The 114849-nt window shown below is 67.7% G+C and carries 107 protein-coding genes and 2 tRNA genes (2 of these 109 cut by a window edge); 53 read left to right on the forward strand and 56 right to left on the reverse strand.

Annotated features, from left to right (window positions below):
* Both ASC55_RS10805 and ASC55_RS10810 read left to right on the forward strand, forming a co-directional pair.
* Positions 1-202, forward strand: partial view of a putative F420-0 ABC transporter permease subunit gene (locus tag ASC55_RS10805; RefSeq protein WP_200935165.1) — the end only. It extends 869 nt beyond the left edge of the window; the window shows 202 of its 1071 coding nt (coding positions 870-1071); its start codon lies beyond the left edge, outside the window; the stop codon is at positions 200-202.
* Positions 199-1008 (forward strand): ABC transporter ATP-binding protein, encoded by an 810-nt coding sequence (locus ASC55_RS10810; protein ID WP_055875248.1) that lies wholly within the window; start codon positions 199-201, stop codon positions 1006-1008. Before ASC55_RS10805 ends, ASC55_RS10810 begins: the two co-directional genes overlap by 4 nt.
* Before the next feature lie 22 nt (positions 1009-1030).
* Here ASC55_RS10810 and ASC55_RS10815 read toward each other — a convergent pair whose 3' ends face one another.
* The 12 genes from ASC55_RS10815 to ASC55_RS10870 form a co-directional block, all read right to left on the reverse strand.
* Positions 1031-1501, reverse strand: coding sequence for a hypothetical protein (locus ASC55_RS10815; protein WP_055875251.1), 471 nt, complete (start codon positions 1499-1501; stop codon positions 1031-1033).
* Positions 1502-1650: 149 nt separating this feature from the next.
* Positions 1651-2754: a 2-phospho-L-lactate transferase gene (cofD, locus tag ASC55_RS10820; protein WP_082524308.1), complete on the reverse strand. Its 1104-nt coding sequence runs from the start codon at positions 2752-2754 to the stop codon at positions 1651-1653.
* Positions 2751-3422 (reverse strand): 2-phospho-L-lactate guanylyltransferase, encoded by a 672-nt coding sequence (gene cofC, locus ASC55_RS10825; RefSeq protein WP_055875254.1) that lies wholly within the window; start codon positions 3420-3422, stop codon positions 2751-2753. Before cofC ends, cofD begins: the two co-directional genes overlap by 4 nt.
* Positions 3423-3432: 10 nt before the next feature.
* On the reverse strand, positions 3433-4467 hold the full coding sequence (gene fgd, locus ASC55_RS10830) for a glucose-6-phosphate dehydrogenase (coenzyme-F420) (RefSeq protein WP_055875256.1): 1035 nt from the start codon (positions 4465-4467) through the stop codon (positions 3433-3435).
* Entirely contained in the window at positions 4464-5279 is an 816-nt protein-coding gene (gene cofE, locus ASC55_RS10835; protein WP_055875259.1) for a coenzyme F420-0:L-glutamate ligase, read from the reverse strand. The genes fgd and cofE overlap by 4 nt, the downstream gene beginning before the upstream one ends.
* Positions 5276-6268 (reverse strand): TIGR03557 family F420-dependent LLM class oxidoreductase, encoded by a 993-nt coding sequence (locus ASC55_RS10840; RefSeq protein WP_055875270.1) that lies wholly within the window; start codon positions 6266-6268, stop codon positions 5276-5278. The genes cofE and ASC55_RS10840 overlap by 4 nt, the downstream gene beginning before the upstream one ends.
* Positions 6269-6381: 113 nt before the next feature.
* Entirely contained in the window at positions 6382-8244 is a 1863-nt protein-coding gene (locus ASC55_RS10845; protein ID WP_055875274.1) for an ABC transporter permease, read from the reverse strand.
* 2 nt (positions 8245-8246) lie between these two features.
* The gene (locus ASC55_RS10850; RefSeq protein WP_055875277.1) at positions 8247-9407 is read right to left on the reverse strand and encodes an ABC transporter substrate-binding protein; all 1161 of its coding nucleotides are present in this window, start codon (positions 9405-9407) and stop codon (positions 8247-8249) included.
* A 75-nt stretch (positions 9408-9482) separates the two neighbouring features.
* Entirely contained in the window at positions 9483-10607 is a 1125-nt protein-coding gene (locus ASC55_RS10855; protein WP_055875280.1) for an ABC transporter ATP-binding protein, read from the reverse strand.
* A 56-nt stretch (positions 10608-10663) separates the two neighbouring features.
* Positions 10664-12154, reverse strand: coding sequence for a DHA2 family efflux MFS transporter permease subunit (locus ASC55_RS10860; RefSeq protein ID WP_055875284.1), 1491 nt, complete (start codon positions 12152-12154; stop codon positions 10664-10666).
* A gap of 97 nt (positions 12155-12251) precedes the next feature.
* Complete coding sequence (locus tag ASC55_RS10865; protein ID WP_055875287.1) at positions 12252-13865, reverse strand: LVIVD repeat-containing protein; 1614 nt, start codon at positions 13863-13865, stop codon at positions 12252-12254.
* A gap of 124 nt (positions 13866-13989) precedes the next feature.
* Entirely contained in the window at positions 13990-14958 is a 969-nt protein-coding gene (locus ASC55_RS10870) for a LysR substrate-binding domain-containing protein (protein WP_055875290.1), read from the reverse strand.
* A gap of 83 nt (positions 14959-15041) precedes the next feature.
* Here ASC55_RS10870 and ASC55_RS10875 point away from each other — a divergent pair, with 83 nt between their 5' ends.
* From ASC55_RS10875 to kynU, 9 genes are read left to right on the forward strand one after another with little or no spacing between them, the layout of a single operon-like run.
* On the forward strand, positions 15042-16550 hold the full coding sequence (locus ASC55_RS10875; protein ID WP_235563220.1) for a 2-hydroxymuconic semialdehyde dehydrogenase: 1509 nt from the start codon (positions 15042-15044) through the stop codon (positions 16548-16550).
* Entirely contained in the window at positions 16547-17371 is an 825-nt protein-coding gene (locus tag ASC55_RS10880) for a 2-keto-4-pentenoate hydratase (protein ID WP_055875292.1), read from the forward strand. The genes ASC55_RS10875 and ASC55_RS10880 overlap by 4 nt, the downstream gene beginning before the upstream one ends.
* On the forward strand, positions 17368-18306 hold the full coding sequence (locus ASC55_RS10885) for an acetaldehyde dehydrogenase (acetylating) (protein WP_055875295.1): 939 nt from the start codon (positions 17368-17370) through the stop codon (positions 18304-18306). Before ASC55_RS10880 ends, ASC55_RS10885 begins: the two co-directional genes overlap by 4 nt.
* The gene (dmpG, locus tag ASC55_RS10890; protein ID WP_055875298.1) at positions 18303-19337 is read left to right on the forward strand and encodes a 4-hydroxy-2-oxovalerate aldolase; all 1035 of its coding nucleotides are present in this window, start codon (positions 18303-18305) and stop codon (positions 19335-19337) included. Before ASC55_RS10885 ends, dmpG begins: the two co-directional genes overlap by 4 nt.
* On the forward strand, positions 19334-20137 hold the full coding sequence (locus ASC55_RS10895; RefSeq protein ID WP_055875301.1) for a 2-keto-4-pentenoate hydratase: 804 nt from the start codon (positions 19334-19336) through the stop codon (positions 20135-20137). Before dmpG ends, ASC55_RS10895 begins: the two co-directional genes overlap by 4 nt.
* Positions 20134-20613, forward strand: a complete 480-nt coding sequence (locus tag ASC55_RS10900; RefSeq protein WP_055875304.1) for a RidA family protein — start codon at positions 20134-20136, stop codon at positions 20611-20613. The genes ASC55_RS10895 and ASC55_RS10900 overlap by 4 nt, the downstream gene beginning before the upstream one ends.
* On the forward strand, positions 20610-21134 hold the full coding sequence (locus ASC55_RS10905) for a 3-hydroxyanthranilate 3,4-dioxygenase (RefSeq protein WP_055875308.1): 525 nt from the start codon (positions 20610-20612) through the stop codon (positions 21132-21134). The genes ASC55_RS10900 and ASC55_RS10905 overlap by 4 nt, the downstream gene beginning before the upstream one ends.
* 6 nt (positions 21135-21140) lie before the next feature.
* Positions 21141-22133, forward strand: coding sequence for an amidohydrolase family protein (locus ASC55_RS10910; protein ID WP_055875311.1), 993 nt, complete (start codon positions 21141-21143; stop codon positions 22131-22133).
* A gap of 29 nt (positions 22134-22162) precedes the next feature.
* Positions 22163-23437, forward strand: a complete 1275-nt coding sequence (gene kynU, locus ASC55_RS10915) for a kynureninase (protein ID WP_055875313.1) — start codon at positions 22163-22165, stop codon at positions 23435-23437.
* A gap of 122 nt (positions 23438-23559) precedes the next feature.
* On the opposite strand, the gene ASC55_RS10920 is transcribed toward kynU, so the two are convergent.
* Positions 23560-24291 carry a GntR family transcriptional regulator gene (locus tag ASC55_RS10920; RefSeq protein ID WP_055875316.1) on the reverse strand — a complete coding sequence of 244 codons (732 nt, stop codon included), beginning with the start codon at positions 24289-24291 and terminating at the stop codon, positions 23560-23562.
* 337 nt (positions 24292-24628) lie between these two features.
* Here ASC55_RS10920 and ASC55_RS10925 point away from each other — a divergent pair, with 337 nt between their 5' ends.
* Positions 24629-28246: an efflux RND transporter permease subunit gene (locus ASC55_RS10925; protein ID WP_055875318.1), complete on the forward strand. Its 3618-nt coding sequence runs from the start codon at positions 24629-24631 to the stop codon at positions 28244-28246.
* A gap of 144 nt (positions 28247-28390) precedes the next feature.
* On the opposite strand, the gene ASC55_RS10930 is transcribed toward ASC55_RS10925, so the two are convergent.
* Complete coding sequence (locus tag ASC55_RS10930) at positions 28391-29131, reverse strand: alpha/beta fold hydrolase (RefSeq protein ID WP_055875321.1); 741 nt, start codon at positions 29129-29131, stop codon at positions 28391-28393.
* Between the two features lie 70 nt (positions 29132-29201).
* On the opposite strand from ASC55_RS10930, the gene ASC55_RS10935 reads away from it, so the two are divergent.
* The gene (locus ASC55_RS10935; RefSeq protein ID WP_055875323.1) at positions 29202-29900 is read left to right on the forward strand and encodes a helix-turn-helix transcriptional regulator; all 699 of its coding nucleotides are present in this window, start codon (positions 29202-29204) and stop codon (positions 29898-29900) included.
* Between the two features lie 72 nt (positions 29901-29972).
* On the opposite strand, the gene rplI is transcribed toward ASC55_RS10935, so the two are convergent.
* Genes rplI through rpsF form a run of 4 tightly spaced genes read right to left on the reverse strand, consistent with a single transcriptional unit; the run spans position 29973 to position 31637 of the window.
* The gene (gene rplI / locus ASC55_RS10940; RefSeq protein WP_017829849.1) at positions 29973-30425 is read right to left on the reverse strand and encodes a 50S ribosomal protein L9; all 453 of its coding nucleotides are present in this window, start codon (positions 30423-30425) and stop codon (positions 29973-29975) included.
* A gap of 11 nt (positions 30426-30436) precedes the next feature.
* Positions 30437-30691, reverse strand: a complete 255-nt coding sequence (gene rpsR / locus ASC55_RS10945) for a 30S ribosomal protein S18 (RefSeq protein WP_017829850.1) — start codon at positions 30689-30691, stop codon at positions 30437-30439.
* Positions 30692-30747: 56 nt separating this feature from the next.
* Complete coding sequence (locus ASC55_RS10950) at positions 30748-31263, reverse strand: single-stranded DNA-binding protein (protein WP_021201451.1); 516 nt, start codon at positions 31261-31263, stop codon at positions 30748-30750.
* Positions 31264-31268: 5 nt separating this feature from the next.
* Positions 31269-31637 (reverse strand): 30S ribosomal protein S6, encoded by a 369-nt coding sequence (rpsF, locus tag ASC55_RS10955; RefSeq protein ID WP_017829852.1) that lies wholly within the window; start codon positions 31635-31637, stop codon positions 31269-31271.
* Between the two features lie 238 nt (positions 31638-31875).
* Here rpsF and ASC55_RS10960 point away from each other — a divergent pair, with 238 nt between their 5' ends.
* Together ASC55_RS10960 and ASC55_RS10965 are read left to right on the forward strand one after the other, a co-directional pair.
* The gene (locus ASC55_RS10960) at positions 31876-33429 is read left to right on the forward strand and encodes a cryptochrome/photolyase family protein (RefSeq protein WP_055875326.1); all 1554 of its coding nucleotides are present in this window, start codon (positions 31876-31878) and stop codon (positions 33427-33429) included.
* Positions 33422-34675 (forward strand): NAD(P)/FAD-dependent oxidoreductase, encoded by a 1254-nt coding sequence (locus ASC55_RS10965; RefSeq protein ID WP_055875331.1) that lies wholly within the window; start codon positions 33422-33424, stop codon positions 34673-34675. The genes ASC55_RS10960 and ASC55_RS10965 overlap by 8 nt, the downstream gene beginning before the upstream one ends.
* Positions 34676-34781: 106 nt before the next feature.
* Here the strand turns inward: ASC55_RS10965 and ASC55_RS10970 are convergent, their stop codons facing one another.
* From ASC55_RS10970 to ASC55_RS10990, 5 genes are read right to left on the reverse strand one after another with little or no spacing between them, the layout of a single operon-like run.
* Complete coding sequence (locus tag ASC55_RS10970; protein ID WP_055875334.1) at positions 34782-35621, reverse strand: ABC transporter ATP-binding protein; 840 nt, start codon at positions 35619-35621, stop codon at positions 34782-34784.
* Positions 35614-36447, reverse strand: a complete 834-nt coding sequence (locus tag ASC55_RS10975) for an ABC transporter ATP-binding protein (protein WP_055875337.1) — start codon at positions 36445-36447, stop codon at positions 35614-35616. Before ASC55_RS10975 ends, ASC55_RS10970 begins: the two co-directional genes overlap by 8 nt.
* Entirely contained in the window at positions 36444-37352 is a 909-nt protein-coding gene (locus tag ASC55_RS10980; protein ID WP_055875340.1) for an ABC transporter permease, read from the reverse strand. The genes ASC55_RS10975 and ASC55_RS10980 overlap by 4 nt, the downstream gene beginning before the upstream one ends.
* Positions 37349-38410, reverse strand: coding sequence for an ABC transporter permease (locus ASC55_RS10985; RefSeq protein ID WP_055871404.1), 1062 nt, complete (start codon positions 38408-38410; stop codon positions 37349-37351). The genes ASC55_RS10980 and ASC55_RS10985 overlap by 4 nt, the downstream gene beginning before the upstream one ends.
* Before the next feature lie 11 nt (positions 38411-38421).
* On the reverse strand, positions 38422-40005 hold the full coding sequence (locus ASC55_RS10990) for an ABC transporter substrate-binding protein (protein WP_055875343.1): 1584 nt from the start codon (positions 40003-40005) through the stop codon (positions 38422-38424).
* Positions 40006-40209: 204 nt separating this feature from the next.
* On the opposite strand from ASC55_RS10990, the gene ASC55_RS10995 reads away from it, so the two are divergent.
* Positions 40210-40746 (forward strand): Lrp/AsnC family transcriptional regulator, encoded by a 537-nt coding sequence (locus ASC55_RS10995; RefSeq protein WP_055875346.1) that lies wholly within the window; start codon positions 40210-40212, stop codon positions 40744-40746.
* Between the two features lie 10 nt (positions 40747-40756).
* Here the strand turns inward: ASC55_RS10995 and ASC55_RS11000 are convergent, their stop codons facing one another.
* The 4 genes from ASC55_RS11000 to ASC55_RS11015 form a co-directional block, all read right to left on the reverse strand.
* Complete coding sequence (locus tag ASC55_RS11000; protein ID WP_229778785.1) at positions 40757-41113, reverse strand: hypothetical protein; 357 nt, start codon at positions 41111-41113, stop codon at positions 40757-40759.
* Between the two features lie 23 nt (positions 41114-41136).
* Positions 41137-41727, reverse strand: a complete 591-nt coding sequence (locus tag ASC55_RS11005) for a GNAT family N-acetyltransferase (RefSeq protein WP_055875349.1) — start codon at positions 41725-41727, stop codon at positions 41137-41139.
* Positions 41724-42737, reverse strand: a complete 1014-nt coding sequence (locus tag ASC55_RS11010; protein WP_055875352.1) for a hypothetical protein — start codon at positions 42735-42737, stop codon at positions 41724-41726. The genes ASC55_RS11005 and ASC55_RS11010 overlap by 4 nt, the downstream gene beginning before the upstream one ends.
* 82 nt (positions 42738-42819) lie before the next feature.
* A complete protein-coding gene (locus tag ASC55_RS11015) occupies positions 42820-43491 on the reverse strand; it encodes a Pr6Pr family membrane protein (protein WP_055875354.1) in 672 nt (223 codons plus the stop codon).
* Positions 43492-43571: 80 nt separating this feature from the next.
* On the opposite strand from ASC55_RS11015, the gene ASC55_RS11020 reads away from it, so the two are divergent.
* Both ASC55_RS11020 and ASC55_RS11025 read left to right on the forward strand, forming a co-directional pair.
* Complete coding sequence (locus tag ASC55_RS11020) at positions 43572-44540, forward strand: hypothetical protein (protein WP_055875357.1); 969 nt, start codon at positions 43572-43574, stop codon at positions 44538-44540.
* Positions 44537-45637 carry a hypothetical protein gene (locus tag ASC55_RS11025; RefSeq protein WP_055875360.1) on the forward strand — a complete coding sequence of 367 codons (1101 nt, stop codon included), beginning with the start codon at positions 44537-44539 and terminating at the stop codon, positions 45635-45637. The genes ASC55_RS11020 and ASC55_RS11025 overlap by 4 nt, the downstream gene beginning before the upstream one ends.
* A gap of 244 nt (positions 45638-45881) precedes the next feature.
* Here the strand turns inward: ASC55_RS11025 and ASC55_RS11030 are convergent, their stop codons facing one another.
* Positions 45882-46628: a 3-hydroxybutyrate dehydrogenase gene (locus tag ASC55_RS11030; protein ID WP_055876128.1), complete on the reverse strand. Its 747-nt coding sequence runs from the start codon at positions 46626-46628 to the stop codon at positions 45882-45884.
* A gap of 19 nt (positions 46629-46647) precedes the next feature.
* Entirely contained in the window at positions 46648-48009 is a 1362-nt protein-coding gene (locus ASC55_RS11035) for an MFS transporter (RefSeq protein ID WP_055875363.1), read from the reverse strand.
* Positions 48010-48115: 106 nt separating this feature from the next.
* Between ASC55_RS11035 and ASC55_RS11040 the strand changes: the two genes are divergently transcribed.
* Positions 48116-49027 carry a LysR family transcriptional regulator gene (locus tag ASC55_RS11040; protein WP_055875365.1) on the forward strand — a complete coding sequence of 304 codons (912 nt, stop codon included), beginning with the start codon at positions 48116-48118 and terminating at the stop codon, positions 49025-49027.
* A 39-nt stretch (positions 49028-49066) separates the two neighbouring features.
* Here ASC55_RS11040 and ASC55_RS11045 read toward each other — a convergent pair whose 3' ends face one another.
* Positions 49067-49570, reverse strand: coding sequence for a GNAT family N-acetyltransferase (locus tag ASC55_RS11045; protein ID WP_055875368.1), 504 nt, complete (start codon positions 49568-49570; stop codon positions 49067-49069).
* The gene (locus tag ASC55_RS11050) at positions 49563-49847 is read right to left on the reverse strand and encodes a type II toxin-antitoxin system TacA family antitoxin (RefSeq protein WP_017829871.1); all 285 of its coding nucleotides are present in this window, start codon (positions 49845-49847) and stop codon (positions 49563-49565) included. The genes ASC55_RS11045 and ASC55_RS11050 overlap by 8 nt, the downstream gene beginning before the upstream one ends.
* 119 nt (positions 49848-49966) lie before the next feature.
* Here ASC55_RS11050 and ASC55_RS11055 point away from each other — a divergent pair, with 119 nt between their 5' ends.
* From ASC55_RS11055 to ASC55_RS11080, 6 genes are read left to right on the forward strand one after another with little or no spacing between them, the layout of a single operon-like run.
* Positions 49967-50662: a DUF1684 domain-containing protein gene (locus tag ASC55_RS11055; RefSeq protein WP_055875371.1), complete on the forward strand. Its 696-nt coding sequence runs from the start codon at positions 49967-49969 to the stop codon at positions 50660-50662.
* Between the two features lie 28 nt (positions 50663-50690).
* On the forward strand, positions 50691-52187 hold the full coding sequence (locus ASC55_RS11060; RefSeq protein ID WP_055875374.1) for an ABC transporter substrate-binding protein: 1497 nt from the start codon (positions 50691-50693) through the stop codon (positions 52185-52187).
* A 52-nt stretch (positions 52188-52239) separates the two neighbouring features.
* Entirely contained in the window at positions 52240-53202 is a 963-nt protein-coding gene (locus tag ASC55_RS11065; RefSeq protein ID WP_017829876.1) for an ABC transporter permease, read from the forward strand.
* A complete protein-coding gene (locus ASC55_RS11070; protein ID WP_055875377.1) occupies positions 53199-54059 on the forward strand; it encodes an ABC transporter permease in 861 nt (286 codons plus the stop codon). The genes ASC55_RS11065 and ASC55_RS11070 overlap by 4 nt, the downstream gene beginning before the upstream one ends.
* A complete protein-coding gene (locus ASC55_RS11075) occupies positions 54056-54853 on the forward strand; it encodes an ABC transporter ATP-binding protein (protein ID WP_055875380.1) in 798 nt (265 codons plus the stop codon). Before ASC55_RS11070 ends, ASC55_RS11075 begins: the two co-directional genes overlap by 4 nt.
* The gene (locus ASC55_RS11080; RefSeq protein WP_055875383.1) at positions 54850-55605 is read left to right on the forward strand and encodes an ABC transporter ATP-binding protein; all 756 of its coding nucleotides are present in this window, start codon (positions 54850-54852) and stop codon (positions 55603-55605) included. The genes ASC55_RS11075 and ASC55_RS11080 overlap by 4 nt, the downstream gene beginning before the upstream one ends.
* Positions 55606-55617: 12 nt before the next feature.
* On the opposite strand, the gene ASC55_RS11085 is transcribed toward ASC55_RS11080, so the two are convergent.
* The 4 genes from ASC55_RS11085 to ASC55_RS11100 all read right to left on the reverse strand — a co-directional run bounded on the left by ASC55_RS11085 (position 55618) and on the right by ASC55_RS11100 (position 59718).
* Positions 55618-56019 (reverse strand): DUF779 domain-containing protein, encoded by a 402-nt coding sequence (locus tag ASC55_RS11085; RefSeq protein WP_055875388.1) that lies wholly within the window; start codon positions 56017-56019, stop codon positions 55618-55620.
* Between the two features lie 65 nt (positions 56020-56084).
* A complete protein-coding gene (gene exaC, locus ASC55_RS11090; protein ID WP_055875391.1) occupies positions 56085-57635 on the reverse strand; it encodes an acetaldehyde dehydrogenase ExaC in 1551 nt (516 codons plus the stop codon).
* Between the two features lie 110 nt (positions 57636-57745).
* Positions 57746-59074, reverse strand: a complete 1329-nt coding sequence (locus ASC55_RS11095; RefSeq protein ID WP_055875394.1) for a GAF domain-containing protein — start codon at positions 59072-59074, stop codon at positions 57746-57748.
* A 77-nt stretch (positions 59075-59151) separates the two neighbouring features.
* Positions 59152-59718 (reverse strand): TetR/AcrR family transcriptional regulator, encoded by a 567-nt coding sequence (locus tag ASC55_RS11100; protein ID WP_055875396.1) that lies wholly within the window; start codon positions 59716-59718, stop codon positions 59152-59154.
* Positions 59719-59788: 70 nt separating this feature from the next.
* Here ASC55_RS11100 and ASC55_RS11105 point away from each other — a divergent pair, with 70 nt between their 5' ends.
* On the forward strand, positions 59789-60358 hold the full coding sequence (locus ASC55_RS11105) for a dihydrofolate reductase family protein (protein ID WP_055871466.1): 570 nt from the start codon (positions 59789-59791) through the stop codon (positions 60356-60358).
* Positions 60359-60364: 6 nt separating this feature from the next.
* On the opposite strand, the gene ASC55_RS11110 is transcribed toward ASC55_RS11105, so the two are convergent.
* The gene (locus ASC55_RS11110; protein WP_055871468.1) at positions 60365-61792 is read right to left on the reverse strand and encodes a CCA tRNA nucleotidyltransferase; all 1428 of its coding nucleotides are present in this window, start codon (positions 61790-61792) and stop codon (positions 60365-60367) included.
* 151 nt (positions 61793-61943) lie between these two features.
* On the opposite strand from ASC55_RS11110, the gene ASC55_RS11115 reads away from it, so the two are divergent.
* The 10 genes from ASC55_RS11115 (at position 61944) to ASC55_RS11160 (ending at position 74179) form a co-directional block, all read left to right on the forward strand.
* Positions 61944-64478: a purple acid phosphatase family protein gene (locus ASC55_RS11115; RefSeq protein ID WP_055875399.1), complete on the forward strand. Its 2535-nt coding sequence runs from the start codon at positions 61944-61946 to the stop codon at positions 64476-64478.
* 224 nt (positions 64479-64702) lie between these two features.
* The gene (locus tag ASC55_RS11120; protein WP_017829887.1) at positions 64703-65728 is read left to right on the forward strand and encodes an Lrp/AsnC family transcriptional regulator; all 1026 of its coding nucleotides are present in this window, start codon (positions 64703-64705) and stop codon (positions 65726-65728) included.
* 115 nt (positions 65729-65843) lie between these two features.
* Positions 65844-67334, forward strand: coding sequence for an aldehyde dehydrogenase family protein (locus tag ASC55_RS11125; RefSeq protein WP_055875401.1), 1491 nt, complete (start codon positions 65844-65846; stop codon positions 67332-67334).
* On the forward strand, positions 67331-68089 hold the full coding sequence (locus ASC55_RS11130) for a gamma-glutamyl-gamma-aminobutyrate hydrolase family protein (RefSeq protein ID WP_055875404.1): 759 nt from the start codon (positions 67331-67333) through the stop codon (positions 68087-68089). Before ASC55_RS11125 ends, ASC55_RS11130 begins: the two co-directional genes overlap by 4 nt.
* Complete coding sequence (locus tag ASC55_RS11135) at positions 68086-68556, forward strand: DUF3830 family protein (RefSeq protein ID WP_017829890.1); 471 nt, start codon at positions 68086-68088, stop codon at positions 68554-68556. The genes ASC55_RS11130 and ASC55_RS11135 overlap by 4 nt, the downstream gene beginning before the upstream one ends.
* Before the next feature lie 40 nt (positions 68557-68596).
* Positions 68597-69676 carry an extracellular solute-binding protein gene (locus tag ASC55_RS11140; protein WP_055875407.1) on the forward strand — a complete coding sequence of 360 codons (1080 nt, stop codon included), beginning with the start codon at positions 68597-68599 and terminating at the stop codon, positions 69674-69676.
* Entirely contained in the window at positions 69673-70500 is an 828-nt protein-coding gene (locus ASC55_RS11145) for an ABC transporter permease (protein WP_055875410.1), read from the forward strand. The genes ASC55_RS11140 and ASC55_RS11145 overlap by 4 nt, the downstream gene beginning before the upstream one ends.
* Positions 70501-70502: 2 nt before the next feature.
* Positions 70503-71303 (forward strand): ABC transporter permease, encoded by an 801-nt coding sequence (locus ASC55_RS11150; protein WP_031205837.1) that lies wholly within the window; start codon positions 70503-70505, stop codon positions 71301-71303.
* The gene (locus ASC55_RS11155) at positions 71303-72346 is read left to right on the forward strand and encodes an ABC transporter ATP-binding protein (RefSeq protein ID WP_055875413.1); all 1044 of its coding nucleotides are present in this window, start codon (positions 71303-71305) and stop codon (positions 72344-72346) included. The genes ASC55_RS11150 and ASC55_RS11155 overlap by 1 nt, the downstream gene beginning before the upstream one ends.
* A 66-nt stretch (positions 72347-72412) precedes the next feature.
* Positions 72413-74179 carry an alkaline phosphatase family protein gene (locus ASC55_RS11160; RefSeq protein ID WP_055875416.1) on the forward strand — a complete coding sequence of 589 codons (1767 nt, stop codon included), beginning with the start codon at positions 72413-72415 and terminating at the stop codon, positions 74177-74179.
* A 2047-nt stretch (positions 74180-76226) separates the two neighbouring features.
* Here the strand turns inward: ASC55_RS11160 and ASC55_RS11165 are convergent.
* The 4 genes from ASC55_RS11165 to ASC55_RS11180 all read right to left on the reverse strand — a co-directional run bounded on the left by ASC55_RS11165 (position 76227) and on the right by ASC55_RS11180 (position 80037).
* Positions 76227-76655 carry a GNAT family acetyltransferase gene (locus ASC55_RS11165; RefSeq protein ID WP_055871494.1) on the reverse strand — a complete coding sequence of 143 codons (429 nt, stop codon included), beginning with the start codon at positions 76653-76655 and terminating at the stop codon, positions 76227-76229.
* 36 nt (positions 76656-76691) lie between these two features.
* Positions 76692-77342, reverse strand: coding sequence for a dihydrofolate reductase family protein (locus ASC55_RS11170; protein WP_055875418.1), 651 nt, complete (start codon positions 77340-77342; stop codon positions 76692-76694).
* A gap of 99 nt (positions 77343-77441) precedes the next feature.
* On the reverse strand, positions 77442-78497 hold the full coding sequence (locus tag ASC55_RS11175) for an LLM class flavin-dependent oxidoreductase (RefSeq protein ID WP_055871500.1): 1056 nt from the start codon (positions 78495-78497) through the stop codon (positions 77442-77444).
* Positions 78498-78525: 28 nt separating this feature from the next.
* Positions 78526-80037, reverse strand: a complete 1512-nt coding sequence (locus tag ASC55_RS11180) for a DUF7059 domain-containing protein (protein ID WP_157559438.1) — start codon at positions 80035-80037, stop codon at positions 78526-78528.
* Between the two features lie 97 nt (positions 80038-80134).
* Here ASC55_RS11180 and ASC55_RS11185 point away from each other — a divergent pair, with 97 nt between their 5' ends.
* The 4 genes from ASC55_RS11185 (at position 80135) to trxA (ending at position 85412) form a co-directional block, all read left to right on the forward strand.
* Complete coding sequence (locus tag ASC55_RS11185; RefSeq protein WP_055875421.1) at positions 80135-82315, forward strand: DUF6049 family protein; 2181 nt, start codon at positions 80135-80137, stop codon at positions 82313-82315.
* Positions 82308-83924 (forward strand): murein biosynthesis integral membrane protein MurJ, encoded by a 1617-nt coding sequence (gene murJ, locus ASC55_RS11190; protein ID WP_055871507.1) that lies wholly within the window; start codon positions 82308-82310, stop codon positions 83922-83924. The genes ASC55_RS11185 and murJ overlap by 8 nt, the downstream gene beginning before the upstream one ends.
* Positions 83925-84043: 119 nt before the next feature.
* A complete protein-coding gene (trxB, locus tag ASC55_RS11195; protein WP_055875423.1) occupies positions 84044-85024 on the forward strand; it encodes a thioredoxin-disulfide reductase in 981 nt (326 codons plus the stop codon).
* Positions 85025-85088: 64 nt separating this feature from the next.
* Positions 85089-85412: a thioredoxin gene (gene trxA, locus ASC55_RS11200; protein WP_017829901.1), complete on the forward strand. Its 324-nt coding sequence runs from the start codon at positions 85089-85091 to the stop codon at positions 85410-85412.
* A gap of 89 nt (positions 85413-85501) precedes the next feature.
* On the opposite strand, the gene ASC55_RS11205 is transcribed toward trxA, so the two are convergent.
* The 11 genes from ASC55_RS11205 to rpmH form a co-directional block, all read right to left on the reverse strand.
* Entirely contained in the window at positions 85502-86032 is a 531-nt protein-coding gene (locus tag ASC55_RS11205) for a GrpB family protein (RefSeq protein ID WP_055875426.1), read from the reverse strand.
* 1 nt (position 86033) lies between these two features.
* On the reverse strand, positions 86034-86369 hold the full coding sequence (locus ASC55_RS11210) for a hypothetical protein (protein WP_017829903.1): 336 nt from the start codon (positions 86367-86369) through the stop codon (positions 86034-86036).
* Between the two features lie 9 nt (positions 86370-86378).
* Complete coding sequence (locus ASC55_RS11215; RefSeq protein WP_200935166.1) at positions 86379-87827, reverse strand: sugar porter family MFS transporter; 1449 nt, start codon at positions 87825-87827, stop codon at positions 86379-86381.
* Between the two features lie 60 nt (positions 87828-87887).
* Entirely contained in the window at positions 87888-88859 is a 972-nt protein-coding gene (locus ASC55_RS11220; RefSeq protein ID WP_082524311.1) for a ParB/RepB/Spo0J family partition protein, read from the reverse strand.
* A complete protein-coding gene (locus ASC55_RS11225; RefSeq protein ID WP_229778783.1) occupies positions 88859-89734 on the reverse strand; it encodes a ParA family protein in 876 nt (291 codons plus the stop codon). The genes ASC55_RS11220 and ASC55_RS11225 overlap by 1 nt, the downstream gene beginning before the upstream one ends.
* A gap of 1908 nt (positions 89735-91642) precedes the next feature.
* Entirely contained in the window at positions 91643-92266 is a 624-nt protein-coding gene (rsmG, locus tag ASC55_RS11235) for a 16S rRNA (guanine(527)-N(7))-methyltransferase RsmG (RefSeq protein WP_055875435.1), read from the reverse strand.
* Between the two features lie 36 nt (positions 92267-92302).
* The gene (locus tag ASC55_RS11240) at positions 92303-92794 is read right to left on the reverse strand and encodes a Jag family protein (RefSeq protein ID WP_055875436.1); all 492 of its coding nucleotides are present in this window, start codon (positions 92792-92794) and stop codon (positions 92303-92305) included.
* Positions 92791-93861: a membrane protein insertase YidC gene (gene yidC, locus ASC55_RS11245; RefSeq protein WP_055871533.1), complete on the reverse strand. Its 1071-nt coding sequence runs from the start codon at positions 93859-93861 to the stop codon at positions 92791-92793. The genes ASC55_RS11240 and yidC overlap by 4 nt, the downstream gene beginning before the upstream one ends.
* 3 nt (positions 93862-93864) lie before the next feature.
* A complete protein-coding gene (gene yidD, locus ASC55_RS11250) occupies positions 93865-94215 on the reverse strand; it encodes a membrane protein insertion efficiency factor YidD (protein WP_055875439.1) in 351 nt (116 codons plus the stop codon).
* Positions 94212-94568 carry a ribonuclease P protein component gene (gene rnpA, locus ASC55_RS11255; RefSeq protein ID WP_082524312.1) on the reverse strand — a complete coding sequence of 119 codons (357 nt, stop codon included), beginning with the start codon at positions 94566-94568 and terminating at the stop codon, positions 94212-94214. Before rnpA ends, yidD begins: the two co-directional genes overlap by 4 nt.
* 6 nt (positions 94569-94574) lie before the next feature.
* Positions 94575-94712 (reverse strand): 50S ribosomal protein L34, encoded by a 138-nt coding sequence (gene rpmH / locus ASC55_RS11260; RefSeq protein ID WP_013584598.1) that lies wholly within the window; start codon positions 94710-94712, stop codon positions 94575-94577.
* 439 nt (positions 94713-95151) lie between these two features.
* Here rpmH and dnaA point away from each other — a divergent pair, with 439 nt between their 5' ends.
* The 7 genes from dnaA to ASC55_RS11295 all read left to right on the forward strand — a co-directional run bounded on the left by dnaA (position 95152) and on the right by ASC55_RS11295 (position 105157).
* Entirely contained in the window at positions 95152-96420 is a 1269-nt protein-coding gene (dnaA, locus tag ASC55_RS11265) for a chromosomal replication initiator protein DnaA (protein WP_372446043.1), read from the forward strand.
* A gap of 496 nt (positions 96421-96916) precedes the next feature.
* The gene (dnaN, locus tag ASC55_RS11270) at positions 96917-98059 is read left to right on the forward strand and encodes a DNA polymerase III subunit beta (RefSeq protein ID WP_055871541.1); all 1143 of its coding nucleotides are present in this window, start codon (positions 96917-96919) and stop codon (positions 98057-98059) included.
* Between the two features lie 220 nt (positions 98060-98279).
* Positions 98280-99473, forward strand: coding sequence for a DNA replication/repair protein RecF (recF, locus tag ASC55_RS11275; RefSeq protein ID WP_055875445.1), 1194 nt, complete (start codon positions 98280-98282; stop codon positions 99471-99473).
* Positions 99466-99969, forward strand: a complete 504-nt coding sequence (locus ASC55_RS11280; protein ID WP_055875448.1) for a DUF721 domain-containing protein — start codon at positions 99466-99468, stop codon at positions 99967-99969. Before recF ends, ASC55_RS11280 begins: the two co-directional genes overlap by 8 nt.
* Before the next feature lie 118 nt (positions 99970-100087).
* Positions 100088-102157, forward strand: a complete 2070-nt coding sequence (gene gyrB / locus ASC55_RS11285) for a DNA topoisomerase (ATP-hydrolyzing) subunit B (RefSeq protein WP_174799515.1) — start codon at positions 100088-100090, stop codon at positions 102155-102157.
* A 43-nt stretch (positions 102158-102200) separates the two neighbouring features.
* On the forward strand, positions 102201-104756 hold the full coding sequence (gene gyrA / locus ASC55_RS11290) for a DNA gyrase subunit A (RefSeq protein WP_055875450.1): 2556 nt from the start codon (positions 102201-102203) through the stop codon (positions 104754-104756).
* Entirely contained in the window at positions 104753-105157 is a 405-nt protein-coding gene (locus tag ASC55_RS11295) for a DUF3566 domain-containing protein (RefSeq protein WP_017829919.1), read from the forward strand. Before gyrA ends, ASC55_RS11295 begins: the two co-directional genes overlap by 4 nt.
* Before the next feature lie 72 nt (positions 105158-105229).
* On the opposite strand, the gene ASC55_RS11300 is transcribed toward ASC55_RS11295, so the two are convergent.
* Entirely contained in the window at positions 105230-105940 is a 711-nt protein-coding gene (locus tag ASC55_RS11300) for a VIT1/CCC1 transporter family protein (RefSeq protein ID WP_055871553.1), read from the reverse strand.
* A gap of 96 nt (positions 105941-106036) precedes the next feature.
* On the reverse strand, positions 106037-107341 hold the full coding sequence (locus tag ASC55_RS11305) for a Fic family protein (protein ID WP_235563290.1): 1305 nt from the start codon (positions 107339-107341) through the stop codon (positions 106037-106039).
* Positions 107342-107574: 233 nt separating this feature from the next.
* On the opposite strand from ASC55_RS11305, the gene ASC55_RS11310 reads away from it, so the two are divergent.
* The 5 genes from ASC55_RS11310 to ASC55_RS11330 all read left to right on the forward strand — a co-directional run bounded on the left by ASC55_RS11310 (position 107575) and on the right by ASC55_RS11330 (position 110697).
* The gene (locus ASC55_RS11310) at positions 107575-108843 is read left to right on the forward strand and encodes a sensor histidine kinase (protein WP_017829927.1); all 1269 of its coding nucleotides are present in this window, start codon (positions 107575-107577) and stop codon (positions 108841-108843) included.
* The gene (locus ASC55_RS11315; RefSeq protein WP_055875456.1) at positions 108831-109520 is read left to right on the forward strand and encodes a LuxR C-terminal-related transcriptional regulator; all 690 of its coding nucleotides are present in this window, start codon (positions 108831-108833) and stop codon (positions 109518-109520) included. The genes ASC55_RS11310 and ASC55_RS11315 overlap by 13 nt, the downstream gene beginning before the upstream one ends.
* A complete protein-coding gene (locus tag ASC55_RS11320; protein ID WP_055875459.1) occupies positions 109517-110440 on the forward strand; it encodes a hypothetical protein in 924 nt (307 codons plus the stop codon). The genes ASC55_RS11315 and ASC55_RS11320 overlap by 4 nt, the downstream gene beginning before the upstream one ends.
* 85 nt (positions 110441-110525) lie before the next feature.
* Positions 110526-110599, forward strand: a tRNA-Ile gene (locus ASC55_RS11325).
* A 25-nt stretch (positions 110600-110624) separates the two neighbouring features.
* Positions 110625-110697 (forward strand) — tRNA-Ala (locus tag ASC55_RS11330).
* 53 nt (positions 110698-110750) lie between these two features.
* On the opposite strand, the gene ASC55_RS11335 is transcribed toward ASC55_RS11330, so the two are convergent.
* From ASC55_RS11335 to ASC55_RS17505, 3 genes are read right to left on the reverse strand one after another with little or no spacing between them, the layout of a single operon-like run.
* The gene (locus tag ASC55_RS11335; RefSeq protein WP_055875462.1) at positions 110751-111197 is read right to left on the reverse strand and encodes a GNAT family N-acetyltransferase; all 447 of its coding nucleotides are present in this window, start codon (positions 111195-111197) and stop codon (positions 110751-110753) included.
* A gap of 31 nt (positions 111198-111228) precedes the next feature.
* A complete protein-coding gene (locus ASC55_RS11340; RefSeq protein WP_151487391.1) occupies positions 111229-111603 on the reverse strand; it encodes an HNH endonuclease in 375 nt (124 codons plus the stop codon).
* Positions 111604-111634: 31 nt separating this feature from the next.
* Positions 111635-112645: a LacI family DNA-binding transcriptional regulator gene (locus ASC55_RS17505; RefSeq protein ID WP_055875465.1), complete on the reverse strand. Its 1011-nt coding sequence runs from the start codon at positions 112643-112645 to the stop codon at positions 111635-111637.
* Positions 112646-112839: 194 nt separating this feature from the next.
* Between ASC55_RS17505 and ASC55_RS11350 the strand changes: the two genes are divergently transcribed.
* Positions 112840-114849, forward strand: partial view of a GH92 family glycosyl hydrolase gene (locus tag ASC55_RS11350; RefSeq protein WP_162243053.1) — the start only. Its footprint extends 4017 nt past the window's final position; 2010 of the gene's 6027 nt are visible here — the first part of the coding sequence; its start codon is at positions 112840-112842; the stop codon falls past the right edge of the window.

Below are 114849 nucleotides of genomic sequence, written 5' to 3' on the forward strand. Positions count from 1 at the left end.
CGTGCGCGCGGTGGTCGGGGCCCGGCATCGCGCGCTGCTGCCGGTGTCGCTCCTCGCCGGCGCCGTGTTCCTCATCTGGGCCGACACCATCGCGCGCACGGTGTTCGAGCCGCGTGAGCTTCCGGTCGGGATCGTCACCGCTCTGATCGGCGGGCCGGTGTTCGCCGTGCTGATGCTGCGCATGCGGAAGAGCCGCCCATGACCGCCGTGCGCGAGGACGGACTCGACGCCCGCCGCATCCGTTTCGGGCACGGCGGTCGGATCCTGTTCGACGATATGCACATCACCGCTCCCGGCGGTTCGGTGACAGCCCTGCTCGGTCCCAACGGCTCGGGCAAGAGCACGATGCTGCGCCTGATCGCCGGCACCCTGCGCGGCGAGGTCGAGACCCTCGCGCTCGACGGCGACTCACTGACGGTGATGCGGCGTCGTGAGCGCGCTCAGCGCGTGGCCCTCGTGGAGCAGGAGTGGTCGGCCGCCGAGGGCATGACCGGACGCGACATCGTGGGGCTCGGCCTGCTCCCGCACCGCGGGTGGCTGTCGTTCGACGGCGCGGAGGCGGACGCCGCGGCCACCGATGCGGCGATGCTCCGCGCCGGTGCACTCGAGTTCGCGGATCGTGATGCGGCGACCCTGTCCGGCGGTGAGCGCCAGAGGGTGAACCTCGCGCGGGCCCTGGCCCAGAGGCCGACCCTGCTGCTGTGCGACGAACCCACGAATCACCTCGACATCCGGGCGCAGCTGGACGCACTCGTGCTTCTCGACCTCCTCGCGCGCGACGGCATGACGGTGCTGGCCGCACTCCACGACCTCAACCACGCCGCGGCCTTCGCCGACCGGGTCGTGGTGATCGCCGACGGCCACGTGCAGGCCGCAGGTTCCCCGCAGAGCGTGCTGACGCGCGAGCTCATCGCCCGCGTCTGGCGCGTCGACGCCGAGGTGCTGTCACGCCCTGGCAGCGACCGCCCGCTGATCGTGTTCGACGCGGAGCACGCACTCGCACGCTGATCGGAAACGTACGGCCGCAGCCTCAGCCGGCCTCGGCGGAGGCGAACTGCGGGACGACGACGAATGAGCCCAGTCGGTGCGCGAGCGCTTCCGCCTCGGCCTCCTGATCCGCCTGCTGATCCGCCTCCTGCGGAGAATCGGCGAACGCGGCGGATCCGGCACCCCCGCCCACTCCCGCCAGAACACAGGCCTGCGCGGGCTTTCGAAGCTGGTCGAAAGTCATGGGCAGGCTCTCGCAACGCGCATGTCCGCACAGCAGATGCGCGAGCTCGTGGATCACCACGTGCAGGCGGAACCACTGAGGATCGGCCCGGCGTACCGGGATCCTCGCCCGGTCACCGTCGAGGAGAACGAAGCGCGGGACCGCGTGCCATTCCTCCTCGTTCAGCACCTCGACCTCGATGTCCAGTCTCAGCAGGGCGGACGCTCGTTCCAGGATGCACTGCACACTCGTGCCGCACTCGACCTCCAGCTCTTCGAAGAGTCGATCCACTCGACTTCGACCACTCACGATTCCCTCACCCCTCGCAAAGCCCGGCCCCCTTTCGGCCGGACAACCCTCACAGTGAAGAGACGAAGGTGAGGGCCCAGTCATTACGCCGAAACTCTGAGAACTTTCGGCCAGTCTTTTCGCGCCTCGGACTACGACTTTTGGGTCAGATCGTGCACAGCGAGGCCGTTCGAGGCCGAATCGACCGCGAACGGGGCAGTGGTGGCCGAGTCGAGCGTTGCCGAGTCGAGCGCTGCGGAGTCGAACGCTGCGGCGGCGAGAGCGACGGCACCGTCGAGGTCGCGCATCCACAGGGGATGCACCGGCGCACGCAGACCGGTCGACTCGAGACCGTCGGCAAGAGATGCGTCCTCCTCGGCGAGGAGCCAGGTGTCGAGCAGTCCGCCCCTCGCGCGCGCACCGTAATGGCGTCCCACCGCATCCGCGGTCGCGGCAAGACCGACGGCCGCGAGGCAGGCGTCGGCCATGCCGCGCACCGGAGCACCGGCGATGATCGGCGATACCCCGACCACGGCGGCGGAAGCGGTGCGGACGGCATCGGCGATGCCGGGAACGGCGAGGATCGGCCCGAGCGAGACCACGGGATTCGAGGGGGCGAACAGGATGACGTCCGCCGCGGCCAGCGCCTCGCGCACACCGGGTGCCGGTTCGGCATGCGCGATGCCCGGCCAGTCGAACCCGTGCGCGGGAAGGGCAGCCCGGTGCCGGGTCCACCACTCCTGGAAGTGCATCCGCCCCTGGTCGGTGGTGACGTGGGTGTCGACCTCCGCATCCGTCATGGGCAGCAGCCGCACCCCGAGCGGCCACCGGGACGCGAGGCGGTCGACCACCTCGGTCACCGTGGCGCCATCGCGAAGCCAGCCCGTGCGGGCGATGTGCGCACCCAGGTCGAGGTCGCCGAGCGTGAACCACGGCCAGCCGGCGCCCCACGCGTGCAACTCGGCGGCGACGCGTTCGCTCTCCCCCGCCCTGCCCCAGCCGCGTTCGGTGTCGTTGACGCCGGCGAGCGCGTAGATCATCGAGTCGACGTCGGGTTGCAGCCGCAGGCCGCTGAGCCACAGGTCGTCTCCGGTGTTGGCGATCACGGTGATCTCGGCGCGCGTCCCTCCCGCCGTGTCGGGCCACCGCCGCCGTGCGGCTTCGCGCACCCCGACCACGAACTTCGACCCGCCGACGCCGCCGGCGAGCACGACGATGCGCGGGGCGCGGGCGGTGTCGGCGGAGACGCCGGTCATGAGGCGAGCACCAGCGGTCGGTCCACGAGCGCCGCCGTGCGCGGGCCCAGGCCGGCACGGCGGGCGGCTCGGAGATGCTCGGCGTGATCGAGGTCGCGTCGGAGGCCGCTCAACACGGGGAACCCGACCTCGGTGAACCCGGCCGCACGATGCGCGGAGGCCGAATCGGCACCGAAGCAGGGGTTAAGGTCGAAGCCCGCCCGCGCCGTGGCGAGCACGGTGCCGGTTCCTTCGGCATCGGGGACGAACGCGCGAGAGTGCGACGAGGCGAATGCGAGCGCCCTGGCCAGTTCGTCCGGACGCAGCGCCGGCAGGTCGCCGAGCATCACGGCACGCGGGCGCATGTCGGGTGCCGCGTTCACGCCGAGCCCGATCGCCGCGGTCAGCCCTTCGCCGCGGTCGCGCACCAGGCGCACCCGCGGCAGGAGGCGCAGAGAGGTAGCCGTGACCTCGTCGCTCGTGACGACGATGACCTCGGCGACGCGCTCGCACGCCGCGGCGGCTTCGACCGTGTCGAGCGCGATCGCCCTGGCGAGCGGTTCGCGATCGACGCCGGGGATCCGCAGCCGCGACTTGCCGATCTCGGCGCGCTTGACCGGGATCACCACGACCCACTCGCGCGCGGGCGCTCCCGGCAGCGGCACCCCGATTCCCGAACCGCGGATCATGTCACCCTCCTCAGCCGCGAAGCCCGGCGGCGGTGTCGCGCAGCCGCGGCGCGATGTCGCGCTCGAAGAGCTGCAGGAAGCGGCGCTGGTCGTTACCCGGCGCGTGGAAGACGAGGTGGTTGAAGCCCCAGTCGATGTACTGCTGGATCTCGGCGGCCACGGCATCCGGGTCGTTCCCGACGATCCAGCGCTTCGCGATCGTCTCCAGCGGCAGCGCGTCGGCGGCCTTCTCCATCTCGACCGGGTCGGTGATGTCGTGCTTCTGCTCCTTCGACAGCGACAGCGGAGACCAGAAGCGGGTGTTCTCCAGCGCCGCCTCGCGGGTCTCCTCGTACGACAGCTTGATCTCGATCATCCGGTCGTAGGTATCGAACGAGCGCTCGGACTGCTCGAGCCCCTCCTTCACCGCGGGCAGCAGCTGGTCGACGTAGAGCTCCTGACCCTTCCCCGACGTGCAGATGAAACCGTCGCCCGCACGGCCGGCGTAGCGCGCCACCATCGGTCCGCCCGCGGCGATGTAGATGGGGATGCCGCCCTCGGGCCGGTCGTAGATCGAAGCGTCGTGCGTCGAGTAGTACTCGCCGTCGAAGTTCACCCGGTCGCCCGACCACAGTGCCCGCATCAGCCGCACCGATTCGCGCAGCCGCGCATAGCGCTCCTTGAACTCCGGCCATTCCTGCTCCCCCGCGCCCTGGAATCCGGTGGCGATCTCGTTCAGCGCCTCACCCGAGCCGACGCCGAGGATGATGCGGTCCTGATACAGGCAGCCCAGGCTCGCGAACGCCTGCGCGAGAACGGCCGGGTTGTAGCGGAAGGTCGGGGTGAGCACCGAGGTACCGATGCGGATGCTCGACGTGCGCTCTCCGACCGCCGCCATCCAGGTGAGCGAGAACGGCGCATGCCCGCCGGTGTGCCGCCAGGGCTGGAAGTGGTCGCTCGCGAACACGGACTGCATGCCGTGCGCCTCTGCCGCGACCGAGATCTCGACGAGCTCCCGCGGGTCGAACTGCTCCGCGCTGGCCTTGTATCCGAGGGTCAGTGTCATGTCGCATCCTTCTGTTCGGGTTCCTGCTGTTCGTGTGCGCGGATGTCCGCCAATGCCGCGGTGTATCCGTCGCGGTATCCCTGATCGAGCGCTTCGGCGGTTCCCAGCCAGAAGAGGTCCCGCTCCGAGCCGCGCACGATGCTCGACGCACCGGGGAGGGTGAGGGGTCCGACGAGATCGTCACGCCCGCGCACCACGGCGACCGGATTGCCGCTGGCCTTGCCCTTGACGAGGTCTGCGGCGGCGGCGAGCTCGTCGGCGACACAGGGGGTCGTGACGCTGAGCACCTTGCCCGCCTGGTCGGTGGTGCCGCGGAGGTCGGCGATCATGCGCACTCCCCCACCGCCGATCGCCACATCGGTCTGCCCTTCGCGCCAGGGACGGCCGAGGGTGTCGCTGAGGATCACACCCACCTCGGCACCCGTCGCCGCGCGCAGCCCCGCGGCGAGCGCACGGGCCGAACCGTCGGGGTCTTCGGGCAGCAGCAGCACCCAGCCGTCGGGGGTGTTGCTGGCGTCGACGCCCGCAGCCGCGGCGACCATGCCGAGGCGGTTCTCGACGATGCGCATGGTGTGCCCGTCGAACGTGCGGGAGGCGACGAGGCGCACGGTCTCGGCGGTGATCGCCTCCTCACGGTCGGTAGCCTGCACGTAACGACCCTCGGCCTTGGAGACGATCTTCGAGGTGACGACGAGGATGTCGCCGTGGGCGAGCTCGACGCCGGTCGCGAGGATCAGGGCCACGAGGTCGTCGCCCGGCTGCACCTCGCCCATGCCGGTGAGAGTGAAGACGGTGATCGCGGGGGCGCTCATGCGTGCACCTTCGGCAGCACGTCGCGGCCGAAGACCTCGACGAACTCCCGCTGGTCGGGCCCGACGTTGTGCAGGTAGATGCGGGTGAAGCCGAGGTCGGCGTAGCGCTGGATCTGCGCGCGGTGCACGTCGGGGTCGGCGGAGACGAGCATCGACGCGCGCATGTCGTCGGCCGTCACTCCGCGCACGAGCTGCTCGAAGTCGTAGGGCGAGCGCACGTCGCCGCGGCGCATCCGGAGTCCGGCGATCGGCCATTCGGTGAGCGCGTTCGCGAGGGCCTGCTCCTCGGTCGGCGCCCAGGAGAGGCGCAGCTGGAGCACCTTCGGGAGAGCGTCGGGGTCATGGCCCGCCTCCCGTGCTCCTTCGGCGAACCGGGCGAGCAGCGGGTCCAGGCGCTCCACCTCGGCCGACGTCGTGATCAGGCCGTCGGCGTTCCGGCCGGCGCGACGTGCGGTGGCAGGGCCCGCGGTGGCGATGTAGACCGGCGGCGCGGTGGGAGGCATCGTCCAGAGCCGGGTCGACTCCATCCGGAAGTGCTCGCCGCGGTGCCGGGTGTCGCGACCCGCGAGCGAGGCGGTGAAGAGCTTGCGGATCAGGTCGACGGCTTCGAACATGCGGTCGATGCGCTCGGCGGGTTCGGGCCAGTAGTCGCCGACGATGTGCTCGTTCAGCGCCTCTCCCGATCCGACGCCGAGCCAGGCCCGCCCCGGGTAGAGCGTCGCCAGGGTCGCCGCGGCCTGCGCGACGACGGCAGGATGCGTGCGGAAGCCCGGCGTCGTGACTCCGGGGCCGAGGTCGCCGGTGGTGTGCGCGCCGATCGCGCCGAGCATGGTCCACACGTGCGCGGCGTTGCGGTGGCGGGGAAGCCAGGGCTGGAAGTGGTCGGTGGCCATGATCCCGCGGAACCCGTGCGCCTCGGCGAGGACGCAGTTCTCGATCACGGCGGTCGGCTCGATCTGCTCGAGCATCGCGGCGTACCCGATGTGCATGTCGGCCTCCTCACCTCTGCTGTTCCTATTGAATGGATACTGGATCCAAAAGTCAAGAGTGTCGCGGAGACGTGCCTTCGCGCCCGGTACGGGGCGCGAAGGCGCGACGCCGCTCAGCGCTTCTGCCGCTGCACCGCCAGGGTCACCGTCGCCGATTCTCCTGCCGGGACCGGAGGCGCAGCGAGGTCAGGGAGGCCTGCGGAGACGGGCTTGCGGGCCCGACCGATCGCTCGACGCGACAGCGCCCACTGCAGGCCGTAGCCGATCGCGAACACCATCAGCGTGAAGATCAGCGCCATCGCCGCTCCCTGATCCGGCGCATAGAGCTGCGCGGAGCGCGGGTTGATCATGGCGTAGATGTACATCGACAGCGGCCGCGACGACGGGGTCGCCAGGAACGCCGGGAGGGTGAACTCGTTGGTGCCCAGGATGAACATCTGGATCCACACGGCCATCACGGTGGGCATCAGCAGCGGCGCGATGATGCGGCGGAACCCCTCGAAGCGGCTGGCTCCACTGGTGAGGGCGGCCTCCTCCAGCTCGGGGCGGATCTGCAGCGTCGCACTGTACGACGAACGGTACGCGATCGACACCCGGTAGGAATAGGCGATCACGAGAGCGAGCAGCGTGCCCGCGATCGGGATGTAGGGGTTGATCACCATGAAGGTGAGGAACATCGCGAAGCCGGCGATGGTCGCGGGGATCGCGACCGACGACGAGGCGAACAGGTCCATGGCCTTCACCCACCCGGTCTTCTTGCTGCGGGCGATGCCATAGGCGAGCACGGTGGCGAACACCACCGCGATCGTGGCACTGCCGCCCGCGATGATGACCGTGCGCCCGAGCGACACCCAGAACTCCGGGTCGGCGAGCACCATGCCGAAGGCGCCGAAGTCGGTGCTGCCCAGCATCGCATCGATCGAGAATGCCACAGGGTACGGGGTGATCGCCGCCCACAGCAGGGCCAGCAGCGGGAGGATGCCGGTGAGCAGCACGAACACGGCGACCAGCAGCATGACCGGGATCTTCCACGGCCCCATGCGCATGGTCGACGGCCGGAAGCCCTTGCCCGACACCGACGCCCTTCGCTCGGCGTTGCGCGTGGCCCGCAGATAGATCGCGAAGGCGATTGTCGTGATCACGAGGAACACCAGTCCCCACGCGGCGGCCAGACCGTACTGGGGCAGCTCGCCCGCGTTGGAGCTGATGAGCGTCCAGAGTTTGAGGGCGAAGATGTCGCGCCCCGACTCCTGGCCGAACAGCAACGGCACCTCGAGGCTGCCGAGGCCCAGGATGAAGGTGAGCACGGTGACGCCGAGAAGGCCCGGCCAGAGCATCGGCAGCGTGACGCGCCGCAGGGTCTGCGGCCATGAGGCCCCGGACACCCGCGCCGACTCCTCGAGCGAGCCGTCCATGTTCGTCAGGATGGGCACGATCATCAGGTACGGGAACGTGACGTTCGTGAGCGCCTGGATGAAGATCATGGTCGGGAACGCGTAGGGATCGATCGGCACGTCGCTCGCGAAGGGCAGCAGTCGCAGCATCTGGTTGAGCACGCCCGACTCGGGCGACAGCATCAGCAGGTAGGCCTGCGCCTTCACGATCGGCGGGATGATGTACGGCACGATCACCAGCACCGAGATGAGGCGACGCCACGGGGCATCAGTGCGCACCGTGACCCAGGCGAGGCCGAACGCCATCAGGAGCGTGAGCAGCGTGGAGCCGCCCACGAAGGCGCCGGTCGCGCCGAGCACGCCCCAGAAGTCCTCGCGCAGCTGCCACAGGGTGACGAAGTTCTCGACACCCCATTTCGCCGACGAGACGCCGAAGGGCAGGAACGGACCACGGAACGCGGTGATCACCTGAACGATCAGCGGTACCGCGAGAAGGATGAAGATGACCGCGCCCGAGACGATCATCGCGATCGTCATCGTGGTGGGGCGCTTTCGCCCCGTGGTCCGTCCTGCCTTGAACATCGTTATCCGTTCAGCGCCTTGTCGGCGGCGTTGATCATGGCCTGCCAGTCGTCACGAGTGGCCTGCGTCTCGGTCTCGGCGCCGTTCTCGAGGCCGAGCAGCAGTGCGTCGGAGTTCGTCTTCATGAGCCCGGTGGACTCGGCGAACGTCGCGGCGGGGAGACCGGCGAACGGCACCTGGGTGCTGGCGAAGCGCTCGTCCGTCATACGGAGCGTGATCCAGTCGGGGTCGAACGCGTTCCACAGGGTCCACAGCGCCGCACCCGGCTTGTTCTTCGCGTCGGAGTTGACGCCGGAGAACTGCGCCCAGACCCCCGCGTGCTCGAACGGCGAGACCTGCAGCGCGGGGTTCGGGTTGAACAGCGTCTGGTTCAGCGCGATCGGCACGTCCCCACTCGACAGCGGAGCCCCCTGGTCCTCCAGCAGCTTCAGGTTGCCCGACGACATGAGGTCACCGATCAACGAGACCATCTTGTCTTCGCCCTCGGCCATGCCGTACCCGGCGAAGACCACCGCGTTGTAGCCGGCGACCGACACCTTGTCCTTGTACTCGGGGGCGAGCAGCCCGTCGAGAGTCTCAGGGACGGTGGTCACCTTGTCGGTGTTGTACTGGATCAGAGTGCCGTTGATGCTGTCGGGCATGAGCTCGGGGGCGCCGATGGTGAGGTACTCCTCCGGCACGCCGAAGCTCGCCCAGTCGACCTTCTCCCAGAAGCCCTCGTCGTACATCGCCGCCATCGAGGTGATCGAGCCGGACACCACGTCGGTGTTGCGCGAGCCCGTGGCCTTGGCCGAGATGATCGCCGACGACAGGTTGTAGGTCAGACCCCTGGTCTCGACCTTGATGTCGGGGAAGCGCTTGTTGAACTGCTCGATCACGTCGGGCGACAGCTCGTACCAGTCCCAGATGACCAGGGTGCCGCCGTCGGCCTTCTTCGCCTCTTCGTAGAGGGCGTCGAGCTGCTTGTCGATCTCGGGCCAGTAGTCGTCGTAGAAGTTCTCGCAGCGGGTGATCGCCCCGATCTCGACGGCGTCGCAGGCGGCCGAGGCGGCGTCGCCCTCGAGTGCGCTGTCACCTCCGGCGGCCTCGCTCTGTGTGCCGCATCCGGTCAGGGCGAGCGCGAAGACCGCCGTGACGGCGACTGCTCCCAGTGTTCTCTTCATGATCTGAATGTCCTCTCTGACATCAGGTGTGTGATTGCGGGTGTTGTGCGGGTAGCGGGTGTGGTGCGGGTTGCGTCAGGCGCCCAGCACGCGGCAGGCGTGCGGGACCAGTTCGAGGAAGACCCTGCCGCCCTCGGGGGGTGTCTGAAGCGGTGCGCCCCGACCGACGATCGTGGCGACGGGCTCGCCGTCGGTGAGCACCTCGGCCTCGTACTCGACGATCTCGCCGAGGAACTCCACCCGCACGATGCGTACGGGAATGACATTCGGGCGTTCGACGTCGGTCTCATGCCAGCGCACGGTCTCCGGGCGGAAGGTGAGCGTGACCTGGTCGCCCGCCGAGACGTCGTCGGGTACAGGCGTGTGCAGCCGCGTGCCGAGCGCCTCGACGACCGCGTCGCCCGCGCCGTCGCGGTCGATCACCACGGCGGGGATCATGTTCGCGCGGCCCACGAAGTCGGCCACGAACCGGTCGGCCGGCTGGTCGTAGAGCTCTCGGGGCGACGCCTCCTGCACGATGCGTCCGCCGTTCATGACCGCCACCCGGTCCGACATCGACAGCGCCTCGGACTGGTCGTGCGTGACGTACAGGGCACTGATGCCGAGGGTGCGCTGCAGGCTCCGCAGCTCGTTGCGCATGGTGTCGCGCAGCTTGGCGTCGAGGTTCGACAGCGGCTCGTCGAGCAGCAGCAGCCTCGGGCGATGAGCGAGTGCACGGGCGAGGGCGAGGCGCTGCTGCTGACCACCCGACAGCGCGGTGGCCGGCCGCTGCGCGAGGTGGTCGAGCTGCACCAGCTCCAGCGCCTCCATCGCCCGCTTGCGCGCCTCCTGCTTCGGAAGGCGGGAGCCTGCGACCTGCAGCGGGAAGATCGCGTTGGCGAAGACGGTCATGTGCGGCCAGATCGCGTAGTTCTGGAACACCATGCCGATGTCGCGCTTGTCGGGTGACACGTGCTCGGTACCGGTCGACAGCACGCCGCCGTCGAGCGAGATCACACCGCCGTTGCTCCGCTCGAGGCCGGCGACGCAGCGCAGCGTGGTGGTCTTGCCGCAGCCCGACGGGCCCAGGAGCGAGTAGAACATCCCGGGCTCGATCGTGAACGTGACGTCCTTGACGACAGGAACCGTCGCGCCGTCGAGCTCATAGTCCTTCTTCAGGGCGTCGACGACGAGTCGTCCGCCTCCAGAGCTCGCCCTCATCGGAGTCCTCTCGTCCTTCTTCGTTCTGGATGTTGGATCCACTGCGATCGCCGCCATCATCGTCCCTCTCTCACAACAGAGCCCACCGGTTGCGGGGTGGCGGGTGCGCCCCAAGGTCGCGGCTTCTCGAAGAACACCACGACGATCGCGCACACCGCGAAGGCGATGGCCGAGAGCAGGAGCGACTGCGACATGGCCGTGGCCAGTCCGCTGCCGTCCTTCGCCGACAGCGCGCTCCCGGGGTGGATCGCCCCTGGCACGAAACCGGTGATGTGCGCGGCGAGCGTCACGTTCATCAGCACGGCCAGCAGCGCCGAGCCGATCACGGACCCCATCTGCCTGGTCGTGGAGTAGACGCCGGATCCCGCACCCGCCTGCGTGTGCGGGAGGTTGCGCGTGGCCGTGGAGGCGAGCGGGCCGAACATGCCGGACACGCCGACCCCGAGCAGAGCGGAGGGGAGCAGCAGGAGCCAGAAGGGAGCATCGAGCGTCATCGTCGCCGCATACCAGGCCATGGCCGCAGCCGAGACGACGAAGGCCGCGAAGGTCACCCAGCGCGGACCGATCCGGTCGCTCAGCTTGCCGACGAACGGTCCGAGCACACCCGAGACGACCGCCATCGGCGCGAGCATCAGCGCCGCGAGTGTCGGGTCGAGGCCGCGGGCGACCTGGAAGTAGAAGGCGAGCGGAACCGGCATCGCCGTGATGCCGACACCGACGAGGAAGATCGTGGCGTTCGCGACCGAGAAGTTGCGGTCGCGGAAGAGACTGAGGGGCATCAGGGGCTCTGCACGATTGAAGCGCTGCCACACGACGAAGAGCACCAAGAGCACGGCGCCTGTGACGATGACGCCCCACACCGTGACCGGACCGAACATCACCCCCCAGTCGTAGACCTCGCCCTCCTGGATGCCGAACACCAGCAGGAACAGGCCGAGTCCGGACAGCGCGACGCCGATCCAGTCGAAGCGGTGCGGATGCCCCTCGAGATCCGGCACCAGACGCCAGGCGACGACGAAGGCGACGATCCCGACGGGCACGTTCACGAAGAAGATCCACTCCCAGCCCACCGTGTCGGTGAGCACGCCGCCGAGGATCGGCCCGACGAGCGTCGCCAATCCTCCGACCGCGCCCCACGCCCCCATGGCCTGACCACGACCACGCGGGGGGAAGACCCGCGCGATGATCGCCATGGTCTGCGGCGTCATCAGGGCGGCGCCGAAACCCTGCACGGCTCGGGCCGTGATGAGCATCTCGATGCTGCCGGCCAGGCCGCACGCGAGCGAGGCGAGGGTGAACAGCACGAGTCCGACGAGATAGACCCGCTTGGGGCCGAACCGGTCGCCGAGCCTGCCGGTCACCAGCAGGGGCACCGCGTAGGCGAGCAGGTAGGCGCTGGTGACCCAGATCACCGTGGTCAGGTCGGCGTCGAACGCCGCGAGGATGACCGGGTTGGCGATCGCCACGATCGTCGTGTCGACAAGGATCATGAAGAAGCCGATGCACAGCGCCCACAGGGCCGGCCAGGGCCTAACTGTCTGAGTCATGGATCGCTTTCGGGAGGGATCGTCAGGGGTCGGGAGCCGGTGTCCGTCCGCTCAGCCCCTTATGTGGAGGACGGACACCGGAGTTTCCGGGAAGGGGTCAGCTCTCGGCGGCGGGGATGCCGACGACGGGTTCACCCAGCAGCGGGGTCGAGACCGCGTAGATGCCGTGGTTGGCGAAGAGCCAGATCAGGTTGCGATCCCACTCGACGAAGATGCCGTGCACGGGGGCGGCGAGGTCGTCGTCGTCCTTGAGGCCGATCGGCGGCACGAAGTACGCACCGACCTTGGGGTTCTCCGGGTCGCGCACGTCGAAGATCTGCAGCCCCGCGGCGTAGAACGCGTAGGGGATGACTCCGCCGTGCGGCGTGCCCGTGTTCGTGAAGTAGCCCGAGCGCTTGGGACCGAACGATCCACGGCGCTGCGCCCAGTCGGTGAACGCGGCCTCGGCCGGCGGCGTCGGACGAGGGAGCGTGCGCACCACCCGCGGGTTCGCCGGGTCGCTCACGTCGATCTGGTAGATCTCCTTGGCCGGCTCGTAGCAGTCCGTGTTCATCGGGTAGCCCGAGACGTAGACGTAGCCCGTCTCCTCCACCTGGGTCGTGTCGACGTTGTCACCCTCGGTGCCGGCGACGCTCACCGGAAGATGGCACCAACCGACGTGGTGGATGTTCGCGGGGTCGGACACGTCGAGCACGAAGAAGCCCTGCCCACCCTGGGCGGCGTAGCCGTACTTCCACCCCGACTCGACCGAGCGCGGCAGGAAGATGCCCATGCGCGAGCCGAACCACGAGGTCTTGTTGTTCCAGCGCTCGTTGTCGGCGAGGTACTCGGAGTCCGCCTCCTCGCCGGCACGGGAACCGGGCACCCACCAGTTCGAGAGCAGCTCGGGCTTCGCCGGATCGGAGACGTCGTAGGCCGCGTGCCCCGCCGTCCACAGCGTGGTCTTGTACGGCTGGTTGGTGAAGGTGTTGTCGGGCGCGGTCGCCACGAAGAGGTACTTGTCGCCGTAGTAGACCGGCAGGTCGAGCACGCCGTTGCCCTCCTGGATCTCGTCCGGGCCGTGGTTCGGGTCGGTCGAGACCTCGGTGAGGAGGGTCCAGTCGCGCGGGCTCGGGCCGTTCATCTCCCAGGTGCGGAAGCCGCGCAGGCCCTCCCACTCCTTCAGCTGGCCCTCGACGGTGTCGTCGATCCACTTGTTGGCGACGCGCCCCTTGAGGAAGTACCGCGGGGTCTCGCTCGCCTGGATCGCGATGTGCTTTCCGAGCTTCTGATTCCACTGCACCGTGGTGGCGCCGAACTGCGGGCGGGGGTCGTCCCAGCCCCACTGCTCCTCGTCGACGATCGTCAGGTCGCGCGGGTCGGTGATGTCATAGAGCTTCCAGTGGTTGCCGCCGCCGTAGTGCAGCATGAGGCGCCGGCCGTCCCAGTCGTAGATGCACTGCCACGAGTGGCTGGTGTTCACCACGATCGGATAGAACGCCTCGGCGGTCGCGTTGAGCACGTAGGTCTCGGGGTCGCGGTAGTCGAGCTGCCCCGGCCAGTCGATGAAGACGTCGCGCGGGACGGACGGCGTGTGCGCCGGCGGCAGGAAGGTGCCGTCGGGCTGCATGCCCCAGCTGGAGGGATCGGGATCGGCCGGTTCACCCTCGACGCGCTGGAAATCCTCCGGACGGTATTTCTTCGCATCGGGCACGTAGGGAGAGCCGGCCATGTCGCCTCCATTGGCTGAATCGGGTGAGATCGTCACGACGTCGTGTCGTTCTCATCAGGTTCACCCTGTGGGAGCGATGCTGTCCAATATCCATACGGGTCAGAGCTATGACCGTTCAGGCATATCAGCCGGCGAAGCGCGGCTCCGTCTGCGCGTACTCGCGCTCGAGCTCCGCCAGGCGTGCGCCCTCTTCGCGCAGATGCGCCAGCAGGGCGGATGCCGCGGGCGAGGGGGCCCGGTCCTTCGGCACCGTCACGCCGACCGAACGGCGGATGGAGCTCAGCGGCGTGGGCAGGATCCGCAGCTCGCGGTCGTCGACGGCGATGAACATCGGCAGCGCCGCGATCACGTCGGTCGAGATCAGCAGGGTGCGCAGGGTCAGCATGGACGTGCACTCGACGCGGTCGGGCGGCAACGGGAGCCCCTCGTGGAAGAAGACGGCTTCGAGCTCGGCCCGCAGCGCCGTCTGGGCGACCGGGAAGATCCACGGATACGCGATCAGTTCCGCGAGGGAGTTCGCCTTGACGCCGCCGAGCACCGGATGCCCGGCCCGGGCGACCAGGCGGATCGGCTCCTGATGCAGTCGCTCCTGCTCGAGCCGCACCGGCACCGTGGGCGAGAGCCGTCCGACCGTGAGGTCGAGGTCGCCCGCGAGCAGCAGCTGCTGCAGGGTATCCGGTGTGCCCTCGCGCACCACGACGGTCAGCCGCGGGTGCTCGGCCTTCAACGCGGCGATGGCGCGCGGCAGCAGCAGGTTCGACCCCGCGAGGTGCGTGCCGACCGTGACCGTGCCCAGCTGCCCCGACTGCAGCAGCCGCACCTCCTCCCCCGCGGCGCGCAGCTCGGCGAGCACGGAGCGCGCACGCTCGATGAAGGAGTGCCCGTACTGCGTGGGCCTGACTCCGCGCGGCAGCCGTTCGAACAGCGGCACGCCCAGCACCTCCTCGACCTCGCGGAGTCCGCGGGTGACGACGGGCTGGGTGATGTGCAGCGATTCGGCGGCGCGCACCAGGGTGCCCTCGTCGGCGATGGCGGTGACGAGGACGAGGTGACGGATCTTGACCCGTCCGTCGAGCAGTCGATCGGTGACCATGATCCGGACTATAGCCGTACGGGCATGGCAATGCATCAAGAGAGTATTTGTCGGCATCCCTCGAACCTTCCTAGCCTGAGCCCATGCCTTCCGAGACGATGACGCCTCCCCTCCGTGCCGCCGAGCAGGAGCGGGCGCCCCGCGCGATCCACAACATGATCGCCGGCGAGCGCGTGGAGGGCATCGGCACCTTCACGAAGATCAGCCCGGTCGACGGATCGATCATCGCCGAGGTGCACGAGGCGGGCACCGAGCAGGTGGACCGCGCCGTGGCGGCTGCCCGCGCGGCGTTCGACGGACCGTGGGGGCGGATGACCGTCGCCGAGCGCGCCCGTCTGCTGCGCGGGGTGGCCGACGCGATCGACCGTCGGGCCGACGAGCTCGTCGCGGCCGAGGTGGGCGACACGGGCAAGCCCGAGGCCCTGGCCCGCGACCTCGATGTGGCGCGCGCCGCTGCGAACTTCCGCTCCTTCGCCGACACGGTCTCGACCGCCGGACTCGACTCGTTCCTGACCGAGCTGCCCGACGGCCGCCGCGCACTCAACTACGCGGTGCGCAAGCCACTCGGGGTCGTCGCCGTGATCGTGCCGTGGAACCTGCCCCTGCTACTGCTCACATGGAAGCTGGCTCCGGCCCTCGCCACCGGCAACACCGTCGTCATCAAGCCCTCGGAGGAGACGCCGTCGTCGGCCACCCTGCTGGCCGAGATCCTCGCCGAAGCGGGTGTCCCCGCCGGGGTGGTCAACGTCGTGCACGGCTTCGGCGCAGGCTCCGCAGGCGAAGCGCTCACGTCGCACCCCGGCATCGACGGGGTCACCTTCACCGGCGAGTCGTCCACCGGTTCCGCGATCATGCGGGCGGTCGCACCGAGGGTGCGTCCCGTGTCGTTCGAGCTGGGCGGCAAGAACGCCGCGCTGGTGTTCGCCGACGCCGACCTCGACGCCGCGGTCGCCGGCCTCGCCCGCTCGACCTACCTCAACACCGGCCAGGTCTGCCTGTGCACCGAGCGCATCTACGTGCAGCGTGCGGTCTTCGACGACGTGGCGGCCGGTCTCGCCGAGCACGCCGCCCGCCTGCGTCTGGGGCGCCCGGAGGATCCGGCGACGACCACCGGTCCGCTCATCTCCCAGGCCCACCGCGACAAGGTGCGCTCCTACTTCGACCTCGCCGTCGCCGAGGGCGCGACCGTGCTCGCCGGCGGTGGCATCCCGACCCTGGGCGACGGACTCGACGGCGGCTCCTGGATCGAGCCCACTCTGTGGACGGGCCTCGACAACAGTCACCGCACCGTGCGCGAAGAGGTGTTCGGTCCCGTCGCCGCCCTCATCCCCTTCGACACCGAGGAGGAGGCAGTCGCGCTCGCGAACGACACCGACTACGGGCTCGCCGCCGTCACCTGGACCACCGACCTCACCCGCGGACACCGCGTGGCCCAGCAGATGCGCACCGGCATGTCGTGGGTCAACACCTGGTACCTGCGAGACCTGCGGAGCCCGTTCGGCGGTGTCGGGCTCTCCGGCATCGGCCGCGAGGGCGGGCACCATTCGCTGGAGTTCTACACCGAGCCGACGAACGTGTGCGTGCAGCTGTGACCGGCCTCCCCGACGCCGTGCACCTGGCGGACGAACGGCTGCGGCTCGCGGCCGAGTCCGCACGCCCGTGCGCACCGGTGCGCGACCTGCTCGGCGAGACTGATCAGGATGCCGCGTACGCGGTGCAGTCGCTCGGCATCGCGCGCCGTCTCGACGAGGGCCGCCGCATCGTCGGGCGCAAGATCGGCCTCACCTCCCCCGCCGTGCAAGCGCAGCTCGGGGTGGACAGCCCCGACTACGGCGTGCTGCTGGATGACATGATGTTCACCGACCGCGAGCCGATCGACCTCGCACGCTTCCTGCAACCGCGCGCCGAGGCCGAGGTCGCCTTCGTGCTGGGCAGCGACCTCGACTCCCCCACCACGCACGTCGCCGAGGTGATCCGTGCCACGGAGTTCGTGCTGCCCGCGATCGAGGTCGTCGACTCCCGCGTGGCTGGGTGGGACATCCGCATCACCGACACCATCGCCGACAACGCCTCCAGCGGGGCGGTCGTGCTCGGCACCACGCCGCGACGCCTCGACGGCTTCGACCTGACCGCGCTCGGCATGTCGCTCGACCGCGAGGGGCGACCGGTCTCGACGGGGTCGGGTGCCGCGTGCCTCGGCAGCCCCGTGATCGCCGTGGCGTGGTTGGCGCGTGAAGTCGCCCGCCGCGGACAGCCGCTGCGCGCGGGCGAGGTGATCCTCTCCGGGGCCCTCGGCCCTATGGTCGACGCGAACGCGGGGGTGTTCCGCGCGCGGCTCGACGGTCTCGGCGAGGTCTGTGCCGACTTCGTCGGCGCGGCATCCGGAACGACAACGGAAGGGGCTGCGGCATGACCGTCGGCATCGCCATCATCGGCTCGGGCAACATCGGCACCGACCTGCTCATCAAGGTCAAGCGGCTCTCGACCACGCTGCACGTGGTCGCTATGGCCGGGATCGACGAGCAGTCCGACGGCCTCGCCCGCGCGCGACGGCTCGGTGTCGCCACCACCCACGAGGGCGTGGACGGGCTGATCGCGATGCCCGAGTTCGCCGATGTCGAGCTCGTGTTCGACGCGACCTCGGCCGGAGCCCACGCCCGCAACGACGCGCTCGTGCGCAACGCCGGACGCCTCATGGTCGATCTGACCCCGGCGGCGATCGGCCCCTATGTCGTGCCGGTCGTCAACCTCGAAGCGCATCTCGGTGCGACCAACGTGAACATGGTCACCTGCGGTGGCCAGGCCACGGTGCCGATGGTGGCAGCGGTGTCGCGCGTCGCCCCGGTGGCCTACGCCGAGATCGTCGCCTCGATCGCCTCGAAGTCGGCCGGCCCCGGAACCAGGGCGAACATCGACGAGTTCACCGAGACGACCGCCCGTGCACTGGAGGTGATCGGCGGCGCCGACCACGGCAAGGCCATCATCGTGCTCAACCCCGCCGACCCACCGCTCATCATGCGCGACACGGTCTTCTGCCTGGTCGAGGGCGACCCCGCCTCTCTGGATCGCGATGCCGTGAGCGCCTCGATCGCCGACATGGTCGCCGACGTTCAGGCCTACGTCGGCGGCTATCGGCTCAAGCAGCAGGTGCAGTTCGATGCGGTCGACGAGGCCTACGTTCCCGCACTCGACCGGCCGTTCCGCGGCACGCGCGTGAGCGTCCTGCTGGAAGTCGCCGGCGCCGGCCACTATCTTCCGGAGTACGCGGGCAATCTCGACATCATGACCTCGGCAGCCCTTCGCACGGCCGAGCGACTCGTCGCCCAACGGACAGGGGTTCCCGCATGACCACCGCTTCTCCCCGCGTGTACGTGCAGGACGTCACCCTCCGCGACGGCATGCACGCCATCGGCCACGGCTACACCACCGACCAGGTGCAGGGCATCGCCCGTGCTCTCGAAGCCGCGGGCGTCGATGCCATCGAGGTCGCGCACGGCGACGGCCTCGGCGGATCGAGCGTGGCCTACGGACAGGGCGCGCACACCGACTGGCAGTGGATCGAGGCGGCGGCAGAGGTGCTCGACCGTGCCGTGCTGACCACCCTGATCCTGCCCGGCATCGGCACGATCGACGACCTCGCCCGCGCCCGCGACCTGGGTGTCGCGAGCGTGCGGGTCGCGACGCACTGCACCGAGGCCGACGTCGCGATCCAGCACATCACCTGGGCGCGCGAGCACGGCATGGACGTGTCCGGCTTCCTGATGATGAGCCACCTCAACGACCCGCACGGCCTCGCCGAGCAGGCGAAGATCATGGAGGCGGCGGGAGCGCACTGCGTGTACGTCACCGACTCGGGCGGACGCCTCACGATGCGCGACGTGGCCGAGCGCGTCGATGCCTACCGCGAGGTGCTCGACCCCGGCACGCAGATAGGCATCCACGCGCACGAGAACCTGTCGCTGAGCGTGGCCAACAGCGTCACGGCCGTCGAGCACGGCGTGTATCGGGTCGATGCCTCGCTCGCAGGGCAGGGCGCCGGGGCGGGCAACTGCCCGATCGAGGCTTTCATCGCGGTGGCCGACCTGCTCGGCTGGGAGCACGGCTGCGACCTGTTCGCGCTGCAGGATGCGGCAGAGGAACTGGTGCGTCCGCTGCAGCGCCGCCCCGTCCGCGTCGACCGCGAGACCCTCACCCTCGGCTACGCGGGGGTGTACTCGAGCTTCCTGCTGCACGCCGAGCGCGCGGCGGAGAAGCACGGCCTCGATGCCCGTGACATCCTCGTGGAGCTGGGACGCCGCCGCATGGTCGGCGGCCAGGAGGACATGATCGTCGACGTCGCCCTCGATCTCGTCGCCGCACGCTCGGGGGTGACCGCATGACCGCCGACGCCGTGTTCGCCGCCGCTCTCGACACCGCCCAGCGCACCGCGACCGCCATCAGCCAGCTCTCCTCGACCGAGGAGGTCGGCCTCGACACCGCGTACGCCACACAGCATGCGCTGATCGCCCGCCGACTCGCCCGCGGCGAGCGCGTCACCGGCCTCAAGCTCGGCTTCACGAGCCAGGCGAAAGCGCAGCAGATGGGTGTGCACGATGTGATCATGGGCACCCTCACCGATGCGATGCGCCTCGACGATGACGCGGTGTTCGACCGCGGGTCCGCCATCCACCCGCGCATCGAGCCCGAAGTGGCCTACTTTCTCGCCGCCGACATCGACGGCGTCGACACCGCTCTTCCGCTGGCGGAGATCGTCGCCGCGGTCGCTCCCGCGCTGGAGATCATCGACTCCCGCTACCGCGACTTCCGCTTCAGCCTGTCCGACGTGGTGGCCGACAACACCTCGGCGGCCGGCTACGTGATCGGTCCGTGGACGCCTTTCGAGCAGGCCGGCACTCTCGACAACCGCGCCGTGCGGCTCGAGGTCGACGGCAGGGTGGCGGCGACCGGATCGACCGCGGCGATCCTGGGCGATCCCGGCCGTGCCATAGCCGCCGCAGCTCGGCTCGCCGCGGCCCACGGGTTCGCGCTCCGCGCCGGCATGGTGCTGCTCGCCGGAGCCGCGACCGCCGCCGTCCCCCTGCCGGACCACGGCGTCGTCGAGGCGACGATCACCGGGCTCGGGCGGGTCGGCATCCGCACGCACGAAGGATCAGACAGCCTCACGGAGGGAGCACGATGACCGGATCAGGTGGCATCCTCGTCGAGGGCAAGGCGACCCCCCGCGGCCGCTTCCCGCACGCCAAGGTCTCCGGCGACCTCGTCTTCGTCTCGGGCACATCGAGCAGGCGGCCCGACAACACGATCGCCGGAGCGGAGGTCGACGAGTTCGGCGCGACGCGTCTCGACGTCGCGGTGCAGACCCGCGCGGTCATCGAGAACATCCGGGCCGTGCTCGTCGCCGCCGGGTGCGACCTCGACGATCTGGTGCAGGCGACGAGCTTCCTCGTCGACATGAACGACTTCGCCGCCTACAACGCCGTCTGGGCCGAGTACTTCGACGAGCAGGGCCCCGCCCGCACCACGGTGGCCGTTCATGCGCTGCCTCATCCGCACCTGCGGATCGAGATCCAGGCGATCGCACGGCGCCCCGAAAACCCCACCGACGACACCGCTGTCGACCGCACCACCGCTGCCACTCTCGAGGAGGAGAAATGAGCACCATCCCACCCGTCATCGATTTCGCCGCATGGATCAAGGAGAACGAGCACCTCCTGAAGCCGCCGGTCAACAACAAGGCCGCGTGGACGCCCATGGGCGACTTCATCGTGCAGGTCGTCGGCGGCCCCAACAAGCGCACCGACTTCCACTTCGACCCCTACGAGGAGTGGTTCTACCAGTACCGCGGCAACATGCACGTGAACATCCAGACGCCCGACGGCCCGCAGCGCATCGACATCCGCGAGGGCGAGATGTGGCTGCTGCCCGGCAACGTGTTCCACTCCCCGCAGCGCCCGGAAGAGGGCTCCATCGGCATCGTGATCGAGCGCATCCGCGAAGAGGGCACGCTCGAGAAGTTCGCCTGGTTCTGCCCGAACTGCAACGCCAAGGTGCACGAGGTCGAGCTGCAGGTGCGCGACATCGTCGAGGATCTGCCGCCGGTCTTCCGAGACTTCTACGAGAGCGAAGAGGGGCGCACCTGCCCGGAGTGCGGCACCGTCCACCCCGGCAAGGGCTGAAGCCCCTTGGGCACGATCGACGTCCACACGCACTTCGTGCCGAGCTCCTGGCCCGACCTGTCGACACAGGTCGGGCCGGGGCTCTGGCCGACCCTGCGCGTGGACTCCGAGCGCGAGGCGATGATCATGCTCGGCGAGACCGAGTTCCGGCGCGTCGGCGACGACTGCTGGGACGCGACCGTACGCCTGGCCGACATGGATGCCGACGGCGTCGAGATGCAGGTGGTCTCCCCCACGCCGCTGTTCTTCTCGTACGACAAGTCGGGCGCCGAGGCGGTCAAGGTCGCCCGCATCTTCAACGACCTCGCCCTGGAGATCTGCGCCCCGGCCCCTGATCGGCTGATCCCCTTCGCCCAGGTGCCGCTGCAGGATCCGGATGCCGCGTGCGCCGAGGCCGATCGCGCGATCGCCTCCGGTCACGCCGGCGTCGAGATCGGGAACCACGTGGGCGACCGCGACCTCGACGACGAGGGCATGGTGATGTTCCTGCAGCACTGCGCCGACAGCGGCATCCCGGTGTTCGTGCATCCGTGGGACATGCCGGGCTCGCCGCGCCTCGACCGCTGGATGGCGCGCTGGCTCACCGGCATGCCCGCCGAGACGCACCTGTCGATCATCGCGATGATCCTGGGCGGAGTGTTCGACCGGGTACCGCCGACCCTCCGCCTGGCGTTCGCGCACGGCGGCGGCTCCTTCGCCTTCTGGCTGGGCCGGTTCGAGAACGCCTGGCTGCAGCGGCCCGACCTCATCGGGGTCAGTGAACGCCCGCCGTCGGCCTACCTCGATCGCTTCAGCGTCGACAGCGTGGTGTTCGACCCGGTCGCCCTGCGCGTGCTGGTGGAGACCCTCGGCACCTCGCAGGTGATGGTCGGCAGCGACTACCCCTACCCCCTGGGCGAGCGACCCGTCGGCAGCGTCATCGACCGTGCCGACTTCCTCGACGAGGCGCACAAGAGCGCCATCCGTCGCGACAACGCCCTGCGATTCCTGGGGCGCTAACCCCGCACGACCTCGAACGGACCCACCCCATGAGCACGACCTCCACCCGCCCCGCGATCGACCGCGCCACCTGCGCAGCCCTCGACGAGAACGACCCGCTGGCGCCGATGCGCGAACGCTTCGTGCTGCCCGACGACGTGATCTACCTCGACGGCAACTCGCTCGGTGCGCTGCCGCGGCACACCGCGGCGCACCTGCAGCGCGTGATCGCCGAGGAGTGGGGCACCGGCCTCATCCGCAGCTGGAACGACGCCGGATGGTTCGCCAAGCCGCGCACGATCGGCGACCGGATCGCGCCGCTCATCGGGGCGCACGCCGGCGAGGTCGTGCTCGGCGACTCGACGTCGGCGAGCCTGTTCCAGGCGGTGGTGGCGGCGATCAGGCTCCGTCCGGGACGACGCGTGATCATCGCGGAGCGCGGCAACTTCCCCACCGATCTCTACATGCTCGAAGCCGTGCAGGAGCTGCTCGGCGGCGGGACGCCCTTGGAGCGCCGACTGATCTCGGATGACGGCCCCACCCTCGACGACGTGCTCGACGATCACGTCGCGGTCGTGGTGCTCACGCAGGTCGACTACCGCACCGGACGGATGCACGACATCGCCGAGGTGACCCGCAAGGTACACGCGGCGGGAGCCCTGGTCGTCTGGGATCTGTGCCACAGCGCCGGCGCCGTGCCGATCGACCTGAACGCCGCGGATGCCGACTTCGCGGTCGGCTGCACCTACAAGTATCTCAACGGCGGGCCCGGCTCGCCCTCGTTCATCTGGGCCGCCAGCCGTCACCACGATGCGGCCCGCCCTGCCCTGACCGGCTGGCACGGGCATGCCAGGCCGTTCGACTTCACGGTGGAGTACGCCCCCGCACCGGGGATCGAGCGCTTCCGGGTCGGCACGCCGCAGCTGCTGTCGGTCGCGGGACTCGAGGCGAGTCTCGACATCTGGGACGACGTCGACATGGAGCTGCTGCGCGAGAAGAGCCTGCGGCTGACCGAGCTGTTCATGTCCCTCGTCGACACCCGTCTCACACCGCGCTGGGGCATCGAGCCGGTCACCCCTCGGGAGTCCGCCCGCCGCGGCAGCCAGGTGTCGCTCCGCCACGAGGACGGCTACGCGGTGATGCAGGCGCTGATCGAGCGAGGAGTGATCGGCGACTTCCGCGCTCCCGACCTCATCCGCTTCGGGTTCACCCCGCTCTACACCTCGTACTCCGACGTGTGGGACGCGGTCGATGCGCTGGAGGACGTGCTGCACAGCGAGATCTGGCGTGAACCGCGATTCGCGCGCCACGGCACCGTGACCTGAAGCGGGTATCCCGCGCGGGCCGTCATCCAGTCACACACCTGCATGACTCCGGCGCACTCGCATGAACGGACTGGCGTACCCGGTCATGCATCCGTGCAGGAGTCATGCATTCGCGCCAGGTGTCAGACCCCTTCGGCGGCGGCCTCCGTCGCCGCGGCGTCGAGCAGCGCGATGACCCCGTCGCGCACGTGGTTCAGGTGCGATTCGAGCACGCGCAGCGCCTCGTCGGCATCGCCCGCCGCCACGACGTCGATGAGCTCGCCGTGCGAGTGGTCGTGCGCGCCGGGCGACACCAGCCGCCAGCCGAGCACGTAGCGCCCCAGCTTGAGCCGCAGCTGCTCGATCATCTCCCACATCACGGGGCGGGCCTGGGCGTCGTAGAGCGTCGCGTAGAACTCGGTGCGGGCCTCGACGAACTCCCCGCCCTCGGAGATGTCGTCGGCCGTCTTCGCGAGCTCGCGCAGGCGGGCGACCCGCTCCGGCGTGATCTCCGCCATCGCCAGGCGCAGCGCATCCTTCTCGAGAAGCGTCCGCAGGTGGTAGACCTCGGTCGCCTCATCGACCGAGAGCGCGCGCACCATCGCCCCGCGACGGGCATGGAAGACCACGAGCCCGTCGGCCTCGAGCTGGATCAGGGCCGAGCGGATCGGGAGCCGCGAGATGCCGATGGACTCGGCCAGCGTCTCCTGGCGCAGCTTCATGCCGGGGGGCAGCGTGCCGTCGAGGATCGCGTCGCGGATGATGTCGTAGGCCATCGCTCCGACCGACCGGTACCCGGCCCCGTGTCGCTGAGCGAGCTTCTGCAGAGCCTCGGCCCGTTCCTTGGGCGACGCGGCGTTCCCTGATTGCACCATGGGAGCGAGAGTATCGGATCCTCCCGTCGAACTCTGCATTCTGGATCCAGAATCGGATCGCGCCGCCGCCCCTGCCGCCATCCCGCGCCCAGGGCGCCCGAGTCCTCCCGCGGGGGGACGAGGATCACCCTGCGGGAGGATGCCCCGGCGCGCGCGACCCGGCAGGCTCGAATCGTCGATCGTGTCGCCGGAGCTCAGTCGCCTCTCGTCGCGCTGAGCCGGACCCACAGGATTCGGCACGGGGCGACGTGGGTCGAGTGATCACAGGCGGCTTCCGCGTCGCGCGCGTGCCACTTCGCCCGCCGCTGCGACCCAGCCGAAAGCACCTCACCGCTCCATGTCGTTCCTCACACGCAGCAGCCTCAAGAACCGCCTGATCCTGTCGCTCGCGACACTGGCGATCGTCGCTCTCGGCCTGATCTCGATGGGCTCGCTCAAGCAGGAGCTGATGCCGTCGTTGCAGGCGCCCATGGCGTTCATCTCGGCGCAGTCGCAGGGTCTCGCGCCCGAAGAGATGGCGAGCAGCGTGACCGAGCCCGTCGAGCAGGCCGTCCGCGCCTTGCCCGGCGTGACGAGCGTCACGTCCACCACCTCCAGCGGGGGTGCGCAGATCCTCGTCGAGTGGTCGTTCGGGGAGAACGACGAGGAGACCCTGCGCACGATCCGCAGTGCGACCGAGTCGTTGAAGCCGAGCTTCCCCTCGGGCACAGAGGTCCAGGTGGCGTCGGGCGGTGCCGGGGATCTGCCCGCGATGGTCCTCAGCGCGGGTACCAGCGGCGACCAGGAGACGTTCGGCGACGCTCTGCAGCAGACCGTCGTCCCGGCGCTCAAGGGCGTACCGGGTGTGCGCGCCGTCGAGCTCGCGGGCCAGGAGACGCAGCGCATCACGATCGATCTCCGCCCCGCGGATGTCACACGGCTGAAGGTCGAGCCCTCGACGCTCGGCCCGATCCTCGAGGCGCACGGCGCCGCGCTTCCGGCAGGGCAGGCGGATTCCGCCGAGGGGCCTCTGTCGATCACCGTGGGGTCGCGACTCGCCACTCTCGAAGACATCCAGGCCCTTCCTGTACCCACGCCCGAGGGAGCCGTCACGGTCGCCGAGTTCGCCGACGTCTCGATCGAGACGGTGCCGGCGCAGACCATCTCACGGGTCAACGGCAACCCGTCGCTCACGCTCCAGATCATCCCGTCGCAGGGAGCCAACGTGGTCGACATCTCGCACGGCGTGAACGCCGAGCTCGACAGGCTCGCCCCGATCGTCAAGGCCGAGTTCGTGACGATCTTCGACCAGGCGCCCTACATCGAGCAGTCGATCCACGACCTCTCCGTCGAGGGCGGGCTGGGCCTGCTCTTCGCCGTGCTCGTGATCCTCGCGTTCCTGCGCTCGTGGCGCTCGACGGTCATCGCTGCCGTGTCGATCCCGCTGTCGCTGCTGATCACGCTCGTGGGCCTGTGGTGGAGCGGCAACACCCTCAACATCCTGACCCTCGGCGCGCTCACGATCGCCATCGGACGTGTCGTCGACGACTCCATCGTGGTGATCGAGAACATCTCGAGACGACGTGGCGACGGGCCGCTCACCATCGACGGCATCGTCGCCTCGGTACGTCAGGTCGCCGGTGCCATCACCGCCTCGACGCTCACGACCGTCGCGGTCTTCCTGCCCATCGCCTTCGTCTCCGGAATCGCCGGGCAGCTGTTCCGGCCGTTCGCGGTGACGGTCTCGATCGCGCTTCTCGCCTCTCTCGTCGTCTCGCTCACGATCGTGCCGGTGCTCGCCTCCTGGTTCCTCAACAGGGCTCCGAAGCACCGTGCCGCAGCTGCCGAAGCGGCTCAGCCAGTGTCCGAGGGATCGGCGGACGACGCACCGCTCGCCCACGAGAACGAGGTGCCGTCCGAGCTCGACGAGATCCATACGGCTCCCGACCGCCTGCAGCGCACGTTCATGCCGGCCCTGAACGCGACCCGTCGACACCCGGTCATCACCCTGGTCGCCTCGGCCCTGCTGCTCGTCGCGACGCTGGGTATGACGCCGTTCATCCAGACCGACTTCCTGGGCTCATCGGGTCAGGCGAGCCTGCAGGTCGTGCAGACGCCCCCGAAGGAGGCCACGGCCGACCTGGTCGCCGCCGCGGAGCCGGTCGAGAAGACGCTCGGGAAGATCGCGGAGATCGATGACATCACCACCTCGATCCCGGTCCCCACACCCGGCACCCCGACGTCGATCACCTACGACCTGCGGGTGAAGGACGGAGCCGACGTCGCCGCGGTCGAGTCGAAGGTGCAGAAGGCGCTGGACGGTCTTGCCGACAGCGGCACGATCGAGCTCGCTTCGCAGGACGCCTCCCTCGCAGGTGCCGGTGACAGCATCGCCCTGGCCATCCAGGGCAACGACCCGGCCGCGCTGCGGACCGCGAGCGATCTGCTGGAGAAGCAGCTTGCCGACGCCGACGGGGTGCGCTCCGTGAAGAGCGAGCTCGCGGGCGAGCAGCCGGTGCTGCGCGTGAAGGTCGACGAGCCGCTGGCCGCGCGCCTCGGCTTCGACCGGGCCACGATCGCGAAGGCCGTGCAGGAGGCGCTCTCGGGCACCACCGTCGGCACCCTCATGTACGAGGGTCGGGAGCGCGACATCGTCGTGCGCACGCCGGGCTCGGCACGAACCGCCGACAAGCTCGGCGAGATCATGCTGCCCGTCACGGCCCAGCAGACGGCCGAGGCGCAGAAGGCCGCCGCCGACGCACTCGAGGCCAAAGCCAAGGCCAAGGCCGAGGAGGCCAAGACAAAGGCCGAGAAAGAACTCGACTCGCAGATCAACACGGCCACGAAGCAGCGGGCCGAGCTCGCGGGTCAGATCGGCGCCCTGAACAAGCAGCTCGCGGAGCTGTCGGCGGCGCCGATCGTCCCCGCAGACCCGCTGAGTCCTGAGGACGAGGCGGTGCTCCAGGCGCAGGCGGAGCGCGCCGAGCAGCTCTCGGCACTGCAGAGCGCGATCGAAGGCGCGCAGTCCGGCATCAAGGCGGCGGACGAGCAGATCAAGGCCCTGCGTCAGAGCCGCACCGACGCCGCCACCCAGCAGGTCGAGGCCGAAGCCGCCGAGGCGGAGCAGAAGGCGGCCACCGAGGTCACGGGCACCGCGATCCCTCTGGCCGCGATCGCCACGGTCGAGGAAGAGCTCACCGCTCCGACCATCACCCGCGCGGAAGGCGAGCGGCAGGTCACCCTGACGGTCACGCCGGAGAAGGGCGGTCTGTCGGCGGCCAGCCGGGCGATCGACGAAGCGATCGCCGAGACCGACCTGCCGGCGGGCGTCACGTTCGAGCAGGGCGGCGCGTCCGCACAGCAGGACGAGGCGTTCAGTCAGCTCGGCCTCGCGATGCTGGGGGCCATCGTTCTCGTGCTGCTGGTGATGGTGGCGACGTTCCGCAACTTCCGCGGCCCACTCGTGCTGCTCATCTCGATCCCGTTCGCGGCGACCGGTGCGATCCTCGGGCTCCTCCTCACCGGTACGCCGATGGGGCTTCCGGCCCTGATCGGACTGCTGATGCTCATCGGCATCGTCGTGACGAACGCCATCGTGCTGATGGACCTCGTGAACCGCCTCCGGGTGGCCGGGGCGAGCCTGGACGAGGCCGTGGAGCACGGAACGCGTCTGCGTCTGCGTCCGATCCTGATGACGGCGGCCGCGACCGTGTTCGCGCTGGTCCCGATGTCGCTCGGCCTGACCGGTGGTGGCGTGTTCATCTCGAAGCCGTTGGCGATCGTGGTGATCGGCGGACTGGTCTCATCGACGCTGCTCACCCTGGTGCTGGTGCCGGTCCTGTACACGCTCGTGGAGCGCAGCCGGGATCGCCGGATCGCCAAGCGTGCCGAGCGACGGGCCCGCCGTGAGGAACGCCGTGCCGCCTCCGCCGAGGAGACGATGGACGTCTTCGAGGTGGCGGCCGACAGGGAGTAACCCCTCGCGCGCCCCTGAGGTGCGGTGATCGCCGCACGGATGTCGGGAGGTTCCCGCGGATCCCGTACGGATCTGCCGGATCCTCCCGACTTCCGTGCATTCTCCCGACATCCGTGCGGGCTTGAGGCCCGCACGGCGCAGGGTTCAGTCGCTGGAGGACGCGACCGCACGGATCAGCTCCGCGAAGTCGCCGGGACGACTCCACATCGGCCAGTGCCCCGTCGGCAGGTCGACGACGTCGAGGTGGTCGAGCTCCGCGACTTCGGCGAACATGGGATGTCCGGCCTGCGCCAGCTCCCGCACCTGCGCGCCCGAGATCGAGCAGCACACGAGCGTGGTCGGGATCCTGCGACGGGCGTCGTCCACGAGCTCGACGGACTGCCGCAGCACGGGGCCGGGCTGCGGCACTGCCCGCTCGCGAAAGCGCTCGAGCACCTCCGTGCTCAGTCCCTCCAGGCTCGCCTGCTGCCCCAGCACCTCGAACGGCGGCAGAGGAAGCTCGTCCACCTGCTCCGGGAGATCGGGCGCGAACACGCTCCCGGTCGCCACCGGGCCGGAGTCGACCCACACCACCCGGCCGAACAGCTCCGGGTGCCGATCGAGCACGAGGCTGACGGGCGCGTTCGCGCCGCTGTGCGCGACGATGATCGCGGGATGCTGCTCTGAGACACCGAGCCGGGCGAGCTCCCCCAGGATCCCGGCGGCTTGATCATCGAGCGTCTTCGTCGCACGCTCGGGATCGTTCGCGTCGAGACCCGGCAGCGTCATCGCGACCGCACGAGGGCCCGCGGCGTTCAGGTGTTCGAGGACCTCATCCCACGCCCACGCACCCAACCAGTGGCCGGCGATGAAGAGGATGGTCGGGCTGCTCGTCGTCTGTGTCATACCCCCAGCTTGTTCCGCACTGCGGGCAGGTGTGTGTCACTATTTATGTCATGAATTTCCAGGCAGAATCGTGAAGCGCGCAGAGCGCCTGCATGCCCTGTCCGAGATGCTGCGACGCAGCGGATCGCGGGGCTGCTCGGCCGAGCGTCTGGCGCGGGAGTTCGACGTCTCCGTGCGCACCGTCAAGCGCGACCTGGCGGCGTTGGAACGCAGCGGCGCGCCGCTGTGGTCGCGCCCGGGGCCCGGAGGCGGCTACGGCCTGGCCGTGGGAGCATCGCTGCCGCCGGTGAGCCTGTCTCCCGCGCAGGCCGTGGCGCTCATGGCTGCCGTGTCCGCGGCGCCCGACGCCCCCTACGCCGACCTGGCCGCGGCGGGTGTGCGGAAGATCCTGGACGTCCTCGACCCTCACACGCGCGCCCGAGCCGACGCGCTCGCCCACCGCGTGTGGATCGATGCGCCGCCCTCTTCCTCCCGCGCGATCCGGTCGGCGCTGGAGGAGGCGATGTCGGACCAGCGGGTGGTCCGCCTCCGGTACACGGCCAGAGACGGGAACACGACAACGCGTGATGTCGAGCCCGTGCTGTTCGCCTCCACGAACGGCCAGTGGTACCTGATCGGGTGGTGCCGTCTGCGTGACGCCATGCGGTGGTTCGCCGTGTCGCGCGTCGAGAGGGCCAGCGTCACGAAGGCGGCCTGCAGCGGTCACACCGTCGATGAGGTCGGAGAGCCGCCGGCCGGTGCACGGCCGGTGCACGGTCGAGACGGGTGAGGCGCACGAGCGACCGGACCGGGGAATGCAGAACGCCCCTGTCCCGGAGGACAGGGGCGTTCTCGACGTGCCTTACTTGGCGGCGACGACCTGCAGCGTGATCACTGCGGTGACGTCGTCGTGCAGACGCACGGTCGCCTCGTGCTCACCGGTCACCTTGATGGGCGACGTGATGTGCACCTTGCGCTTGTCGATCGAGCCCAGGCCGGCGGCTGCGACAGCATCCGCGACGTGGTCCGTCTTGACGGAGCCGAAGAGACGACCCTCCTTGCCGGCCTTGACCGTGAGGCGCACCTTGGTGCCCTCGAGAGCGTTCTTCAGCGCGACAGCGTCGTCACGATCGTGGATCGCGCGTGCCTGACGCGCGGCCTGGATCGATGCGACCTGCTTTTCGCCACCGCGGGTCCACGCCGTAGCGAAGCCCTGCGGGATGAGGAAGTTACGGGCGTACCCGTTCTTGACCTCGACAACGTCACCGGCACTACCCAGCCCGGCGACCTCGTTCGTGAGAATCAGCTTTGCCATCTCGATACCCCTTACCGGCCGGCGCCAGCGTAGGGCAGGAGCGCCATTTCGCGCGCGTTCTTGATCGCCGTGGCGATCAGACGCTGCTCCTGCACCGAGACACCGGTGATACGACGGGCACGGATCTTGCCGCGCTCCGAGACGAACTTGCGAAGGGTGGCGACATCCTTGTAATCGATGACACCGACCCGGATGGACTTCGCGGGAGCGGTGGGCTTGCCACCCTTCCGCGGCTTGCGGCGGTCGCCGCTCGACTTTCCAGCCATTGTTTTTCCTTAGTGATGAGCGGATGCCGGCCGTGAAGGCCGGATCCAGAAGTTGTTCAGAACGGGGTGTCGTCGCCGAAGCTGCCGGGAGTGCTCCAGGCATCCGCGCTGGTCGACGAACCGGGCGTGGACCACGGCTCCTCCGACACCTGCTGCTGCGCGGGACGGGACTGTCCACCGCCACCGGCACCGCCGGCACCGCCGGTCGAGGCCGCACGGGTGACCTGCGCGGTCGCGTACCGGAGCGAGGGGCCGATCTCGTCGACCTCCAGCTCGATCGCGGTGCGCTGGTTGCCCTCGCGGTCCTGGTAGGAGCGCTGACGCAGACGGCCCTGCGCGATGACGCGCATGCCCTTCGTCAGCGAACCCGCCACGTGCTCGGCGAACTCGCGCCAGACGGATGCGCGGAGGAACAGCGCGTCGCCGTCCTTCCACTCATTCGCGGCACGGTCGAAGTTCCGAGGCGTCGATGCGATGGTGAAGTTCGCCACCGGCAGCCCGTTCTGCGTGTAGCGCAGCTCGGGGTCGGCCGTGAGGTTTCCCACCACGGTGATGACGGTTTCGCCGGCCATGGGACTTAGGCCTTCGCAGCCTTGGCGGCCTTGCGAGCAGCCTTCTCTTCGGAGCGCTTGGCCTCCGAAGCGACCATCGCCTGAGCCTCTTCCGAGCGGAGGACCTTGGTACGCATGATCTGCTCGTTCAGCTTCAGCTGACGGTCGAGCTCCTGCGTGGCCTCGCTGGTAGCGGTGAAGTTGACAACGGCGTAGATGCCCTCGGTCTTCTTCTGGATCTCGTAAGCCAGACGGCGCTTGCCCCAGATGTCGACCTTGTCAATCGAGCCACCATCGTTGGTGATGACCTTCAGGAACTTGTCGAGCGTCGGGGCGACCGTGCGCTCGTCGATCTCGGGGGTCAGAATGACCATGAGTTCGTACTGGTGCGTCACTTACCCACCTCCTTCGGACTAGAACGGCTCTCGGGACTTTCCCGGGAGCAGGAGGGTGTGTGCACGTGCCGATCTCTGGAATCCCGAATGGACGCCGCGAGACAGACAACCTTGACAGTCTAGCGGAAGAGCAGTGAGGCCGCGAACGGAACCCCGGGACGCGATGCGCGTCAACACATGGGGGTGGGCCGCGCTTCCCCGATCGGCCCCTCATGCGTGACGGTCGTACGCTGGTGCCATGCAGCCCGTCCGCAATCTGGTGGTCGTGCTCGGCGACCAACTCGACCTCGAGGCGAGCGGATTCGACGGGTTCGATCCGCTCCTCGATGCGGTGTGGATGGCTGAGGTCGCCGAGGAATCCACACACGTCTGGAGCAGCAAGCAGCGCACCGCCCTTTTCCTGTCCGCCATGCGCCACAGTGCGGCCGAGATGCGCGCCGCCGGGTGTGTGGTCCACTACACCGCGCTCGACGACCCGGAAGGTCGTGGCACGCTCGCCGATCAGCTGACCGTCGATGTCGTGCGGCTGGAACCGGCGTCCCTCGTGATGACGGCGCCCGGCGACTGGCGGGTGCTGGAGTCGCTGCGACGGGTGGCCGCGCAGGCCGATATCCCTCTGGAGATCCGCGAAGACCGCCACTTCTTCTGCACGGTGCGCGAGTTCGCGGCGCATGTGGGTGAGCGCAGCACGCTCCGCATGGAGTACTTCTATCGCGAACAGCGCCGACGCTTCGGGATCCTCATGACACCGGAGGGGAAGCCCGAGGGCGGCGCGTGGAACTACGACGCCGAGAATCGAAAAGCCTTCCCTGCGCAGGGACCGGGGATGGTGCCACCGAGAGCCGTGTTCGCCCCGGACGAGATCACCCGCGACGTCCTCACGCTCGTCGCGGCACGCTTCGCCGATCATCCCGGTCGCCTCGACACGTTCGCATGGCCGGTCAGCCGCGCGCAGGCTCTCGAATCCCTCACGCTCTTCATCGACGAACGCCTGCCGTGGTTCGGTGACGCACAGGACGCCATGTGGCCGGGGGAACCTTGGTTGTGGCACGCCCACCTGTCCGCCGCCATGAATCTGAAGCTCCTGCATCCGCGCGAAGTGGTCGCCGCAGCCGAGGCCGCTTACCGCGCCGGACACGCCCCCCTGGCATCGACGGAGGGGTTCATCCGTCAGATCCTCGGATGGCGCGAGTACGTGCGCGGAATCTACTGGACCCAGATGCCGGAGTATGCGCGTCACAATGCGCTCGACGCACACGAACCGCTGCCGGAGTGGTACTGGACGGGTGACACCTCGATGGCGTGCCTGGCCGACGCGATCGGCACCACACTGGAGAACGGCTACGCCCACCACATCCAACGACTGATGGCGACCGGTCTCTACGCCCTGCTCCTCGGTGTCGAGCCGACCGACCTGCACGCCTGGTACTTGGCCGTCTATGTCGACGCGGTCGAGTGGGTGGAGCTGCCCAACACCATGGGGATGAGCCAGTTCGCCGATGGCGGGCTGATGGGGAGCAAGCCCTACGCCGCTTCCGGTGCCTACATCTCGAGAATGAGTCCGCACTGTCGCGCGTGCCCGTTCGATCCCCAGAAGCGGATCGGAGCGGATGCCTGCCCGATCACCACGCTGTACTGGGATTTCCTGATGCGCAACGAGACGACACTCGCCGCGAATCCGCGGATGGCCCTGCAGGTGCGCAATGCACGTCTGCTCGACGAAGAGGAAAGGGCCGCGATCAGCGGACGCGCGGCGGCGATCCGCAGAGGAGAGGTCGGAGCGAATGCCTGACGTGATCGTGATCGGGGCAGGGCTGGCAGGACTCCGCTGCGGCGGGATGCTCGCGTCACAGGGACTCGAGGTCGTGGTGCTCGAGGCTGCGGATGCCGTCGGAGGCCGCCAGCGCACCGACATCGTCGACGGGTTCCGGCTGGATCGCGGCTTCCAGGTGCTGAATCCGGCCTACCCGGCACTGCGCCGCAGCATCGATCTGGATGCCCTCGCTCTGCGCGGCTTCCCGGTCGGCGTGCGGGTACGCACCGCTCACGGCACGGCTGAGCTACGGCATCCACTGCGGCATCCACTCTCGATCATCCCCACGCTGCGCAGCGGATTGGTGAACGGAGCAGATGCCGTCGCGCTCGCGCGCTGGGCGGCGCCGGCTCTGGTGCGTCCGCTCTCCCGTCTCGCGCAGGACGATGTCACGGTACGTGAGGGGTGGGATGCCGCGGGTCTGCGCGGCCCTCTCCGCACCGCCGTGCTCGAGCCGTTCCTCGCCGGGGTGCTGGCAGAGGACCGCGGCGTGACATCGAACGCCTTCGCGCGGCTGCTGGTGCGGTACTTCGCGCTCGGGCGCCCCGGCCTGCCGGCTCAGGGGATCGCTGCGGTGCCGGAGCAGCTTGCCGCACAGGCACGGAGAGCCGGAGCCGAACTCCGTCTCGGCTCCCCCGTCGCACACGTGCGCTCACTCGGTGAGGGCGTGCAGGTGGAGGTGGCCGACGGCGACTCCCTCCACGCGGCCCGGGTCGTCGTCGCGGTCGGGCCGGAAGCGGTCAACGAACTCACCGGACTCTCCACGCCGGCGACGAACGGCCTGCAGACCTGGTGGTTCGCCGCCGCCGAAGCGCCGACCTCCTCCGCACTGCTCACCGTCGACGGCCGGCGCCGAGGTCCGATCGTGAACACGGTGGTGATGACGAACACGGTCCCGTCGTATGCCCCGGCCGGACGCCATCTCATCGCCGCGACATGTCTGCTTCCGCACGGCGGCGATCCCTCCACCGAGAGCGAGGTGCGCCGACACCTGAGCGAGATCTGGGGCACCGACCTGAGCGCGTGGGAGCTGCTGCGTCGCGATGACATCGCCGACGCACTCCCGACCCAACCGGCGCCCCTGGAGCCGGCCCGCTCGCCGCGCTTCGCCGCGCGGATGTACATCGCCGGCGATCACCGTGACACCGCATCGATCCAGGGAGCCCTGGCGTCGGGAGAACGCGCGGCCCGAGCGGTGCTGGTCGACGCGGGGGTCCGAGAGTGATCGGCTCTCTCCGGGTCCGGTGAACGCGGCTGCGCGCAGCGACGCGGTGTGGAGGCTCGTGCGCTGACGAATCGTCCCGGTCGGGGCGGATCGGTTGCGAGCGACCTCAGTTCAGGACCGGCGGCACTTCCGACCAGACGATCCGTTCCTCCGTCGTCGGCGCGACCGGGATGCGCCCGGATCCGTCCGGCTCAAGGATCGCGGCCAGGAGCGCCTGCGTATAGGGATGCCCGGGTGCCGCCCAGAGCTGGTCCGTCGGACCCGACTCGAGCACGCGCCCGCCGAACATCACGAACGTGCGGTCGGCGATGCGCCGCACCACGGCCAGGTCGTGGGAGATGAACAGCATTCCCGCCCCCGACTCGGCCACCAGGTCGCGCATGAGTCCGGCGACACTCGTCTGGGTCGATGCGTCGAGCGCCGAGATCGGTTCATCGGCGACGAGGAGCGACGGCCGCGCGGCCAGGGCCCTGGCGATCGCGATGCGCTGCTTCTGCCCGCCCGAGAACTGGTGCGGGAAGCGCGTGCTCACGTTCGTCGGCAATCCGACGCGTTCGAGCCATTCGTCCACGGTCGATCCCTCGGCACCGCGCGCACGGGCGGTGGCGATGCCATCAGCGATCTGGTCGCCGACGCGGCGCCGCGGGTTGAGCGACGTCGCCGGGTCCTGGAACACCATCTGGATGCCGGTGAGGGCGATCGAGCGACGGCGGATGCCGAGCGGCGACACCGGGGCGTCACGGAAGAGCACGGTCCCCGCGGCGATCTTCTCGATGCCGACCACGGCACGGGCGAGGCTCGACTTGCCGCTGCCGGACTCACCGACCAGCGCGACGGTCTCCCCCGCGGCGACACTGATCGACACACCGTTCACGGCGATCACCGGCGGGTTGCCCGGGTAGCGCACGACCACGTCTCGTGCGTCGAGGACTGCGACCTCACTCATCTGCGGCCTGCCCTTCCGGTGCCTCGTCGATGCGCGAACCCGGGAGGGCCGCGAGCAGCATGCGCGTGTATTCGTGCTGAGGATCGCGGAACAGCGTCTCGCGGTCGGCGAGCTCCACGATGCGGCCGTCCTTCATGACCGCCACACGGTCGGCGATCGCACTCATCACGCCGAGGTCGTGGGTCACGAGGAGCACGGCGAGGTTGCGTTCGATCGCGAGGTCGCGCAGCAGCTTCAGGATGCCCGCCTGCACCGTGACGTCGAGAGCGGTGGTGGGCTCATCCGCCAGCAGCACCTCGGGGTCGCAGGCCAGAGCGCACGCGATCGCGATGCGCTGACGCTGCCCGCCCGAGAACTGGTGCGGGTAGCGCCCCAGGGCCGCGGCAGGGTTCGGCACCTGCACGGTCTCGAGCAGCTCGACAGCCCGCGCTCGGGCGGCGGCGCCCTTGAGACCGAGGTGCACCCGCATGTGGTCGGTGAGCTGGCGGCCGACGGGCAGCTGCGGGTGCAGCGAGGCCGACGGATCCTGGAACACCATCGCGATCCGCTTGCCGCGCACCCTGTTGAGCGCGCGTCGGTTGAGTCCCAGGAGCTCTTCGCCGCCGAGCAGGATCGATCCCCCGGTACGGGCCTGACGCGGCAGCAGTCCCAGAACGGCGAGCGAGGTGAGGGTCTTGCCGGACCCGGATTCTCCGGCCAGACCGTGGATGCGACCCGCCTCGAGTTCGAGGGAGACACCCTTGACGAGCGGACGCCCGATGTCGACCGTCAGGTCACGGATGCTGAGCGTCGCGGCCTGCTGCGCGACAGCGCTGTGGGCACTCATGCGGCCACCCCCGCCGACGCTTTGTGCTCCGCAGCCTTCTCGTGCGTGATCTCGGCCGTCGGGTCGAGCACGTCGCGCATCGCATCTCCGAGGAAGTTGAACGCCAGCACCACGGTCAGGATCGCGAGACCCGGGAAGACCCCGAGCCACCAGGCGTCGAAGTTCTGCATCGCACCCGAGATCATCGACCCCCACTCGGCCGTCGGCGGTTGCGCACCGAGACCGAGGAAGGAGAGTCCGGAGAGCAGGAGGATCGCCGCGCCGATGTCGAGCGTCGCCAGCACCAGGACGGGGCCGGCGATGTTCGGGAGGATGTCGACGAACAGCGTGCGTGCCGGCGAGTGCCCGAGCAGTCGTCCCGCGATCACGTAGTTCTGGCCGCGGAGCCCCAGCACGATGCTGCGCGTGACACGGGAGTACTGCGGCCACGACACCACGATCGCCGCGATCACCGCGTTGAACAGCGACGGGCCGAGCGAGGCCGTGACCACCATCGCGAGGATCACGGTCGGGAAGGCCATGAACAGGTCGGTGATGCGCATGAGCGTCTCGTCGACCCAGCCGCCGAAGTACCCGGCGAGCGCTCCGATGAGCGTGCCGATGATCATGGCCGCGATCACGAGCATGAGGGCGAGCGGCAGGCTCACGGTGGCGCCGGTCATCAGGCGGGAGAAGATGTCGCGTCCGTTGCCGTCGGTCCCGAGGAGCGTGTCGATCCCCGGAGGCTGCAGGCGCGGCAGCACCTGCGCGTTCGGCGGGTACGGGACCCACCACTGGGCAGTGAAGGCCACGATGATCCAGGCTCCGGCGATGACGGTGCCGATGATCCCCAGCGGCGTGCGCCAGGCGCGGGGCCAGCGGAAGCGGAAGCGCCCGGCCGGGGAGGCGGCGGCGATGCGGCTCATGCGATCCTCACTCTCGGGTCGAGCACGCCGTACAGCAGGTCGACGATGAAGTTGATGAGGAGGTAGATGACGCCGACCACGAGACCGACGCCCATGATGCCCGGCAGGTCGAGGTTCGCGGCGGAGTTGTAGGCGTAGGTGCCCAGGCCCGGCCAGGCGAACACCGACTCGACGAGCACCGTGCCCGACAGCAGAGCGCCGAACGCGACACCCACCACCGTGAGGATCGGCAGCGACGCTCCCCGCAGCACGTAGTCGAGGATCACCCGCATGGCCGGGAGCCCCTTGGCTCGGGCGGCGCGCACGTAATCGCTCCCGAGGACCTCGAGCACCGAGGTGCGGATGAAACGGGTGAGCAGACCGATGGTCACGAGCGAGAGCACCATGACGGGAAGCGCGAGGTGCGCGAGGGCGTCGAAGAAGCCGACGGCGTCGCCGCCCAGAAGGTAGTCGACCGTGTAGAGCCCCGTCACGCGCGGCGGCGGCGTGATCGACGGGGAGATGCGGCCGGATCCCGGTGCGATGCGCAGCTCGAGGAAGAAGACGTAGAAGCTGACGAGTGCCAGCCAGAAGGTCGGCACGCTGAGCCCGACCAGCGTCACGACGCGGATGACCTGGTCGGTGACGAGTCCGCGACGGTAGGCGGCGAGCGTACCGAGCACGATGCTGACCGCGAGGCTGACGATGATCGCCCCGATCGCGATCTCGATGGTCGCCGGCACCGCGGTGGCGAGGTCGCTGGTGACCGGGCGTCCGGTCACCAGCGACGTGCCGAGGTCCCCGCGCAGCAGGTTCCCCATATAGATGAAGTACTGCACGAACAGTGGCTGGTCGAGACCGTGCTCCTTGATGAACGCGTCACGCGTCGCGGGGTTCTGCGACGCACCCTCACCGAGCGCGGCCGAGACCGGGTCTCCCGGCACCAGGTTGGTGAGCGCGAACGTGACGATCGTCACGCCCACCAACAGGAGCAGGGAGGTGCCGGCCCGCCGCAGCAGGTATCCGAGCAGAGGCGATCGGCGCCGCTGCGCCTGCCTCTGCACCGCCACTGTCGTCATGAGATGTCCGTTCAGCCGGCCGGCGTGATCTCGGCGATGTCCATCTCCCAGACGGAGTTGTACACCGCACCCTTCACGCTGTCCGCGGAGGAGATGTTGCGACCGGGGACGATCAGCGGCACGAACGGGCCCTCGGCCTGCATCGCCTCGGCGAATTCGGTGAAGGCGGCCGTGCGCTGGTCGGGGTCGGTCGCGGCGGCGGCACCGGCGGCGATACCGGCGATCTCCGGGTTGGCCTCGGCTGCCCAGCCGGCGCGGAGGCCGACCTTCAGACCCGGGGCGAAGGGCAGGAAGTTCGCGGAGTCGGCGTAGTCCGGGCCCCAGAACCACAGGCCGAAGCCCTCGGTGCCGTTGACGTAGGCGTCGAGCTCGGTCGCGAAGGGCGCGGGGGCGAGGTCGACCGTGATGCCGGCGTCTTCGAGCTGTGCCTGCACGCGCTCGGCGAGCGGGGTGAACTCCACGCCGCCGACGGGGTAGTCGTTCGGGAACTGCAGCTTGAGGGTCTGGCCCGTGTAGCCGGCCTCGGCGAGCGCGGCCTTCGCCTTGTCGAGGTCCTGCTCCACGCCGCCGTCGAGGGCACCCTCGAATCCGGGCGGGATCACGCCGGTCGCCTGCACGGAACCGGCACCGGCCAGCTCCAGCAGTGCGTCGTAGTCGAGGGCGTAGCGGATCGCCTCGGCGATCTTGACGTTCGCCAGGTCACCGGCGACGGCCTCGGACTGGTTGAGCAGCAGGAAGATGGTCTGGCCGGAGGGGACGGAGTCGACCGTGATGCCGTCGCCGAGGCCGGCGACCTGGTCGCCGTTCAGGTCCATCGCGACCATCGAGTCGCCGCCCTTGAGGTTGGCGAGCTGGGTGGCGCTCTCCGAGACGTTGCGCACGACCACGCGCTTGTAGTCGGATGCCTCGTCGCCGTTGTACTCGTCGTTCTTGGTCAGCACGACCTGCGAACTGAGGTCGAGCGTGTCGAGCACGAAGGGGCCGGAGCCCGCGGAGGCGCCGTCGAGGAACTTCTGCGCCGAGTCGGTGCCGTCGATCGCGCCGCCGTTCTCGATGACGACGTCGGAGTTGACGATGCCGAGCGCCGGGTTCGCGAGGATCGCGGGCAGCTGCAGCAGCGGGGTCTCGGACGTGAACTCGATCGTCTTGTCGTCGACCTCGGTGATGGTGAGACCGCCGAGCAGGAAGTTGGGCTTGGCGTCTTCCATGCCCTGGATGCGCTGCAGCGAGAACACGACGTCCTTCGCCTCGATCGGCGAGCCGTCGGAGAAGACGCGGTCGCCGTCGAGCGTGAAGGTGAACTCGGTCGCCTCGTCGTTCTGCTCCCACGATGCGAGGCCGGGGACGGGGGTGGAGACGTCGGAGCCCTCGAAGTCGACGAGGGTCTCGTACAGGGCCTTCGCGATCATGTTGCCGGTCGGGTCGTAGGTGTGCCCCGGGTCGGTGGTCTCGATCGAGAACGCGGTGTCGATGACGAGGGAGTCGGATCCGGACTGCCCGCCGCCGGTCGCCGAGTTCCCTCCAGAGCAACCTGCGAGCGCGAGGAGCGCTGTGGCTCCGAGCGCGATGACCGGCGTGATACGGCGTGACGACATGAGGGCCTCCAGAGGCGAGGAGTACATTCGGGTGAGTCGCCACCGATGTGGACGACCGTGGATCAGATTCGCATCATATGCGACGATGTGTCCAGCAAGAGTGGGTCACCTCGACACGCTCTGTCCAGAACCTCGGATGTGAGGAACAATATGTCCAGCAAGAATGCGGAAGATTCGAAGCATTCTGGACGAAGTGCCGCCCCATTGGACGAGACGGCGTACAGAATCCTCGAAGTCCTGCGTGATAACGGTCGTGTCTCGATCGCGGCTCTCGCCGACAAGGTGGGGATCTCACGCGCGAACGCCTACACGCGCGTCGAGTCGCTCGTGCACGACGGCATCATCACGGGCTTCAGCGCCCGCGTGGATCAGGCGAAGGCGGGGCTCTCCATCGGCGCCCTCGTCTTCGTCACCGTGATGCCGCAGGCCTGGGCGTCGTTCCGGGAGCGGGTGCTGGAGATGCCCGATGTGGAGTGGTGCGCGATCACCACAGGCGAGCACGACGCGATGCTGCTGATCCGCGCCGTCGATGTCAGCGGCGTGCACGAGTTCTCCACCGGAGTGATCGCTCAGCTTCCCGAGGTGCGCACGGTGGTCAGCGTGGTGGTGCTCGACGAGGTGATCCGCCGCCCCTACCTGCTGCCGGGGGACCTGCCGGAACGAAGCAGCGTCACCGCACCGCTCGGGATGACACGGTGGACGCCGGCCTCGCCCGGTCGCGACGCGCTGCCGCCGCGCTGAGGCGCAGGCCTCAGGCGGTGATCTCCTCGCACACGCTCAGCTGCGGGAGTCCGTGCATCTCGTAGTGCTCGACCAGGCGGATGCCGCCCTCGTCGGTCAGCTCCAGCTCGCTCTCGCCGTCGCCGGTCACGACCGTGCCGTCGGCCTTGAGCACGTGCACGAAAGACACCCAGATCGTGTCACCCGTGCGGGTGCCGACGAACTTGCCGAAGGTGACCGTGTCACCCTCGTACCCGCCCCAGATCGCGCCGTCGCGCTCGAAATACTCGAAGATGCTCGGGGATTCCGGGTCGACCGCAGAGGTCGTGGACGACACCATCCGGAATCGGCGGCCGTCGAGGGAGGGAAGGGTTGCAGTCGCAGTCACATCCTCGATTATGGGGGATCCCGTCACGAGCCGTCCGCGCTGTCGCGCCCCCGCCATTCGTCTTCGAGGAGGGCGTAGACGAGCAACGTCGTCCATTCGCCCTTGAACCATTCGCTCTCCACCAGACGGGCCTCGCGGCGGAAGCCGAGCCTTTCCACGACCCCGGCCGATGCCGTGTTGCGCTCGTCGATGCGCGCCACGATGCGGTGCAGGCCCACGCCGTCGAAGCCCAGCGCGAGGAGCGCGTCGACGGCCTCGGTCGCATAGCCACGGCCGCCGGCGCGCGGGTCGAAGATGTACCCGACCTCGCCGGATCGGTCGCTCTCGCTGCGCCAGAACAGCACCACGTCGCCGAGGAGTGCGCCGGATGAACGCTCCTCGACGGCGAGGGAGACCGCGTCGCCCTCCTTCGCGAAGCGCGTGTTCGACCAGGTGGTGGCGATGCGCTGTTCGACCTCCGCGAGCTCCAGTGGCGCGTAGGGCACGTACCGTACGGCATCAGGGTCGGACTTGTAGACGTGCATCGGTGCGGCATCGGCGGGTGCGATCGGGCGCAGGAGCAGGCGCTCCGTGATGATCGGGTACTCGGGGTCGTGCCCCGACTCCCCCGTCACTCGAGGTCCAGGGAGAGCAGGCCGGGCAGATGCGCCGTACGGGCGCGCACAGCCAGGAGGAGATCGCGGTAGTCGGGCGTGATGCCGACGCGGGAGGAGGCGAGCAGGTGCGTCGTGGTCTTGCCGGCAGCGCGGTCGAAGCGGAGTCGCTTGACCGGGTACGCGGGCGGGGTCAACCAGATGCGAGCCAGCTGCGCGTAGGGCGTGTCGACACCGTCGATGCGGATGCCCTGGGAGTCGACCGACACCTGAGCGGGGATCGATCGCACCAGGCGCCGACGCTGCACGGCGCCGATCCCGAAGCCGATGGCGGCGACCGCGGCGAACGGCGCGAGCAGGATGAGTGCCGAGAGCTCGCTGTCGACGAAACCGGGCACCGCCACGAGCAGCCCGACGCCGATCGCGATGACGAGGAATACGACGGCGGCGACCGTGATCCGCGTGGCCAGGCGCCGCTCCCCCGTGGCGTCGATCGTGAACTGCGTCGGCAGCTGGGCTCCGGCGCGCGCGGCGGCGACAGGGTCGTCGAACACCGGCAGCGCGATCGGGTTCAGCGTCGCCATGAGCTCGTTGAACAGGGGTCGCGAGTACCCGGGCAGCTCGATCGTGATCTCGCGGTCGCCGGTGTGCACGATCAGGGCGCGCGTGGTGCCGCTCGGGAGTCCGTTCGTGCGGTGCTCGGTGATCTTCGAGCGGAAGGCGGTCGTGGCGCGCAGGAACGTCTCGCGGTTGCCGGCCTTGCCGATCTCGACCGCATCGGGGCGTATGACGATCCGGATGTTGCGGAACCAGAAGAAGCCGGCGAACACCGCCACGGTCAGCGCGATCGCGACGACGAGCACCAGCACGCCGCGGGTCGAGATGTCCATCGTGCGCGGCAGGAACTTCGGGAGCACGAAGAGCGTCACCGCCGACAGCACCGCGGAGAGCACCATCGCGCCGACGGCCGAGCGGAGCGGGTTCCTGCGGAAGACCCGCTCGCCGGACACGGCTTCGGCCTGATTCAGCATTCGAACTCTCCCCCATGACAGTCGGCTCGCGTGACGCGGTTCCCACCGTAGTGCCCGCCCGGGAGCACCAAGGAAAATCGGCTCAGTCGAGGGGGGATGCGTTCTCCCTCAACGACACGCCGCGGAATCGGCTGGCCGTCCAGACCAGGACGCCGGCGAGCAGCACGGCGACGAGCAGCCCGAGCACGTGGAACATCAGCGAACCGAGCCCGCGTTCGGGGAGCAGGAAGCCGTAGGGCACCCAGCCGTCGGTGACTCCGCGCCACAGCACCACGCCCAGCCAGATCAGGGGGTAGGGCACGAGCATCCAGAGGCGGGACCACGGCAGCCGGGGGCGATCACCGATGAGCAGCCAGTCGAGCGCCACGAGCAGGGGGAAGACGACGTGCAGCAGCACGCTCACCCAGGGCGGCGCCGAACCCGTGCCGGGGACGAGCACGTTGTAGATCACGCCGACCACGAGCAGGTAGGCGGTCACGATGCCGCGCAGCAACGCGAACCACGAGGGAACCGATCGGCCGGTCGTCACGAGTGCACCGCTGCCGATCAGGACGAGCGCCGCGATGAGACTGGTCTGGTTCGTGAAGTACCCGAAGTAGTCGAACGGGCTCGCGTCCCCCACGGCGATGCGCAGAGCGTAGGCGTAGAGGAGGACCGCGATGACCGAGGCGCCGACCACGATGCGGCCGATTCCCCACGCGCGGCGGGCCTGCGGCGCGACGGTCTCGGTCTCGGTCTCGGTCTCGGTCTCCACGACGTCAGCCTAGGGCGGCTCTGTGCGCACCCGGTGTCCGCCGACCGCACGAACAGCGCAGTGCCCGGTAGCGTGGTCGCATGGAGTGGACGCCCGATCCCTCGGCGGGGGCATGGCTGCGTGAGCGGCTCGACGCCGGCAACGAGAGCATGCATGTGGTGGTGCCCCGCGGCTTTCCCGCGTATGCGCGCATCTTCCATCCGGCCATCGTCCGCTCATCGCCGGACCGGCCGATTCCGACGGCGGACGAGTGGGTGCGGATGCCCGAGTCCGCGCAGCACGCGCTCATGGCCGGATTCGTCGACGAGCCGGTGTCGTGGGCGCAGACGGCGGCGGCGTTCGGCACCGTCCTCCACCCGCTCGCGCAGTGGAACCGGCTCGTGCGCACCCCGTCCGACGGCGACTGGCGCACGCGGATCGCCCCCGACGGTCGCGAGTTCACCGCGCCGATGGAGGGCGAGCTGGAACCTGGCCACCTGGCGAACATCGTCACCCACCTCGTCGAGCACACACAGACGCCGGATGCCGGTTTCGCCGCGCTCTGGGAGGGGCGTGGCGGTCTGCTGGGCTTTGTCGGCATCACCCCATCGCGCTCGTTCCCGACGTTCTCGGACGATCCGAACCATCAGGCGATGCTCGACCGCAGCGCGCGCGATCCGTTCAACAACGTGTTCCGCAAGCCCACCTGGCAGGAGGGCATCCTCTCGAAGGAGATCTCGGAGGGGCCGAGGTTCGAGCTGCCAGGACGGGGACACGTGCTGTTCTCCGCTGCTCCGCGTGCGTTCGCCGCTCCAGAGTGGGTACTGCACGTGCCTTGGCGCGATCTCCCCGCCGAGGAGCGCGGATTCCCGCCGTCAGCACAGAGCCCGAGCCTCCTCTGGCCGGAGGATCGCGCCTGGGTGCTGGTGAGCGAGGTCGACTTCGACTCCACGATCGTGGCCGGCTCGCCCGCACTGATCGACGCGCTGTGCGCGGACGAGCACCTGGAGGCCCTCCCGCTTCCGGAGGGCGCCGAGCTCACGTGGGACGCCGATGCGGTGAACAGGTGACGTCCCCGCAGATGACCTTCGACGCCCGACCCCTCACCGATCCGGTCGACGCGAGCGCGGTGCGCGCCTTCGCCGCAGAGCTCCGTTCCCGGCCGACGGGTGGCGTCGGGGCATCCACGATCATCGGCATCGTGGCGGTCGCGATCGTCGCCGTGGTGATGGTGCCTGTCCTCATCAGCGTTGTCCTGAGCCTGGCGTCCTTCGGCGGCTCCCCCGCGTCCGCAGCGATCCCCCTCGTGCTGATCGCGCTTCTGCTGGCCGCCGCGGGCGTCATGATCTGGCTGGGCGTGCGCAATGCCCAGACGACGCGGTACCGACTTCATCGGTTCGCACAGACGAACGGCATGACCTACGAGCCCAAGGTCGTCGACCCGCCGCTGCCCGGCATGATCTTCCACCTCGGGCGCGGGCGGCAGTCCACCGATCTGATCCGCGGCACCAGGCCGCGCTTCGTGGAATTCGGCAATTACCAGTACACGGTGCAGTCGGGAAAGAACTCCACGACCTACCGCTGGGGCTACGTGGCCGTGAAGCTCGATGCACCCCTGCCGAACATCGTCCTCGACGCCAAGGGCAACAACGGGTTCGGCTCGAACCTGCCGGCATCTTTCCAGCGAAGCCAGCGGCTGTCGCTCGAGGGCGACTTCGACCAGCACTTCACGCTCTACTGCCCCGATGGCTACGAACGCGACGCGCTCTATCTCTTCACGCCCGACATCATGGCGCGCTTCATCGACAACGCGGCCGAGCTCGACGTGGAGATCGTCGACGACTGGCTCTTCCTCTACACGCAGCGGAAGGTGTCGACCCTGGATCCCGACACCTGGGCCTGGCTGTTCGGCACCGTCGGCGCTCTGCTGACGAAGTTCGACCAGTGGGCGCGATGGCGCGATGAGCGGCTCGTCGCCGAGACGGGGGCGGGGGCATCGGCCCCGACGTCGAGTCCGTCGCTGCCGTTCGCGCCGCCTGCAGGCCTGCTCACCCCGCCACCCGGAGTCGCCCCTCAGGGGCGGCGACTCAAGCGCGGGGGCACATGGATACCCATCGTCATCGCGCTCATGATCGCCGGGTTCTGGATCGTGAGCAGATTCAACTGAGCCGATGCGACCGAGCGGAGTGGCGGAGGGCCGAGTGTGGGGGTGGGTGCCGGCTGGGGACCGAGCTCCCACCCCATCCCCCCTCGGGATCGAAAAGAGATCCACTCTCCCTCCGCATGACGGCTGAGCCGCCCCGCCCACGGTCAGCTGGGGACTGACACTGCTGGGCGTATGGCGAAATGGTATACCGGGCGAGGTTGCAACCCGTTGCATCCATTCGCACGAATGCGCTTCTCCCGACCTGTCAGCGCGCCGACCACCCGCCGTCGATCGTGTAGCTCGCCCCGGTCACCATCCCCGCAGTGTCGCCCGCGAGCCACAGCGCCAGGGAGGCGACCTCGCTCGGCTCGACGAGCCGCTTGATGGCCGACTCGGTCAGCATCACGTTCGCGAGGACCTCCTCCTCGGGGATGCCGTGCACCCGGGCCTGATCGGCGATCTGCTTCTCGACGAGCGGCGTGCGCACGTACCCGGGATCGATGCAGTTGCTCGTCACCCCGCGCGGTCCACCCTCCAGCGCCGTCACCTTCGACAGCCCCTCCAGACCGTGCTTCGCCGCGACATACGCCGACTTGTAGGCCGAGGCGCGCAGGCCGTGCACGCTCGAGACGTTGATCACCCGCCCGAAGCCCCTCTCGTACATTCCCGGGAGTGCGGCGCGGATGAGCAGGAACGGCGCTTCGAGCATGAGGCGAAGGATGAACGAGAACCGCTCCGGTGCGAAGTCCTCGATCGGACTCACGTGCTGCACTCCGGCGTTGTTGACGAGGATGTCGACGTCGATGCGGGCATCGGCGAGCGCACCGGGGTCGGACAGGTCTACGCACCACGCCTGCCCGCCGATCTCCGTGGCAAGAGCCTCCGCGGCCTCACGATCGACATCGGCGACCGTGACCCGGGCGCCCGCCGAAGCGAACTCCCGGGCACACGCGGCACCGATCCCGCTCGCACCGCCCGTGACGAGCGCCGTGCGTCCTCGCAGATCGGTCATGTCGTGCTCCTTCTGTGTGTCAGGCCGCGGCCGTGCGGGCGGCATCGGCGTCATCGATCGCCTGCAGCGAGATGCCCTTCGTCTCGCGCAGCGAGACCACGGCGACGGCCGTCACGACGCAGGCGATGACGATGTAGATCGCGATCGGCAGCCAGGAGCCGAAATCACGCAGCCACTGGATCGCGAGGATCGGCGCGAGCGACCCGGCGAGGATGGCCGTGACCTGGGAGCCGAGCGAGACCCCCGAGTAGCGCATCCGGGTGGGGAAGAGCTCTGCCATCACTGCCGGCTGCGGGGCGTACATGAACGCGTGGAAGCAGAGACCGATGGTGACGGCCAGCACGATCAGCACCGGGTTGAGGGTGTCGAACATCGGGAACGCGAAGAACGCCCACGTCGCACTGAGGATGGCTCCGGTGAGGTACACGGGCTTGCGCCCCCACCGATCCGCGAGTCGCCCCAGCTGCGGGATGATCGCGAAGTGCACGACGTGCGCGATGAGCAGAGCGAGCAGCAGCTGGCTGGTGTCGTACTCGTGCACGGTCTTCAGGTACACGATCGTGAAGCTGACCACGATGTAGTAGACGATGTTCTCGGCGAAGCGGATGCCCATGGCCTGCAGGATGCCCTTCGGGTACCGGCGCAGCACCTCGACGACGCCGTACGACGTGGCCTTCTCGGCCTCGACCTGCGCCTTGGCCTCGAGGAAGATCGGCGCCTCCTCGACGTGGCGGCGGATGTAGAACCCGACCAGCACGATCACGGCCGACAGCCAGAAGGCGATGCGCCATCCCCATTCGAGGAAGGCGGCCGAGCTCATCACCCACGAGCTCACGAGCAGCACGAGGGTGGCGAGGAGGTTGCCCACCGGAACAGCGGCCTGAGGCCAGCTCGACCAGAAGGACCGCGAGCGGTCGGGGCTCTGCTCGGCGACCAGCAGCACCGCACCGCCCCACTCCCCTCCCACGGCGAAGCCCTGGAGGAAGCGGAGCGCCACCAGCAGCGCGGGTGCCCAGTAGCCGATGCTCTGGAAGCCGGGGAGGCACCCCATCAGGAAGGTCGCCGCGCCGACGATGATGATCGTCGCCTGGAGGGTGGGCTTGCGGCCGAACTTGTCGCCGATCTGGCCGAAGACGATGCCGCCGAGGGGCCGGGCGATGAAGCCGATCGCGTAGGTGACGAAGGCCGCGATGATGCCGTCGAGGGGCGAACCGGTCGCCGGGAAGAAGTAGGTGCCGAACACCAGGCTGGCCGCGGTGGCGTAGAGGAAGAACTCGTACCACTCCACGACCGTGCCGGCCATGGAGGCCGCGACGACCCGCTTGAGCTTCGAGGTCGGGACGGAGGGGGCCGTGGGGGCCGCGCTCACTGAGGATGTCATGTCTGTCTCCTTCGGATGTCGCCGGTGACACCCGCGTCCCAGTGTCAGGCACCCGCCGCTTTGCAACAACGCCCAGTGCTGCACATCGCATGTGCATAATTGCAGAATGGATGCCGCCAAGCGCCCTCGCGCCGACGACCTGCTCGTGCTCCTCGCGGTCGCGCGCACCGGGCGCTACACGAGCGCCGCCACCCATCTGGGCCTCGACCACACGACGGTCGCCCGGCGCATCGCCGCCCTCGAAGACGCGCTCGGCGGTCGCGTGGTCGCACAGTCGGCGACGGGATGGGAGCTGACCGACCTCGGCCGATCCGCTGCGGAGACGGGGGGCCGTATCGAAGCGGCGCTGTCTCAGCTCGACGGCGGCGCCGAGACACCCGATCCGGTCTCGGGAGTCGTCCGCATGTCGGCGACCGACGGCTTCAGCGCCTACATCGCAGCCCCCGCCGTCGCCGCTCTGCGCATCGCGCATCCGAGGCTCACGGTCGAGATCGTCGCGGCGACCCGACGCGCCGCCGAGCACCGCGCCGGCCTCGATCTCGAAGTGGTGGTGGGGGCTCCGCAGACGCGTCGCGCCCATGCGGTGAAGCTCGGCACCTACACGCTGGGCATGTACGCGTCGCGCGACTACCTCGCCCGGGTCGGAACGCCGAACACTGCCGCCGAGTTGGAGCAGCACCAGCTGGTCTACTTCGTCGACTCGATGCTGCAGGTCGACGCCCTCGATCTCCCCCGCCGTCTCGTCCCGCGCATGCAGGACGGACTCACCTCCACCAATGTCTTCGTGCACGTGGAGGCGACCAGAGCAGGCGCCGGCATCGGGCTCCTCCCCTGCTTCGCGGCCGACCGCCATCCCGATCTCGTGCGCCTGCTGCCCACGATCTTCGCCGAGAAGCTGCCGTACTACCTGGTCGCACGGCCCGAGTCGTTGCGCCTGCCGGCCGTCTCTGCTCTCGCCGCAGCCCTGCGCGCGCAGACGCGTGCGTCGAAGGCGATGCTCGACGGCGCGAGCGGCTGAGCGCCGCCATGCGTTACTCCGAGGAGCGGGGCAGCCGGATCACCGCGCGAGGGTCGCGCGTGCATCCTGCACGAGAAGGAAGAGGGCACGACGCGCCTCGGGCAAGGCGGTGAAGCCGAATCGCTCGTAGAACGGGACGATCTCGTCGTTGATCGCGTGCACCAGGATGGCACGGACGCCGATGGCGTCTGCGGCTTCGAGCGCTCGCATCGTCGCGTGCTGCAGGAGGGAGAACCCGAGACCCCGACCGGCGTACTCCCGGTCCACAGCCAGACGCCCGAGCAGCACGATGGGAACAGACACGGGCATGCCGCCCGCCAGCTGCGGCGGCCCGTCGCCGCGGTCGATGGCACTGGAAGCCAGGCAGTAGTACCCCGCGACCCTCCCCTCCCGCGTTACCGAGACCATCGTGCGCGAAGCGCCGCTCTTCTCATTCGAGCGGGCTCGTCCCCGCAACCAGGTATCGAGGCTCTCCTCCCCGCAGCGGAAGTCCGAGAGCTTGTCGCCGGACGCGAGAGGTCGCGGGGTCAGGAACTCAGTCAACGAAGACCGAATCGCGTCTCATCAGCTCTCGCAGACCCTCGACGGTGCGGGGCGGACGCTCCATGACCTCGATGAAGGCGTCGAACCGGACGGCATCGACGCGCAACCGACGCTCGCGCTCGATGACCTCCTGCGCCCTCTCCACCAGCACAGACGCCGAGAAGTCCGTCACAGTGCGACCCTCGATCGCGGCTGCCTCCTCGATCACCTCCTTCTGGTCCGCGGTGACGCGGAACTCCAGGCGGGCGCTCTTCAGCGGAGAAGTCGAAGTGCTCATCCTCGGAGTGTACGGCAGATACCCGTACGCCGAAAGGGCTGAGGCGATGCGCCGCCATGCGTTACTCCGAGTGACGTGCGCGACCCGACCGCGTTCTCCATGCAAGAGAATTGAAAGTGATGTCTGAACGCGAAGATCACACCCATTGGCAGGCCGAGCGCCGCGCCGCCGTCACGTCGGCGACCGGCAACCTCGCCCTGATCGAGACCCGCTGGACCGGCGAGCGCCCTGACCTGGATGCCGTGCAACGCGGCGCGTCGCCCACGGTGACCGTGACCCCGATCGAGCGCACGAACATCGAGACCGGTCAGGCCGAACACGGCCTGCGTGCCTGGGACGCCGAGGCGCCCGCCATCCGCGCCTTCGACCGCATCGACACCTACGACTACGACCCTGCGTGGGTTCTCGAAGGACACTTCACCCCGGTCTCCGGCGACCGTCGCGTGTCCTTCGAGCACATCCGCGACAACGGCGGCGCGCGCGATCTGGTCGTCCCCGGCGACATCCGCCTCGAGCTCGACGGCCAGGAGTACACCCTCGCCGCCTTCGACGACGGCGGCACGCTGCTGCTCGTCTTCGGCGATGAGACCAACGGATCGGAGACCTACGGATCCGGTCGCTTCCTGTTCGTACAGCTGCGCGACGACGAGGGCTCCGTGGTCCTCGACTTCAACCGTGCGTTCGTGCCGCCGTGCGGTTTCAGCGCCCAGTACAACTGCCCGCTGCCGCCGGCCTCCAACCGCTTCCCCCTGCCTATCCGAGCAGGCGAGAAGAACGTCGTGTTCCACGACGGCTTCGACATCTACGCGGCGTGACGCCGCACACCCTCACCCTGGAGCACTCATGAGAAGAACCCGCATCCTCGGCGCGCTCGGTGCCGTCGCCACGCTCGCCCTCGTGGCCGGCTGCGCGTCCGGTACGAGCGACGACGCCACCGCGAGCGAAGACGCCACGATCTTCATCGGCTCGCTGTACGAGCCGACCAACCTGAGCAACACCCAGGGCGGCGGGCAGGGCGTGACCGAGGCTCTGACCGGCAACGTCTACGAAGGCCTCTACCGGCTCACGGATGACGGCGAGGTCGAACCTCTCCTCGCCGAAGACGCCCAGGTGTCCGACGACGGCCTCACTTACACGATCACTCTGCGCGACGGCGTGACCTTCCACTCGGGCGACCCGCTCACCTCCGCCGACGTGAAGTCGAGCGTCGAAGCTGTCACCGCCGAGGACTCGGTCTCGGCCCGCAAGTCGAGCTTCAAGACGATCGCCGACATCGCCACCCCCGACGACAAGACGGTCGTGTTCACGCTGTCGCAGCGGTCGATCTCGTTCCTGTACAACCTCAGCTACGTGTGGATCGTGAACGACGAGGCCGGCGACATCACCAGCACGGAAGACGGCACCGGCCCCTACACGCTCGACGAGTGGAAGAAGGGCTCGACGCTCACCCTGCAGCGCTGGGACGACTACTGGGGCGAGCCCGCCAAGAACGGCGAGGTCGTCTACACGTACTTCACCGACGCGACGGCGGAGAACAACGCCCTCCTCACGGGTGAGATCGACGTCATCACCGGCGTGCAGAACCCGGACTCGCTGACGCAGTTCGACTCCGACGACTACGTCGTGAGCGAGGGCACCTCGACCACGAAGGAGCTGCTCGCCTTCAACGACCGCGTCGCCCCCTTCGACAACACGCTCGTGCGCAAGGCGGTCTACTCCGCGATCGACACGAAGAAGCTCCTCGAGTCGATCTGGGGCGACTACGGCACGCTGATCGGGTCGATGGTGCCGCCGACCGACCCCTGGTACGAGGACCTCACCTCCGTGAACCCGTACGACGTCGAGCTCTCGAAGGACCTGCTCGCGCAGGCCGGCTACGCCGACGGCTTCACGTTCACGCTCGACACCCCGAGCTACGACCCGCACCCCGCCGTGGCGGAGTTCCTGCAGTCGCAGCTCGCCGAGGTCGGCATCACGGTCGAGATCAACACGATCAGCGCCGACGAGTGGTACACGAAGGTGTTCAAGGAGCAGGACTTCGAGGCCACTCTGCAGGAGCACGTGAACGACCGCGACGTGGTCTGGTACGGCAACCCCGACTTCTACTGGGGCTACAACGACGCCGACGTGCAGCAGTGGGTCGCCCAGGCCGAGCAGGCCGCCACGACCGACGAGCAGACGGCCCTGCTGAAGCAGGTCAACGAGAAGATCGCCGCGGATGCCGCGAGCGTATGGTTGTACCTGTACCCGCAGATCGTGGTCGCCTCCAGTGACCTCAGCGGATACCCGGTCAACGGCCTGAACTCGCAGTTCTTCGCCTACGACATCGTCAAGTCCTGACGTGCGTGGGGGATGCCGCGCGTCGGCATCCCCCACGTCATCCTGAGAAGCCATGCTCGCCTACCTCCTGCGCCGCCTCGCGTTCCTCGCGGTATCGCTCGTCGTCGCGATGGTCGCGATCTTCGTGCTGCTGCGCCTCCTCCCCGGCGACCCGGCCAACGCGCTGCTCTCCGTGAACGCCACCCCGGAGCAGATCGCCGCCGCGCGCGCCCAGGTCGGCTCCGACCAGCCCCTGCTGCAGCAGTTCACGACGTGGGCGACGCAGCTGCTCCGTCTCGATCTCGGTGAGTCGTTCCTGAGCTCCCGTCCCGTCGGACCCGACATCGCCGATCGCCTCGCCGTGACGCTCCCGCTCACCCTCATCGCCTTCACCATCGCGCTGCTCGTCTCGCTCGTGATCGGCATCACCGCCGCCGTGAAGGCCGACCGCTGGTACGGCATCGCGCTCTCGGGCTTCGCGCAGCTCGGTGTCGCCGTGCCCGTGTTCTGGGTGGGTGTGGTGCTGGTCTGGGTGTTCGCGCTCGGGTGGGGCGTGCTGCCCTCCGGCGGCTTCCCCCGGAAGGACTGGGAGGATCCGGCGGACGCACTGCGCTCGCTCGCGCTGCCGGTGATCACGATCGTGATCGTCATGAGCGCCTCCCTCAGTCGCTACGTCCGCTCGGCGACGCTCGACGTGCTGGGCAGCGACTATCTGCGCACCGCCCGCGCCGGCGGTTCCGGCATGGGTGAGGCTCTGCTGCGCCACGGCGTGCGCAACGGCGCCGTCCCCGTCGTCGCGGTCCTCGGCATCGAACTGTCGACCACCCTCCTCGGCGCAGTGGTCGTCGAGAGCGTCTTCACGCTTCCCGGTCTCGGCAGCCTCCTGCTGTCCGCCATCGAGCAGCATGACTTCCAGGTCATCCAGGGCGTCCTCGTCGTCAGCACGCTCTTCGTGCTGCTGGTCGGATTCGCCGCCGACATCGCGCAGCGGCTGATCGATCCGCGCCTGCGCACGAGTGTCTCGGGGAACCGATGAGCCGCGTCGCCGAACAGCTGGTCACCGGATCCGCGCCCGTGCGCCGACGCCCGAAGGCGACCCTGCTGATCGGAATCGTGCTCACGGGTCTCATCGTGCTGATGGCCCTGGTCTCCCTGTTCTGGCTGCCCTACCCGCTCGCCGACACCAGCGGGGGCCGTCTCGAGGGGCCGAGCGCCCTGCACCTGCTCGGCACCGATCGGCTCGGACGCGACCTGCTCTCACAGCTGATGTGGGGCGCGCGGATCGCGCTCGTGGTCGGTACCTGCGCGGTCGCGATCGCCGCTGTCCTCGGCACGATCGTCGGACTCCTGGCGGCGTTCGCCCGGCCGTGGGTCGACGACACGCTCTCGGCAGGACTCGACGTGGTGATCGCGTTTCCCGTGTTGCTGTTGGCGATGCTGGTCGTCGCCGTGCAGGGCGCGTCGCTGTGGTCGGCTGTGCTCGCGATCGGCCTGGCGATGTCAGCCGTCGTCGCCCGTCTCACCCGCATCCTCGCGCGGCGTGTCCTGCAGGAGCAGTTCATCACCGCGGCGCGCACCAGCGGCACCGGCGTGCTCGGCGTCGTGTTCCAGCACGTGCTGCCGAACATCGCGCCCACCCTCGCCGTGAGCCTGGCGCTGCAGTTCGGCGCCGCCGTGCTGGCCGAAGCGAGCCTGTCGTACCTCGGGTTGGGAGCACCGCCGCCCAACGCGTCGTGGGGACGGATGCTGCAGGAGGCGCAAGGCACGGTCCTCACAGCCCCTGTGGGCGCCATCGCTCCCGGCGTCGCGATCATCGCGCTGGTGCTCGGTGTGAACTTCCTCGCCGACGGTCTGCGCGACCTCGCCGACCCGACCCGCAGGAGGAGCCGATGAGCATCCTCGACGTCTCCGGCCTCACGGTCCGCTCCGGCGCGGGCGCGCTCGTGCGCGATGTCTCGTTCTCCCTCGCGCCCGGTGAGCGCCTGGGCCTGATCGGCGAGTCCGGCTCGGGCAAGTCGCTGACCTCGCTCGCGGTCACGGGCCTGCTGCCTGATGCGCTCAGCGCCTCGGGCTCGGTGCTGCTCGACGACCACCAGGTGATCGGAGCGCGGGATGCCGATCTGCGCCCACTGCGCGGACCCGTCGCGCAGATCGTGTTCCAGGAGCCGCTCACCGCGCTCGATCCGCTGATGCGGGTGGGGCGTCAGGTCGCTGAGCCGCTGCGACGCCACCTCGGGCTGCGCGGGGTGGAGCTGAAGAGCGCCGTCGCCACGGCCCTCGACGAGGTCTCCCTGTCCGACACCCGCATCGCGCGGGCGTACCCGCATGAGCTCTCGGGTGGTCAGCGTCAGCGCGTGGCGATCGCCATCGCCCTCGCGGCCCGCCCGCAGCTGCTCATCGCCGACGAGCCGACGACCGCGCTCGACGTGACCGTGCAGGACGGCGTGCTCGCACTGCTGGAACGCCTGGTCGACGAACGCGGCATGGCGCTGCTGTTCATCAGCCATGACCTGGCCGTGGTCTCGCGCATGGTCGATCGCATCGTGGTGCTGCGCGACGGGCTCGTCGTCGAGGCGGGGTCGGTGGCGCAGGTGCTGCAGGAGCCGGCCGAGCCGTACACGCGGATGCTGGTCGACAGTGCCCGTGCGCTCGATGCGTTCCTCGACGCCGGGGAGGTCGGACGATGACGCTGCTCGAACTGCGCGGGGCCGGTTTCGCCTATGGATCGCGCCGCGTTCTCGACGACGTGTCGCTGCGCATCGATGAGGGCGACTCGTTGGGCCTCGTCGGTGAATCGGGGGCGGGCAAGTCCACGATCCTGCGGCTGATGCTCGGGCTCGCCGCCCCGCGCGACGGACAGGTGCTGTTCGAGGGCGCCCCGCTCGCTCTGCGCGACCGCGCACAGATGCGTCGGTTCCGCGCGAGCGTGCAGCCGGTGTTCCAGGATCCGTACTCGTCTCTCGACCCTCGCCAACGCATCGACCGGATCGTCGGCGAACCGCTCCGGTCGCTGGGTCTGGCATCCGGCACCGATGCGCAACGCCGCATCGCCGAGGCGCTCGACTCCGTCGGGCTCCCCGCCGACACCGCGCGCCGGTACCCGCACGAGTTCTCCGGTGGGCAGCGCCAGCGCATCGCGATCGCGCGCGCCGTGGTCTCGCGCCCCCGGGTGCTGCTGGCCGACGAGCCGGTCAGCGCACTCGACGTGACGACGCGCGTGCAGGTGCTCGAGCTGCTCGACCGGCTGCGCCGCGAGAACGGCCTGGCGCTCGTGATGGTGTCGCACGACCTGACCGCGATCGCCTCGGCCTGCGACCGCACGCTCGTACTGAAGAACGGCCGCGTCGTCGAGCAGGGCGCGACATCGGCCGTGCTGCACGCCCCGCAGGACCCCTACACGCGGGCGCTCGTCGACGCTGTTCCGCGGCTGCCGCGCTGAGTACCGCTCGAGTCACGCCGAGGGCGACGCCAGCCCGAAGTACTCAAGCTCCGCGTCGTTCAGCATCCGGGAGCGGATGAGGAACCGCATGCCCGTCGGCCCCTCGACGCTGAATCCCGCACCGCGCCCCGGCACGACGTCGATCGTGAGGTGCGTGTACTTCCAGTACTCGAACTGAGACTGCGACATGAAGACCTCGACCGACTGCGCCAGGCCCACGTCGAGCGCCCCGAGCAGCACGTCACCCGGCCCCGTGATGAACATCCCGATCGGATAGCACATGGGCGATGAGCCGTCGCAGCAGCCGCCGGACTGGTGGAACATGAGCGGCCCGTGCTGTGCGGTCAGCTCGCGTATGAGTGAGGCCGCAGCCTCCGTCACGTCCACGCGCTGGTAGGTGCCGATGCTGACCATGGCTGCCGCCTTCCGGGGGGAGCCGGGCGGACGCTGAGGGAGCAGCGCCCGCCCGGGGATCGAACTCAGAAGAAGCCCATCGGGCCCTCTGCATACGAGACGAGGAGGTTCTTCGTCTGCTGGTAGTGGTCGAGCATCATCTTGTGGTTCTCGCGTCCGACGCCCGACTGCTTGTACCCGCCGAACGCGGCATGCGCCGGGTACTGGTGATACGTGTTGGTCCACACGCGTCCGGCCTCGATCGCCCGGCCCGCCCGGTAGGCGGTGTCACCGCTGCGGCTCCAGACGCCGGCGCCGAGACCGTAGAGCGTGTCGTTGGCGATCGAGATCGCGTCGTCGAATCCGTCGAACGAGGTGACCGAGAGCACGGGCCCGAAGATCTCCTCCTGGAAGATGCGCATGTCGTTCGTGCCCTCGAACACGGTCGGGGCGACGTAGAAGCCCCCGCTCAGATCCCCGCCGAGGTCGACCCGCTCGCCACCGGTCAGCAGGCGCGCGCCGCCTTGCTTGCCGATGTCGATGTAGCTGAGGATCTTCTCCAGCTGGTCGTTCGATGCCTGCGCGCCGATCATCGTCGCGGGGTCGAGCGGGTTGCCCTGCACGACCTTCCCCACGCGCTCGAGTCCGTCCGCGAGGAACCCGTCGTAGATCGAGCGCTGGATGAGCGCCCGCGAGGGGCAGGTGCACACCTCGCCCTGATTCAGCGCGAACATCGTGAAGCCCTCGAGCGCCTTGTCGTAGAACGGATCGCTGGTCGAGCGGGCGACGTCTTCGAAGAACACGTTCGGGCTCTTGCCTCCGAGCTCCAGCGTGACCGGGATCAGGTTCTGCGACGCGTACTGCATGATCAGACGACCGGTCGTGGTCTCACCCGTGAAGGCGACCTTGCGGATGCGCTTGTGCTGCGCGAGCGGGGCGCCCGCCTCGATCCCGAACCCGTTCACGATGTTGACGACACCCGCCGGCAGCAGGTCGCCGATGATGTCGAACAGGAACAGGAGGGATGCCGGGGTCTGCTCGGCCGGCTTGATGACGACGCAGTTGCCTGCGGCGAGCGCGGGCGCCAGCTTCCAGACCGCCATCAGGATCGGGAAGTTCCAGGGGATGATCTGCCCGACCACACCGAGCGGTTCGTGGAAGTGGTACGCGACCGTGTTCTCGTCGAGCTGGCTGATGCCGCCCTCCTGCGCCCGCAGCACGCCGGCGAAGTAGCGGAAGTGGTCGACGGCGAGGGGGATGTCGGCGGCCAGCGTCTCGCGAACCGGCTTGCCGTTCTCCCATGTCTCGGCGACGGCGATCTCCTCGAGGTGCTGCTCGATCCGGTCCGCGATCCTGTTGAGGATCACCGAGCGCTCGGCCGGGCTCGTCTTGCCCCAGCCCGCGAACGCCTGCCACGCGACCTCGACGGCCCGATCGATGTCTTCGCTGGTGCCGCGGCCGACCTCGGTGAACGCCTTGCCGTTGACGGGGCTGACGTTCTCGAAGTACTGGCCCTTGACGGGTTCGACGAACTCGCCGCCGATGTAGTGGCCGTAGCGCGGCCGGTAGTTCGCGAGGGCGCCCGGCTGGCCCGGGGCCGCGTAGGCGAGGGACACGTCTTCTTCGACGATGCTCATGGGAGTCTCCTTCGACGGGGCCGCGCATCGGTGCAGCGGCTGTCCTTCGAAGGTAGGTCGCACGAGGTTGCACCCCGGTGCGCAACGTTGCGCCGAGTTGCAAGGCTCGGTCAGGCCTCGAGACGCTCGATACGGGCGACCAGTCCCGCGCGCTTCGGCGACCGGGCGGGGAGCATCTCCAGCGCCAGTCGGAGGGTTTCGGCGTCGCCCTGACCCTCGGGGATCTCGGCGTAGGAGAGCAGCACGTCGAGACTCGCCTCGGACAGCATCGCCTCACGCAGCGCTGCCCTCACCGACTCGCGGAACTCCTCGACACCGGGCGACGTCGACTCGGGCAGCACCGGACCCCGATAGGCCGTGAGCGCCACCCGGTGCGCGCCGCGATCGAGCAGGGACAGCACGTCGTGTGCGTCGGTGTCGAGGGCGACGGGAAGGCGATACGGACGCGACTCCGGCACGAGGTCGGGGGCGGTGCGCTCGAGCACCTTGCGCAGGCGCACCATCTCCGGGCGGAGCGTGTCGGGCGAGATACCGGGCCCGTAGACGAGCTCGCACAGGCGCTCGGCCGAGAGGCCCTGGCGATGTACGGCGAGCATGAGCAGGATCGCAGCGTGGCGCGCACTGAGCTCGATCATCGACTCGTCGTGCGCGGACTCGGTCTCCAGCCGCGCCCTGTCGCGGCCCAGCACATGGAGCGTCGCCCTGGCGGTCGCCGGAGTGCGTCCCTTCGTCGCGGCGGATCGGGGTCGGGATCCCTCGCTCCGCTGACGAAGCCGGGCGACCATCAGCTCCGACTCGACAGCGCGGGCCGTCGCATCGACCAGCAGTCGCGCCTGCAGCGAGACGACCTCGGGGCCACCCGTGATGTCGATCACGCCGAGCACGCGCTGCGTCTCCGGGTCGCGCACGGGGGCCGCGGTGCACGACCACGGATGCACGAGCCGGTTGTAGTGCTCCGCGCCGCGGATCTGCACCGACTGCCCGAGCGCGAGGGCCGTTCCCGGCGCGCTCGTGCCGACGGCGTCCTCCGACCAGTTGGCCCCGGCCACGAAACCCATGCCGTCGGTGAGCGAGCGCAGCTGGCTGTCGCCCTCGATCCACAGCAGGCGACCGGCCTGGTCGCCGACCGCGATGATCACTCCCGTGTCCTCTGCCTCACCCGGCAGCAGCAGCGCACGGATCATGTCCATCACCGAGGCGAGCGGATGTGCGAGACGGTAGGCGTCGAGCTCGTCGCTGACCAGGTCGAGCGGCGGAGCGCCCTCAGGGCCGACCCGCCCGCGCCAGGACCTCTCCCACGACTCACGGACGAGGGGTCGCACCTCTTGCAGACGCCGATCGTCGAGGTTTCCGGCGAGCAGTTCCTCGTGCGCACGCTCGATGAGAAGTCGCGATGTCGGGGGAAGGGACTCGCGGGATACCTGCCACGGCGCAGACACAGCGGTCTCCGATCGTCGAGAGCGTGCGTTGCCTCAGTGTACGAGGAGCACTGCCCCGGAGGGAACACCTCACCGTGTCAGCGGAGGAGCCCGGCGACCAGGTCGTCGATCACCTCGTCGGTGGAGGTGTCCGGATCGATCGGCGTCGTGAGCCTGTCGAGCAGCAACCCGTCGATCGCGTAGTGGAACAGCGCGATCTCGCGGCGTCCGCCCGGGAGCCCGGCCGCTGTGTTGAACGCCACGTCACCGTCGAAGCCGGCGCGCTGCCAGGCAGTGAGCACGGCGGCGACCTCGGGACGCCGACCGCCTTCGAGTCGCAGCTCGAACAGCGCGAGCGTCACGTCGCGGTCCTCGGTCAGTCGCCGCACGATGTCGCGGATGTAGTCGGCGAACAGGGCGGGCCCGGGCTCAGCCGTCGCACGACGCTCCAGGTCTTCGGAGGTGGGGGCGAGACGCTCTCCGATCCGCTCGACCAGACCCTCGATCAGGGCGTCCCTGCTGCGGAAGTAGTTCGAGGTGGTGCCCGTCGGAACCTGCGCGGCGGTATCGACCGCGCGGTGCGTGAGACCTCGCGATCCCTCTCGTGCGAGCACCATGAGTCCTGCATCCGCGATGAGCCGTCGCCGGGAGTCGTTCTTCACCATGCACGGAACACTAGCGCAATCACTACGCCTGTTGTACCGTAACTGCGACAGATGTAGTGATTGGAGAATCATGCGAGAGCTCGTGTACTACGCCGCCGTCACCCTCGACGGCTACATCGCCGGCCCGAACGGCGAGTTCGACGCATTCCTCATCGAGGGCGACCACATGGAGGGCATCAACGCCCGGTTCGCCGACACCCTCCCCACCGTCGCGGCCGCAGCGCTCGGCATCCCCCAGAAGCGCGCGCTCTTCGACACCGTGCTGATGGGGTGGAACACGTATCAGGTGGGCGGTGTGCCCAGCCCCTACGCGCACCTGCGCCAGATCGTCTTCAGCCGCTCGCGCACCGCAGAGGGAGAGAACCTCGAGGTCACGTCCGAAGACCCGATCGCCGTGGTGCGCCGGCTGAAACTCGAGGAAGGCGCCGCCATCTGGCTCTGCGGCGGCGGTGCTCTGGCCGCCACACTCGCCGACGAGATCGACCGCCTCGTCCTCAAGCGGCAGCCCCTGCTGTTCGGCTCGGGCATCCCCCTGTTCGGCGAGCGCCCCTATCGCCCCGAACAGTTCGACGCGGTCGAGACCGTCACCTACGACAGCGGCGTGGTGTTCACCGAGCTCGAACGCCGACGCGAGGGGTGAGCCGGGTCAGCCGCGTGCGGCCCACCACTCCCGGAGCCGCTGCTCGGCGACCTCGGTTCCGAGCACGCCCTCGTCCAGACGCAGATCCAGCAGGAACCTGTACGCCTCGCCGACCTCGCGCCCCGGGCTGATGCCGAGCACCTGCTGGATGCGGTTGCCGTCGATCTCCGGACGGATGGAGTCGAGCTCCTCCTGCTCGCGCAGTGCGGCGATGCGCGCCTCGATGTCGTCATATGCGCTGGCCAGGCGACCGGCCTTGCGCTTGTTCCGGGTGGTCACGTCGGCGCGGGTGAGGATGTGCAGACGCTCCAGCAGGTCGCCGGCATCGCGCACGTAGCGGCGCACGGCCGCATCCGTCCACGCCCCCTCGGCGTATCCGAAGAAGCGCAGGTGCAGCTCGATGAGCGTCGCGACGGCGTCGGTGGTGTCGGTGTCGAAGCGCAGCGCCTGCAGTCGCTTGCGGGCCATGCGCGAGCCGACCACGTCGTGGTGGTGGAAGGTGACCACTCCCCCGGCCTCGAGCTTGCGGGTGCGCGGCTTGCCGATGTCATGCAGCAGAGCAGCGATGCGCAGCGGCACGTCGGGGGCGGCGCCGGGGTGCCGGGAGTGCTCGAGCTGGATCGCCTGGGCGAGCACCGTGAGCGAGTGCTCGTAGACGTCCTTGTGGTGGTGGTGCTCATCGACTTCGAGGCGCAGGTCGGTGACCTCGGGGAGGAACTCGTCGATCAGTCCGGTGTCGACCAGCACGCGGATGCCGCGCACCGGGTCGTCGGTCTGCATGAGGCGCACGAGTTCGGACTGGATGCGCTCGGGGCTCACGATCTTCAGCGTCTCGCGCAACTCGGTGATCGCCTCGGCCGTGGCGTCCTCGACACGGAAGCCGAGCTGCGCGCTGAAGCGAGCCGCCCGCAGCATCCGAAGCGGATCGTCGCCGAACGAGACGCGCGGATCGGCGGGCGTGCGCAACACCCCCGCGATGAGGTCTTCGACGCCGCCGGTCGGGTCGACGAGCTTCACGGCCGGCACCTGCAGTGCCATGGAGTTGACGGTGAAGTCACGGCGCACGAGGTCGCCGTCGATCGTGTCGCCGAACTCCACGGTGGGTTTGCGGGTCACGCCGTCATAGCTGTCGGCTCGATAGGTCGTGATCTCGACCTGCTCACGCTGCACGCGTGCGCCGATCGTGCCGAACGCACGGCCGATGTCCCACTGCGCGGTCGAGATCGGCGTGACGATGGACAGGATCTCGTCGGGCGAGGCGTTCGTCGTGAAATCGAGGTCGTGCGTCGTGCGTCCCAGCAACGCGTCGCGCACCGGGCCGCCGACGACGGCCAGATCGAACCCGGCATCCTCGAACGCCGTCGCGAGGGTGCGGACGACCGGATTCTCGGCGAGCGCACCGAGACGGGCGAGGCCGTCAGCCATGTTGAGCATGGGTTCCAGCGTACCGGGGCGGGTGCGCCCGATCCCGCGACGCCCGTTCACCTCCCGGTCCCCCGAAGGCCAACCCCCGGTCATCCGTCTTCGATGGGGTGGAGGGGCATCGTGCTACTGCGCACGGAAACCCCCACCCTGAAGGACTGACATGACCTCCCCCACCCCTGCGGTGCGGTGGCGGCGTCGCGGACTGACCTCCGTCGCGCTGCTCGCCCTGCTCGGCGGCGCCGTCGTCGCCCCCGCGGCCCTCGCCGCTCCCGACCCCGAGGTGCCGACGGGATCGCTGATCACCGGCGACACGGCCTGGCACTACCTCGACGACGGCTCCGACCCGGCTCCCGCTCCGGCGGCTCTGCGCGATTGGACCCTGCCCGCCTACGACGACAGTGCGTGGAAGTCGGCAGCGGGCTCGTTCGGCGCCAAGGGCGGAAAGCTCGCGCCTGTGGGCTCGCAGACGCCGAAGACGCTGCTGAACCACTACCTCGACGGTGCGGCCGCCCCCACTGTTCCCACCTACTTCTTCCGCACGACGTTCGAGCTGGAAGCCGGCGTCGCCGAGCAGGTCGCGGCTCTGCAGAGCACCATCACCTACGACGACGCGATCATCGTCTGGATCAACGGCACCGAGGTCGCCCGCTACGTCGACGGACGCATCACCGATACGGTGAACGTCGAGTATGCCGGCGACGGCAACGGCAGCCCGCTCACGAGCACGTTCAGCGCGGAAGGCGACCTGCTGCACGACGGCACGAACACCATCGCCGTGTCGCTGTTCCAGGACCGTGAGACCAGTTCCGACATCTTCTTCGACATGTCGTCGCTGACCCTCGTCGAAGCATCCGCTCCCGGCACCCCCGTCGTCGCGCCGCCTACCCGGGTGATCCTCACACCGACCGAGCAGCCCGCCGTCTCGCAGTCGTTCTCCTGGCTCGCCGGCGACGCCTCGCACACGGTCGGACAGGTCGAGATCGCTCCGTCCGCCGGCGGCGATTCCCGCACGATCGACGCCTATGACGCGGGTGTGGTGAACGGCAACCCGAACAAGCACTTCTCGGCCACCGTGACCGGACTCACCGCCGCGACCGAGTACCGCTACCGTGTCGGCCTCCCCGGCAGCTGGAGCGACTGGTTCACCTTCCGCACCGCCGATCCTGCGGCCACGGACTTCCAGTTCATCTACTACGGCGACGCGCAGATCGGCCTCGACACCACGTGGCCGAGCGTCGTGAAGCAGGCCGAGGCCAAGGCACCTCGCTCCATCGGCTCGGTGCACGCAGGCGACCTGATCAACACGTCGAGCAACGAGAACGAATGGGTCAACTGGTTCAAGGGCATGAAGGACTCGGCCGTCCGCACCAACGTGATGGCCGCCCCCGGCAACCACGAGTACTCGGGCGACAAGCTGCTGACGGCATGGAAGGCCGCGTTCGAGTACCCGCACAACAACCCGTCGACGAGCTCGGTGGGCGAGCTGGCCGAGCTCGCGAAGGGCGACTCCGCGGTCGCACAGCAGTACCGCGCGTTCTTCGACCACTGGAGCTCGTTCGCCGCGGAGACCGCGTACTACACCGACTACCAGGGCGTGCGGTTCATCACGCTGAACGCGACCCGCGACACCACCTTCCTCACCCCCGCCGGCCTCCCCTCCTGCACCGGCGCGGAGTGCCCCTCCTCGCAGATCGGCGTGCTCTGGACCCGCTTCCAGGGCGCCTGGCTCGACCTGCTGCTGCAGAACAGCCCGTCGAAGTGGAATGTCGTCACGTTCCACCAGCCGGTGTTCTCGGCATCCGAGGGTCGTGACGAGCCGGTGCTGCGCGCCGAGTGGCTGCCGGTCTTCCAGCGCAACGACATCGACCTGGTGCTCATGGGCCACGACCACACGTACGCCCGCGGCTACGTGAACACCGATGCGACCGAGACCCCGGGACTCACCACCGGCCCGGTCTACGTCGTGTCGAACTCGGGTGCGAAGCACTACGACCTGGAGACGCCCGAGAAGAACGTCTGGACCAACAACGGCGCCACCCAGGTGCTGCGCGGCCAGGGCGTCACGACCTATCAGGTGATCGACGTGTCGAAGAACCAGCTGGTCTACCGCTCGTACCTCGCCGAGAAGCAGCCGGGCGCCACGACCGACCTTCCCCTCGGCGCCGTCTACGACACGTTCACCGTGACCAAGTCGGATGCCGGTGAGAAGTGGGTCACCGAAGACGGCGTCACGCCTCCGGAGCCCGAGGTCCCGGCGAAGGTCGAGCTCGGCGCGGCATCCGTGAAGGCCGGTGGCACCGTCACGGTGTCCGGAAGCGGCTTCGCGGAGGGCGCTCAGCTGCGGTTCGAGCTGCGGTCCGACCCGGTGCAGCTGGGCACGGCGACCGCCGGCACGGACGGCTCGTTCCAGCGCACGCTGACGATCCCCGCGAACACCCCGGCCGGCGCGCACACGCTCGCTGTGATCCGCGCCGACGGCACCGAGATCACCACCTCGCTCACCGTCACCGCGGCAGCCGGTGGTGGCAACACAACCCCGGGCACGAACACCGGAGGGTCGACCGGCGGCGACCTCGCCACGACCGGCGCCGACAGCGCGCCGTACGTGATCGCCGCGGTGGTCCTGCTCGCGGCGGGTCTCGGCCTGTTCGCGATGCGCCGCCGTCGCCAGCACGCGGAGGCGGACGCCGAGTAGCAGAGGCATCCGTCCACGAGGGCGCCGTCGAGGCTTCGGTCTCGACGGCGCCCTTCGCCGCGCTCCGGCCGACGCGGCGCACCGTGACGGATGCCGTCGATGACACGCCGTCGTTTCGGCACCAAGGGCGGCGTGTCGGCCGCCCTCTGCGAAGTCGCGCACCGGGAGTCGGCCCCGTACTGGGATAACCTTCCACCGAGTCCGTCCCCGGTGAAGGAGAGCAAGTGCCCGCGAACGATGTGATGGCCGACGAGACCGATCGGATCGTCGCCGCGGCCCTGCAGGTGAACGGCCGTGCGTCCTGGGGGGAGATCGCCCGCGTGGTCGATCTGCCGGAGCGTACCGTCGCCCGTCGCGGCCAGCGGCTGCTCGACCGAGGTCTGGTGCGTGTCTCCACGTACGTCGATCCTTCGCGCGTTCTCCATGCCAGGGCCGTGCTCTTCCGCATCACCACCGAGCCGCACGCCCTGTGGCACGTGGCGCGCACCCTGGCGCGGCGAGCCGATGCCTCGTCGGTATCGGTGCTCGAAGGCAGCAGCGACATCGCCGGGATGCTGCTCCCCCACGACGACGCCTCGATCCGAGAGCTGCTCTTCACCGATTTCCCCGAGCTCGAGGGCATCGACTCGATCAACGTCACGACGGTGCTGAAGTTCTTCCGCTCGGGGCATGACTGGCGCGCGGGAGTGCTCACCGACGAACAGGCGCGCCTGCTCGACGAGTCGTCCGGCTCCGAGGTCGACCCGGCCGATTCGCTGAGCGAAGACGAAGAGGCACTCATCCGGCTGCTGCTGAAGGACGGGCGCATGCCGGTCGCCCAGCTGGCACGTTCGCTCGGCCTGAACGTCACGACCACCCGGCGGCGGATGGAGTCCCTGAATCGCCGTGGCCTGATGCATCCGCGCACCGAGGTCGTACCGAGCCTGTTCGGCCTGGGACTGGAGGCGCTCGTCTGGCTCCGCGTGCCGATGGCGCGCCTCGAGAAGGTGGGTACCGCTCTGGCGGCGGCGCCCGAGGTGAAGTTCATCGCCGCGACCACCGGCACCTCGCAGCTGCTCGCCAACGTGCTCGTGAAGGACGCCGACGAGTTCTACGAATTCCTCACCGGGCCGGCCGTGGCAGGCCACGAGGGCCTGGAGGTCGTGGAGTCGCTGGTGGTCATCACACCGGTGCTGCGCGGATCGCTGATCGTGGACGAGGCCCCGGAGGCGCTGGCGAATGACATGCCCACCGGAGCCATCCGTTTGTAGTCTGATTCTGTTACTGGCATGTAACGAAATGGCGAGATCGTTCTTAGCAGCTTGACCTAGTGGCGAAATAGAGCAAGTATCCTCTCCAGGGCCATCACCCCTGGAGAGGACGAACGTGTTCACGGCTACTGGAGACGACTGGGCGGATCGCGCGGCGACCCTGCCCCTGCACACGCGCATGTTCATCGGCGGCGCGTGGGAGGAGGGCTCGGCCGAGCCCCTGACTCCGGTGGCTCCGCGAGACGGACGTGCGCTCCCGAAGATCAGCGCCGCCTCGGTGGGCGATGTCGATCGCGCCGTCCGCTCCGCCCGCGCAGCCTTCGACTCCGGCGTGTGGTCGCGGATCGCCCCTCGTGAACGCGGGCAGTTGCTGATCGCCTTCGCCCAGAGGATCCACGACAACGCCGAAGAACTCGCGCTCACCATCTCGCTCGAGATGGGCAAGCCCGTCCGCGAGGCGCTCCAGACAGAGCTCCGCGCCGTCGTGAACTGCTTCCGCTGGTACGGCGAGGCCGCAGACAAGGTCCTCGACGAGATCCCGGTCACGGCCCCGGGCAGCCTGGCCCTCGTCACGCGGGAGCCGGCAGGCGTGGTCGCGGCCGTCGTGCCGTGGAACTTCCCGCTGACCATGACCGCCTGGAAGCTCGCCCCCGCCCTCGCCGTCGGCAACAGCGTCGTACTCAAGCCCGCCGAGCACACCACCTTCTCCGCGCTCCGTCTGGCCGAGCTCGCACACGAGGCCGGAATCCCCGCCGGCGTCCTCAACGTCACGCCGGGCACCGGACAGGTCGCCGGCCGCGCTCTGGGCGAGCACCACGACGTCGACGTCGTCACCTTCACGGGTTCGCCCGAAGTGGGCCGCAAGTTCCTGGGCTACTCGGCCGCCTCCAACGGCAAGCGCGTCTGGCCGGAGCTCGGCGGCAAGACCGCGAGTCTGGTGCTGCCGGATGCCGACCTGGAGCGCGCCGTGCGGGCCACCGCCGACGGCTGCTTCTACAACCAGGGCCAGATGTGCACGGCATCCTCCCGCCTTCTCGTCCCGCGCGCCCAGCGCGACCGCGCGCTGGAGATCGCCGCCGACGTCGCACGCACCAGCCTGCCTGCAGACCCGTTCGAGGTCTCCACCTCGATGGGCGCGATCGTCAGCGAGAGACAGCTCGCGGGCATCACCGGCTTCGTCGAGCGTGCCCAGGCCGAGGGCGGCGAACTCGCGGCCGGCAGCGCCGAGCGATTCCACGCCGTCGACGGCGGCAGCTACTTCGCGCCCGTCGTGCTCGGCGTCACGCCTCAGCACGAGGTCGCGCAGCGCGAGGTCTTCGGACCCGTGCTCTCGGTCATCGCCTACGACGATGTCGAGGACGCACTCACGATCGCCAACGGCACGGAGTTCGGCCTCGCTGCTGCCCTGTGGAGCACCGACCTCAACGCCGTGCACACGCTCTCACGCCGCCTGCGCGCGGGTGTCGTATGGGTCAACTGCTTCGAAGAGGGCGATATGACGATCCCCTTCGGCGGGGTCAAGGGCTCGGGCTTCGGCCGGGACAAGAGCCTGCACGCGCTCGAGAAGTTCACCGATCTGAAGACCACCTGGATCGAGCTCTCATGACCCGACCGCTCATCGGCATCACCACCTGGCGCCGTTTCATCGACACCGACCTGGGCAGCGGCCGCCCGGCGCACACCCTGGGCACGGAGTATGCCGCCCCCATCGAGGCATCCGGCGGCGCGGTCGTGCTGCTGCCCCCGACGGCAGGGGTCGACGACGTGCTCGACCGTCTCGACGGGCTGGTCCTCTCCGGCGGAGAAGACGTGCACCCGTCGCGCTACGGCGCCCAGGCGCAGGAGGGGAAGAGCTACGACCCCTCCCGCGACGGGTTCGAGATCGCGCTCGCCCTCGGTGCGCGCCGCCGGGGGATCCCCGTACTCGCGATCTGCCGCGGACTCCAGGTGAGCAACATCGCCTTCGGCGGATCCCTCGTCGTCGACATCCCGTCCACCGAGCACCACGAACCCGTCCGCGGTGCCGACCAGCAGCTCTCGGCTCGGCATCCGATCGTCCTCAGCGAGGGCAGCCGTCTCGCCGCGCTCTACGGCACCAGGCAGCGGATCGTGAACACCATCCACCACCAGTCGATCGACGTCCCCGCCCCCGGCCTCCACCCGGTCGCGTGGGCACCGGACGGCATCGTCGAAGCCGTCGAGGCCGACGACGACTGGCCCTTCTGGGCGGTGCAGTGGCATCCCGAGAAGATGATCGCCCCCGATGAGGCCGCAGAGGAGATGCCGCTGTTCGCGGCGTTCGTCTCGGCCGCCCGTGAACGAGCAGCGGAACACCCCGCTGCGGAGAAAGGAACACGATGACCAAGCAGGTCTTCCTCGAGTACGAGAACGGCGTCCGCGCCGTCGCCACCCTGTTCGAGGACCTCGCCCCTCGCACCTGCGAGGCCATGTGGGGTGCGCTGGAGAAGCCGGTCACCATGCAGGCGATGCACGCGATGTACGCCGGCCCCGAGGTCATGGTCGGCCTCCCCGAAGAGGCGCAGAACTTCGACCCCGAGAAGGTGCCGTTCGAGAACCAGCAGGTCGTGCCGGCACCGGGTGATCTGCAGTGGTACTGGCAGCGCCCTATGCAGATGGGCGGCCTGCCGTTCGAGTGGTACGAGATCGGGGTCTTCTACGATCGTGGTGCCCGTACTCTCGGCCCGCTCGGATGGACACCCGTCAACATCTGGGGCGGCATCACCGAAGGACTCGCGGAGTTCGCCAAGGAGAGCGCGGCGATCCGCATCGACGGAGCGAAGCAGCTCACCATCGGACGCCTGGTCTAGGCGTCTACTCAGTGCTGGACCCATCCCGAAGGAGCAGTGCATGAATACCCGAAGAATCCTCACCACCGGTGCGCTCGTCGCCACCGGCGCCCTCGTCCTCGCCGGCTGTGCTGCCGGTGACGACAGCGCTTCGTCCGGCGACAAGGAGTTCGCCGGCGAGACCATCGTCGTCACCTCGTTCGGCGGCGACTGGGAGAAGGCCTTCATCGAGGCCGTCGTCGATCCCTTCGAGGAGGAGACCGGCGCCAAGGTCGAGCTGATCACGCTCTACAGCGCCGACGCCCTCGCGCAGGTCACCGCCCAGAAGGCGAGCCCGCAGATCGATGTCGTGCACTTCTCCGGAGGGCAGGAGTTCACCGCCGCCGCGGACGGTCTCATCGCGCCGATCGCGGCCGACGAGCTGTCCGAGTCCGGCAACCTGATCGACCTGGCGACCGCCGGGCTCGAGCGCGGTGAAGGTCCGGTCATCCAGCTCGCCCCGATCGGGCTGGTCTACAACACCGAGGCGGACGCTCCGGCGCCCACCTCGTGGCTCGACCTGTTCGACGAGGCCTACGCGGGCCACGTCGCGCTCACGGACTTCTCGAACACGTACGGCGTGCTCTCGATGCTCCGTGTCGCCGACGCGCTCGGTGGGGGCATCGACGACCCGTCGCAGGCGATCACCGACCTCGGTGCCCTCGCCTCCTCGGGTGACGCGATCGTCGTCCCGACCTCGCCCGATCTGCAGACCGCCTTCGCCCAGCGCGACACCTGGCTCGCACCGTACGCGATGGACTACGCCGGCACGCTGCAGGACGCGGGCCTTCCGGTAGAGTTCATCGTCCCGGAAGAAGGCGTCACCGCCTCTCTCATCACGGCGAACGTGGTCGAGGGCCGGGACAACCCCGACCTCGCGAAGCTCTTCATCGATTTCGAACTGCGCCCCGAAGCGCAGGCCGTCTTCGCGGAGAGCATGCGGTACTCGCCGGTCAACACCAAGACCGAGCTCTCCGACGAAGCTGCGGACGCCGTGCTGACCGGTGACGAGCTCGAGACGGTCGTCGTCTACGCTCCGGGCGATGTCGCGGCCTCGCGACCGGCCTGGACCGATGAGTGGAATGCGCTGATCACCAAATGAGTGTGCGAACCCGTAGGGAGCCCTGGCTCCTGCTCCTGCCGGCGATCGTGCTGCTCGCGCTCGCCTTCATCACCCCGGTGGCTGGCATGCTCCTCATGAGCGTGCAATCGTCGGCAGGCGGGTTCACCCTCGACAACTTCACCCGGTTGTTCACGAGTGAATATCACCTCCAGGCGGCGCTGCGCTCGCTCCGCCTGGGGGTGATCCAGACGGTGATCACGCTGATCATCGCGATCCCGCTGTCCTACGTCATGGCCCGCGCCGGCTCGAAGGTGCGCTCCTTCCTGCTGATCGTCGTGATCCTCCCCCTCATGACCAGCGTCGTGGTCCGCACCTTCGGCTGGGTGGTGCTGATGGGCCCGTCGGGTCTGCTGATGAAGATCCCCGGAGCCGAGTTCCTCGTCGGCGGTACACAGGGCTTCCTCGGCACCGAGACCGGTGTCGTGATCGCGATGGTGCAGGTGCTCCTGCCTTTCGCGGTGCTGAGCATCCTCGGCGTCGTGTCGGGCATCCGGCCGCAGCTCGAAGAGGCCGCACGCACGCTCGGCGCCGGATTCTGGCGCACGCTGTGGCACGTCGTCCTCCCCCTCGCGATCCCCGGCATCGTCGCCGGAGCCTCGCTCGTCTTCGTCCTGTCGGTCAGCTCGTTCATCACGCCGCGCTTCATCGGCGGGGCGCAGATCCCGGTGTTCGCCCAGACCATCTACATCGACGCGACCACCAACCTCGACTGGTCGTTCGCGGCCGCACAGGCCGTGCTGCTGTTCGCCGGCGTCATGCTCGTGCTCGCAGCCACGTCCCGACTCGGGAAGCAGAAGGTGTGACCATGGTCCGTTCCGTTCCGATCCTCGGCAGGGTCCTCGCCATCGTCCTCGGCGTCGTGGTGACGCTCTACATGCTCGTGCCGCTCATGGTCGTCGCCGGCGCATCGGTGGGCGAGAACCGCTTCCTGACATTCCCCGGTCAGGGCTTCACGCTCGACTGGTACGTCGAGGCGCTCACCTCCGACACCTACCTCGAGCCGTTCCGTCTGAGCCTGCTGGTGGGCATCACGGTCGCGATCGTCGCCGCATCCATCGGCACCGCCGCCGCGCTCGCGCTCACCCGGTTCAAGGTTCCCGGCGGTGCCGCCATCCAGGGGCTGCTGATGTCGCCGCTGACGATCCCCACGATCATCCTCGCCATCGGTGCGCTCTCGATCTCGTCCCTCACGATCGGGGCGCCGAACGTCGGCGTCCTGATCGCGATCCACGTGGTGATCGCGATCCCGTACGTCATGCGCACCGTCACGGGCGTGATGACCAGGGCGGACCACTTCACCGAGGAGGCCGCGCGCACCCTCGGCGCCAGCGCCTGGAACCGCTACCGCCTGGTGGTGCTCCCGATCGCCCGCCCCGGCATCGCGGCCGGAGCGTTCTTCGCCTTCAACATCTCGTTCGACGATGCGGTCATCGCCCTCTTCCTGCGCACCCCGCAGCTCGAGACGCTCCCCATCGCCATCTACGGCCAGCTGGAGTTCAGCACGTCGCCCACCGTGGCGGCGGTCTCGACTCTCATGGTCCTGCTCACCGTCGTCCTCATGATCGTCCTCGAACGCATCATCGGCCTGGGAAGGTTGTTCGTCTGATGACAACACTCACCATCACTGCTCTCACCAAGGACTTCAAGGGGACCTCGGTGCTCAAGGGCATCGACCTCTCGATGCAGTCCGGGGAGTTCGTCTCGCTGCTCGGCCCCTCGGGCTGCGGCAAGACCACGCTCCTGCGTTGCATCGCCGGGCTCGAATCGCCCAGCGGCGGCACCATCGAGATCGCGGGAGAGGATGTCACCAACCTTCCGCCCGAGAAGCGCCATCTCGGCATGATGTTCCAGAGCTACGCACTCTTCCCGCACATGAGCGTGGTCGAGAACGTGCGCTTCGGTCTGCGCATGTCGGGCGAGAAATCCAAGTCGGAGCAGAAGGAACTCGCCGTCCGCGCGCTCGAGCGGGTGCAGATGGGCCATCTGGCCGATCGGATGCCGGCACAGCTGTCGGGCGGGCAGCAGCAGCGCGTCGCGCTGGCCCGTGCGATCGCGTTCGAGCCCCGTGTGCTCCTGCTCGACGAACCGCTGTCGAACCTCGACGCCCGCCTGCGGGAGGACATGCAGGTCGAGCTGAAGGAGCTGCACCGCACGCTCGGCCTGACCACCGTGTTCGTCACCCACGACCAGGAGGAGGCGATGAGCCTCTCCGACCGCATCGTCCTGATGAACGGCGGTGTGATCGAGCAGGAGGGCGCACCGGCCGAGCTCTACGGCGCGCCGCGCACCCCGTTCGCCGCCGACTTCATCGGCGCGGCCAACCTGCTCCCGGCCACCCGCTCCGGTGCGGTCGCCACGCTCGACGGCACCGCGATCTCAGTGCCGATGACCGGCGCAGGACCCGATGGCGCAGGAGAAGTGGTGCTCCGTCAGGAAGACCTGCGCCTCTCCCCCGTCGTCGGCCCCGACGCCCCGGTGAGCGTCGAGGTCGTCACACACGTCTACCGCGGAGCGGACATCGTCTACATCGTCGAGCTCGCGGGCAAGCGGATGCGCGTCGTGCGTCCGCGGCACGAGGAGCCGATCCCCGAGGGCACGGCCGGTCTCGGCTGGCGTGAGGGTGCCGTGCTCTGGATCGCCGCCGCCTGACGGCCGGATCCGCTCCTCGTCGGAGGTCGTCCTCCGACGAGGAGCAGTCGGTCATAGGATCGCGGCATGGCCGAAGAAGTACCCTCCTCCCCCGACGCTCCCCGCGATTCCTCCCGCCGAGGCTTCTTCAAGGTGGGCGGGGCCGCCCTCGCCGGCGCCGTGATCGGTGGAGCCGGGGGCGCGGCCATCGGAGCATCGATCGCCGGCAACGCGCGTGACGGATTCGCGGCCGAACCCGATCAGTTCGCCGCCCTCACCCCGCGCAGCGAACCGGGCTTCGACCACCTCGTCGTCGTGATGGGCGAGAACCGCTCGTTCGACAACCTCCTCGGATATCTGTACTCGAAGGAGAGCCTGCCGCAGGGGGAGAAGTTCGAGGGCCTCGCCTTCGGCTCCTACAGCAACACCGCCTCCGACGGCACGGTCGTCGACGCCCATGTGTACGAGGGCGACACCGACCGCATCATGAGCCTCCCCGATCCGGATCCGGGCGAGGAGTATCCGCACGTCAACACCCAGATCTTCGGCACGGTCGACCCTCCGACGAACGCCGACCTCTTCGTCGACGAGATGACCGCGCCCTTCAATGCCCCGACGCACGGCGAGAAGGCCACGATGTCGGGGTTCCTCGAGGACTACATCATCAACTTCCGTCGGCTGCGCAAAGGCGTCGCCCCGAAGCCCGAAGAGGCCGCGCACATCATGGGCTCCTTCTCCCCCGAGATGCTGCCGGTGCTGTCGACGCTCGCTGCGGAGTTCGCGGTGTTCGACCACTGGTACGCCGGCGTCCCCTCCCAGACCTTCTGCAACCGCTCGTTCTTCCACGCCTCCACATCTCACGGGTTCGTGACCAATCAGGCGGGCGGCGGCTACCGCAAGTGGCTGGATGCGCCGGCAGCGCCCACGGTGTTCAACCGGCTCGAAGACAAGAAGGTGAGCTGGAAGATCTACATCGACAAGCTCCAGCTCGTCTCGTTCACCGGGATGCTGCATGCGGCGGTGCTGGAGAAGTACTGGCGCACCGAGCACTTCGGCACGATGGAGGACTTCTACGCCGAGGCGAAGGCCGGGAAGCTCCCCGCGTACGCCTTCATCGAGCCGCGGATGGTCTACGACCACAACGACTTCCATCCCCCGTTCGGATCGCCCCGAGAGAGCGAGGTCGACGGCGAGGCTGTGTTCGACAGCGCCATCTCAGATGTGCGGGCCGGCGACCGCCTCATCCACGACATCTACGAGGCGGTGCGCACGAGCTCCTCCCCGAAGGGTTCCAACGCCGTCAACACCTTGCTGCTGATCACGTTCGACGAGCACGGTGGCTGCTACGACCATGTGCCGCCCCCTGCCGTGACCAAGCCCACACCCGAGACCGGACCGGGCGAGATGGGTTTCACGTTCGATCGACTCGGATGCCGGGTGCCGGCGATCGCCGTGTCGGCCTACACGAAGCGCGGCAGCATCATCCACGACGAGATGCACCACGGTTCGGTCACCGCCACCCTGTCGCGCCTGCACGGTCTCGAGCCGCTCAACGACCGCGATCAGTCCGCGAACACGCTGCTGAACGTCGTGAACCTCGACAAGCCGCGGCATCCGTCCGACTGGCCGGTCACCACCCCGGCCTACACGCCGCCGAATCCGGAGGACTCCGCGCCGCAGCCCGGGGAGAAAGACCAGCTGAAGCCGCTCACGCCGCCCGCGCGCGGCCTGCTGGGTCTGCTCCTGGCGCGATACGGCAAGCCCGGCGAACCGGAGCCGGAGACCTTCGCCGACGCCTACAAGCTCCTGCACGAGCACGGCGAGGAGCTGTTCGGCCCGCCGACGGGCAGCTGACCCGCGCTCCAAGGGTGCACCGGGCGGAAACTCATCCGCATCGCTCTACCGCAACATGTCCGACCTCATCGGCGACCGAAAACGGTCTCGACGTTTCAAATCGCGAGCCCACAGTGAATCGGCCGTGTAGGTGTGCGGAACGACACGAAGGGATCATCCCAGCGTGGGTTGCAGGCGTAGTCTCGATCGATCCATGCCCACGGATCTCTGGGGCGCAGCCGACCCGCCATACGGGCATGCAGACCGCGTCGACCAGCTCCAAGGATCCCAGCACGCGCCGACGAAACCCAGGGCGACGCGGAGCACCCGAAGCCGGGCATCGTCTGTGCGCTCTTCATTCAGCACTCGGACCGAGGAGAGTTCTCTGAGCTGAGGTTTCATTCCCTGGAACCAGGTGGCAGCGACACCGTCACCCCCGCTTCGATCGATGAGGGCGGCGACCTGGCAGACCAGTCGCAGCTGCCGAACCGTATTCGATAACGGGAACCGCTCCCTTCCGCCGGCTCGCGCACCGCACGCGTTATGTTGACGGTCTTCGCGGTGACGAGCTCGATCGCTGGACGGAGCGGCGGAAATCTCAGTCGGTCGCCAGGGCTTTGTCTGTCGGCCAGACACCCTACAGACACGGAGCTAACGGGTCGGAGACACTGAGGCTTCCGGTTCTTCAATGAGAGGAGGTCATGACGAGGAAGTTCTTGAGGGCATTGTCAGGCGGGGCCACAACGGTGATAGGCCAGGGTGATCATCGGGAGCATTGAAAACCAGATCTCCCGATGATCGAGCCGCAAGTGCTACGTTCCATCTATGGTGGTGTGGATCGTGTACTTGGAAAATACTCCTGGTTTCATCGGCGTGTTCGACGCTGAAGATGACGCGTACGAATTCCAGGAGAGTTACGCAGCTGACAGCGGCCTCTCCGTTCTGCTTACCCCTGTTACTGTGCCCTACCGGGCCACAGGAAAAAATGCGTCTCTCTACTCACAATAGACGCCATAAGTGCGCAACGCGCTTCATTCGGCGACTATCTTGAAGCAATTTCAACTCCACGACCGTAAGGTCGGTCTTCTTATCACGGGATCGCTGATCCTCGGGATGATGGCAGCCGGTGGCCCGGCCTACGCAGCCTCTTCGGGGAGCGATGAACTCGATCTCCCGCCGCTCACAGCGACAAGTTCGGAGAATGTCCCGGACGAATGTCTCGTCTACCCAGAAAGGAACGCCACTTCCGGCTGACGCCTTTTTGCCGTGGGAAATATGTGGAAACGATCCTCCGCAAAAGGGCTTCCCCACGGCGGGGTTGGCGCGAAGCCAGCTATTTCTAGTTGTTGGGGAGCGGTAACAAAGACGTTCATCGGGTCAATCGTCTTCATGCACAATGGGTGGATTTGGGTTGCTGTAACCGAGGCCTTCGAGAGTTTTGGCACCGGGAATATGGAGCAGAAGAGTGTCCTTTACAAATGCAATGGGACTGGGCAGCACACGTTCCGCGTTGTGTCGTACTTCAAAGCCTCCGGGGCGAAGGATGTCATCGCTGCGGAGGCTCCGCATAGCTCAGGTGACTACAAGCTCCAGTGTGGCTAGAGGACTACTCGACCTCAGGATGCGCTGAGCAATCGCTGCAAAGAGCCGAATGCCACCCTCACTCCCAAAGTTCCCCGCGACCCGGCGCACTGAAGCCGCGAGCATGCGGGGGGAGTGAACGGTATGCCGGGTCGCGCTCGGTGAACGCTCCGGCTGCCGCCAGCCACGGCATCGCACGATTGCTACGATCCGGTCGCCGTCGCCGGACGTAGCGTGCAGAACGCCGAGGGTCCTCACGGGTCCTCGGCGTTCTACGTTTCCCGGTGGTTAGCTCCAACCGAGTGCCCGACACGCGCCCAAGCTTCGACTCCGCGGTTTCCAGACTCACGCCGCAGGCCATCCGCGAAGATGGGTCGGGCTTCATCGGCGTCGCCGGCGACCAGGTGCATGGTGTTGTACTCGGCACCGAGGGTCGATCTCCCGCGCGACCTCAGCCAGGTATCGGTCGATCTCTTGCGCGGCGGCCTCACGACTTCAGGTCGGGGATGAGCCTCTTGCCCAGATCGACCGTGTCATCGATCTCGTAGCCGAGCCGCCGGTAGAAGTCGACCACCTGCGCGTTGCCCGCACGCACCTGCAGATTCACCTTCGGGCAGCCCAGGTCGCGCAGACGGGTCTCGACGTGGGTCACGAGCTCCCTGCCCACCCCGAGCCCACGGGAGTCGAGCTGCGTGGCGAGGTAGTTCATCCACCCGCGATGCCCGTCGTAGCCCGCCATGACCGCGCCGAGGATGCGCCCGGTCTCGTCCTCCGCCACGACGAAGAGCTCGGGCTGCACCGTCAGCTTCCGCGCGATGTCCTTCCGAGGATCGTTCCACGGTCGCGTGAGCCCTGCGTCCGCCCACAGGGCGACGACGGCGTCGGTGTCTTCAGGCTGGAACGGTCGGATGCGCACAGGTCCAGCCTCCCAGATCCGATCCTCCCGCGAGAGTCAGCCCTCGCGGGAGAACGTGATGTGCGTGACGCCGGACTCCGCGACCTCCGAGGTGACGCGATAGCCGGACTCGAACCCGCGCAGGTCGTCCCACAGACGGATCCCGCTCCCGATGAGGATGGGGGTGATGCCGACGTGCAGCTCGTCGACGAGACCGGCACGCAGATACTCCCGCACCGTGGTCGGCCCGCCTCCGACGCGCACGTCGCGTCCATCCGCAGCAGCCACCGCCGTGCGCAGCGCCTCGTCCGGCGCGGCCGAGAGGAAGTGGAAGCTCGTGCCGTTGGCGAACTCGATCGACGGCCGCGGGGTGTGGGTCAGCACGAACACCGGAGCGTGGAACGGCGGCTCCTCTCCCCACCACCCACGCCAGTCGGGGTCGTCGGGGTTCGCGTGGAGCCCGAACATCCCGGCGCCCATGATCTCGGCGCCGATGTTCTCGAAGTAGTGCGCGGCGTACTTCTCATCGACACCGGTGGTGCCGGCGCCACTGGTGTCGAGGAAGACGCGTTCGTGGAAGGTGCGGGTGGCCGTGTACGCAGCGGTCAGTCTTCCCCAGTCCTCCCCGAATGGGTTCTCCGGAGTCTGATCGGTCGTCGTGGCGAAGCCATCGAGCGAGATGTTGAGATCGACGCGAACACGGGTCATCGCTGCCTCCGGAGCTGCGCGGGGTGACGGTGCGTCCATCGACGCGCCGTCACCCAGCGTCAGGGTTCCACGACGCCGTGTCAAGGAGGTGGGTCGTGATCAGACCGGATCGCCCTGGACCGGCCCTTCGGTGTTCGGCTTCCAGCCCAGCGCCGGGGCCACATGCTTCGCGAACGCCTCCAGCACGTGCAGGTTGTACTCCGGTCCGAGCTGGTTCGGGATCGTCAGCATCAGGGTGTCCGCGGCCATCACCGCCTCGTCCTGTCGAAGCTGCTCGATCAGCACGTCGGGCTCGGCCGCATAGGTCTTGCCGAACGTGGAGCGGAACCCGTCGATGATGCCGATCTGATCCGCATTCTCCTCGCTCCGAAGGCCGAAGTAGGCGCGGTCCATGTCGGAGACCAGCGGGAACACACTGCGGCTGACCGAGACGCGCGGGGTACCGGTGTGCCCGGCCTCCTTGTATGCGGACCGGAAGAGGTCGATCTGCTCACGCTGCAGTTCGTGGAACGGCTGCCCCGTGGCCTCGGTGACGAGGGTCGAGCTCATCATGTTGAGGCCCTTGCGACCCGTCTCGATCGCGGTCGGGCGCGAACCCGATCCCCACCAGATGTGATCACGGAGTGTCGGCGACTGCGGCTCGATCGCGAGATAGCGCCCAGCCCCCACCATGCGCGGGTCACCGGGGGCGATTCCCTCCCCGTCGATCGCACGCAGGAACAGGTCGAACTTCTCCCGGGCGATGACGCTTCCGCGCTCGGTGTCCTCCTCATCGACGTAGCCGAACGTCTCGTATCCGCGCAGAGCCGTCTCGGGTGAACCACGGCTCACGCCGAGCGCAATACGACCGTCGGAGATCAGGTCGAGAGCGGCCGCCTCCTCCGCGAACTGGAACGGGTTCTCGTAGCGCATGTCGATCACGCCCGTGCCGACCTCGATGCGCTTCGTGCGCGCCGCCATGGCCGCCAGCAGCGGCATCGGCGAGGCGGCCTGACGCGCCCAGTGGTGCACGCGCACGTAGGCGCCGTTCACACCGATCTCGTCGGCGCCCTCGGCGATCTCGATGGTCTGCTTCAGCATGTCGCCCGCTGTGCGGGTCGCTGAGCCGGGCACATCCGCGTAGTGCCCGAAGGAGAGGAATCCGAAAGCCTTCATGATCCATTCCAACGCATAGATCTGGGGACTATTCCCCCGGCACCAAGATGCCGTCGAACACCAGGGAGCGGATGCGGGGCTCGAGCTCGGCCCACAGATCCGGCAACGGCACCTCGAAGAGGTCGGCCAGCGCCGAGGCGATCTGCACGACGGTGAGTTCGCCGTCGCAGGCGCCGACGAACCCGGCGAGCGCGGGATCGACGTTCACCGTGCGGGCGAAACCGCCGCCCTGTCGCAGCTCGATGACGCTGGGGTCGTCGTTGCCCGGCAGCAGGTGGCGCGCCTCGGTCACGTCCGGAGCCGTCACCAGGGTCGAGGGAATGCCCTCGGCGAGCAAATCGTGGGCGGCGAGGCCCGTGCCCAGAGCGGTCCCGACGTTCGAGACCTGCTGGGCGATCCTCTCCGTGCGCCGAAGCGGATGCTCCGATGCCCCGCGGCGCATCAGCACGTAGCCGAAGCCGATCGACGTCACGCCTCGGGCGGCGAAGTCGTCGAGCCAGGCGGTCAGCAGCGGTGTGAAAGCCGGGTCGCGCGGCGTCGTCCCCCCGTCACGGATCCACAGCTCGGCATACCCGAGCGGGGTCAGCTCCTCGCGTTCGATCACCCAGAGGTCGAGCTCGCTCGGCACCCAGGCATCGAGACGGGCGAGGCCGGTGATGCCGGACCTGGACTCCCAGTTGCCGAGCAGCTGCGCGATGCCGTTCTGCGTGAGGTACGCAGGCGCGCTCCGCACGAACTGCTCGACCAGCGCATCGCCCACCAGTCCGCCGTCTCGGTACTCGTAGGCCGGGACCCCCTCCACCCGCGGCGTGATGACGAACGGCGGGTTGGAGACGATCAGGTCGAAGGCCTCTCCCGCGACGGGCTCGAACATGCTGCCGTGCCGGAACTCGATGTTGACCACCCCGTTGAGGCGGGCGTTGAGTTCCGCGAAGGCCAGGGCGCGCTGCGAGATGTCGGTCGCGATCACCGTGCCGGCGCGACGGGCGACGAGGAGCGCCTGGATACCGCAGCCGGTGCCCAGATCGAGAGCCCGATCGACCTGGATGGGAACGATCGTCTCGGCGAGCGTGCGCGACGCTCCCCCGACCCCGAGCACATGGTCGGCAGGAAGAGGGCCATCGAGCGCCACCTCGTCCAGGTCGCTGGCGATCCACCACTCCCCGACACCATCCGCATCGACGAAAGACTGCGGGCGCAGCAGCGCGGTCGGGGTCACCGTTTCGGCGTCGGAGGTACCCAGGCCGAGAGCCACGAGCCCGTCCACTCCGAGGTGCGGCAACGCGGCGGCGACGGCCGCCCGCGGCTGCGGCTTCCCGAGCACGAGCAACCGCCCGAGCGTCGCCAGCACGCCGGAGTCGCCGGCGATGGCGCGCAGGATCGGCTCGTGCATGCCGCGCGCGAGAGCGTCGTCCGCTTCCTCGCCCCACAGACGACGTAGCGGCTCGGAACGGAGGTCGGCGGCGTCGAGATCGGCGGCGAGCGCGGCGCAGCGAAGGGGGTCTGGGAGCGGTGCGGGGGTGTCGGACACGGCCGTCACTCTACGCGTCTTCAGGGTTCTCTTTCCTTGCGCCTCCTAGAATCGGGAGGTCAGTACTCACGATCAGCCCGTCTCCGGGCGTTCGAGGAAGACCTCCATGACCGCGATCACCCCCGAGCACGGCCTCCGTGCGCGCCTTCGAAGGCTCGCAAGCAGGACCGCTGTTCTCGCGATCGCGCTGGGCGCCTGCGCGGTCGTCGTCCCGAGCGCGGCCAGTGCAGCCGGGGCATCGGGTGCGGACGACGATGCACGGGTGGGCTTCCACATCTCTGCGGGCCTGCGCGGCCTCGTCGCCCCCGGCTCCGCGACCACGGCGATGCTCACGGTGCAGAACGACACCGAGTCGAAGCTCTCCGGCGGTCAGGTGCAGGTGGAGCTCAGCAGGACGCCGCTGACGGATGAGGCCTCTGTCTCGAGCTGGCTCGACGACGGCACGGCCCCGGGCGAGTTCGACGCCATCGGCTCCGACACGACGGCAGCCCTCGATGCCGGAGAATCGGCCATGACCACGGTCTTCGTGCCGGCCGAGACCCTCGGGGCCCTCGCTCCGGGCGTCTACCCGCTGCGGGCGGAGCTCACCGGCGCGAAGACGCAGAACACCGACGACGATGACGCAGCGGCGACCACCGCCACCAGTGTGCTGGTCGTCGCCGATTCTCAGACCGCTCAGGTCGGGGTGCTCGTCCCCATCACGGCGACGCCCGAGGGCGGTGCTCTGCTCAGTTCGGACGAGCTCGCTGCCCTCACCGGCCCCGAGGGCGCTCTCACCGCTCAGCTCGACGGTGTGGCGGGCACCACCGCGGTCCTTGCGATCGATCCCGCCATCGTCGCGGCCATCCGCGCTCTCGGTTCCGCGGCGCCCGAGAGCGCCCAGGACTGGCTGCGTCGCCTCGATGCCCTGCCCAATGCGCGGTTCGCGTTGCAGTTCGGCGATGCTGATGCCGCGGCCCAGGCGCAGGCGGGTCTGCCCGAACTCCTGCAGCCGACGACGCTGGCCCCGTTCCTCAATGCGGCGAACTTCTCGCAGACCCCGGCCACGCCTGCGCCGACCGGCACCCCGGCCACGACACCCAAGCCGACGCCCGGCCCGACCGGGACACCACAGCTGCCCGACGACGAGGAGCTCACCGCGATCGACGGCGCGCTCGCTCAGATCCTGTGGCCGGACGACGAGCTCAGCGAGGATGACCTGGCCGCTTTCACGAGGTATCTCGGTGAGGGCACGACCACGATCGTCTCCTCCACCGCCGTCGGCGGGCAGAGCGCGGCGCACGCCACTGCCGGCGGAAACGACCTGCTGGTCACGGACACCGCTCTGTCCGAGTCCCTGTCGGAGGTTGCGGCCGAGTCCGATCAGGTGGATCGCCAGCGTCTGCTCGCCGAGGCATCCGCCCTGCTCCTGCTGGCAGCGGATCGCGTGGCCGGTGCTCCGCTGCTGATCGGTCTCGACCGTGATGAGAACCGTGACGCCGATGCGCTGCGCGATGCGATCTCCTCCGCCGACTCGATCGGTTTCGAGCTGTCGGCGCTGCGTGCGACTCCGGCGATCCCCGCCTCCGTCACAGCCCAAGCCGACCCGGCACGAGCCACAGCGGTGACCGACCTCCTCGCCGACGAAGCAGCACTCACCGCCTTCTCATCGATGCTCAGTGATCCGCAGGTCCTGCTGAGCCCCGAGCGCATCCGCATCCTGCGCACGCTGGCCGTCGGGACACCGGCGAGCGCCTTCGCCAAGAACGTCGAGAAGCACCAGAAGCGCACCACGCAGACGCTGAGCGCCGTGAGCACACCGCCGTCCAGCACCATCCAGCTGCTGACCGCCAACGCCGACCTGCCCATCGCCGTGCGCAACGACCTTCCGTGGCCGGTGACGGTTCAGCTCTTCGTCTCGCCGACCGATCCGCGTCTCGAGGTCACACCGATGACGGAGACGGTGGTCGAGGCCAACTCCACCAAGCGGGTCAAGGTCCCCGTGTCGGCACGCGTCGGCAGTGGCGAAGTCGACCTGCGGCTCAGCCTGTACAGCCCCACCGGCGTGCAGATCCAAGGCCAGGAGGAGATCCGGGTCGCCGTCCGTGCCGAGTGGGAGACCATCGGCCTGATCGTCTTCGGAGGGCTCGCCGTCGTCCTGATCGCGCTCGGCGTGATCCGCACCGTGCGCCGCAAGCGCCACGAAGCAGCCGAAGAGGCCGCCGTCGAAGCCGAGATCGAGACGCTCGAAGAGGGTGCCGTGCACACACGACCGGATGCCACCGCGACCGAAGACAAGAATGAGTAGCCTCGGCCGCGCGAGCGCCATCATCGGCGCGGGCACCCTCGTCTCCCGCCTGACCGGTCTGCTGCGCAGCATCGTGCTCGTCGCGGTGATCGGCTCTCTCGGGTCGCAGGCGGCTGATGCGTTCACCTACGCGAATCAGCTGCCCAACAGCGTCTTCTCTCTGATCTCCGTCGGAATCCTCACGGCGGTCATCGTCCCCCAGATCGTCAAGGCGACGGCGGATGCCGATGGCGGCAATGCCTTCATCTCGAAGCTGTTCACCCTGGGCACCGTCGTCCTGGTCGTGGTGACGGGAATCGCAACGGCGGCGGCACCGTGGCTGGTGCACCTGGTCGCCGGTAGAGCGACCGAGGCCACCCTCGCCCTCGCCACGGCACTCGCCTACTGGTGCCTGCCTCAGATCCTCCTCTACGGTCTCTACGCGATGCTGGGCGAAGCCCTCAACGCGCGGAAGATCTTCGGTCCCTTCACCTGGGCGCCTGTCGTCAACAACATCGTCTCGATCGTCGGCTTCCTCGCGCTCGGCGCGCTGTTCGGTCCCGTCTCCACGAAGGCCACCGACTGGACGCCGGAGATGATCACCCTGCTCGGCGGCACGGCCACGCTGGGCATCGCGCTGCAGGCCGTCGTCCTGCTCATCTTCTGGCGTCGCACGGGCCTCGCTCTCAAGCCCGACTTCCGTTGGCGCGGTGTCGGTCTCGGCAACGTCGGCCGCCTAGCCGGCTGGACCTTCCTCATGGCTTTCGCGAGCCTGTCTGCCGGAGTTCTCCAGGGCTACATCGTCAGTGAGGTCGCCGGTCTCGGTGCCTCCGCCACCGTGACCGCGAACGCGTGGCTGATCTTCATGCTCCCGTATTCCGTCATCGTGCTCTCGATCGGAACCCCCTACTTCACCCAGATCAGCGCGCACGCGGCTGCCGGTCGCGACGACGACGTCCGCGCCGACATCGCGCAGAGCATCCGCACGCTGCTCTTCTTCATCGTCGCGGCCACCGCGGCCGTCGCCGCCGCGGCCATCCCGGCATCTCGGGTGTTCACCGAGTCCGCCGAAGACGCCCAAGCCGCCGCAATGGTGCTGCTCGCCTACCTCGTCGGGCTCATTCCTCTCACGATCCTCTTCATCGTGCAGCGCACCTTCTACGCCTACGACGACACGAAGACCCCGTTCTGGTTCACGATCTTCCAGTGCGTCCTCATCGTGGTCACCGCCCTGGCCGCGCTCGGTCTGCGCGAAGCCGGGATCATCCCTCTCACCTCTCTCGCCGCGGCGATCGCCCTCGGCCAGTCGATCGCGAGCATCCTGCAGACGATCGTCGCCACCTGGCTGCTGCACAAGAAGATCGGCGGTCTGAGGATTCGTTCGTGGATCACGGCCATCGGTCGCTTCACGATCGCCGCGATCCCGGCAGGATCCGCCGGATGGGGAACGTTCCAGCTTCTCGGCGGCACCACGGGTTGGGCCACCTCCGGCGTCATCCCCGCCACCCTCGCGACCGCGATGGTCGGCCTCGCCGTCGTGATCGTCTACATCGCGATCCTCGCCATCATGCGTGCCCCCGAGCTCACGGCCGGCCGCGCGCTGGTCCGTCGCTTCCTCCCCGGTCGCTGATCGGCGCACAGAGCCTTCTCCCAGTCCGGCGGCACACAGTGTGCGGGGAATGCCTCGCGGTTACCATGGGTTGAAGCACTCGAAGGTCATTCGACTGCAGTTTCAAAGACGGAGAGCACATGCGTCAGGTCATCATCATCGGCTCCGGCCCCGCCGGATTCACGGCGGCCATCTACGCCGCCAGGGCGAACCTCAAGCCGCTGCTCATCGCGAGCTCGGTCGAGGTCGGCGGCGAGTTGATGAACACCACCGAGGTGGAGAACTACCCGGGCTTCCCCGAGGGCATCCAGGGACCGGAGCTCATGGCCAAGTTCCAGGAGCAGGCGGAGAAGTTCGGCACCGAGGTCGTCTACGACGACGTCACCGAGCTGCAGCTCGACGGCCCCGTCAAGAAGGTCATCCTCGGCAGCGGTGCGGAGCACGAGACCCAGTCGCTGATCTACGCGACGGGCTCGGCCTACCGCAAGCTCAACATCGACGGTGAGGAGCGCCTCTCTGGCTACGGCGTCTCCTGGTGCGCCACGTGCGACGGCTTCTTCTTCCGCGAGAAGACGATCGCCGTCGTCGGCGGCGGCGACTCCGCGATGGAAGAGGCCACGTTCCTCACGCGCTTCGCCGACAAGGTCTACGTCATCCACCGCAAGGACACCCTGCGGGCCTCGAAGATCATGCAGGAGCGCGCCTTCGCGAACGAGAAGATCGAGTTCGTGTGGAACAGCGAGGTCGCCGAGGTCCTCGGTGGCGACTCCGTGACGGGTGTGCAGCTGCGCTCCACGGTCGACGGCACGCTCCGTGACCTCCCGCTCGACGGGCTCTTCATCGCGATCGGCAACGACCCGCGCACGCACCTCGTGCACGACAAGCTCGAGCTGACGCCCGAGGGCACCATCTGGGTCGACGGACGCTCGTCGAAGACCTCGGTTCCGGGTGTCTTCGCTGCGGGTGACGTCATCGACCCCACCTACCGTCAGGCCATCACGGCTGCCGGCAGCGGCACGGTCGCCGCGCTCGATGCGGAGCACTTCCTCGCAGACCTGGAGGACGCGTCCGTGGAGGTCCCGGCCGCCGAGGCCGCCGAGGTCCTCACCGCCAGGGCATAGGCCGGGAACACTTTTCCCTCGTCGGCTGTTGTAGCAGACGAACCTCGAATCAAGGAGAACTCTGATGAGTGCAAAGGCTACGAGCCAGGCGACCTGGGAGCAGGACGTTCTGCAGGCCGAAGGTCCCGTGCTGGTGGACTTCTGGGCCGAGTGGTGCGGTCCGTGTCGCATGGTCGCGCCGGTTCTGGACGAGATCCAGGCCGACAACCCCGACAAGATCACGATCCTCAAGCTCAACGTCGACGAGAACCCCGAGCTGGCGATGAAGTACCAGATCACGTCGATCCCGGCGATGAAGGTGTTCCACGGTGGTGAGGTCAAGACGACCATCATCGGCGCCAAGCCCAAGTTCGCTCTCGAGAAGGACCTCGCCGCTTTCATCGGCTGATCCTGCGATTCGAAAGGGCCGTACCTCCCGGGGAGGTACGGCCCTTTCTTCGTCTCCGTGCCCCGTGTCGTGCGCGATGCGCCTCTCCGTCAGTCTTTGTCGTACACCGAGACGGGTAATAGTCCACGGGCAGCACGGGCTCGATCGACGAGGAGCTGGATCACTGCGGTCTTGCCCGCGTTGTATGACTCCTCGCCCATTCGCGAGGCATCGACAGCAGCGTGCTTCGCGCGTTCGTAGAGCTCGGCATCTTCCGGGTTCTGCAGCAGCCAGTCCCGAAGGATCCTCTGGTTCACCTCATCCCACCCGAACGCCTCGAAGAAGTGGGCGATTCGAGTGCGCACGCCGTCCTCCTCGAAGACCATGACCTGGTGGCTTCGCACTCCGCTCCCGAGCCGCCACCCGACGGTCTCGAGGGCAGGCAGATGCCGGTCGAGGTCCTCCTCGTCGGCGATCCGCACCGCGACATCGATGATCGGCTTGGCACTCATCCCCGGGATGCTGGTCGAGCCGATGTGCTCGACGATCCAGTTCGGATTCCCCTGCGTCCGCAGCTCTGCCGCGACCCTCCGGAAGGCGTCCGGCCAGGCCGGATCGTACGGATCGAGGACGGCCTCCACGTCAGGAGGCGTCGGCGACGGACGGATCCCAGCGGCGGTGGCGCTGCTTCTCGTCCAACAGGCCCCAGACGGCGGAGGTCAGCTCCGGGTACTCCAGTGCGATCTGTCGCAGCACACGATAGTGGCGGGCCGCGTTGGGACGCACGCCGTCATTCGCATTGATGTTGTCGGCGCGAAGAAGGTAGACGACGAGCTCGTCGACGCTCGGGAGCTCCTCCATGAACTCCCACGGATCCTCGCCTCCGAGCAGGCGCTCCTGGATGAGGACCGCGAGTTCGTCGGCCGCTTCGGCCCGCAGCACTTCCAGGCTGGCGCGACGCTGTACGGACTCGGTCATGCTTCAAGCCTACGTCGGCTGGGGACCCCTCCGGCGCTGCACCTTCATGTTCTCTGTCATCTCCTCGAGCTCTTTCCCCTTGGTCTCCGGCACCTTGAAGAAGACGAAGAAGAACGACAGAAGCGCGAAGAACGCGTAGAAGCCGTAGGCGAAGGTGAGTCCGATCTCCGCGAAGGCCGGGAACGTCGTGGAGATGAAGAAGTTCGCGACCCACTGCGCCGCAGCGGCCACCGCGAGGGCGCCGGCTCTGATCGAGTTCGGGAAGATCTCGCCGAGCAGAACCCACACGAGCGGGCCCCAGCTCGCGCCGAAGAACACGACGAATCCGTTCGCGCAGACCAGCGCGATGGTGGCCCAGGGGTCGGGGAGTGTCGCCGTCCCCTGCGCGTCCAGCGTGCCGAACGAGAAAGCCACAGCCATGAGGCCGAGGGTCACGGTCATCCCCACCGAGCCCACCAGCAGCATGATCCGTCGACCGATCTTGTCGACCAGCAGGATCGCCACGATCGTCACGACGATGTTCGTGACAGAGGTGATGACGGAGGTGAGCAATGCGCTGGACTCGTCGAAACCCACCGACTGCCAGAGCGTGGTCGAGTAGTAGAAGATGACGTTGATGCCCACGAACTGCTGGAAGACCGACAGCAGGATGCCGATCCAGACGATCGGCTTCAGTCCCAGACGGTTGCCGCGCAGGTCGCGCAAAGACTCGGCGCGTTCGGTGTCGATGGTTCCGGTGATCTCGTCGATCTTCCCCTGGACGTCGACGGTACCGGTGACGGTCTCGAGAACCTCAGCCGCCCTTTTCAGCTCCCCCTTGCGCACCAGGTACCGCGGAGACTCCGGGAGCCGAAGAGACATGAGCCCGTAGACCAACGCGGGGATAGCCGCGACCATGAACATCCACCGCCAGGCCGTGAGACCCCACAACGGCTGATCCGCTGCACCGGCGAGACCGGCGAGCAGCGCGTCTGAGAGCAGCGCAGCGAAGATACCGGTCACGATGGCGAGCTGCTGCAGGGATCCGAGGCGACCGCGAACAGCGGCCGGCGACACCTCAGCGATGTATGCCGGCGCGATGACCGAGGCCGCGCCGACACCGAGTCCACCGATCACTCGCCAGATGATGAGGTCGACGACGCTGAAGGCGAGACCAGAGCCGATAGCGGAGATGAAGAACATCGCCGCTGCGACGACCATCACGGGTATGCGTCCGTACTTGTTGGAGACCGGTCCCGCGAACCAGGCACCCACCGCGCAACCGATGAGAGCGGAGGAGACGGCAAAGCCTTTCAGGGCCGTGCCGAGATCGAACCCGGAGACGTCACCGGCCAGGGCATCCACGGCGCCGTTGATCACGGCCGTGTCGAATCCGAAGAGGAAACCACCCAACGCGGCCGCGATGCTTACCGCGATCACACGGCGCTTGATGGCTACTGGACCGGCTGTACTCGACATGACATCCCCCTCGTCGTCACGATGACGCGAGTCTAGGCTAGCGCTGCCGTGGCCGGGGCCTCACTTCGACGAGCCGTAACCGCTCTCTCCGATCTCCTCCAGGATGCGATTGAGATCCTGGATGGAAGCGAAATCGATCGTGACCTGGCCTTTCCGTGCGCCGAGAGCGATCTTCACGCGGGTGTTGAGTCGGTCACCGAGCTTGCCGGCCACCTCGTCAAGGTATGCGCGGCGCGCACCGGGGGTCGGCTTGACGGACTTGCCGGCGCTGGGCTGCGACTTGGCGGCCTCTTCGGTGGCGCGCACCGAGAGGTCCTCGTTCACGACCTTGTCCGCGAGACGCTGCATCGACTCCGGAGTCTCGAGACTGAGGATGGCTCGCGCGTGCCCCGCGGTCAGCACCCCGGCCGCAACCCGCTGCTGCACGGGTACAGGGAGCTTCAGGAGCCGGATCGTGTTGCTGATCTGCGGACGTGAGCGACCGATGCGTGTGGCCAGCTCCTCCTGAGTGATTCCGAAGTCCTCGAGGAGCTGCTGGTAAGCCGAGGCCTCTTCCAACGGGTTCAGCTCGGAACGGTGGAGGTTCTCCAGCAGGGCGTCACGGAGGAGATCCTCGTCGGCGGTCTCGCGAACGATCGCGGGGATCACTTCGAGCCCGGCCTCACGAGCAGCACGGGTACGTCGCTCCCCCATGATGAGCTCGTACTGGCCCTCGCTGTTCTTGCGGACGACGACGGGCTGGAGCACACCGAACTCACGAACGCTGTGGACGAGCTCGGCGAGATCTTCGGGGTTGAAGTGCGTTCGCGGCTGACGGGGGTTGGCGACGATCGTGTTCGGATCGACCTGGATCAGGTGGATGCCGGGGACGACCTCGAGTTCGGCGGCATCGGCTTCGACCTCGGGTACTGCCTCCGCATTCGCCTGTCGCAGGCTCGCGCCAGGGAAGAACACGTCGACAGGACGCTCTGACTGATCAGTCGTGGGGATGAGGGCGCCGATACCCCGGCCCAGCCCAGTGCGCTTCGCCATCATTTCTCCTTGCTCTGCGTCGCTGTGCGCGATGCGATCTCAACGGCGGCCTCACGGTAGGCGATCGCGCCAGCGGATTGACCGTCGTACGCGATCACGGTCTGCCCGAAGCTCGGGGCCTCCGATACCCGGACCGAACGCGGGATGACCGTCTCCAGCACCTGTTCCGGGAAGTGTGTGCGGACCTCTTCCGCGACCTGCTGCGCGAGGCGTGTGCGACCGTCGAACATGGTCAGCAGGATCGTGGAGAGATGAAGGACGGGATTCAGGTGCTTCTGGATCATCTGGATGCTCCCGAGCAGCTGACTCAGTCCCTCGAGTGCGTAGTACTCGCACTGGATGGGGATGAAGACCTCTGTCGCGGCCGTGAAAGCGTTGATCGTGAGCAGCCCCAGTGATGGAGGGCAGTCGATGATGACGAAGTCCATCGGGTGGTCGGCGAGATACACCTCAAGGGCACGACGTAGGCGATGCTCTCGAGCAACCTGTGCAACCAGCTCGATCTCTGCACCCGCGAGGTGGATGGTGCTCGGCGCACAGAAGAGGTTCGAGTCCTCAGGGGACTCCTGGATGATGTCCGCGAGCGGGAACTCATCGATCAACACGTCGTAGACGCTGGGGACCTCGGCGCTATGCGGCACACCCAATGCTGTGGAGGCGTTGCCCTGCGGATCCAGATCGATGACCAGGACCTTCGCGCCCATTCCTGCCAGGGCCGAGGCGATGTTCACGGCGGTGGTGGTCTTCCCCACACCGCCCTTCTGATTCGACACGGTCAGCACACGGGTTTCCCCGGTGAACTCGACGGTGGCGGCCTCGAGTGCGCGCCTACGGGCGGAGAGGTCAGCGAGTTCCCGCGCGAGCGGTGTATCCATCCCGAACGATCCGTTCGATGACGTCTTCTCGGATTGTTTCACGTGAAACATCCACTCCTTTCGGGGCCGCGTTCCACTCTAATCGCTGGGAGTGACGTTCGATGACGGAGGGGCGCACGGTGCGCTCCATCCCCGGACAGCTGGGGCGCGGGGCACCACTGGAAATTGCGTCCGGATGGCGGTCGCTTTGAGCAGGAACGTCGATGTTTCACGTGAAACGGTCGCGTCCGGGGGCTGTCTACCCCCGTAGGTACGCCGCGTCCATGCGACAAGCGGTGCGTGAGACGCCCGTTCACGTCGGACCTCCCATGACGCTGGGCCCGCGGCGTGACCCGAGCGCTTGCGCTCCTCTGGTCCTGATCCCTCCTCCCCCACATCACCCTTTGCGGACTGCACACACGGATCGCCACACACGTCTGCCGATCGGGCCGCCACACACTCGCACGGAAGTGCGCGTTTCATGCCGGCTGACAACCGAAGGGATACTGGCCGCAGTGAGAACACGTAGGAACACCCATGGCACCATCGACGCCGTTTCACGTGAAACATGTGTTGGGTGGCCGTACGCGCCCGAGGGGATCCCCACAGCCACCGACATGACTCCTGGATGGTGTCCACTCGCGCCGTTTAAGAAGCTCTCACGAGATCCGATCCGGCCCCGTCGCTCTGGCGTTGCAAGCTGACGACGCGTCACCCTCCCCAAGCTGACCGCGCTGCACAAGACCCGTGATCAGGAGTCGCCTGAACGTAGGAGCATTGCACGCAAGAGAGGCGCACCCAGGAGACGGCTGTCGCCGCAGCCGCTGGCCTCTACCGCTCATGGAATCGGTACAGCCGCCCCTCCCTCACCTTCCCGCCACGTCTGCATCACTCTCCACGCTCCTTTTTGCGGCGGCCTTGCGTAGAGGGGTCTTTCACACCAAGAGACGGCGATCGGATGGGTATGTTTCACGTGAAACATGCATCCCTTGATGCTCGAAAGCAGTGGAGGCGAGCGGGGTCGCCCGTACACAAGGGTTCTCCAGCCGCAGAAATCTCTGAAACGCCCATGGCACCAGATCGCACCGCACACCAAGCAAACCACGTCGGGCACGTCCGGCTCGTCAGGTACGTCAGGAACGTCAGGAACGTCAGGAACGTCAGGAACGTCAGGAACGTCAGGAACGTCAGGAACGTCAGGAACGTCAGGAACGTCAGGTACGTCAGGTACGTCAGGTACGTCAGGTACGTCAGGTACGTCAGGTACGTCAGGTACGTCAGCGTTTCACGTGAAACCGAACATGATACGCGTCCGATATCGCAGGTATCTCCCTTCACAGATCCCGCTAGCGCGCACCAATCCGACGAGCCCCTTCCGTCCGACCAGCAACGTCCGCCGCAACAGCAGCTTCTGGAGCGGCAGGCAGCAACCCATCAGCAGCGCCAGTACCACTACCAGCACCAGCGCTGGCACCAGTGACGCAGACCCGCATCCCTTCTAAACTCATTCCTGACGGAGTCCCACCCTGGCGATGGAATCACCCTCGCGCGCGTTTCGATCGACCGGCGATACACCTCTACATACCCAGGTTCACGGCTGGAAGCAACATGGTGCCCAGGTTTCACGTGAAACATGCCAAACGACCTCGACATCCGAATGGGGCAGTGCCGACGAACCAACCTGCCATCAAGGCCATCGAAGCGAACCCAGAGCAGAAGAGTGCCTGATCCTGAACCGATGACGATCGACACTGCAGCGCGAAATCTCATAGCCCCGGGCGAGCGAAGCTAGACGAGGGATCCAGCACCCGACGAACGATCATGTGGACACATCGTCATCAGCGCCGCGCGATGCCCTGATGCCCATCCCCTAGACACGGAAAGCGGGGTGTTTCACGTGAAACACCCCGCCTACCTTTCACAACGAAGCTAGCGAACGCGGGCGCGAACCACCCGAGTGGTCTCGGGGAGGACACCCTCCCCCAACACTTCGACCCTCACTTCTGACAGCCGGAACCTCTTGATCTGCTTCTGAGCCGCATCGATCTCGTTCGGTGCGTTCATCCCCTTGAGGAGCGCGAGCTCACCGCCTTCTCGTACCAGCGGAGCAGTCAACGGGATCAGAGTACGCAGCGCGCTGACGGCTCGAGCAGTCACGACATCGAAGCCATCCCCGGGCTGCACGTCCTCCGCACGAGAACGAAGAACAGTGACGTTGGCGAGTTCCAGAGCATCGACCTGCTCGTTGAGCCAGGTGATCCGCCGCTCCATCGGTTCGACCAGCGTCCACTGCACATCCGGGCGGGCGATCGCGAGCACCAGCCCAGGAAGTCCAGCACCGGAGCCGATATCAGCGACGGAGCCGTGGAAGAGAGGAGCAGCGATCACACTGTTGAGGATGTGTCGCGTCCAGAGCCGTGGCAACTCGAGCGGCCCGATGAGTCCTCGCTCCTCGCCCTCGCGAGCGAGAGCTGCAGTGAACGATCGCGCCACATCGATGCGGTCTCCGAAGAGATCTGCGGCGACAGAAGGTTCAGGCTCCAGCTCACTCATGCGTGGCTCCGATCGAGCGATGTTTCACGTGAAACATCAACGACGGCGAAGAACCGTGTGACGGTCAGCACCCTCACCGTAGGACTCGGAGACCAGACCGCGCTCCGCAGCGATATCGTGCACCAGCTTGCGCTCGTAGCTGGACATCGAAGGCAGGGATGCCTGCGACGAGCCCTCATCGAGCTTCGCGGCAGCGGCGTCGACCAAGGTCTTCAGCTGACGGCGACGAGTGTCGCGTGAGCCGGCGATGTCGAGGATCAGGCGCGAGAACGAGCCGGTCTTGCTCTGCACTGCGAGGCGCGTCAGCTCCTGCAGCGCCTGGACCGTCTCCGGAGCGGAGAGCACTGACAGTGCATCGCCTTCGGCCTCGACCGAGACATAGGCACGTCCCTGACGAACATCCAGGTTGAGGTCACCGTCGATATCGGCGATGTCGAGGAGCTCCTCGAGGTAGTCCGCGGCGACGTCGCCTTCGTTCTCGAGCTGAGCCACGGTGGGCTCGGCGTTGTCGGTCATGGTTTCGCTCATGAACCGCTCCCCTTCTTCTTCGCGCGCTTCTTACCCACCGGCTGCTGGCGCTTCGGTGCTTCTGCCTTCGCCTTCTCAGCCTCTTCGAGCAGACGCTGCTGCTCTGCCTCGTAGGCGGCCATCGGGACGACCTTGCCCGAGGAGTCGAGCGCCTTGCCCTTGCGTGCCAGACGCTCTTCACGAGCCTTGGCGGCTTCCGAACCGGGAGTCGGCATCTCGCGGATGACGAGGAACTGCTGGCCCATGGTCCAGAGGTTCGAGATGAACCAGTACACGACGACACCGAGCGGGAAGAAAATGCCCGAGAAGATGAAGCCGAGCGGCAGAACGTAGAGCATGATCTTCTGCATCTGGTACGCCTGGCCGGTCTTAGCTTCCGGAGACAGGTTCTTCGAGATGATCTGCAGCTGAGTGAAGAACTGCGAGCCGATCATCAGAACGACGAGGGTGACCAGGATGATGATCGCCGTGGTGTTCTGCGCATCGACCGCGTCGCCCAGTGTCTCGTGCAACGACGCCACACCGAAGAGCTTCGCGTCGTAGAACTCCTTTGTCAGCTCAGCGCTCAGCAAACCGACTCCACCGACACCATCGACGGCGTGTTTCTTCACATCGCTCAGCACACTGAAGAGTGAGAAGAAGATCGGCATCTGGACCAGCAGCGGAAGACAGCTCGACATCGGCGTCGTGCCGTGCTTCTTGTAGAGGCCCATGGTCTCGCGGCTCATGGCCTCACGAGAGAGCTGATCCTTCTTTCCGCGGTACTTCTCCTGGACTTTCCGCAGTTCAGGAGCGATTTCCATCATCTTGCGCTGGCTCTTGATCTGCTTCACGAAGAGCGGGATCAGAGCGGCACGGACGACTATGACGAGACCGACGATCGAGAGTACCCAGGTCAGACCGGATGCCGCGGGCAGACCGACAGCGGTGAGAAGCCAGTGCCAGGCGACGAGGATCATCTCGACGACCCACTTGAGCGGCCACAGGATCGTGCCGATCAGGTCGAAGCCACCCGCCGCGGGCGCATCGCTGGGGGTGGTGCTGGCGAGCAGAAGGTCAAGACCCACCGTTCAGTCCTTTCGGGAAGGGACGACGAAACCGTGTGCGGTCAGGTCGTAGCGGAAGTGGTCGTGCGGACGGACGTCATCGACGCCGCCGGTGGTCCAGGGGTTGCAGCGGAGGATGCGCCATGCCGAGAGCGCCGCTCCCTTCACTGCGCCGTGCTGCTGCACCGCACCTACAGCGTAGGCGGAACAGCTGGGGTAGTACGCACAGACATCTCCATACATCGGGGAGATCACCTTGCGATACGCGGTCAGAAACCCCAGCACCAGATTGCGGGGGATCACGGGGATGCTCCGCACCAGGTCCTGCGTGTGCAGATGCGCAGTCCCGACCGACGAAGCCGGAAGGGCGCTCATGCCGACACCGCGTCGGATACCGGCGTCAGCCTGCTCAGACAGCGATCGACATCGGCACGAAGCTCGGCGAACGATGCGGTGGCAGACGCAGGAAGGGCACGGATGACGACATCCGTGCCCTCGGGAACTCGCGGGAGCGCCTCCGCGCACACGGCCTTGAGCCGACGACGCACGGTGTTGCGCACCACAGCGGTGCCCACCTGCTTGCTGATGATGAATCCGAACCTCGCGGCTCTGCTCTCGCCCGTCGTCAACATCGAGGTGATGACGCGCGCCCCGCCACAACGGGAACCACGACGAACGACCAGACGATAGTCGCTCCCGCGGGTCAGCCGATACGGGCGGGCGAGCACAGCAGACTACGCAGAGAGCTCGGTGCGGCCCTTCGCGCGGCGGGCAGCGAGGATGCCGCGACCTGCACGCGTACGCATGCGGGCACGGAAGCCGTGCTTCTTGGCGCGACGACGGTTGTTGGGCTGGAAGGTGCGCTTGCTCATGGAATCACTCCGGGAATGCTGCCACCGGGTTCACTGCGACCGGAGACATGGGGTACTGCCAAAAATGGCATAAGTCAACCAAGTAAGGGTACGTCTTACCGACGCACAGAGCAAATCTGCGCGCTCACGTGGTGGTCTCCCGGTACGAACCGCACAGCCATTATCCACAACCGGACCACGCCCGGCAGGTGCAACACGCGCGCGTATTTTCAAGGGCAGGTTGCCGTTCACAGCCGGGATGACTACCGTGGCATCCTAAGTTATCCACAGGGGGCACGGCACGTCGACCCCGCCTCGATCACTCGTCCGGAGCGTCATGTCATCACCTGCCCAGCCCGACGTCCCCATCTGGACCACGGTGCAGGAGCTTCTGGTCGACGACGATCGAGTCACCCCGCAACTGCAGGGCTTCCTGAGCCTGGCCGTCCCGGCCGGTGTCATGTCGGCCACCCTCTACCTCGAGGTGCCGAACGACCTCACAGCCGCGCAGATCAACAAGAGACTGCGCCTGCCGATCATGGAGGCCCTCTCCCACATCGGTGAAGAGGTCACCTCCTACCGCGTCGTCGTGAACCACGAACTGGCCGAGCAGCAAACGGCACCGATCGCCGTCGGCGACTTCGGCCGGCACGAGCAGGTGCGCGTCGAGTCCCCGATGGAGCAGCCGACGCAGCTGCGCCATGAGTCCCGCCTGAACCCGAAGTACACCTTCGACAACTTCGTCATCGGGCAGTCCAACCGCTTCGCTCATGCTGCGGCGGTCGCTGTCGCCGAAGCGCCGGCCAAGGCGTACAACCCTCTGTTCATCTACGGCGACTCGGGCCTCGGCAAGACGCACCTCCTCCACGCGATCGGCGACTACGCACAGTCCCTCTATGCAGGGGTGAAGGTGCGGTACGTCTCGAGCGAGGAGTTCACGAACGACTTCATCAACTCGATCGCGAACAACCGCGGTGCCGCGTTCCAGGCGCGATACCGCGACGTCGACATCCTCCTGATCGACGACATCCAGTTCCTCCAGGGACGAGCCGAGACTCAGGAAGCCTTCTTCCACACCTTCAACACGCTGCACGACCACAACAAGCAGGTCGTCATCACCAGCGATGTCGCCCCGAAGCACCTGACCGGGTTCGAAGACCGGATGCGCAGCCGCTTCGAGTGGGGTCTCATCACCGATGTGCAGGCGCCCGACCTCGAGACGCGTATCGCGATCCTTCGCAAGAAGGCACAGAGCGAGGCGCTCCACATCCCCGACGAGGTCCTCGAGTACATCGCGACCGTGGTGTCGTCGAACATCCGCGAGCTCGAGGGCGCACTCATCCGTGTGTCGGCATTCGCCAGCCTGAACCGCTCCGCGCTCGACATCTCCCTCGCGCAGACCGTGCTCCGAGACATCATCGACACGGCCGAGGACAACATCATCTCGCCGACCGACATCATCACCGCCACCGCGCAGTACTTCAAGCTCACCGTCGACGACCTGTACGGCTCCAGCCGTTCGCAGCAGATCGCCACCGCCCGACAGATCGCGATGTACCTGTGCCGTGAGCGCACCAGCCTCTCCCTGCCCAAGATCGGGCAGCTGTTCGGCAACCGCGACCACACGACCGTCATGTACGCCTACAAGAAGATCAGCGAGCTCATGAAGGAGCGACGCTCCATCTACAACCAGGTCACAGAGATCACCACGCAGCTCGGCCGACGCTGACACGCCGCGTCTCCGAGAAATGGGGAGGACAGCACCTGATCGGGTGCTGTCCTCCCCATTTTTGTGACACGGACAGGGGTTCTGATCCTCGGATAGATGCCTCTATGCACATGTGGATAACTTGTGGATGAACGTGGATTCGGTCGGGACGAATGTGGGTTGATCACCCAAACCTGTGGATAACTCTGGGAGGGCGGTCCTCGGCCCACAACCCCCCAGCCCCCGGATTCCTCAGGGTTTCCACAACTGACAACTGTGTAGTTCCCTACTCGCTCTTGCTATCCACCGACTTATCCACAGTATCCACAGCTGTTAACACCGTTAAGGAGTTAAGTCATTCAAGGCGCGATCCGATCACCAGACGGTGGGGAGAACCGCCGGACGAACGACAAGAACCTCGGCGTAGGGATACGCCGGAGTGTGGGGCTAGCATGGGAAGCCCTGCACCGGCAGGGCAGACGACAACGCGTCACAGTTCGACGACAAGGGAGCACCCGTGAGGTTTCAGGTCAACCGCGATGTCTTCAGCGAGGCTGTCTCGTTCGTCGTCAAGCTTCTGCCGCAGCGCAACCCCCAGCCGATCCTGGCCGGAGTCCTGATCGAAGCCGATGGTTCCGGTCTGACACTCTCCGCCTTCGACTACGAAGCATCCGCGCGGACGACCATCGAAGCCACGGTGGAGACACCCGGCACGATTCTGGTCCACGGCCGGCTGCTCTCCGACATCGCGAGCCGCCTCCCGAACGCTCCGATCGAGATCGCGGTCGAGGAAGACGGCGGCATCGCCGTCACCTGCGGCTCCGCACGGTTCACACTCGCTGCCATGCCGGTCGAGGAATACCCGTCGATCCCTGAGGTGACGGGTTCTTCCGGTGTGGTTCCCGCCGACGACTTCGGCACCGCCATCTCCCAGGTCGGATTCGCCGCGTCGCGTGACGACGTGACCCCCGTGCTCACCGGTGTGCAGCTCGAAGTCTCCGGACACAACCTCAGCCTCGTCGCGACCGACCGCTACCGCGTCTCGCTGCGGGATGTGCCGTGGGACGGCGAAGCCGTCGAGGCCACCGCACTGGTTCCCGCACGCACGCTCCTCGAAGTGGGTAAGACCTTCGGTCACGCCGGCACGATCCAGGTGGCCTTCTCCGGAGCAGGCGACCGAGAGATCATCGCCTTCACCGCGGGAAACAAGACCGTCACTTCTCTCCTGATCAAGGGCAATTTCCCGCCCGTTCGCCGTCTCTTCCCGGAGCAGACGGATCACTACGCGGTCGTCAACACGGCCGACCTGGTCGAGGCCGTCCGCCGAGTTTCTCTCGTTCTGGATCGCGCTGCCCCGCTGCGCTTCACTTTCTCCAGCGACAGCGTCACCATGGATGCTTCCGGGGGAGACCACGCACGCGCCTCCGAATCCGTCGATGCGATCCTCTCCGGCGGCGACGAGGTCACGCTCGGCCTGAACCCGCAGTACCTCATCGAGGCCCTCGGCGCCGTGAAGAGCGAGTTCGTCCGCGTGACGTTCACCTCGAGCGACAACGCCAACAAGCTCAGCCCGGTGCTGATCACGAGTCAGACCTCCGTGGACCAGGCTGGCCTCGACTCGTTCAAGTACCTGCTTCAGCCCAACCTGCTCCTGCGCTGATCCTCTCCGCTACCTCCCTACCCGAAACGTTCCCGGTTCGGCCGGCGCCTTGGCGCTCACATAGATCCTTCGGGAGATGTGGTGCTCCCGGAATGAGCATCGGGAGGGGCCCGCGAAGCGGGAGGGAACCCGCTCTGCGAGCGAGGGGCGCGTCGTCACCTGCGCCCCACATGATAACCAGAGAAGAACCTGTGTCAGACCCCGAAGGTAGGCTGACTCCGTGATTGTGGAGCACCTGAGTCTGGTCGATTTCCGCAATTACGCGACCGCCGAACTCACCCTGCATCGCGGACCGAACGTCCTCGTCGGTCGCAACGGTCAGGGAAAGACGAATCTCGCCGAGGCCATCGTGTTCCTCGCGACGCTCGGATCGCACCGTGTCTCCTCGGATGCGCCGATGGTCCGTGACGGGCAGGAGTTCGCGGTGATCCGCGCGCGACTCTCGCATGGCGAGCGTCGTGTGCTCGCCGAGGTCCAGGTGAACAGGCAAGGATCGAACAAGGCTCGCATCAACGGATCGCCCTCGAAGCCGAACGAACTCCCCCGCTACGCACATGTGGTGCTGTTCGCTCCGGAAGATCTGCAGATCGTGCGCGGCGACCCCTCGGCTCGCCGCCGCTTCACCGATCAGCTCCTCATCCAACGCACTCCGAGGCTCGCGGCCGTCCTCGCCGACTACGATCGTGTGCTCAAACAGCGCAATGCGCTGCTGAAGTCTGCCCGAGCTCGCGGTGTCCGCGGCGAAGGGTTGAGCACGCTGGATGTGTGGGACGACAAGCTCGTCTCTCTCGGGTCGGAGATCATCACGGCACGTCAGCGTCTCGCGGCGGATCTGCAGCAGCCGGTCGCCGATGCCTACGAGGCGATCGCCGGTGCCGATCATCGTCCGGAACTGGAGTGGGCGCTCTCCGTCGGCGGCGGCGACCCCGAAGAGGGAGAAGACGGTGGCGAAGGAGCCGACGGCGCATCGGCCATCGACCGACTCAGCGATCCGCACCGTATCGCCGATCTCTTCCGCGCGTCGCTCGCAGCGAAGCGGTCGAACGAGCTCGATCGCGGGCTGACCCTCACCGGGCCGCACCGGGACGACCTGGTTCTGCGTGTTCGCGATCTCCCTGTGAAGGGCTATGCCTCTCACGGCGAGTCCTGGTCGGTCGCCCTCGCTCTCCGGCTGGCCTCGGCCGAGCTGCTGCGCAGCGAATCCCCCGCCGGCGACCCGGTACTCATCCTCGACGACGTCTTCGCCGAGCTCGACGCCGATCGGCGTCAGCGACTCGCGGCCCTCACGGCCGGCTACGAGCAGGTGGTGGTGACGGCGGCGGTGGAGGAGGATATCCCCGAAGTGCTGCATGCCCACGTGGTGCGCATCAGCGCCGGAACGATCAGCGACGAACGGGAGGCGGCGGATGACTGACGCGGCTTCGACTCCCGCGGCCGAAGTTCCCGAGACGATCGGCACGTACCTGCGCCTTCGCGGCCTGCAGCCGAGCTCCAAGAGTTGGAAGCGCAAACGGCGCATCGCCAACGACGATGACAACGCTCCCTTCACTCCTGGGCGCGATCCTGGTGCTCTCGGCGCGGTGCTCGACAAGCTGAGCCGTGACTCCGGCTGGCAGATCACCCTCGCTCGGGAAGATCTCGTCCGTCAGTGGGCCGATCTCGCCGGCGCCGACACAGCGAAGCACTCCGAACCCGTCTCCCTGGAGCGCGGCCTGCTCACGGTGAAGTGCGACTCGACCGCGTGGGCGAAGAACCTGCAGTTCATGCGGGCCACGATTCTCACGGAGATCGGCCGACGGTATCCCGACGCAGGGGTCCAGAATCTTCGCTTCATCGGACCGGACGTTCCCTCGTGGAAATGGGGTCCCAGAGCCGTTCCAGGACGGGGCCCGCGCGATACCTACGGGTAGGGCACCACGCAAGGGGGTCGAAACGCTCACAGGCCCACACACGGCCGTTGAGCGGCATTTCTCGACGAAACTCCGCTAGAATGGGAGTTCGTGATATCGATGTGGAGAATGCCCTCTGATGACGCCTGAATCCCCTGCTGACGAGACGGAATCGAACACCGGGGGAACCCCCGCAACCGAGGGCACCATTGCACCCAAGGCGAAGCAGCCTGGTGAGTACGGTGCGGATTCGATCCAGATCCTCGAAGGCCTCGAGGCTGTGCGCAAGCGCCCCGGTATGTACATCGGGTCCACCGGGCCTCGAGGACTCCACCACCTGGTCTACGAGATCGTCGACAACTCGGTCGATGAGGCTCTGGCCGGCTACGCCGACACGATCTTCGTCACGATGCTCGCCGATGGCGGCGTGCGCGTCGTCGACAACGGTCGAGGCATCCCGGTCGATCCGCACTCCTCCGACCCGAACAAGTCGACGGTCGAGGTCGTGCTCACGATCCTGCACGCCGGCGGAAAGTTCGGTGGCGGCGCCTACGCCGTCTCCGGTGGTCTGCACGGTGTCGGATCCTCCGTCGTGAACGCGCTGTCGACGCGCTTCGACGTCGAGGTGAAGCAGAAGGGATTCGTCTGGCGGCACAGCTTCGCCGACGGCGGCATCCCGCAGCAGAAGCTCGAGAAGGGCGAGGCGACGGACGAGACCGGAACGAGCATCACGTTCTGGCCGGACTCCTCGATCTTCACCGAGACCATCGAGTTCGACTACGACACGTTGCGCACGCGGTTCCAGCAGATGGCCTTCCTCAACAAGGGCCTCCGCATCGAGCTGCGCGATGAGCGCGAGTCCTCCGCCTACGAGGTCGAGGAAGACGGCTCGACCGTCACCAAGCAGCCGGGAGACGTGTTCTTCTACGAGCGCGGCCTGGTCGACTACGTCGAGTACCTCAACAAGGTGCGTCACGCCGAAGTCGTCAACGACGAGATCATCGCCTTCGAGTCGGAAGACACCGAGCGCAAGATCTCGCTCGAGGTCGCGATGCAGTGGACCACGTCGTATACCGAGAACGTGTTCACCTACGCCAACACGATCAACACCCACGAGGGTGGAACCCACGAAGAGGGCTTCCGCGCGGCACTGACCACCCTGGTCAACAAGTACGCCCGCGCGAACAACCTCCTCAAGGAGAAGGACGACAACCTCTCCGGCGACGACGTGCGCGAGGGACTGACCGCGGTCATCTCGATCAAGCTCGGAGAACCGCAGTTCGAGGGCCAGACGAAGACCAAGCTCGGCAACACCGAAGCCAAGGCCTTCGTGCAGAAGGTCGTCGGCGATCAGCTCGGCGACTGGTTCGAGCGCAACCCGAACCAGGCGAAGAACGTCATCCGCAAGGCGATCGACGCCGCGACCGCCCGCCTCGCCGCGCGGAAGGCGCGAGAGACCGCCCGTCGCAAGAGCGTGTTCGAGTCGGCGGCGATGCCCGACAAGCTCAAGGACTGCACGAGCAAGGACCCGTCGATCAGCGAGATCTTCCTGGTGGAGGGTGACTCGGCCGGTGGTTCCGCGGTGCAGGGTCGCGACCCGCATACGCAGGCGATCCTGGCGCTGCGAGGGAAGATCCTCAACGTCGAGCGCGCGCGTCTGGACAAGGCCCTGGGCAACAAGGAAGTCCAGGCGATGATCCAGGCCTTCGGCACGGGCATCGGTGAAGAGTTCGACATCGAGAAGGCGCGGTATCACAAGATCGTGCTGATGGCCGATGCCGACGTCGACGGCCAGCACATCACCACGCTGCTGCTCACGCTGCTCTTCCGCTACATGCGCGGACTCATCGAGGCCGGTTTCGTGTACCTCGCGATGCCGCCGCTGTACCGCCTGAAGTGGTCGAACTCCGCGCACGAGTACGTGTTCAGCGACGCCGAGCGCGACGCCCTGCTCAAGCACGGCATCGAGAACGGAAAGCGCATCCCGAAGGATGCCGGCATCCAGCGCTACAAGGGTCTCGGCGAGATGAACCCGAAGGAGCTGTGGGAGACGACGATGGATCACACCACGCGCACCCTGCAGCAGATCACCATCGAGGACGCCGCCGCGGCCGACGAGATCTTCAGCGTGCTGATGGGCGAGGACGTCGAGTCCCGACGCAGCTTCATCCAGCGCAACGCCAAGGACGTCCGCTTCCTCGACATCTGATGCCCGCGGGCTCAGACCAGATGTGTGACAGAGAGATTGATTCATGACTGACGAAGAACGCACCGAACCGGAACACGATCACGGCAAGATCGATCAGGTCGACCTGCAGTCGGAGATGCAGCGCAGCTACCTCGACTACGCGATGGCCGTCATCGTGGGGCGCGCGCTCCCCGATGTGCGCGATGGGCTCAAGCCCGTGCACCGCCGTGTGATCTACGGCATGTACGACGGCGGGTTCCGCCCCGACAAGTCGTTCTCGAAGTGCGCCCGTGTGGTGGGCGAGGTCATGGGCCAGTACCACCCGCACGGCGACTCGGCGATCTACGACGCCCTCGTGCGACTGGTGCAGCCGTGGTCGCTGCGGTATCCGCTCGCCCTCGGCCAGGGCAACTTCGGCTCGCCTGGCAACATGGGTGCCGCGGCCCCGCGGTACACCGAGACCAAGATGGCCCCGCTCGCGCTCGAGATGGTGCGCGACATCGAAGAAGACACCGTCGACTTCACCGACAACTACGACGGCCAGACGCAGGAGCCGACGGTCCTGCCGGCCCGGTTCCCGAACCTGCTCGTCAACGGCTCGGTCGGCATCGCGGTCGGCATGGCCACCAACATCCCGCCGCACAACCTGCGCGAGGTGGCCGACGCCGCCCTCTGGGCCCTCGACAACCCCGGCATCTCCCGTGAGGAGCTGCTCGAAGGTCTGATCCAGCGTGTTCCCGGACCGGACTTCCCGACCGGCGCGCAGATTCTCGGGAACAAGGGCATCCACGAGGCGTACCGCACCGGTCGCGGCTCGATCACGATGCGCGCGGTCGTCAACGTGGAGGAGATCCAGGGTCGTACCTGCCTCGTCATCACCGAGCTGCCCTACCAGGTGAACCCCGACAACGTGGCCGTGAAGATCGGCGACCTCGCCCGCGACGGCAAGATCACCGGTATCGCCGACATCCGCGACGAGTCTTCCGACCGCACCGGACAGCGTCTGGTCGTCGTGCTCAAGCGCGACGCCGTCGCGAAGGTCGTGCTGAACAACCTGTACAAGCACACCCAGCTGCAGGAGAACTTCGGCGCGAACATGCTCGCGATCGTCGACGGTGTGCCGCGCACCCTCGCGATCGACGGCTTCATCACGCACTGGATCTCGCACCAGATCGATGTGATCGTCCGGCGCACGGAGTTCCGTCTGCGCGAGGCCGAGAAGCGCATGCATATCCTGCGCGGATACCTCAAGGCGCTCGACGCGCTCGACGAGGTCATCGCGCTGATCCGTCGTTCGCAGACCACCGCGGATGCGAACGAGGGACTCCAGAAGCTCCTCGACATCGACGACATCCAGGCCGACGCGATCCTGCAGATGCAGCTGCGCCGCCTCGCCGCTCTCGAGCGTCAGCGGATCATCGACCAGGCCAACGAGCTCGAGGCCCAGATCACCGACTACAAGTCGATCCTGGCCGATGAGGGTCGTCAGCGCACGATCATCCGCGAAGAGCTCACCGGTATCGTCGACCGCTTCGGAGACGAGCGTCGCACGCACATCCTGCACGGCTTCGACGGTGATGTCTCGATGGAAGACCTCATCGCCGAGGAGGAGATGGTCGTCACCGTCACCCGCGAGGGCTACATCAAGCGCACGCGCAGCGACAACTACCGTTCGCAGCACCGCGGCGGCAAGGGCGTCAAGGGTGCGCAGCTGCGCGCGAACGACATCGTCGAGCACTTCTTCGTGACGACCACGCACCACTGGCTGCTGTTCTTCACCGATAAGGGTCGCGTCTACCGTGCGAAGACCTACGAGGTGCCCGAGGCCGGGCGCGATGCGAAGGGCATGCACGTCGCGAACCTGCTCGCCCTGCAGCCGGACGAGAACATCGCGCAGGTGCTCGACATCCGCGACTACCAGGTGGCGGACTACCTGGTGCTGGCGACGCGCGAGGGTCTGGTCAAGAAGACGCGACTCGAGGCGTACGACACCAACCGCCAGGGCGGCGTCATCGCGATCCGCCTGAACGAGGAGGACGAACTCGTCAGCGCGCTCCTGGTGAACGCCGAGGACGACATCCTCCTCATCAGCCGTCGCGGCATGTCGGTGCGCTTCGAGGCGACCGACGAGGCACTGCGTCCGATGGGTCGTGCCACGGCCGGTGTCCGGGGCATGAAGTTCAAGATCGACGAGGACTGCCTGCTCTCGGCTTCCGTCGCAGCGCCCGGCAAGTTCGTCTTCGTCGTCACCGACGGCGGGTACGCCAAGCGCACCGCGGTGGAGGAATACCGCGTGCAGGGACGCGGTGGAACAGGCATCAAGGTCGCCAAGCTCAACGACGATCGGGGCACTCTCGCGGGTGGTCTGATCGTCTCCGAGGACGACGAGGTCTTGGTGGTTCTCTCCAGCGGCAAGGTGGTACGCTCTGCCGTGGCCGAGGTCCCCGCCAAGGGTAGAGACACCATGGGAGTGGTGTTCGCCCGTACGACGGAGGCCGACCGCATCCTCGCCATCGCCCGTAACGGCGAGCGTGGCCTCGCCGAAGACGAGGCGGAAGCGGAGGATGCCGAGACCCAGGCCCCCGAGACGACACAGACCCCCGAGGATACAGACGCATGAGCACAGTGGCCGACAAGCTGGCGAAGAAGTCGACCCGCAAGACCAGTGGCAAGCAGGTACGCCTCCGACTGGTCTACGTGGACTTCTGGTCGGCCGTGAAGCTCTCGTTCCTCGGAGCGGTCGCCCTCGCGGTCGTCACGATGGTGTCGTTCTTCCTCATCTTCCTGGTGTTCCAGGCGACGGGGATCATGACGACGGCGGAGAGCTTCCTGCTCGGCATCACCGACAACACCTTCGTTCTCTCCGAGGTCGTCGGTCTTCCCCAGGTGATGGCCTTCGCGGCTGTGGTCGCCATCCTGAACCTGATCGTCTTCACGGTGCTCGGCGCCGTGGTGGCCGGAATCTACAACCTCGCCGTGAAGGTGACCGGCGGACTGCTCGTCGGCTTCATGTCGAACTGATCCTCGGAACGGATCAGACGAAGGGCGGATGCTGCGGCATCCGCCCTTCGTCGTTCCTCGTCGCGGTGGTCGCTAGACGACGCCCGTGGTGCCGAGAAGGGTGCCGATGAGCCAGGTCGCGGCCAGGGCGAGCCCGCCGCCGATGACCAGTCGGATCGATGCGCGCACCGGCGCCGAACCCCCGATCTTCGCGGACAGCGTGCCCGTCACGGCCAGAGCCAGGAGGACGGCCACGAAGGTGACCGGGACCCGCCACTCCGGGGGCGGAAGCAGGATGGCCAGCAAGGGCAGGAGCGCGCCGAGAGTGAAGGCGATCGCCGACGACATCGCCGCGTGCCACGGATTCACCAGGTCGTCCTGGTCGATGCCGAGCTCGACCTCCAGGTGCGCAGCCAGGGCGTCGTGCGCCGTGAGCTCCTCGGCGACCTGACGCGCCGTCTCGTCGGAGAGTCCACGGTCGCGGTAGAGCTGAGTGAGCTCGTCGAGCTCCGCTGCGGGCATCGTGCGCAGCTCTTCGCTCTCCTTCGCGATGAGGGCACGCTCACTGTCGCGCTGGCTGCTCACCGAGACGTACTCGCCGAGCGCCATCGAGATGGCTCCACCCACGAGGCCGGCGATTCCCGCGGTGAGGAGTGCGGCGTTGTCGGTCGTCGCGCCGGCGACTCCGACCACGAGCGAGGCGACCGAGACGATGCCGTCGTTCGCGCCCAGCACCCCCGCGCGCAACCAGTTCAGTCGCTGACCGAGCCCGGCGCCGTGCGGCTCCCCTTCGTGTGTCGTCATGCCCCCAGTGAAGCAGATCGGCGATGGGGATGTGACGAGGGTGCCCAGTTCGACTCCGAAGCGACAAGAAAGCCAAAGAAGAACATGCGTTTGGCTTTATGAGCTCTCCTGATCTCCCAGCTGAGCAAGCCGTGACGATAGATCGTTCGTCGGGTGCCAAACGATCGGGTGTTTGGCCACCCCGCGGGTGAGTAGTCCGAACGACTCTAGGTATGAGAGATCGTTCCTAGCCGTTTGGGTGGAAACTCGATAGCGGTTGGCGATCTCGATCGCAGTGATTCCTGAAGGAGATTCTCGCGTGAGCCATTCGAGGATTTGAGTCTGACGCATATTGAAGTCCCGGACAGCGCTGCGAAGCGCGGACTGCACCCGCTGCGATTCACGCTGGCGGCCTTCGATGTAGAGGTCGAGCTCGTCGAGAGCCCGTGCGATCACGTGGAGCTGGTGGAGGATGAAGTACGTGAGGTCATTGCCGTCATCTTCGGTGTATTGGTAGCTGTCGCCATACTTTCCGGGAGCGGCACGGAGGATCTTTGATATCGCAAGGTACTCGGCCAGCCAGTACCCGTTGTGAAGCATCGACCAGTAGAAGGAGGTTCGGGCGATCCTGCCATTTCCATCAGCAAAGTAGTGGTCATACCCGAACATGAAGTGGGTGATGATCGCGCGGACAATGGGAGGGATGTAGGGCGATTCGGACGACGAGCCGTTCGCGAAGGCGCTGAGCTCTCCTAGGCGATCGGGAAGCTCCTCTGCCGGAGGTGGTATGTGAACTTGGACCTCCCCTGCCCAAACGCTTACTCGCTCGTGCTCAGGAGTTTCGATGCGTCCGGCATCTGCGGGGTCGCTCAGGGTTCCTTCGGTAAGGATTCGGTGCAGTTCAAGAATCCACCCGGGCGTGAGCGGGTCACTCGAGAGCTCGGTGACCTGGCGCATAGCGCGGTAGTTGTTGAGGATCATTCGTTCGGACTTAGTCCGCGGGTCTCGTCCAGTGCTCAGGAGCTCCACGGCGACCCGCCGGGTCGTAGAAGCGCCTTCAAGTTGACTCGATGTGATCGCTTCTTCAACGAGAGATCGAACAATGAACTGATCGCGGCCGCCCGGGGTCATGGCAGTGCCGCCCCCGGCTACGCTGCCTCCGGCTCTGCGTCCGATCTCCTCGGTGAGTTGCAGAACTTCGTCGGTCATCGCGAAGGTGAAGGACGATCCGTCCTTTGCTCGCAACGGCACCGTTCGCATCTGGGCACTGCGCTGGAGCTTGAGCCGAAACCACCACTCATCATGAGTGAGGCCGTCTGGCGGAGTCCGGCGGATCAACTGCTCCCAGTGGAGGTAGCGCGAGTCGTCCAGTGGAGGGGTGAACAGGAGCCCACGCACACTATCGGCGTCCTTGTTGAGCACACGTGACTGAAGTTCAACAAGATCTGGAGCCGGATGACGTAGCGGCATGAGTCGATGTCCTCCTGTTCAAAGCATGACAAAACAAAAGACTTGTCTTCTTTTGTTATCTAACTGTACTGCTGAAGAGTGTCAACGAAGCAGGAAGAGACGAGCGGGCATGTTACGGAAAACCCGAATCGGAGTGTCCGGTTGACTCGGTGTCGTGCTCACCCGGCCCGCCGTACCTTGGAATCATGACCACTCAGACTGCGACCCCGGCTCCCGCAACGGCGGTGAAGCCGCCGTTGCGCATCTTCCTCACGATCCTGCACCTGGCAGGCGTCGGCATCCTCGGCGGTGCCATCTTCAGCATGCTCGGCGGGCTTCTCGGCACCGGCCTCGGCCTCCTCTTCGCCGCGGGCATCGGCCTCGTCCTGCTGGTGGGACTGGTCTACGCGTTGTACGGACTCGGCTGGTTCGAGGTCGCGCGCGTCGGCACGCTGTACCGCACGCCGATCGCTCCGCTGCGCCTGCAGCCGCGCGACCGCCCCGGGTTCGTCGGCTGGTTGCGTGCGCTCGGACGCCAGGCGATCGATGGGCGCATGTGGCGTGCGATCGCCAACTTCGCCATCTCCGCGCTGCTCGGCTGGGTCGTCCTCCGTCTGTTCTGGGGCCTGGTGTGGTCGATCATCATCTCGTTCGCTCCCCTCACCGCGGCAGACTCCGTCATGGGTCCGTTCGGCGGCGGAGGCATCCCCGTCGCCTGGGCTCCCCTGGTCGGCATCCTCGGCATCGCGGCGTGCGTCGTCGGCATGATCGGGCTGGCCCTGCTGCATCGCACCCTGTCGCTCGCGATCGTGATCCGCAGCAAGGAGACCGAGCTCACCGAACGCGTGCGTACCTCCACGGCGCAGCGGGAAGGCGCCGTGCGGGCCGCCGACGTGGAGCGCACCCGCATCGAGCGCGACCTGCATGACGGCGTTCAGCCCCGACTGGTCTCGGTCGGCATGACCCTCGGACTCGCGCAGCAGAAGATCGACAGCGATCCCGACGCCGCGAAGGAACTGATCAACGAGGCCCACACCTCCACCAAGGCAGCCATCACCGAGCTGCGTCAGCTGGCCCGCGGCATCCACGCTTCGGTGCTTGACGACCGCGGTCTCGACGCTGCTCTGTCGGCACTCGCCGGACGCTCGCACATCCCCGTGCACCTCGATGTGCGCATGGAGGGTCGCTGCAGTCGCGAGGCCGAGGCCGCCGTGTACTTCTCCATCGCCGAATCCCTGACCAATGCGGCGAAGCACTCGCGGGCCAGTGAAGCGCGGGTGATCGTGCGGCTCCGCGAGGGCAACACCCTCTGGGCACGCGTGGAGGACAACGGCATCGGTGGCGCGCAGGTGCAGCCGGGAGGCGGACTCGACGGGATCGCCAACCGCATCCTCGCCGCGGGGGGAACCTTCCGTCTCGACAGTCCGCAGGGCGGACCGACCAGCCTGGAGGTGAACGTCCCATGCGCATCCTGATCTGCGAGGACTCGGTCCTGCTTCGAGAAGGTCTGGTCCGTCTTCTCGAAGACGCCGGCCACGACGTGGTCTCGGCCCTCCCCGACATCGAAGGTCTCGACCAGGCCGTCGCCACCACGACGCCCGACCTGTGCATCCTGGACGTACGCCTTCCGCCGACATTCACCGACGAGGGCATCCGTGCCGCGCTCGGTCTGCGCTCGACGCATCCGACGCTCGCGATCCTCGTGCTCTCGCAGTACGTCGAGGAGCGGTACGCCTCGGATCTGATCGCAGCGCAGGGGGGTCCGCTGGGCTACTTGCTCAAGGACCGCGTCGCCGATGTCTCCGAGTTCCTCGCCTCCGTGCAGCGGATCTCCGAGGGGGCCACCGTGCTCGACCCCGAGGTCGTCGCGCAGCTGCTGACCCGTCGCAACCGGGACGACCGGATGCTGCGGCTCACCGAGCGCGAACGCACCGTGCTCGCTCTGATCGCGGAGGGGAAGTCGAACCAGGCGATCGCCGGGATCCTGTTCCTCTCGGAGGCCAGTGTCGAGAAGCACATCACCTCCATCTTCCAGAAGCTGGGCTTCGAGCAGGACGAGTCGGGAAACCGCCGCGTGCTCGCCGCCCTCGCCCACATCGAGAACACCGGTGGCCCGACGCCGCCGACCGGCCAGACAGGAGTGGCACGATGACCACCGACAACAACGGCACCCAGGGCGAGCACACCCCGCTCACCCCTCCGCCCGCATCCCCTCCCCAGGCGCCGGCATCGCCGTCCGCTCCGACGCCTCCTCCTTCGGGGGGTGGACGATCGTCGGGGGCCACCGCGGTCATGGTCGTGACCGCGGTCGTCGGTGGGCTCGCCCTGCTCGGGGCCGGGGGAACGGCAGCAGCCGCGGCGGCCGGGACCATCGTCTCCTCGAGCCGTCCTGATTCCGTGCAGAGCGTGGAGGTCGACGGACTCGAGAGCGTCGACGTCTCTGCCGACGCCAGCAGCATGCGGGTCGAGTTCGGCGATGTCGACGAGGCGACGCTCGCCATCACGAATGGCCGCGGTACGCCGTGGACGTTCGAACGCGACGGCGATGAGCTGGTGGTGCGGAGCCCCCAGGGGGTGTTCGGCTGGTGGATCGGCGGCTGGTTCGGCGACGAGGAGATCGCGGTGCTCACCCTCCCCGAGAACCTGCGTGACGCGCGACTCGATGCCGACCTGAACCTCGATGCCGGCAGCCTCGACGTGGTCGGCGACTTCGGAGTGCTCGATGTGAGCGTGAGCGCCGGTGCGCTCGATGTCGAGGGAGCCGCGAAGGAACTCGACGTGCAGATGAGTGCGGGTCGCGCCGACATCCTCCTGGACGGCGTCACCATGGCCGATCTGGGTGTCTCCGCGGGTGATCTCACGGTGGAGCTGACGGGGACCCCTCCGACGCAGACGGCAGTCGACGTGAGCGCCGGGACCCTGGATCTGACGGTTCCCGACGTCGAGTACGCGATCACTCAGGACATCAGTGCCGGCACGTTGAACGCCGAGATCGAGGAGGCATCGAGCTCGCGCAGGAGCATCGACGTCTCGCTCTCGGCGGGTACCGCGACCATCAGACCGGGCCGCTGAACACGGTCGAGGGGGAAGACACTCCCGGGTGCTCCCCCTCGATTCGGATTTTCCGTGTTTCTCCGGTAAAGTCTTGGAGGTTGACGGGGCTATAGCTCAGGCGGTTAGAGCGCTTCACTGATAATGAAGAGGTCCCAGGTTCAAGTCCTGGTAGCCCCACTCCTTAACTCAAAAAATCCCTTACGGGGCCTTAGCTCAGTTGGTAGAGCGCCTGCTTTGCAAGCAGGATGTCAGGAGTTCGAATCTCCTAGGCTCCACAGGATCGAGAAGCCCCCGGCACCTGCCGGGGGCTTCTACTTTTCCTGCGCTGTCAGTCGAGATCGATCTCGTAGTGGATCATCCCCGACCGGGAGGCGACGCGATCGTAGAGGCCGCGGGCGGTGGTGTTCGATTCCGCCGTGAGCCAGTAGAGCTTCGCTGAGCCGTGCTGCTCGGCCCAGGTACGTACGTGAGCGATCAGTGCCCGGCCGACTCCGCCGCCACGAACCCCGGGAGCGACGAAGAGGTCCTCGAGGTAGCAGTAGTCCGTCATCGTCCACGTTCCCTGGTGTGTCAGCCAGTGCACGATGCCGACCGCGGCGCCGCGGTCGTCGCGCGCGATCGCTCCGCGGATGCCAGACCCGGGGTCGACGAGCCTTCGAAAGGTCGCCGCGGTGGTCGCGTCATCCAGGTCAGTCTCGTAGAAGGCCAGGTATCCCCTCCACAGGGCGTCCCATTCGGCGCGGTCGTCGGCAGTGATCGGCGCGATCGTCGTCATGAGTCGAGAGTAGCGAGTGTGGGCGGAGACGTCATTCGACAGGACGCAGTGCCTGCAGGATCGTGGCGTGCCGCACGAGGAAGGTGCGCTCATCGAGCTTCTTGCGACGCAGCCAGCCGGTGACCTCGTCGTTGTGCTTGCTCGCATTGCAGGAGGCGCACGCCGGGACCACGTTCTGGAGCGTGTAGCGGCCGCCGCGCGACACGGGCTGGATGCAGTCGCGCTGCAGAGCGGCGCCTTCGCCGCCGCAGTAGGCGCATCCGCCCCAGGCCTCCATGAGGTCGTACCACTGCTCGTCGGTGAGGTCGTTGTCGACGCGCGCGAGCCGATTCTGTCGGCGCTTGGCATAGCGTGCACGGGTCGCCGGCGACACATTGGCGGAAGAGACCTTGCGGCGGCGGCGCATGGCCCGATGTTATCGCGGTAGGGAGCGGCGGTCAGCGCGGGTCGGTGGACCGTCGAGGGATCAGACGCATGGGCACGACCACGCTCTCGGGCTCGCGTGTGCGATCGGCGAGGCGCGTGACGGCGAGGCGGGCGGCGATCCGGCCGAGCTCGTCGACCTCGCCGGACACGACGCTGATGCCGAGCACTCGAGCCCATTCCGGATCGTCGAAGCCGATCACGGCAGGTGGTGCGTCACTCTCAGCGATCTCCTCCATGACGCCGAGCAGCACCCGGTTGTTGCCCGCGACGATCGCGGTGGGCGGGTTGTCGAGAGAGCGCAGCTCGCGCACGCTCGCGCGGGATGAGGCGACGTCGTGCGCGTCGGTTCGGAGGAACTCGCGCCACTGGACGTCGGAGTCGTCGAGGACATCGCCCATACCCGCGAGGCGCTGACGGTAGGTGGGGAGCCAGGCGTAGTCGCCGATGAACGCGATGCGCCGGTGGCCGCGCTCGATGAGGTGCCGTGCGACCAGCCGACCGCCTTCGCGATTGTCGAAGACGACGGAGTCGGCGGCGACGTTCTCAGCCGGACGGTCGACGAAGACGACCGGGATGCCGCGAGCCTGCAACTGCGCGTAGTCGCTGTGGTCGACCATCGACGACACGGTGATGACGGCCTTCGTCTGACGATCGGCGAGGTCGAGCGCCACGCGCTTCTCCTGCTCCGGGGATTCGCGCGAGTTCGCCACGGACAGGTGCATGCCCCGTGGTCGGATCTCGTCTTCGACGGCTTGTGCGAGTGCCGAGTAGAAAGGGTTCGTGAAGTCGCCGGTGATGAGACCGATAGAGTCGGCGAGGCGTCCACTGGCCAGGAGGCTGGCGGCGGCGTTGCGCTGGTAATCGAGATCTGCGGCCGCTGCGAGCACGCTGTTGAGGGTCTTCTCACTCACATACGACTCCCCGCCGAGCGCACGCGAAGCCGTCTTCAGACTCACCCCGGCACGGGCGGCGACCTGCGCGAGCGTGGGGCGAGGGGCAACGCCGTCGTCTTCTGGTCTCATCGTCTTCCTTGCCGCGCTTCGAGCGATCTGCTCATTATGACGCGTGCGGAGACAGGAGATGCACCTTCCCCACGCCGCGACCGCTGTGATAGGTTCCTCATCATATGACAGCGATGTCATACCGCCCCGCGCAGGCTCACCCGGCATCTGCGACAGGCGAACGACACACAGTGGTGGAGTTTGAGGAGCACATCATGACGGTTGCCCGTCCGAGAAGAGAACGACCCCTGAGCCGCGGCTGGATCGCTGCAGGCGCAGCCCTGACGGTGACCCTCGCGATGCTGACGCCCATGCCGGCGGCAGCCGCCGCAGGAGGCGCTTTCTCATCGTCATTCGAGTCTGCCGATGCCGTCCCCGTGCTCACGGGAACAGGTCAGCCCGTCAATGTGACCGGCAGTCGGTTCGTGCCGGGCAGCATGCTGCCGAGCATCGCGCCGAACGGTGTGACCGCGTCGGCCGAGAATCCTCCCAACGAGGCCGCGACGTTCGCCGCCGACGCGAACGCGTCGACCAAGTGGCTCGCCTTTGCACGCACGGGCTGGATCCGGTACCAGCTCACGGCTGCGCAGCCCCTGCTCCGTTACACGCTCACGTCGGGCGCTGATGCCTCCGAGCGCGACCCCAAGAACTTCCGGGTGCAGGGATCCGACAATGGCACCGACTGGACCACCGTCGACGAGCGCACGGACGAGATGTTCACCGGTCGCGGCCAGACCCGCACTTTCGACCTCGCCGCTCCGAGCGCCGCATATCAGTACTACCGGCTCGAGGTCCTCGAGACCCGCGTCGCCACGACGGGACTCGTTCAGCTCGCCGACTTCGAGCCCCTCACGGCGACCGACGGCGTTCCTGTCGCGCAGGATCTGCGCCTCGCCATCGGCAACGGCCCCACGGCATCCGACACCGCGAAGACCGGCGTCGGTTTCACCGGTACCAAGGCCGTGCAGTACTCCGGCCGCCATCTGGCCGACGGGCCCGCCTCGTCGACCAGCACCCTGTACAGCGACGTCGACATCGACGTGGCTGCGGACAGCGAGCTCTCCTACCTCGTGTTCCCTGTGCTCGACGGTGAGCAGACCTATGCTGCGACGTTCGTCGCTGTCGACCTCGCGTTCGACGACGGTACGACGCTCTCGGCGAGTGGTGCCGTCGACACCTATGGATACGGCACGGATGCGCGCCAGCAGGGACTCTCGAACGCGCTCTGGCCGAACCAGTGGAACAAGGTGACCGTCGACCTCGGCTCGTTCGAGGGGCGCACGATCGACGACATCCTGTTCACCTACGACCACCCGGGATCCGACGTGAAGGGCATCGAGGTGCCCACCGGAGCGACCTCCTTCACGGGCTGGCTCGACGACATCGAGATCGGTGTCGCCGCCGCACGGGACACCTCGGACGGCTTCGTCTCCTATGTGGACACCCGTCGGGGCACGAACTCGACCGGCGGCTTCTCGCGCGGGAACAACCTGCCTGCCACCGCCTGGCCCAACGGATTCAACTTCATCACACCGATGACCAACGCCGACAACGTCGGGACGATCTACCAGTACCAGCGCGCGAACAATGCGCAGAACAGGACCGGTCTCAACGGCATCGGCTTCTCCCACCAGCCCAGCATCTGGATGGGAGATCGCAACCAGATCGCCGTTCTTCCCGCCGCGAACGCCAATCCCACCTCGAATCTGAACGACCGCAGGCTCACGTTCTCGCACGAGAACGAGATCGCGCGCCCCGACATCTACGACGTCACGTTCGACAACGGCATCCGCACTGCGGTGACAGCCACCGATCATGGCGCGATCTATCGGTTCGAGTTCGCAGGTGATGCGAGCTCGATCCTGATCGACCAGCTCGTCGACTCGTCGAAGCTGACGATCTCGGGCGACACGGTCAGCGGCTGGGTCGACGGCGGATCCGGGTGGCCGGGGCGCACGCGTATGTTCGTCTACGGCACGTTCGACCGCGCCCCGTCCGCGGCGGGACCCACCACGGTGGGTAACCGCAACGCCACCGCGCGCTATGCGGCATTCGATACGACCAGCGACCGCACGGTCGAGCTGCGGCTGTCGTCGTCGTTCATCTCGCAGGAACAGGCCGAGAAGAACCACGGCTTCGAGGTCGAAGGCGTCTCCTTCGATGAGGCGCATGCCGCCGTCAAGGATGCGTGGAACGAGCGACTCTCCGTCGTGCATGACGTCAAG

The organism is Microbacterium sp. Root322 (assembly GCF_001425645.1).
In the GTDB taxonomy this organism is placed as follows: domain Bacteria; phylum Actinomycetota; class Actinomycetes; order Actinomycetales; family Microbacteriaceae; genus Microbacterium; species Microbacterium maritypicum.

Coding starts and splice junctions, on each gene's coding strand:
- ASC55_RS11145 (WP_055875410.1), top strand. CDS start 69,673: ATGAGTGTGCGAACCCGTAGGGAGCCCTGGCTCCTGCTCCTGCCGGCG.
- ASC55_RS10975 (WP_055875337.1), bottom strand. CDS start 36,447: ATGAGTGCCCACAGCGCTGTCGCGCAGCAGGCCGCGACGCTCAGCATC.
- ASC55_RS10905 (WP_055875308.1), top strand. CDS start 20,610: ATGAGCACCATCCCACCCGTCATCGATTTCGCCGCATGGATCAAGGAG.
- ASC55_RS10925 (WP_055875318.1), top strand. CDS start 24,629: ATGTCGTTCCTCACACGCAGCAGCCTCAAGAACCGCCTGATCCTGTCG.
- ASC55_RS10810 (WP_055875248.1), top strand. CDS start 199: ATGACCGCCGTGCGCGAGGACGGACTCGACGCCCGCCGCATCCGTTTC.
- cofD (WP_082524308.1), bottom strand. CDS start 2,754: ATGACCGGCGTCTCCGCCGACACCGCCCGCGCCCCGCGCATCGTCGTG.
- cofC (WP_055875254.1), bottom strand. CDS start 3,422: ATGATCCGCGGTTCGGGAATCGGGGTGCCGCTGCCGGGAGCGCCCGCG.
- rplI (WP_017829849.1), bottom strand. CDS start 30,425: ATGGCAAAGCTGATTCTCACGAACGAGGTCGCCGGGCTGGGTAGTGCC.
- ASC55_RS10865 (WP_055875287.1), bottom strand. CDS start 13,865: ATGGCCGGCTCTCCCTACGTGCCCGATGCGAAGAAATACCGTCCGGAG.
- dnaA (WP_372446043.1), top strand. CDS start 95,152: ATGTCGGCCACCCTCTACCTCGAGGTGCCGAACGACCTCACAGCCGCG.
- ASC55_RS11135 (WP_017829890.1), top strand. CDS start 68,086: ATGACCAAGCAGGTCTTCCTCGAGTACGAGAACGGCGTCCGCGCCGTC.
- ASC55_RS10855 (WP_055875280.1), bottom strand. CDS start 10,607: ATGAGGGCGAGCTCTGGAGGCGGACGACTCGTCGTCGACGCCCTGAAG.
- ASC55_RS11240 (WP_055875436.1), bottom strand. CDS start 92,794: ATGAGCGAAACCATGACCGACAACGCCGAGCCCACCGTGGCTCAGCTC.
- ASC55_RS11280 (WP_055875448.1), top strand. CDS start 99,466: ATGACTGACGCGGCTTCGACTCCCGCGGCCGAAGTTCCCGAGACGATC.
- ASC55_RS10900 (WP_055875304.1), top strand. CDS start 20,134: ATGACCGGATCAGGTGGCATCCTCGTCGAGGGCAAGGCGACCCCCCGC.
- ASC55_RS11170 (WP_055875418.1), bottom strand. CDS start 77,342: ATGACCCGTGTTCGCGTCGATCTCAACATCTCGCTCGATGGCTTCGCC.
- ASC55_RS11110 (WP_055871468.1), bottom strand. CDS start 61,792: ATGCTCAACATGGCTGACGGCCTCGCCCGTCTCGGTGCGCTCGCCGAG.
- ASC55_RS10920 (WP_055875316.1), bottom strand. CDS start 24,291: ATGGTGCAATCAGGGAACGCCGCGTCGCCCAAGGAACGGGCCGAGGCT.
- murJ (WP_055871507.1), top strand. CDS start 82,308: ATGAGTAGCCTCGGCCGCGCGAGCGCCATCATCGGCGCGGGCACCCTC.
- rpmH (WP_013584598.1), bottom strand. CDS start 94,712: ATGAGCAAGCGCACCTTCCAGCCCAACAACCGTCGTCGCGCCAAGAAG.
- ASC55_RS10860 (WP_055875284.1), bottom strand. CDS start 12,154: ATGACTCAGACAGTTAGGCCCTGGCCGGCCCTGTGGGCGCTGTGCATC.
- ASC55_RS10985 (WP_055871404.1), bottom strand. CDS start 38,410: ATGACGACAGTGGCGGTGCAGAGGCAGGCGCAGCGGCGCCGATCGCCT.
- ASC55_RS11215 (WP_200935166.1), bottom strand. CDS start 87,827: ATGTCGAGTACAGCCGGTCCAGTAGCCATCAAGCGCCGTGTGATCGCG.
- ASC55_RS10885 (WP_055875295.1), top strand. CDS start 17,368: ATGACCGTCGGCATCGCCATCATCGGCTCGGGCAACATCGGCACCGAC.
- ASC55_RS11065 (WP_017829876.1), top strand. CDS start 52,240: ATGCTCGCCTACCTCCTGCGCCGCCTCGCGTTCCTCGCGGTATCGCTC.
- ASC55_RS11225 (WP_229778783.1), bottom strand. CDS start 89,734: ATGGATACACCGCTCGCGCGGGAACTCGCTGACCTCTCCGCCCGTAGG.
- ASC55_RS10870 (WP_055875290.1), bottom strand. CDS start 14,958: ATGGTCACCGATCGACTGCTCGACGGACGGGTCAAGATCCGTCACCTC.
- ASC55_RS10895 (WP_055875301.1), top strand. CDS start 19,334: ATGACCGCCGACGCCGTGTTCGCCGCCGCTCTCGACACCGCCCAGCGC.
- kynU (WP_055875313.1), top strand. CDS start 22,163: ATGAGCACGACCTCCACCCGCCCCGCGATCGACCGCGCCACCTGCGCA.
- ASC55_RS11220 (WP_082524311.1), bottom strand. CDS start 88,859: ATGGCGAAGCGCACTGGGCTGGGCCGGGGTATCGGCGCCCTCATCCCC.
- ASC55_RS11035 (WP_055875363.1), bottom strand. CDS start 48,009: ATGACATCCTCAGTGAGCGCGGCCCCCACGGCCCCCTCCGTCCCGACC.
- ASC55_RS11080 (WP_055875383.1), top strand. CDS start 54,850: ATGACGCTGCTCGAACTGCGCGGGGCCGGTTTCGCCTATGGATCGCGC.
- fgd (WP_055875256.1), bottom strand. CDS start 4,467: ATGACACTGACCCTCGGATACAAGGCCAGCGCGGAGCAGTTCGACCCG.
- ASC55_RS11175 (WP_055871500.1), bottom strand. CDS start 78,497: ATGAAGGCTTTCGGATTCCTCTCCTTCGGGCACTACGCGGATGTGCCC.
- ASC55_RS11055 (WP_055875371.1), top strand. CDS start 49,967: ATGTCTGAACGCGAAGATCACACCCATTGGCAGGCCGAGCGCCGCGCC.
- trxA (WP_017829901.1), top strand. CDS start 85,089: ATGAGTGCAAAGGCTACGAGCCAGGCGACCTGGGAGCAGGACGTTCTG.
- ASC55_RS11075 (WP_055875380.1), top strand. CDS start 54,056: ATGAGCATCCTCGACGTCTCCGGCCTCACGGTCCGCTCCGGCGCGGGC.
- ASC55_RS11300 (WP_055871553.1), bottom strand. CDS start 105,940: ATGACGACACACGAAGGGGAGCCGCACGGCGCCGGGCTCGGTCAGCGA.
- ASC55_RS11320 (WP_055875459.1), top strand. CDS start 109,517: ATGACCACCGACAACAACGGCACCCAGGGCGAGCACACCCCGCTCACC.
- ASC55_RS11130 (WP_055875404.1), top strand. CDS start 67,331: ATGACCCGACCGCTCATCGGCATCACCACCTGGCGCCGTTTCATCGAC.
- ASC55_RS11310 (WP_017829927.1), top strand. CDS start 107,575: ATGACCACTCAGACTGCGACCCCGGCTCCCGCAACGGCGGTGAAGCCG.
- ASC55_RS10990 (WP_055875343.1), bottom strand. CDS start 40,005: ATGTCGTCACGCCGTATCACGCCGGTCATCGCGCTCGGAGCCACAGCG.
- ASC55_RS11315 (WP_055875456.1), top strand. CDS start 108,831: ATGCGCATCCTGATCTGCGAGGACTCGGTCCTGCTTCGAGAAGGTCTG.
- yidD (WP_055875439.1), bottom strand. CDS start 94,215: ATGAGCGCCCTTCCGGCTTCGTCGGTCGGGACTGCGCATCTGCACACG.
- ASC55_RS11340 (WP_151487391.1), bottom strand. CDS start 111,603: ATGCGCCGCCGCCGCAAGGTCTCTTCCGCCAATGTGTCGCCGGCGACC.
- ASC55_RS11335 (WP_055875462.1), bottom strand. CDS start 111,197: ATGACGACGATCGCGCCGATCACTGCCGACGACCGCGCCGAATGGGAC.
- ASC55_RS11150 (WP_031205837.1), top strand. CDS start 70,503: ATGGTCCGTTCCGTTCCGATCCTCGGCAGGGTCCTCGCCATCGTCCTC.
- ASC55_RS11185 (WP_055875421.1), top strand. CDS start 80,135: ATGACCGCGATCACCCCCGAGCACGGCCTCCGTGCGCGCCTTCGAAGG.
- ASC55_RS10970 (WP_055875334.1), bottom strand. CDS start 35,621: ATGAGTGAGGTCGCAGTCCTCGACGCACGAGACGTGGTCGTGCGCTAC.
- ASC55_RS10845 (WP_055875274.1), bottom strand. CDS start 8,244: ATGTTCAAGGCAGGACGGACCACGGGGCGAAAGCGCCCCACCACGATG.
- ASC55_RS11020 (WP_055875357.1), top strand. CDS start 43,572: ATGGAGTGGACGCCCGATCCCTCGGCGGGGGCATGGCTGCGTGAGCGG.
- rpsR (WP_017829850.1), bottom strand. CDS start 30,691: ATGGCTGGAAAGTCGAGCGGCGACCGCCGCAAGCCGCGGAAGGGTGGC.
- ASC55_RS10965 (WP_055875331.1), top strand. CDS start 33,422: ATGCCTGACGTGATCGTGATCGGGGCAGGGCTGGCAGGACTCCGCTGC.
- ASC55_RS11105 (WP_055871466.1), top strand. CDS start 59,789: ATGCGAGAGCTCGTGTACTACGCCGCCGTCACCCTCGACGGCTACATC.
- ASC55_RS10930 (WP_055875321.1), bottom strand. CDS start 29,131: ATGACACAGACGACGAGCAGCCCGACCATCCTCTTCATCGCCGGCCAC.
- ASC55_RS10875 (WP_235563220.1), top strand. CDS start 15,042: ATGCCTTCCGAGACGATGACGCCTCCCCTCCGTGCCGCCGAGCAGGAG.
- ASC55_RS11010 (WP_055875352.1), bottom strand. CDS start 42,737: ATGCTGAATCAGGCCGAAGCCGTGTCCGGCGAGCGGGTCTTCCGCAGG.
- ASC55_RS11085 (WP_055875388.1), bottom strand. CDS start 56,019: ATGGTCAGCATCGGCACCTACCAGCGCGTGGACGTGACGGAGGCTGCG.
- ASC55_RS11140 (WP_055875407.1), top strand. CDS start 68,597: ATGAATACCCGAAGAATCCTCACCACCGGTGCGCTCGTCGCCACCGGC.
- ASC55_RS11295 (WP_017829919.1), top strand. CDS start 104,753: ATGAGCACAGTGGCCGACAAGCTGGCGAAGAAGTCGACCCGCAAGACC.
- ASC55_RS10850 (WP_055875277.1), bottom strand. CDS start 9,407: ATGAAGAGAACACTGGGAGCAGTCGCCGTCACGGCGGTCTTCGCGCTC.
- ASC55_RS10960 (WP_055875326.1), top strand. CDS start 31,876: ATGCAGCCCGTCCGCAATCTGGTGGTCGTGCTCGGCGACCAACTCGAC.
- ASC55_RS11115 (WP_055875399.1), top strand. CDS start 61,944: ATGACCTCCCCCACCCCTGCGGTGCGGTGGCGGCGTCGCGGACTGACC.
- ASC55_RS10980 (WP_055875340.1), bottom strand. CDS start 37,352: ATGAGCCGCATCGCCGCCGCCTCCCCGGCCGGGCGCTTCCGCTTCCGC.
- ASC55_RS11070 (WP_055875377.1), top strand. CDS start 53,199: ATGAGCCGCGTCGCCGAACAGCTGGTCACCGGATCCGCGCCCGTGCGC.
- exaC (WP_055875391.1), bottom strand. CDS start 57,635: ATGAGCATCGTCGAAGAAGACGTGTCCCTCGCCTACGCGGCCCCGGGC.
- ASC55_RS11160 (WP_055875416.1), top strand. CDS start 72,413: ATGGCCGAAGAAGTACCCTCCTCCCCCGACGCTCCCCGCGATTCCTCC.
- rsmG (WP_055875435.1), bottom strand. CDS start 92,266: ATGAGTGAGCTGGAGCCTGAACCTTCTGTCGCCGCAGATCTCTTCGGA.
- dmpG (WP_055875298.1), top strand. CDS start 18,303: ATGACCACCGCTTCTCCCCGCGTGTACGTGCAGGACGTCACCCTCCGC.
- ASC55_RS11100 (WP_055875396.1), bottom strand. CDS start 59,718: ATGGTGAAGAACGACTCCCGGCGACGGCTCATCGCGGATGCAGGACTC.
- ASC55_RS11155 (WP_055875413.1), top strand. CDS start 71,303: ATGACAACACTCACCATCACTGCTCTCACCAAGGACTTCAAGGGGACC.
- ASC55_RS11040 (WP_055875365.1), top strand. CDS start 48,116: ATGGATGCCGCCAAGCGCCCTCGCGCCGACGACCTGCTCGTGCTCCTC.
- ASC55_RS11050 (WP_017829871.1), bottom strand. CDS start 49,847: ATGAGCACTTCGACTTCTCCGCTGAAGAGCGCCCGCCTGGAGTTCCGC.
- ASC55_RS11210 (WP_017829903.1), bottom strand. CDS start 86,369: ATGACCGAGTCCGTACAGCGTCGCGCCAGCCTGGAAGTGCTGCGGGCC.
- gyrA (WP_055875450.1), top strand. CDS start 102,201: ATGACTGACGAAGAACGCACCGAACCGGAACACGATCACGGCAAGATC.
- ASC55_RS10950 (WP_021201451.1), bottom strand. CDS start 31,263: ATGGCCGGCGAAACCGTCATCACCGTGGTGGGAAACCTCACGGCCGAC.
- ASC55_RS11060 (WP_055875374.1), top strand. CDS start 50,691: ATGAGAAGAACCCGCATCCTCGGCGCGCTCGGTGCCGTCGCCACGCTC.
- ASC55_RS17505 (WP_055875465.1), bottom strand. CDS start 112,645: ATGAGACCAGAAGACGACGGCGTTGCCCCTCGCCCCACGCTCGCGCAG.
- cofE (WP_055875259.1), bottom strand. CDS start 5,279: ATGAGCGCCCCCGCGATCACCGTCTTCACTCTCACCGGCATGGGCGAG.
- trxB (WP_055875423.1), top strand. CDS start 84,044: ATGCGTCAGGTCATCATCATCGGCTCCGGCCCCGCCGGATTCACGGCG.
- ASC55_RS11030 (WP_055876128.1), bottom strand. CDS start 46,628: ATGACCGATCTGCGAGGACGCACGGCGCTCGTCACGGGCGGTGCGAGC.
- gyrB (WP_174799515.1), top strand. CDS start 100,088: ATGACGCCTGAATCCCCTGCTGACGAGACGGAATCGAACACCGGGGGA.
- ASC55_RS10840 (WP_055875270.1), bottom strand. CDS start 6,268: ATGCACATCGGGTACGCCGCGATGCTCGAGCAGATCGAGCCGACCGCC.